Below are 115,343 nucleotides of genomic sequence, written 5' to 3'. Positions count from 1 at the left end.
TGGGCCACGTTCACCGAGAATCTGCACGCGTGCCTACGGTCCCTGCCCAGACGTGACTACGTCACGGTGACGGCCGCTCAGGCCAGCCCCGGCGAACGTGGGTTACGGCCGTATATCGATGTGGCGGCGACGGACACCGGCGTCCTGGTCACCGTTGCGGCGATTCCTTCGCTGCTCTACCCGGACGCCCCGGAGACGTCGGCCATGGACGTGCAGTTGGTCGAGTTCGGATGGCTGAACCGCGGCAAGCCGATCGCCGACGGATCGGTCATCGATCTCACGCGAACCGACTCACGAGCCGATGCCGCGCTCGTTGCCGAGATGATCACGCTTGCGTTCCGCGAGATCTGGAACGTTCCGCACCCCTCGTTTCTCAGTGTCTGGGGCGTCGCAGCCGATGGCGTGTCGTCTGGGCCGAGGGACCTGCAGCGGGGGCTCGTCGCCTCTGCGGCCGAGACCGCCACGTCGGCCGACTCTTCCGAGACGCCCTCCGAGGTTCCTGCCGAGCTGGGCTCGCTGCAGGCGCTGTGTCAGTTGACAGGTCGTCGAGTCGACCCACACGCCGTTCGATCCGTCTGCGTCAACAGTGACCTCGACGATCTCAAGGCTCGTGCCGTGGCCCTCCATCGCTCGGCTGCCACGCAGGCCCGGGGGTCGGCCGGCGCGGGTCGAGACGACTCGGTGGCTGTGTGGTCCAGCCTGGCTCGCACCTGGCTTTCGGTCGCACGAAGCATCGACGCCGCGATGAACGAGGCCCGGCACGCGTGCCGCTGACCGGAGTTACAGGATCGTTCGTCGCAGACCGCTCGCCCGTAACACCTGACGCTCGACGCCCGCGCGAATGGCATCCTCGGTGCCGATAACCCGCACGTGCGATCGCGCGCGAGTGATTGCGGTGTAGAGCAACTCTCGGGTCAGCAGTGTCGATGCCTCGGCGGGGAGAAGAACCGAGACGGTGTCGTACTGACTGCCCTGACTGCGGTGGATCGTCATCGCGTACACCGTGTGAACCGACGAGAGCACGTTCGGGTGGATCAGCACATGGCCGCGCCCGCGAGCGAACGCTGCCATCGGGGTTCCGTTGTCTCCCAACACCACAACGCCGGTGTCGCCGTTGTATATCCGCGCTTCGTGATCGTTTGCCGTCACCAACAGTGGCTGACCGGGGTACCACAGTGACGGATCGAGAAAAGTTCCGCTGTACTCCCCCACCCACTCCATCGCCTGCCGATCCCATCGCGCGACACCCCATCGGCCCTCGCGGTGCGCGCACAGCAGGCGATGCTTCTCCAGACCCAGAAGCGCCGCGGAGGCATCTCCGGCTGCTGCGGCGGCGGTGACCTCGGCTGCGGTCTCGATCACGTCGGAACGCAGCGCATCCACGTCGTCGGGGCCATGAAAGGAAATTTCTTCTGCGCCGGACTCGAGCAGCGCCATCACGTCGTCGCCCCGGCCGTCGCGCACGGCCACAGCCAACTGGGCGATTGCCCCGCCGAACCGTCTGCCTCGACTGAGCCGCACGACGCCGCCGCGCAATCGGTCCCGCTCGAACGGGCTCAGGGCTGCCTCGGCCGGATCCTCCGCTGCGGCGAAATCGTCGTCGACGAGCTGCGCCAGCACCGGGTTCTCGGTGCCGGTGACCGGCCGGGCCACGAGGTCCGCCAGCACCGCGCCTGCGTCGACGGACGTCAACTGGTCCGGGTCACCGACCAGGATCAAGCGTGATTCGGGGCGGACGGCTTCGAGCAGCCGGCACATCATCGTCAGTGACACCATCGATGTTTCGTCCACGACGATGACGTCGTAGGGCAGGCGGTTCTCCCCGTCGTGGCGAAACCTCGTCTTGCTGCCGGGCTTCCAGCCCAGAAGCCGGTGCAGTGTCATCGCCTTAAGGTCTACCGGCAGTCCGAGGAGCTCCGCTTGTTCGGACACCGACTCCTGCAATCGGGCTGCGGCCTTGCCTGTGGGTGCCGCCAACCCGATGCGCAGATCGCTTCCGTGTTCCCGGACGAGCAACGCCAGAATCCGAGCCACCGTGTGGGTCTTACCGGTTCCCGGCCCGCCTGCGATGACCGTGGTCCATTGGGTCGCTGCCAGGGCTGCCGCTATCCGCTGACGATCGGGAGCAACAGTGGGCGCACCCGATTCGTCGACGAACAACTCGGTGAGAGCACGGCTGATCTCGGCGGCATCGGACCGCGGGTGAGACTGCGATCGCTGCTCGAGAGCATCACGAACCGTGCTCTCCTGCAGGTGATACCGATCCAAATACAGGAGTTCACCCTCATCGGTGTGAACGAGTTTCAGCGGCGTCAACGGTCCGTTTGCACTGCCGACGACCAGGGGACTGGCCGACAGTGCGCCGAGGACCTCGACGAGATCGGGCCACGGAAGCGCGCCTGGATCGACGTCGGATTCCTCGTCGACCGTCACATCTCGCAGTCGGCGCAGATCGAGGCACACCGATCCCGATCGCACGGCACGCACCGTCAGTGCAGCGGCCAAGAGCACATGCTCCGACGACTCCCCGGCAAGCGCGCCCAGACGTAATGCCACGTGCACATCGGCGGCGGTGAGTACACCTGCATCGTTGAACGTACGCAGAAGGCCGCTGCCGCGCAGTGCGGTGGTCACGCTCGTCATCGATTCGCCTTTCCGGCAAGCAGATCCGAGAGCTCGACCACCAGCGCCGCGGACGGATTCCAGTCGAACACCCCACACCCGGCAGGAGTGTGCGGCCCCACCATGCCCCGCACGAACAGGTACCGAACTCCGCCGAGGTGTTCCTGGGGGTCGTAGCCCGGTTGACGCCACCGCAGATATCGATGCAGCGCAACGGCATACAGAATTGCCTGCAGCGGATAGTGCGAGCGCATCATCTCTTGAGCCATCTTCTCCCGGGTGAAGTTGCCTGTCGTCAGATCACCTCGGGCGAGCCGGTTGGTCTTGTAGTCCACCACCACGTAGCGCGGCCCGGGCACTCGTAGAACCGAGTCGATACTTCCGGTGAGAAAGCCGCGCAGGGGTGTTTCTTCGATACCGTCGAGCAGATCGGGGTAGGACGCGAGCGGGTCGGCAACATCGAGGTGCCGACGCATCAGCCGCGCAACGGATTTCAGGGTGACCGTCGCTGCCACCGGATCATCACCGCCGGCCAACGGCAGCTCGAAGTCCAGCTCTGCCAAGTGGTCGGAAGGCGCGATGTCGGCAAGCGTCCCGAAGCCCAACGGCGTGTGCATCACCGGCAGAAGGGCTGCGGCCAACGCCACTGGATCGACCTCGGCCATGCGCGACGCGACCGCTGCACTGCAGCGAAGTTCGAGCTCGGTAAGCAAGTCGGGAGCGGAGGTGTCCACGTGTTCGAGCGCCTCGTGCACGAGCGTTCCGAATGCGGCGCCGGCGGGCATGCCGTTCATCGGCGACTCGATTCCCTCCAACCTGGAATCTTCTGTGTAGTCACTGTTCGACTGAGGTTCGGCCGGCTCGTCGGTCTTCTCGGGATGCTCGGCCTCGCTTGTCACCCCCACCTCCGGCTGAACGTGCGCCGCGTCATGGGCATGAGCTGTCAACGCGGAGTATGACGTTCGACGCCACAACATGTCCAGAGTTCGGTCGAACCGCGCGGCGGCAATGTCGAGTAACGGTTCGCCGGGTCTGACCCAATGCCGCGTGGACGGTGCACCCGGCCCCACAGGTTCGATGGAGATGATGTCGGCAGCGGACCCGACCCAGGATTGAAGCCGGTTCGCGGTGGTTGCATCGTCGAGGACCTTGTACGACGGCTCCGGTTGGGGAATCCCAGGGATGCGGCCGAACAGCATGCGATGCAGCGACGACGTGGCGGTATTGCGGCCCGGTGCCCACCACAGCACTATCTGGCTCTCCGCCCGGGTCAGGCCGACGTAGAGCAACCGCAGTTCCTCGCCTGCTTCCTCCTGGTCGTTGATCATCTTTCTGGCCGCGTAGCCCACTCCCGACGGTCCACCGACGTCTCGAATCCGGTCGCCGTTCTCGTGCAGCAGCAGCGTCGACGGCTTGCTGAAGAACAACGTGTCCCAGGCATACGGCAAATAGACGACGGGGAATTCGAGCCCCTTACTGCCGTGTGTCGTCATGATTTGCACTGCGGCGGAATCGCTGTCGAGTCGTCGGCTGCGGTCGCTGGATCCACCGGCTGCCGGTTCCTTGATGCGGTCGGTCAGCCAGCGAGTGAGTGCGATGATGCCGAACGACTCGGATACTGCTGCGCGATTGAGCAGTTGGGCGATATGCCGCAGATCGGTCATGGTCCGTTCGCCCGCGTCGACTGCGAGCAAACGGGCGTCGAGTCCGGACTGGGCCGACACTCGCTCGAATACTGCAGCGAACCCCGCCTCGTCGAAGAGTATCGAATATTCACGCAGTCGGCTGCTGACCTGGGACAGAGCATCCTCGGCTCCGGAGTCGAGCTGAGCGGCAGTCCACCCGAGCAAAGGGGTAAGGGCGGCGAGACGAACGCGGTCGGTGCGATGCGGTTGCTCGATCGCCTGCAGCAGCCACAACCAGTGTCGAGCGCTCTCGGTGCCGAACACGCTGGTGCTGCTGGACACAACCGACGGGACGCCCACTGCGTCCAGCGCGTCTCGAATCAGCCCCACCTGCTTGGTAGTTCGGGTCAGCACGGCGACGTCGCGCGGTTCGATCGCCCGGGGTCCGTCCGGTCGGTCGATCGTGGCACGGCTGGACAGCAGCTCGACGATGTCCGCCGCGACGTCGGCCGCGACCTTGGAGCGGAGTCGATCGACTGCCGGAAACCCCTGTCGCAGGGGACCTGCACCGGTTCTCGGAAGATAGCGCAGCCGCAGCGGGGTGTGTCCGGCCATCCGCGACGGTGGGTTTCGCGCTTCGACACGGTGAACCACGATGTCGTCGTGTCCGAGGGCTGCGCCGCCGTACAGATGGTGCAGCGCATCGAGTAGCCCGGAATCACTGCGCCAGTTGGCCGTGAGCTCGTACAGGTAGTCTGCCGATCCGACCGCATCGAGGTAACTGAGCACCTCTGCCCCGCGGAATGCGTAGATCGCCTGCTTCGGATCGCCGACGAGAATCAGCGTCGTCGATCCGTGAAACGCCCGTCGCAGAATGTCCCACTGCATCGGGTCCGTGTCCTGGAACTCGTCGATCAGCACCACTCGAAACCGGTCTCGCACTCGCGCACAGGCGGCCTCACCGTGCACGGGATCGGACAACACCGAATGCAGGAGTCCGAGTAGATCGTTGTAGTCACGCACCCCGAGCAGCCGTTTGCGACGTTCCAGTTCCCGCCGCGCTTCTCGGGCGAACTGCACGCGGAGCGCCGGCTCGCGGTTACCGTCGTCCCCGTCGAGATTTTCTGTGTCGGGGTACAGAATCGACTGCTGGTCGCCCACGGCCGCCAAGGCCAACTGGTGCGCATCCCGCCTACTGAATGCCGGCGGTTCGTCGTCGCCACTGAACATCTGCAGGTACAGGTCGTCCACGACCTGCTCGAGTAGATCGGACACGGATTCGACGAATGTCGATTCCGGTTCGCGCTCCCCCGCGATTCCGAGCCCGTCGAGCATGCGCTGACAGAAGCTGTGGGTGGTGACGATGGTCCCGGCATCGAAGTCCGACAGTGCCTTTCGCAGTCTTCTGCGACGGCGTTCCACCTCGGCGTCCTCGGCCGATGCCAGGAACGACACCAATGGATCTCGTTCTGCACGAGCAGCTTCCGGGTCTGCAAGGTGCTGCGCGATCGAGGCGAATCTGCTGCGAGTGCGATCGCGGAGTTCCTGGGTTGCGGCCCGGCTGAACGTCACCAGAAGCAGGTCGGAAATTTCGGCGATGCCCTCGGCGACATAGCGCGCGGCCAGTCCGACGATCGCGTAGGTCTTGCCGGTACCGGCGCTGGCTTCGAGCACGGTGGTTCCGATAGGCATTGGACCGAGCAGATCGAATCCGTGCGGGGTGGTCATGCGTTCCCCATGTTCTCGGCCGTCAACAACGGGTCCCACAGTGTGCGGGCGAGGACGCCGAAGCGGCTCGTCTCGTTGGACGGGTCGGTTTCATCGGCGAGCGGGGTCGCGGCCAGCAGTGTCTGGAACGACAGGGTCGGACCGTGCACGTACCGCAAGGAGCGATCGTTTCCGTCGCCGAAATCTCCCCGCCATGCCCAGCTGGCCGAGTCGTAACCGTCCTCGATGGATCCGCCGCCGAACCGCTTCTCCGCGTACGCCGATGCAGTGCCGGTCGATATCGGCAGCGGCGACGCCAATCCGCGATCACGCAGATCCACCAGTTCGCGCAGGGTGGCAATGGGATCGCGCGGTGCCGTCAGTCGCGATCGACGAGGAGGCCTCATACCGCTCGCCCGTCCGATGGTGACGGCGCTCCACTCCCCCGGCTCGGATGCGGCCACCGCCAGCAACCGCACCCACGCGGCCAGTCGATGCTTCGCGGCGAGGCGAGAATAGGACGAACGCGCCAGAACACGGCCATGAATTCCGGTGACCGTTCCGGTCAGGCGTCGTCCATCTCCGAGATCGACCGAAACGTCTGTGGTGTCGGCCGGGCCTTCGTGGAACGGCGCGGCCGCGTCGGCGATGATTCCGACGATCTGTCGGATGTCGGACATCTCGCGTCGGCCCTGATGAAACGGCGGAAGGGTTCCTCGGCGCCATTCGGCGTCGGCGAATTCTCCGATGTCTCCGCCCGCGAGCACCGCGGCAAGCATCCGATCGCCGATGTTCCACCGGGACAACGGGTCCAACTCGATGTCGAGACTGTCTGCCAGGTCGTCCTCGAGCTCGGGAACACGAAAGCCGAGCCGCTGGCGGAGAAACGCCTGCACCGGGTTCTCGACGAAGGCGATCACATCGGCGAGTTCCACATCGCCTCGATCGGCAGGCGGGAGCGCTGCGGGCAGGAACGGAGGCACGGGCTGGGGCGCACGTTGCTGCGAGACCGCTCCGGCCAGCGCGACCGTGTCGAAACTGAACGGACGTTCGGCCTCGAAGTTGTGGGGATCGAACGGCTGCAGCGGATGCCGATGTTCGACGCTTCGACCCGCGGTCACCTCGAGCACGTCCATGAGCTCGCGCAGCGGAATCGCGGGCGGCTTGACCGACCCGTCGACCGGGTCTGCACCGGTGTAGAACAGCAGGAGCTTCTCCTCGGCCGACATCACCGCGTCGAGCAGCAGTTGCCGATCCTCACTTCGAATGTCTCGTTCGCCGAGTGCGGGGTCGCGGGCCAGGATGTCATCTCCGTCGATACTTCCCACTCGCGGGAACACCTCGTCGTCGAGCCCGAGGAGCACCACCACTCGGTGCGGTACCGATCGCATCGGAACCATGGTGCACACGGTCAGCTCGCCGGTGCGGAAGTTCGCTCTCGTGGGTCGTCCGGCCAGTCTCCTGGCCAGCATGGAGCGCACGTCCGCCAGTCGCAGCTCCACCGACCCGCCGTGTTCGGTGGCGTCGGAGATCTCGCGATGTGCTTGTGCCAGTTGCCATTCTTCGGCAGTAGGCACGTCGGCGAGCAGATCGAGTGCGCGGCCCAGTTGCCGCGTCCACTCGGTCACCGACGCCGGACCGGCAAGCGCTCGCAGTACCGAGGCGAGCCGATCGACCAGCTCGGCGAAACGGCCGGCGAGCGCGATGTCGTTGCTGTCGACGTCGTCGAGAGGCAGCGCAAGGTCGAGATACTCGTTGTGGGTCTCGTCGGCCGCCACGCCCAGGAGGATCCGGTCGAGGGCAGATTTGAACGTGTTCTGCCGAAAACCGCTCAGACCGAACGCTTCTCGTTGTCTCACGGTCAAACCCCAGCGCGCACCGGAGGTCGTCACCCATTCGCGGAGTCGCTCGAGATCGTCGTCGGTGAGCGAGAACTTCTCTCGGACCGGACCGCTGGCAGCGAAGTCGAGCAGCTCGCTCGCCGTCACCCGGCCTTCGGCGAAGTCCAGAACAGTCGCGATGACATCGAGCACGGGGTTGGTGCGGCGCAAGCCCCGGTCGGCGAGTCGCACACGCAGGCGGTGTCCCGGATGCACCAGCGCAGCCTGCCCGAAGTTGGCGCGAATCAACGGCGCGTAGGTCTCGACGTCCGGGCACATCACCAGCACGTCCCGCGGTTCGAGTGTGGGGTCGCCGGCGAAGAGATGCAGCAGCGACTCACGCAGAACTTCGACCTGCCGGGCGGGTCCGTGACATGCGTGAATCTGCACCGTGTCATCCGTCGTCGTCACGTGGTCGTCGGATTCCATTGCGGCAGTGGGTGAGACGTCGGCAGCGATGTCCGATTGGATCCGGCCAAGTAGGGTGTTCGCGATCTCGGGACCCTCGTGATGGACCGAGTGCGCCGCGACCGATCCGGTGGTGGCCTGCAGTTCCCGGACGTCTCGAGACAGACTGGCCAACAGCGGATGCTCGACGGCAAGGGCCGTCGCATCGTCTCGTCGCCGCGTCACCGCAGGAATGTTCTCCAGGGCGTTCCACATGGACGGGCTGGGATGCGGAACCCAGATGTGTACGTCGCGGTGCTCCGAGAGCGCGCCCAGTATGTCGAGCTGATCGGTCGTCAATCGGGTGGGCCCGAAGACCGACAACCGACTCGGTAGGTCCACCGAGTCCGGCTCATCACGTAGCCGAGCGCACGTCTCGGGCAGCCGCTCGGCGGGGCTGGGACTGCCGATCCGCTCCCGCACCAGTTTCCACACTCGCGGTTGCCACTGCAGGTCGTCGTCGAGATCGCCGCCGAGGCCGTCGGTGAATCGTCCGGTGAACCAATCACGAATCATCTGAGGTCGTTGAGAACCGTACGCACGGAACAGCTCTGCCACATGAGATGCCGTCGACCAGCGACGCCCGGCACGGTGGTCCTCGGACCCCGCCCCCAGATGCTCGAACAGCACCGCCGCCCACGGTTCGGTGCGGCACTCGTCGATGACGCTCAGAGCAGTCCAGAGCACTCGGCCCATTGCCCACGGATCGTCGTCCGGGTCGATGTCGTCGACCGCGCCGACCGCGCGTGAGACCAGCCTTGCCGGGCTCGGAAAATCGATGTTCGCGGCGATGCCGTCACCGTCCGGACTGCCCAAGGTGCTCGAGAGTCGTTGAGTGAGCCACCGCTCGACACCCTTGGCCGGAACCGACACGATCTCGGGGGTGAAGCAGTCGTCCAACGGCACGGACAGGACATCGGCGAGCGCGTCGGCAAGGGTTCTTGCGCGCTCGGCGCGGTGGAGCGTCAACACCGTTGCGATCCCCTGCCTGTCCGTAGCCGAGAGCCCGATTTCGGACTCGTGACGACCCTACTCGAGCCTGGCGACAGGTTCTGCGCGATGAGTCCGGCCGCCGAACCCGGTCAGTATCTGTGACCTCTTTGCCGACACGAAGGAGAACGACATGTTCGAACATGTCTTTGCAGTGATCGCGGTACGCGACATCGATTCGGCCGACGCCTGGTATCGCCGGCTGTTCGATCGGACCGCAGACAACAACCCGATGCCGAGTTTGGTGGAGTGGCAGGCCGCCCCCGCTGCATGGGTGCAGGTGACGGTCGATCCCGAGCGAGCAGGGTCGTCGCAGTTCAACGTCGCGGTCGACGATCTCGAATCGTTCGTCGCTTCGGCGCGCGCACGTGGGGTCGAGTTCGGCGACATAGTGGACGCGAACAAAGGCGTTCGACTGAGCACGGTTGTCGACCCCGACGGCAATTCCATCACCGCAATCGGTGGCTTCCGCGAACGCTATTGACGACGTGGTTGTCGTTACCTGGCCGGGTGTAACGACAACCACCGTGAATGCGACATGGTGAACGGAAATGCGACCGACCGGTTCGGACTGAATCGAGTGGTTGCTTCCGGTCTCGCGGCACATCGCTTCCGCGGTATCGACACCATTCGCGACCCGAGGACGAACCCCATGACCAGCGCCTACCCGCCACCCTTCCAGCGCCCCGCACCCGAGCCCGAGACTCCACGCCGCCCCCTCTACGGGAAGGTGTTCGCTTGGGTTGCAATCGTTTTCGGCGCTATCTTCTCGATCGGCGCACTCGTGTCGTTCGAGTTCGGCGCGCTGCTCGTGGGCGCACTGGTGGTCGGAGCAGGCGTCGCATATCTCTACTTGTCGCCCAGTCGCGGTCGTCGAGGGTGGGCCGTACCGGCCATCGCAGTGCTCCCCGCCCTGATCTTCATGGGACTGACCACCACCACAGAACCCGAGACCCCCGCCGTCGCCCCGGTCGCGGCCGTGCCCGCCCTGCCGACCGTCACGACGACATCCGCGCCGCCGTCGACGACCACCCCGACGCCGACCACGACGACCACCGTGGCCCCGACGACCGAAGCAGTAGCCGCCATCGTCGAGGTGCCGATGACATCGGAGTACATCCCACTGCCCGATCCTGAGCCCATGTACATCCCCGAGCCGGTCTACACACCGGAGCCCGTCTACACCGCTCCCGCGCCTTTGGTCGCGGTGCCACCCGTCGTCTCGTACGCCAATTGCGATGCGGTCCGTGCGGCGGGCGCAGCCCCGATCTACGCCGGTGAGCCGGGGTACAGCTCGAAACTCGACCGCGACAAGGATGGAATCGGCTGCGACACCTGATTGCTGTCAACCCACCAACCGCCGCGTCAACTCGGCGCTCGAGTGGGAATACGCGACCAGCATGACCAGTTCGACCGATGGCCTCGCAGCTTTCACGGCCACCACTTGCTGCGTCACCGCGTCGTGCATCGGCCATCCGAAGGCTCCGCCGGATATCAAGGGAAATGCGATGGACTTCAGATTCATCGATGCAGCGAGGGCAAGACTTCGGGCGTAGCACGAGCGCAGCAACTCCGATCGGTCCTCGTGCCGCGAGTACCGCGGACCGACGGTGTGGATGACACAGTCGGCTCGCAATCTGCCCGCAGTGGTCGCGACGGCCGCGCCGACGTCGAGGCCGTGCGGCAGGGTGGTGGCCCGCAGTGCCTTGCATTCCGCGAGGATCGTCGGCCCACCAGCGCGGTGGATGGCACCGTCGACTCCACCGCCGCCGAGCAGACGTGCGTTGGCGGCGTTGACGATCGCGCCGGCCGCCACGTCCGTGATGTCGCCCTGAACGACGTCGATGATGGTCATGAAAGTTCCTTCACTGCAGTGATGTTCGAGGTGATTCGGTCCAGATCGTCGGCGCGCAACCCGGGGTAGCCGTGGACGATGTCGCGCCAGCGACGCGGCACGGCCGAGGCTCCCCAGCGCGCTCCGAGGAGCCCTCCGGCAATGGCCGCCGTGGTGTCGGTGTCACCGCCTGCACGAACGCACAGTTCCAGAGCGGCCGCCAAGGGCCGTTCCTCGCCGGCGCTGCGATGGATTGCCCACCATGCAGTCTGCAGTGCGTGCACCACCCAACCGTTGTTCGAGAAGTCGGCAGGCTCCCCCACCTGTGCCTGATGAATCAGCGGCCGCCAATAGTCCCGCACCTCGCGCACAGCCTCGTCGAGAAACTCGACGATGCCGTCGTACGTACCGTGTAGAACTGCGTATCGAATTGCGTGACTCCACAATTGGCACGCCTCACCGGCCCGCGGGTCGGAATGCGTCAGGGCACTGATCCGCGCCGCGGCAGCTCGACAACCGGCCGCATCGTCGAGGTAGGCCAACGCAACCGGCGCGGTACGCATGAGCGATCCGTTCCCACCGGTTCTCCCCGACAACGATGCAGCCGCCGCCGTCATGCCTGCGCCGCTGTACGTGGCCTGCGAGAGGACGGCGCGGGTTTGATTTCCTACGTCGGGCGGGTTCTGCGCGAACCACGCGCGAAAATTCTCGGCGATGTCGTCGACGTCCCCGCCTGCGTCCAGTGCCCGCGCGACGCAGAGTGCCATCGAGGTGTCGTCGGTCCATTCTCCTGGAGCCCAGTCGAACGAACCGCCGCCGATCATGTCGATCTCGGTCTCCGGAGAGGGATATCCGAACTCGTAGCCCGCGCCCAGTGCGTCTCCTACTGCGGTTCCGAGCAGAACGCCTCTCGCTCGATCGTGCTGAATGTCGCTCAACTGCATGCCTACCCCTTAGCTCGATATTGATCTAAGCTTAGATCAGATTCACGCTAAGATGCAACACATGACCTGGCGAGACCGAGACGGCAAAGCTCTGACCGACTACCCCCGCCCCTCCGTGGCTGTCGATGTCGCAGTCCTGACCGTCCGCGAACGTCGATTGCACGTGGTCGTGGTGCCGACCGAACGGGGCCGCGCTCTACCGGGCACATTCCTGCGGCCCGAGGAGAATCTCGCCGGCGCTGCAGACCGAGCACTGCAGACCAAGGCCGGCATCGTCGATCTCACATTTCACCAACTGAGAATGTTCGACGCCCCGCATCGGGACGACCGTGGATGGGTTCTGTCGATGGCACACAGCGCTGCGGTCTCGACCCGATCGCTTTCTGTAACAAATGAATTCGTACTGATCGACAACGGAAGACCGGCGTCGCCGCTCGCCTTCGACCATGGCGAGATGGTGGCCGAAGCCGTTCTCGAACTGCGTGAACGCTACGCACGCGAGGTAGATCCCGCGCTGCTGATCGACGAGGAATTCACACTTCTCGAACTACGTGAGCTCTACGAGATCGTGTTCGATCGCCCGCTCCCGAAAGACACGTTTCGACGCCATGTCCTCGGCTCCCTCGAGGGGACGGGCTTGACGTCGGCCGCGGGCGGCGGGCGGCCGGCCGAGCTGTATCGCCGTCTTCCGAGACCTACTCTTCCGCCGTCGGCGGGCGCGTTCCTGCTCGACTGAGGCATGGACCGACGAAACCGGACATCCCAGCAGATAAGCTGCCACCCATGGGATCGAAGCGGCCTGCCAACCGCGGACAGAAACGTGCAGAAAAGACCAAGGCCCGGCAACGGCGTCATCAGCAGTCCCGACCGGCTCCGTCCGGTGTCGACAGCGAACGGATCGCCGATCTGATCGACGGGTTCGTGGAGTGGCTGGACGAGAGCGAGATGTCGGAACAGTCGGAGGCGATCTCACGGCTCGTCTCGTCGACGCTGACCCAGCTTTCCGGAGCCCGTCAGGGCTTCTCCCCCAGCGCCTGGATGCCGGCCGATGCGCACCTGCTGGTGGACGCAGCGGAACGCATCCTCCAGGAGGAGTCCGACACGGCCGAGGACACCGCGGTCAATCTTGTGCTCACGTCTCTGCAGTACCTGACCTTCCTCGACGAAACCGATCTCTGGGACGGCACGCCCGAGGACTACGCGCACTGCATGGAAGATCTCTCGGACTTCCTCGAAGGCGACGAGCCCGACATGCTCGACGCCGACGACATCGACCTTCCCGACGTGTCTCTCGCACAGGAACTGGCGGCCATCTCGGCGCTGCCACTGTTGCCGGCATTGGACGACATCGTCGCTCGGGTCGCCGATGGGCTGGCAGTGTCCGACGATGCTCATCTGCAGCGCGCAGTCGGTGCGGCTCCGTTCGATCCCACCGAAGTGGGCGCGGGCGTCGCCACGGTCGATTACTGGTCGACGGCCATCGCGACCGAATTGATTCGCATCGACGGTGACACTGCGAGGCCGGGCGACAATGCGCATTCACTGGCCGTCCGCGGCGCGGAGACTGTGCACGAACTGGTTGCCGAGCATGTGCGGGTGCAGCTGTCGGGAGATGCCGACGACCCCGACGTGTCGCGGTCACTGGCCAACACGTTTGCGGTGCAGACGTTGCTCGCCGCCATGACCGAAGAGCTACCCGTCAACAACGAGGGCGAGGACTACGCCGATCTGGAAGGCGAAGATCTGCGTACGGCCCAGTTGATCGATCACCGTGTTCGATCGCTGATCGAACAGGGCATTCTCGTCAGGATCGAGGAAGTACTGGCCGTTCCGCACGCTCTACGTCCGGCGGTGTTGGACGGCGTGGCCGAGGCACAGCCCTTCGGTGCGCTCGACGACGATTCTCTCGATGACCCGCTGACACGATCGCCCGAGGATTCGGCGTCGTCGTGATCGCCCCCGCGAGCGCCGAGATCGTGTCGGTGGTCGCCGCTAGCGTGATCGAGTCCGCGTTACGTCAGCGCGATCTGGGTAAGGAGCCGACATGAGCGATTCACTCGAGTTCGACTTCGACGTCGATGCCGCCTGGATGCAGTTCCAGCGCACGCTCGGCGACTACGTCAGCGCCATGCGCGACGGCGATGCGTTGGTGATCGAATCGCGATACGACACCACCGACGGCGTCCCCGACACCGCCGCCTGCGTGCAGTTCTATGCCTGGGATCTCGATATGGTCCGCTGCGAGATACCGGCGAACGAACACCTGCACAGCAGCCGAGCCATCACCAGTGACCAGCGAGATGCGTTGATTGCGTTGGGATTTCGCACTTCGCACGATGGCGAGCCGACGGCACCACACGTGGATCGCAATCGTTCGTGGTCCGATGATCTGGCGAAGAAGACCGTCGCGGTGTTCCGTGACATCTGGGGCCTGCCACACCCGTCGTTCCTGAGCGCACGCGCCACCGGGCGCTACGACGTACCGAGCTTCGACATCGCCATCACGGAGCCCGACACCTCCGTGGTTCCGCTGTGCGTTCAGCCCAAGGGGAAAGAGCATCTGCAGCAGCTCGTCGATCGCGCTCTCGAGCCGTGGTTCGGCTTCCCACCGGATCATGACCCCGACGGCGACATTCCGCTGCGGTTCGTAGGCGGCACCGCGTACGTATCGGTCAAACCCACCGAACCGGTGGTCGAGATCAATTCGACGCTCGTCCATGCCGTATCCGGCCGCACTCGCGCGGCGGAATTGTTGGTCGACCTGAACCTGCAACTGCCGGATGTGATGCTGCACCTGGTTCAGGACTGCATCGTCGCTCAGGTACGAGTCAGCGGGTCACCCTTCGTCGCGGATCACCTGTTGTGGGCGGTACGCATGCTCAGTCACGTGTGGGAGCAGGTCGACGACAAGTTCGCCGAGGATTTCGGAGGCGTGCTCGGGGAGCCGACGCCGCCCACGGTCGACGCGGACGACTTTCCCGACGGTTTGCTCGAATTGGTCGATCTGCTCGCCGCGTCCGAAGAGGAACCGCTCGACCCGCATGTGATTCTCGAGTGCTGCTCGTCCGATCGCGATGTCGTCGTCTCGTATCTGCGGATCAGCGCCGAACAAGAAGCGTCGTGGCGTGGGATGGCGGTTGCCGCGGATCTGGGCGACGAGCACTGCGACGTCGACGAGGCAGATCGGGAATCGGCCAACTGGGGCCGTGCCGTCTCTGCCCTCCGTGAGGTGCTGCGCAGCACTCCCGACCAGGTCACGCCCGTGGTCGATCCTTCCGCGATCCAGCTGCAACTATTCGAGACCGACGAAGTAGCCGAGGTGTCCGAAGAGCGTTCGGAGGACCAGTAGACGACCGCCGATCAGAGTCTCCCCAACACGCTTCCCTTTTGTGTTAACTCGGGTTACATTAACCCTATGTTCGCACTTCGTTTGGAGAAGCCATGACACTGACGACAAGCAATACGTCCGTTTCGGTCGACGCCGACACTGCGGACGAGCAGCAGTACATCGAGACGCTCACATTGCTGTCCGAGGGCTCGGTGCACAAGCACTTCGACCCCTACGTGGACATCGACTGGGAGTCCGAGAAGTTCGCAGTACCCGCGAACGATCCTCGATGGGTCCTGCCTGCCAAAACCGATCCGATCGGCGGCCACGCCTGGTATCAGGCGCTTCCACTCGACAGGCAGATCGAGATCGGCATGTGGCGTCAGGCCAATGTCGCAAAGGTCGGTCTGCAATTCGAGAACATCCTGATCCGCGGCATGATGCAGTACGTCTTTTCACTGCCCAACGGCTCCGCCGAGGCGCGCTACTGCACCCACGAATCGATCGAAGAGTGCAACCACACCCTGATGTTCCAGGAGATGGTCAACCGCGTCGGTTCCGATGCGCCCGGCATGAGCCGGCCCATGAAAATGCTGTCTCCGTTCGTTCCACTGTTCGCCACGCTGCTGCCAGAACTGTTCTTCGTCGGCGTTCTCGCAGGCGAAGAGCCCATCGACCACATTCAGAAATCGGTCCTGCGGTCCGGTGACGAGATTCACCCGATCATGCAGAGCGTCATGGCCATTCACGTTGCCGAGGAAGCGCGACACATCTCGTTCGCGCACCAACTGCTACGTCGCCGAGTCCCCAAGATGTCCAAGGTCGGACGGTTCTTGCTTTCACTGGCCTTCCCGATCACGATGCGCATCCTGTGCGACGTCATCGTTATTCCGCCGAAGAAGTTCTGGACGAAATTCGACATCCCGAAGCAGGTGAAGAAGGACCTGTTCTGGGGTACCCCGGAATCGCAGCACGCGCTGCAGGACTACTTCGGCGACGTCCGCATGCTGGCCACCGATACCGGCATGATGAATCGTGCGGCTCGCCTGATGTGGAAGATGTGCGGAATCGACGGCAAGGCCTCACGTTTCCGTAGCGAGCCCGATCGCAGCTCGAGCCAGTTCGCCGCATAGCCCTCTCGCCTCTTGCCACTGCCGTCAGGAACCCCTCATGCCCCACGTCGTCACCCAATCATGTTGTAGCGACGCGTCATGCGTCTACGCGTGCCCCGTCAACTGCATTCATCCCACCCCCGACGAGCCTGACTTCCTGACGGCAGAGATGCTGCACATCGATCCGCAATCATGTGTGGACTGCGGCGCATGTGTCTCGGCCTGCCCGGTCGATGCCATTGTGCCGCAAGCAAAACTGACCGAGGCTCAACTGCCGTTCCTGACGATCAACGCGGACTTCTACAAGCAGGAACGCCCGCCTCGGCCGATCTTGGCACCGGTCACGCCGGCGGCATCGGTCTCGCGTGATCGTCAACCCCTTCGAGTCGCGATCGTCGGATCCGGACCGTCGGCGATGTACGCGGCGGACGAGCTGCTCACGCAACCGGGTGTGAAAGTCGATGTCTACGACAGACTCCCGCAACCACACGGCCTCGCTCGCCTCGGCGTCGCGCCCGACCACCAGAAGACGCGTCAGGTGTCGCGCCTGTTCGAAACCATCTCTGCGCAGGAGGGATTCACCTTCCACCTCGGTGTCGAGGTCGGCAAGGACATCACCCACGACGAGTTGATGGACACCCACCACGCCGTGATCTATGCAGTCGGGGCGTCGTCGGACCGGGAACTCCGCATTCCCGGTGCAGAATTGCCGGGCCGCAGTTCGGCAACCGACTTCGTCGCCTGGTACAACGGCCACCCCGATCACGCACACCGCACGTTCGATCTCTCGCACGAGCGCGCCGTGATCATCGGAAACGGCAACGTGGCACTGGACGTCGCCCGCATCCTGACCATGGATCCGAACGCGCTCGCCCAGACCGACATCGCACCCCACGCCCTGGACGCCCTGCGCCACAGCTCTATTCGTGAGGTGGTTGTCGTCGGCCGCCGCGGCGTCGCCCAGTCTGCATTCACCGTTCCCGAGTTCGCCGGATTGCTCACCGTTCCCGATATCGATCTGGCCATCGACCGCAGCGAACTCGCGCTCGACCCGGTAACGGTCCGCCTCGCCGCTACCGATGACCTACCCCACGCTGTGGCGCAGAAGCTACAACTTCTTCGCCACGTCGACGAATCCCCCGAGCACAGCGACGGCCGTAAGCGCATCACACTGCGATACCTGCTCTCCCCCACCCGCATCCTGGGCACCGATCGAGTGACGGGCATCGAGTTCGAGCGGATGGATCTGACCGCCGACGGTGACGACGTGGTGCGCAGCACTCCTACCGGTGAAGTCGACACCCTCGATGCCGGACTCGTCCTCACATCCATCGGCTACCGCGGAGTTGCGCTGCCCGGGGTTCCCTTCGACGATCGCCGAGGCATCATTCCCAACACCGGCGGCCGTGTATTGCAGGAGTCCGGTGGGCAGACTTCGGTCGGCAGCTATGTCACCGGTTGGATCAAGCGCGGCCCCTCGGGATTCATCGGCACCAACAAATCCTGCGCCCAGGAAACCGTCGGACATCTGGTCGACGACTTCAATGCCGGTCGCCTGGCGGACCCGATCGAGTTGCCCAGCACCTGGCCCGCCGAGTCGAGTCGGGGGCCACTGCGACGCTCGAAAGAGATGCTGTCGACACTGCGCAGGTCCTGACTGCCCGCCCCACTTTTGTCCGGCGGTATCACGCCCGCTGACTGGATCAATGCGCCCGCCAGTCACTCCAACTGCAACAAAGCCGCATTCATCCAGGTGACGAAGGCCGCAGAACCAGGGAAAGCAGCGTGAGGTTGAACCGTCTACCATCGGGGTAGTTACAGCCATCGGTCACCGATTCACGGCGGGCCAACACCTCGAGGAGCACGAGATGCCGGCCCTGCGACGCATCTTCACCAGGACTGCTGTCCCAATTGTCGGCATCGCGTTTGCGCTGACCTGCGCAGCACCTGCGCAGGCTTTGCCGACACCCGCTGACCTCGCAGACGTGCCATCCCGCACCTCGATCTCGTACGAACACGTGCCGACGGGCACATACGTGGGCAGCGCGGAGGATAATTCCGCACGTCCCGGACTGTCGACGGTCAAGCTCTACATGGCCGACTACGTCGTTCGCTACGGAGACGGTTCTGCGCGTGATCGTGACCTGGCCGCTCGAATGGTCCAGGTCAGCGACGACGGTGCCGCGTCCGTCCTCGACAACAAATATCCCCAGGCCATCGATGCGACTGCGGCGGAGTTCGGGCTCACCTCGACCTCGCGTGGTGGTTTCTGGGGCAGTTCCTACACCAGCACAGCTGACACCGTGCGATTCCTGGCGGCGAAGAAGCGCACCGATCCGGCCAGCCCGGTACTGGCCTGGATGACCACGGCGGCACCTGTGGCACGCGACGGAATGGTTCAGGACTGGGGCACCGAGCAGTTGCCCGGCGTGATCGGCTCCAAATGGGGATGGGCCGACGACCGATCGAGTGTGGTCGCATCGGCGTCGATCGGCGATGATTTCGTGGTTGCATCCAATACATACGGATCGACCCGGTCCAATACCGACGACGTGTTGACAACGCTCGGCGGCGTCGAGTTGACGGCACCGCCCGCCCCCGCTCCTGTTCCGAACCTTCCCGCGATTCCCGGCCTGCCGTCGGTCGAAGAACTGCTGCAGATGCTCGCACCTCGCTGACATGTTCGAATAACTTGTCGGACCCCTCCCCTACTCTGCGATTCACCGAAAAGTTCGGGAACCACACCGGGGGACGTGGAGGGGACGACGATGAGTCGTATCGATCTGGACAGTTTTTTCAAGTATTCACGCGCAAACACTGCTCGGGACAGTGCTGATCCGAACGAATTGCTCGACAGCGGAATCGGTTTCGCTCAATTGGGGTCGTCAACGAAGGACATGACCCAGCTGATCGCGGAACGCCTGTCCGCTGCGGAAGACATCAGCCGAACGTATTCAGTGCACGACCGAGCGGCAGGAATACTGGACAAAGCTCTCGACACGGCTTTCGAGAACGGTTGGCAGCCTGCCGAACTGGTGCACGTCACCCGTCAGAGCGCCGGAGACGACGGTGCTGTGGTCATGATCGAGGCAATCGGCGCTCACGCGGCGCGAAGTTCCGCCGACAGCATTGCTCCGGAATCCTGGCGAGATCAGTTGTCCGAGCTGAACGTCGAATCTGCAGGCGGCACCTCTGCCGACCGTCTTCGGCGGTGGCGTTCGTACAACCGGCGATCGTCGGCGCAGTCGTGGTACACCCTTCTGCTCGTACTCGGGTGCGCAACATGGTTGTTGCCCCTCGAGACACTACTGCCCCCTCCTACTCGATGGACATCACGCACCACGCCTGCCGGTCCGCGGCAGGCGGCGGACTCGAAGATGCTCGGCAAGATACGGGGATTACTGGCCAAGGCCGAGTCGACGCAATTCCCCGCTGAAGCCGAGGCCTTATCGGCCAAGGCCCAGGACCTGATGACGCGCTATGCGATCGACAGCGCGCTTCTCGATGCGGAGAACCCCCGCAGCTTGATCGACGATGTCATCAGTCGTCGCATCATGGTGAGCAATCCGTACTCGAAGGCCAAGTTGCTTCTGCTGCACAGCGTGTGCACGGCCAACGGTGCCAGAACAGTGTGGAAAAAGAAGTACTTGTTGGCCACCATGATCGGTCTGCCCGTCGATCTCGACCTGTGCGAGCTGCTGTACACCTCGTTGCTGGTCCAATCGGCCCGCGCGCTCGACGAGGCCGGCGAATCGGCGACCTCGCGGACTCGCAGCTTCCGTCACGCATTCTTGATCGCCTACGCCCACCGAGTCGGCGAACGATTGCACGACGCGCGCACGCGAGCGACTGCAGCGGCGACCCACCAACACGGATCGGCTCTGGTGCCGATCATGGCGGAGCGATCCGATGCCGTCGACCGCGCGTACGCTGCCCGCTACCCGTCGACGAAAACGATCACGTTCGGCAGCGACAATGCACAGGGGTGGCTTGCTGGCCGGGCCGCCGCCGAACGCGCCGACCTTACCGGTGGGCGCGAACGTATCGACAAATCCGATCTGGCTTCGTAGTGCGCGCTACATTGGCTGACATGACCGGTCTAGATACTCCGCTGACGCCACTTCGCTTCCTCGAACGCGCTGCGGAGGTCCATCCCCACAAGACCGCCGTGGAGGATGGTCCGCGCACCTTCACCTACGAACAGTTCGCCGCCGCCGTCACCCGGCTCGCGCATGCACTGCGCGCGTCGGGGGTCGGCCACGGAGACCGGGTGGCCTACATTGCCTCGAACTCGGCGGAGCTGTTGTTCGCGCATTACGCGGTGCCACTGGCCGGTGCCGTTCTGGTCGCGATCAACACCAGGCTCTCACCGGACGAAGTTCGCTACATCTGCGATCACTCCGGTTCGGTTCTGTTGGTGGGTGATTCGGCACTGCTGGCCGGCCTCGGAACAGATCCCATCGCAGATTCGGTCACCGAGATCGTCGAGACTCCCTCGGTGGACGGCACGTACGAGAAGCTGCCGCACACCACTCGATACGACGCATTCCTCGAACGGGGCACGGACGAACCGATGGAGTGGGAGGTCGACGACGAGACGTCGACCATCACGATCAACTACACCTCGGGCACCACCGGTCGACCCAAGGGCGTGATGTACACCCACCGCGGTGCCTACCTCAATTCCCTGGGAGAACTGCACCATCAGGGATTCGGCGTCGACACCCGCTATCTGTGGACTCTTCCGATGTTCCACTGCAACGGATGGTGCACCACGTGGGCGGTCACGGCCGCGTCCGGCACACACGTATGCCTTCGCGGAGTGCGCGGCGACGCCATCTGGTCGGCCATCGACAACGGTGTCGATCACCTTGCCGGTGCGCCGACCGTGCTGACCACTCTCGCCACTGCCGCAGAGGCCCATTCACTCGATCGACCTCTGACCATCGTTACAGCTGGAGCTCCTCCGAGCCCCACGATCATCTCCAAGATTCGAGCATTGGGAGCAACGCTCGTACATGTCTACGGCCTCACCGAAACCTACGGTCCCTATTCGGTGTGCGAGGCAAAGCAGGAGTGGCTCGAACTGGACGCCGACGAACAGGCTCGTCGTTTGGCCAGACAGGGAGTCGGCATGCTCACTGCGGACCGTCTGCGCGTGGTACGCGACAAGCCCGGTCCCGGTGGAGTGTTGATCGACGTCGAACCCGACGGCGGCGAAATGGGCGAGATCGTCATGCGCGGCAACAACGTCATGAAGGGGTACTACAACGACACCGCCGGAACGACACAGGCTTTCGCGGGCGGCTGGTTCCATTCCGGCGACCTCGGGGTGATGCATCCCGACGGCTACGTTCAGCTACTCGATCGCGCCAAGGACGTCGTCATTTCCGGCGGCGAGAACATCTCGACCATCGAGGTGGAGCAGGCGTTGGCGAGCCATCCTGCCGTCGCCGATGTTGCGGTCATCGGGGTGCCCGACGACAAGTGGGGAGAGCGACCGAAGGCGTTCGTGGTGTTGGTGCCCGGCGCGGACGCCTCGGAAGCCGAGCTCGTGGCGCACGTGAAATCGGCCATCGCGTCGTACAAGGCCCCGCGCAACGTCGAATTCATCGTCGAGCTGCCGAAGACTTCGACCGGCAAGATCAGGAAGAAGGAGCTGCGCGACGCCGAGTGGGGCACGTCCGCGTCGAAGATCAACGGATAGCCAACAAGGTCACGCCATCTGCACACCGGCGATTTCGGTGACGCCGCCCTTGCCGTCGAACGACAACTGCCGAAATGCCACCTTCTCGACGAAGAACCTGTCGTGACTCACCAGGATCACCGCGCCGGGAAACGCCATCAGTGCGCGTTCGAGCACCTGGGTGCTCTGCAGGTCGAGGTGGTTGGTGGGCTCGTCGAGCACGATGACGCCTGCGCCGAACAACAGACACTGCGCCAATGCAACTCGTGCCTTCTGCCCTCCGGACAGCACGCCGATCTTCGACTTGAGATCCATCTCGGAGAACTGCAACAACGTGAGAAAGCGGTGCACTTCCTTCTTCGTCGCCGTCAGAGCGAGACTGCCCGGCATTGCGTTCACCGAATGCGACACCGTGTCGTCGAGATCGAGATCGGCCAGCACCTGGTTGTAGTAGATGAACGACGGCGCTTTGGTCTTCCATTTGATCTTGCCGCTGTCCGGCTGCTCGGCACCGACGAGAATGTCGACGAGAGTGGTCTTTCCACATCCATTGGGTCCGGTGATGGCGATGCGATCACCGCGGTGCACGGTGAAGGAGATGTTGTCGAAGAGTCGTTGCTCCCCATAGCTTTTGGCGATCCCGTGGATCTCCGCCAGGTTGTCGTGCACATGCAGACCGCCGTAGATAGCGGTGACCACCGTGTCGACCGGCCGTGGACTCTTGCTCTTCTTGATGTTCGCCAGTCGACGCTTGAGCACCCCGCTGGGGTTCTTCACTGCTTCCTTGCGATCAGTGATCGCTTCTTGCTCGTAGGCCAGCAACTGTTGTTCGTTGCTGAACTCACGTTCGAGGTTCTTGAGTCGAAACTGCTTCTGCTGAACGTATTCCGAGTAGCTGCCATCGTACGTCTGCAGGTGATGGTTCTCGATTTCGACGATGCTGGTGACGACCTGCTCGAGGAATGCTCGGTCGTGCGAGACAACGAGAAGCGCGCCGCGGAAATCTCGTAGCCAACGTTCGAGCCACGCGATTCCGGCAACATCGAGGAAGTTCGTCGGCTCGTCGAGAAGCAGGACGTCCGGGGCCTCGATGAGGATCTTGGCCAACGCTGCGCGGTTGCGCCACCCACCGGACAGTCGATCGACAGGAAGCTCACGTCGTTCGGCGTTGAATCCGAGCATCGACAGCACCGTGTCGATCTGCTGGTGGTAGGTCCAACCGCCGCTGTTCTCCATGGCGTCGAGCAGTTCGGCTTGGCGGTCGACGAGCTTGTACATCTGCTTCTCGTCCAGGTCACCGCCCAATGCGGCCTCGACCTCGGCCAATTCGGTCTCGATCGCGTGGACAGCGCCGAACAGCGATTCGAGCTCCGCTTGGATGCTGCGATCGCCGTCCAGTTCGGAGAACTGCGAGAAGTATCCGATTCGTGCGCCCTCGGTGACGTCGACGGTTCCGGAATCGGGTGTCTCACGCCCGAGAAGAAGCTGCAGCAGGGTGGTCTTGCCCGTTCCGTTGCGGCCGATCAGCCCGATGCGATCACCGTCGGCGAGGCGAAAGAACACCTCGCGCAGCATCACCTTCTGGTCGTATCCCTTGGCAACGTCGTTCAAGCGAATCCAGCTCAACCGTTCACTTCTCCTGAAACACGGGTCCGCTGAGTCGTCGAACCGGGCTCGCTCACTCTAGCCGCGCGCAGCACCGTCCGATTTGCTGCTCATGTGGACTCCCACAACCACAGGTAGTAGTCGAGTCGTTCACGGTCGAGTTCGATGCCGTACGCGTCCAAGAATGCCTTGCAGTAGCTCCGGCCGTAGTTGTACTCGGTGCTCCAGATTGCCGGTGCCAGGTCTGCCCAACGATCGGCGACACCCATGCTGCCCATGTCGACGTGTGCTGCCCAGGATCCGTCGTCGGCGATCAGGGTATTCGGCATGCAGGCGTCGCCGTGGCACACCACGAGCCGATCGACCGACGGCGATTCCACCGGCAACTCGCGGTCACCGATACGAGTGGCCACCGACCAATCGAACGGGCACTGCGCGACGGGGAGTGCATCGTGAAAGGCACGAAGGCCGGTTGCCGCCGCTCGGACCGCGGCGGCCGGGTCCCCCATCCAGCGATCGGCGACGGCGTTCTCCCACGGCAGAGCCTCCGTAACCATCCAAGAACCCGTCGCGTCCGAACCGGTGTCGATTACCTTCGGAACCGGGCTGTACCGGATCGCCCAGTCCAGACGACGCCGCTCGTCTTCCAGGTCGACCGAGCTCTCGACCGGTGTCCATTTGACGTAGCGCGCCTCGCCGATACGAAAAGTCAACCCGCCCAGTTCATTCGACCACACAGGTTCGATGTCGTCAGGTCCCGCCAACTCTCGCACCACGGCCGGGACGGCGATATCGCCATCGGGCACGCTCATTTACCGGTGATGGTCGCGAGCGAATCGACGGGCGGGGACACGACGACGGGATCACGTCCGGACCACAGATCGAGAACTGCTTTGGGGCGCGCCAACAACTCTCGCGCGTAGTTCCGCACCACAGCCAACGTGTTGCAGTCGATGCAGTCGGCAGTCACGCCGTCGACCTCCAGATCCATGTCCTCGCACAGCGCCACGGCGCGCGAGACGTGAAGGGGCTGACTGATGATGAGTCCACGTTCGACGCCGAACGTCTCTTTCGCTCGAGCGCACGTGTCGTAGGTGTCGATGCCGTGGTCGTCGCCGATGATCACGGCGGGGTCGATGCCGTGCTCGATCAGATAGTCGGTCATGGCCTGTATTTCGTTGCCCGAGTTGCCGTCTGCATCACCGGAGACCAGGATCGCTTTGATCTTTCCGGCTTGCATCAGCGCGATCGCGGCGTCGAGGCGGCCGGCGAGAAATCGCATCGGCTTACCGTCGCGCACCTGCGCGCCGAGAACGATGGCCACGGGCGCGTCCGGTGCATCGTCGACGTCGTAGACCTTGCCAGCCGTCGCATACGCAACCCAACCGGCCGATGCCAGAACAACTGCCACCAGTGCTGCAACGAGGGCAGACACCGCCTGCAGGAGTCGCCGAACCAGTCCTCGGGGTTTTGCTTTCGTACTCATGGTCTCGTTTCGTCGGCGGCAGAGAACCCAACGTAGCCGATGAAAACGGCGCATCATCGACACCGCGGCGCACCCACATCGATTCCACAGTGAACCCTCAGAAGAACCCTGCCCCGCTGCCCCGGATGTCCGACGAGTACCGTCTTACCAGTGAATCCGCTGCTGACCTCTCGACGCTACGTCGACTTGCGTCTGCAAGCCAGCGCTACCTGTTGACGGTCCTCTAAACCTCAACCTCTCCGTCGGGCACGTCGGCCCGATGAGCATTCTGTCGCACACCTCTGTCGACACTTCTTCGTTTTCGAAAGGCATAACCATGTCTGCGCCCAGCGCTACCCGTACGCGCCGTGTCCCCACCTGGGCCACCGCGTTCGGTCCACAAATCGTTGCCGGTCTCGTGCTCGGTGTCGTATTCGGGCTGATCGCCCGATCCATGCCCGACGCGGCCGACGGCAACGAGAACTGGTTGGTCGGCACCCTCTCGACCATCGGTTCGAGCTACGTCAAGCTACTCACCGTCGCGGTCATTCCGCTGGTCTTCACGGCAATCGTCAGCTCCATCGCCAACCTCCGTGAAGTCACGAATGCCGCCCGCCTAGCCATTCAGACGCTGTGGTGGTTCGCCATCACGGCCTTCATCGCCGTCATCATCGGCATCGTCATCGGACTGGTCGCGCAGCCGGGGTCCCGCACCAGCGCGGGAGCGGATGCGGCCGAGGCTCCGTCCAGCGTCGGGTCATGGTGGTCGTTCCTGACCGGATTGGTGCCGAACAACTTCTTCGCTCTCGGTGCCAAAACCACGGTCGCCGAGAGCGGTACCGCAACCACATCGTTGAGCTTCAACATCTTGCAGTTGCTGGTGATCGCCGCTGCTATCGGCATCGCGGCACTCAAGGTCGGCAAGAAGGCCGAGCCCTTCCTCGCGTTCAACGCCTCGTTGCTGGCGATCGTGCAGAAGGTGCTGTGGTGGATCATTCGCCTGGCACCGATCGGCACCGCCGCCCTCATCGGCAACGCAGTCGCAACTTATGGCTGGGACGCGATCGGTTCGCTGGGCGTGTTCACCGTGTCGATCTACATCGGCCTGGCTGTGGTGTTCTTCGTCGTGTACCCGTTGATCGTTCGCGCCCATGGACTTTCGGTGCGCAACTTCTACTCGGGAGTGTGGCCGGCAACCCAGCTGGGCTTCGTGTCGCGCTCGTCGATCGGAACTCTCCCGCTCACCGAGCGTGTGACCGAACGCAACCTCGGCGTGCCGCGTGAGTACGCGTCGTTCGCGGTGCCACTCGGGGCGACGACGAAGATGGATGGTTGCGCGGCAATCTATCCCGCAATCGCAGCCCTCTTCGTGGCTCAGTTCTACGGCATCGACCTCACCATCACCGACTACCTGCTGATCATCGTGGTATCCGTGATCGGTTCTGCTGCAACAGCAGGAACGACAGGCGCGACGGTGATGCTCACCCTGACGCTGTCGACACTCGGGTTGCCTCTCGCAGGTGTCGGCCTGCTGCTCGCGGTGGAGCCGATCGTCGACATGGGCCGCACCGCGGTCAACGTGACCGGTCAGGCGCTGGTGCCGACCATCGTGGCCAAGCGCGAAGGAATCCTCGACCTGGAGCGCTACAACGCTCCGCGAAACGGCGATCCCTTCGTCGACGAGGAAGCAGAAGTGGAACTGGCTCGCTAGCAGCACGTTTCGAACGATCGATCCCGACGACCGAGCAACTGGGTCGTCGGGATTCTTCGTCTATCGCGGTGGCGACAGCGCTTCGACTGTAGCCGCGGTATCGGCATCCGTAGCCTCGACACTCGCGAAGTACTGTTGAAAAAACTCGCGCATCGTCTTGATGATCTCGATCTGCTGCTTGATCGCGAAGCGAGCGGAGCCTTCGTCTCCAGTGGCCAGCCGCGTGAACTTCGCTTGAAGCTGTTTGGCCGAGTCCAGGTCTCCCCAGGACTCAGGCCATGCGAGAGAAGCTGTCATTTCCAGCATGCGATCGAGCTTCGTTAGGTACTCGGCGCACGCAGCGTCGCACCGTTCTGCAACTCCTGATTCGACCTCGAGTTCGCCCGCCGCTGCTTGGTCCCGAAGACTGCGCCAGTGGTCTAGATTTCGATTCAAACCGTATGGCTCCAACGCAATCAGCACCCCTTCTGGTTCATTTCGGCAAATACGGTTCGAAATCGACGGCGTGCCGGTTGACCTCGGTGCAGGGTTCACCTTCTAGATCTCGAGAACCCTTCTTCTGCAGGTCGAGCACGATTAGACCGTCGCCTGTTCCGAGTGCAACTGCGCAACCTAGGGATTCCAATTCGTCTGCGTGCCGCAGCTGGACTGCGGTGCGACCCATGAGGCTCACGTCTGCACCGCGCACGAACGAAGGACTGAGCAGTAACTCATCAATGGACTCCAGTGACGACAACACTGCGACGTAATACCAGCTGTTGAGCGCGGTGCCATCCCAAGTACAGCCCTTCCATCCGGGATACGTCGTAATGCCCGCGAAGTCCGGCCTCTCCGTGCTCACGTCCAGCCCACTTGCTGTCACCGCAGATTTGGGGATAGTGCACGGATCGAATGGCTCTCTAGGTCCCGACGCCACGGTCGTCGATTCCGTCGACCAGTTTCCACTCGCGACAGGGCTCCCCTGCGTCGAGGCGGCGCAGCCCGTCAGCAACAGCGCCGAAGCGCAGGCTGCCGCAAGCAGATGCCTACCCGTTGACCGCATACGTTCGCCCTCTCGACACCGACGTCACTCGATGGTTGGACGCGACGCCGGCCCGATCGGTTCCCTAGACGGGCTGCGAGGTCCTGAGCTCCTGTGACTCGGCAGAAGCAAGACTCCTACGTTCGGCTGCCCGCACCCACAAGGTGAGCGAGATCAACGCGATCACTTCGGCGACGACGAGCACTCGCTCCACATAACCGAGGGTGACCACGCGATACCAGGGTCGCGATCCGGTGGCACCGACCGCGAGTGCGTACGCGATGGGCAACAGCGTCACGACCGACAGCATGCTCAGGCCCAGAGTGATTCGCGCACGGGCTGCCCACACGCCATCGCGAATCCAGGGCCGAGAGAACGCGAAGACTGCGACCGGGATGCTGACGAATGCCACGGCGGCACCGAGCCGGTGGATCGACCCGCCGAGGCTCAGTGACGCGTTGTTAGACCAATCCTGTTTCGGCACAGCGACGACGGCCACGAGCCCTACTGTCCAGAGCGTCAAGCAGATCGACGCGGCCGATGCGGGCCGAGTGAGGCGATACCGAAGCGCGGACGCAAGAGTGAGTACCGAGCCGAACGCGAGCAGGACGACCCCGATCGAGAACACCCACTGCTGCGCGCCGAGTCCGTATTCACTGATCGTGCGACGCAGATGCGATGGCGTCTGCCACGCGGTGTGGAGATCGAGAACCAGCACCACCAGCGCCCCCAACACGATCAACAGCGCGCCGATCTTTGCCGGTCGAATCTGCACGTTGCCTCCACTGTCCGGGACGGTGCCGATCACCGTCCGTAGTCCATGTTGCCCGAAGAATCGATCTGCCCTCTTGACCGAGGCTGCAACCTCGAATAACGTACAACCACATGGTTGTAGATCAGTTGAGTGATGCGGAGGTCGATCGCCTCTTCCAGGCGTTCGCAGACACGACACGTCGTGACATCGTCGCCAAGGTCACCGTGGGCGAACAGTCGGTCTCGGACTTGGCATCTCACTACGCCATGAGTTTTGCCGCAGTACAAAAACACGTCGCGGTCCTCGAACGTGCTGCCGTGATCACGAAGCACAAGCGTGGCAGGGAGCAGATCGTGAGAGTTCGATTGGACACCATCGCGAAAGCTCGTGAATTACTCGATACCTACGAGGAGATCTGGCGACGCAGGGTCGACCGGATCGACGACCTTCTGTCCACGGACGAGAAAGGCTGAATCATGCCGTTCATCAGCTCACACAAGGATGCGGAGAACTTGACCATGACCGTGGTCGCCGAGTTCGACGCGAAAGTCGAACGGGTCTGGCAGATTTGGGCAGATCCACGCCAGCTCGAAAAATGGTGGGGACCACCGACGTGGCCCGCGACATTCGACAGCCACGACTTCGTTCCGGGTGGCAGGGCGTCGTACTACATGACTGGGCCGGACGGCGAGAAGGCCGCCGGCTGGTGGCTTTTCACCGATATCTCCGCGCCGACGACGCTCTCGTTCGACGACGGATTCGCCGACGACTCGGGCAATCCGTCGTCGACGATGCCCGTCACCCACGCCATCGCGACCCTCGAAGACGTTGACGGTCGGACACGAATGATTATTCGCTCCCGTTTCGACTCCCTCGAGCAACTCGAGCAACTCGTCGAGATGGGCATGGACGAAGGTATGGCCCTCGCACTGGGCCAGATCGACGCCATTGTCGCCAACTGATCGTGGTGCGCGGAAACTCGGCCTCTGCGACGAGTTTTCGTGCACATGCGGCGAAGCCGCTCAACTCACCCCGTCACCTCGACCGGAATCGCTCCGATTGTCTCGACGGAGGATCCGTTCCACTGGTAGCGCACCAAGGCTGGCCCACCACCCGGGGAGATGGCGTCGTCACCTGGGACTCGCCAGCGGTACGCGATGGTGACGAAGTCGTAGCCGGAGTCCGCGACACTCATGTTCGGATACGGAACGTCATTGGCCTTGCCCAAATACTGGCCGTCGTGAAAGAAGAGCAAATACGACGGGTCGTCATACATGTTGCGGCTTTCGGGTCGCGTCAGAAAGGTGACCAGAGGTAAGCACGGGTATGAGCTCGTGCTGTCGACCCAACCTCTGCCCTCAAAGGGTGGGAGCGATACAAGAGCCGCATCTCGCGCCGAGTTCTCCACGCACACCGACCCGGTCGCCGGATCCACGTTGCCAGCGGGTGCAGGAACGGGTGCAGGCCCGGGCGCTGGAACGGGTGCAGGCCCTGGCGCAGGACTGGGAGCCGGGTTCGCGCGGGGCGGGTTCAGCACTTCCGGCGGCAACTGGTCGAGCATGTCGACCGACGACCCGTTCCACCGGTATCGCACGAGCGCGGGTCCGCCCGTCGGATTCGCGTTCGCATCACCAGGGTTGGTCCACTTGTACGACACCGCGACGGTGTCGGAGAGCTGATCGACCACGGTCGTGAACGCGTACTGCTCGGCCGTTGCGGTTCCGAGATAGGTGTTGTCGTGGAAGAACAGCACGGTTTCCGGGCTGCTGCTGGTTGCATCCGCGATGCGCGCGGTGGCCCAGGCCAGCGTTGCGCAGGGGTCGCCTCGCTCGTCGAGTTGCCAAGCGCTGGCCATGAACGGGGTGAGACCACCGATCGCGTCCTGAACTACGGAGTCTTCGAGACAGGTGGACGACCCTCCTCCGACAGGCGCGCCCGGAGTTGTCGATGATCCCGGTGAGGTCGTCGGGGCGGCGGAGGAGGTGGGTGTCGCTGCTGTTCCGGACCCGGGAATGCCGGCCGCTGGGGTGCCCGAGTCAGGACTCGAACACCCACTCACGATCAATGCGACGACGGCCAGCCCCGCACACACTCGAAGTTTCATACCCGGGTGTCGAGCGTCACGAACCGACCGTTACTTCAGATCACGATCCTTCACCGAGTCGAGATCCAATCGAGTCGTATCCGCTACCGGTGAGTGCTGCCGACCAACGCTCGACTGCTCCCCCACAGGGCGAAGCCGAGCAACAGGAAGCCGGGCAAAATTGCACCGATCGCGTCGATAGAGCTGTCGGCGGCACCCGCAGCGGCGAGAATCAGGGCGAGTACGCCGAGCGCGGTCAACGCCACGCCGAGGCCGGTGAAGAAACGCAGCCTCCACACCAGCGCGAGGGCGACGAAATGCACGCCGACCACCGTCGAAATCCACGCAACCGCAGCCTGCGGTGCATCGAGTGGACCGTTGATGATCGCGAGACCGCCGAAGATTGCAACCACCTCGACGGCGACCACGACCCAGTACCCGCGGCCGAAGCCGCCGCGGGCACCGTCCTCCGGAGCGGGGGCCGGCTGGACTCGCCACACCGCGAGAAGCACGACGACCAACGCCGCCGCTGCGACGACACGCAGCCCGATGGTCAAGGTCGTCGGAAACGTATCCGAATTGACGAAGACGAAGACCAATCCGAAAACGGCTCCGATGATCGAGCCGATTTTTTCGGGAGCCATGCGTGCTCTGGGTTTCACGTGGCCCACCGTCGCACAGTTTCACCGCGTGTACAGCGAATCTGGCCGATCGATCGTCGTGCGCGGAACCTCGGTGTCTGTTACGACTTTCCGTGCACGTGCGGCGACGCCGCTCTACTCCGGAACAGAGCTGACAGTGAACGGCTCGACGGGTTCTCCCCCACGCTTGTCGAACTGGCTGTTCACCACCAGCAATCGATCATCCACTGCCGCAACGGTTGTGGGGTAGGCAAACGATGCGTCGGTGATTTCGCCGGTGACCGCGCCGGTTCTGCCGTCATCATCGAGGTCGACCTTCGCGATCAGACCGTCGCGATTTCGGACGACGTACAGCGTGTCGTCGTCCATCTCCATCCCGTCGCCGTTCACGAGCGTCGCTCCGCCGAGATCGACCTGGGTGACCTCCTTGGAGATCTTGTCGATGCGATACAGGTTGCCGGTGCTCGACTGCACGACGATCAACGCCGATTCGTCGTCGTTCTCGACGATGCCGTTCGCATTGAAGCCCTCTCCGTATGCAAACGGGGTGCCGTCGAAGCTCACGAATGTCTCCAGCGGACCGTCCTGCGTCCCAGCCACAATCTGATCGAAGGGAATGCGGTACAGCGCCGGGCTGCGTGAGTCCGTCACAAAGGCATCGCCGTTGTCGGCAATCGCAACGTCGTTGAGGAACGTCGCGTCGGTGCCGAGACCGTTGGTGAACGTGGCCACCAGATCACCGGAGTTGGCGTCGTACACCCACACCTTGCCTGTCGCTCCACCGGCGATCACCAAGTAGTCGGGCCGATCGTCGTCATCGGTGACATCAATGCCGGCAGCGCCGGTGCGTCCGTCGGCTCCGCCGGGCAAGAACACAGAAACATCCGGGGATCCGACGGTTCCGCGGAACACTGCGCCGTCGGAGGTGGACGTCACGTAGAACGTGTCGTCCGCTGCGGTGATGCCTTCGGGGAACACTCCGGTTCCGGGCAGGCTGTAGACCATTGCAGAGCTCGAACTCGGTGACGTCGACGCCGACTCCGATGCCGACGCGGCAGAATTGCTTGGGGTGCTCGGTGCCGGCTCCACCGAATCAGAGGACCCGCAGGCACTCAGCAGCAGTGTGGCGACGGCAACAGCAGGGACTACTCGAGAGACTCGGTTCACATCATCGAGTGTTCCATATGTCTCAATTTGCAGGCATTTCTCCTGGTGAGCAGATTTCTGGTCCGTCCGTTTCGTACAGTCGTTGTCATGAGTGACCTCTCACCCCTCGCCGCAGCCGACAGCGACCTCGGAGGGATCGCCGGATGGGCAGTGGGTCTGATGGAGGCCATCGGTGGCCCCGGCGCAGGAATCGCGGTGGCCGCCGAGAACTTCTTCCCGCCGCTACCCAGCGAGATCATCCTGCCGCTGGCGGGCTTCACCGCATCGCAGGGCGGCATGACTCTGTTCGGTGCATTGTTCTGGACCACGGCCGGCTCGGTCGTCGGTGCGTTGGTTCTGTACTGGCTCGGCATCAAGCTCGGACGTGACCGGATGTACGCCATCGTCGAGAAGATGCCGTTCGTCGGAACCGAGGATCTGACCAAAGCGGAGGACTGGTTCACCCGTCACGGTCGGTCGGCGGTGTTCTTCGGCCGCATGATCCCGGTAGTCCGCTCGGGCATTTCCATTCCGGCCGGAGTATCACGGATGCCGATCCTGCAGTTCACGCTGTATACGACTCTGGGCAGCCTGATCTGGAACTCGATCTTCGTTCTCGCCGGTTACTTCCTCGGCGAGAACTGGCACTACGTGGAGAACTACGCCTCGGTATTCCAGTACATCGTCATCGGCATCGTTGTGGCGTTGATCGCGTGGTTCGTGGTGAAGAAAATGAAGTCCAGGCGCGTCGAGGTTCGGTAGACCCTCACAGGTCTTCGATGTCGATGAAACCGTCCTGCAGAGCACGGGCAAGCAACGTCGCTTTGGTGGGTGCGCTGCGCCCCACCGCGGAATACTTGGCTCGGATCCGGGACAAGTGGGTGTTCACGGTCCCCATCGCCAAATAGAGCGAGCGCGATGCCTCCGCTTTCGAGTCCGAGATGAGCCATGCGGTGAGTACTTCGATTTCACGAGCGCTGAGCCGTGGATCGGGGGCATCGCCGATGCGGATGTCGAGAACTGTCATGGAGATCCTTGATTTCGGGCACCACCGCTGTCCCGGCGGTGCGATACGGCCAATGACACCGCACTCGCTCCGTGGCGTCACTCCGACGAATGACCGAGGTAGCTCTCAACCGAGAGTGAATACTGTCACCGGCACCGTCGCGGTCGGCCTCACCTCGGTAAAGTCCGTCCCCATGAACGAGCTCGACGCCACTGCCACCCATTTTGTCGAAGCAGCTGTCACATTGTTGGTCGCAGATCCGCGAAGGATTCTCGAACGCGGTGTGCGCGTCGAGGACGTCGTCCACGCATCCGACTCGTCGACAGCGACGTTCTTCCGGAAGTTCAGCACCAAGGCCGACTTTCTCGACAAGGTGGTCGAGCATCTGTCCCGCACGCCACTGCCCACCGACGTTCACGAGACTGTTCGCACGAAGGCGACCGACAGCGGTGCATCGATTCGCGCGACAGTGTCGGCGCTCGTTGCGCTTTACTTTCCGGCACTCGTCGACCGGAACAGAGTCACCGAGTCACTTCTCGACCACGTTTTCAGCGGGCCTTCTTCTCTGACACTCGCCAGCGCTTACCGCGTCCGAGACGAAGCCGTACTGGACGCATTCGAGGCACTGTTCGACCCCGACGGTGGGGCCTTTCGCCGTCCCTTCACGGCCCGATCGTTCGCAGTGACGGTCAACGCCATCATCGACGGCTTTCGCATCCGCAGTCAGGTGGGCGACAAATCCGTATCGGCCGATGTGCTGTCCGACGCGGTACTTGCCTTCCTCGGGGCCGTCGTCGACACGTCGGGACAGCATCAGCACCTCGATGACGTCGTGGGGGAAGTCGGTGTACCGGTCGAGGACCGCCCACTTCCTCGCGATCCGCGCGCCGCGATCGTCACCGCTGCGCGCGACGAGTTCGGAAAGCGCGGCTACTTCATGACGCGTATGGACGACGTCGCCGACATCGCAGGAGTGCCGAGGGCGGCCTGCAGGACTCTGTTTCCAACCAAGCCGTCCGTCATCGTGGCAGCACTGCAGAGTCGAGTCGATCGTCTTCGCGAGTCGGTAGCCGACGACCAGTTACTGGGCCTGGACGAGCTCACGATTCTGCGACATCACATGCTGCGGTGCGCGCAGCTCGCCGCCGACGAACTCGAATTCATGGACGCTCTTCTCGTCGCCGTCGCACACGACACGTACGGCGAGCCGGAGGGATTGATCTCGATCAAGGAGAAGCTCAACCTGCCGGCGATCATTGCACCGGTCATCGCTCGGGGTCAGGACAGCGGGATCTTCCGAAAGAGCTCGAGCCCAGTCGATCTCGCAGCAGGCATCACCAATACTCTGCTGATGCGGTGCTTCACACGACGACAGAACAGCCCTCAGGACAATGCGAACTTCGTCGCTGAACTTCTCCTCGACGGCCTCGGTGTGCACTGAGCATCGACCGACTGCGTGTCATCGGACCCGCCGGATTCCGTCGGCGAAGCGGTCCAGCGCAGCGAGAATCTCATCCGCCTGCCAGACCCTGTTTCGTCGCCCCTTCGATGTCTGGTGAAGTATGACTGCCTCGGCCAGCTTGTCGATCGCTCGCTGAGCCGCAATCTCACTGACTCCGAATGCGCTTCGCACATAGGCGTTGTCGACAACCGGCTGCGCCACCAGCGCGTCGACGAGCTTCCAGACGACCGAGTCGCTGCGAGCCACGATGCGCTCGATGTATTCGGCCCGAACGGCGGCCAGATCGTCGACCAACCGTCGCCCACCGGTGACGGCATGAAAGGTCGCCGCGGTGAGACTACGAACGATTGCCTCCACATCTCCCCTCCGATAGGCGTCGAAGCTCTCGAAATAGCTGGCGGTATCGGTCAGCAATCCGGCCGACAGCGGAACCGTCACTCGCTCGGTCACCTCGGCCCTCCGGAGCATTCCGTGGATGATCGCGCGGCCGGTGCGACCGTTTCCGTCCGTGAACGGGTGGAGCGTCTCGAATTGCGCGTGTGTGACTGCTACATGAGGGATGACCGGGAGGTCCGAGCGAGCCGCGAACTCGAAGAGATCGTCCAGCGCGTCCGGCAACCGATCGTGATGCGGCGGTACGAATGCCGCGCGCTGCGGGCCGATGTCCGATCCGCCGATCCACACCTGTTGTGTGCGCCATCGGTCGGGCTGAGGGTCGCCACTCGGCTCCATCAGCGCATGGTGCATGGCCAGAACACTCGATGCGTCGATGGACGTACCCACCTCGAGAGCAGCTTCCATCGCGCGGACGTTTCCCGACACGATCGATGCATTCCGTGTTGTGGGCGAACCCAATTCGGCGAGTGCGAGCGCCCTGGCTCCCACGGTCAGATTCTCGATCTGCGAGGACGCTGAGCTTTCCGTTCGCAGCAGAATCGAACTCATCGGTGCAAGCTCGACCGATGAACCGAGTTGCATCGAGGCGTACTGGTCGAAGCGGACGATTTCACGGAGAGCGTCCTCCGATTCCGCAAGCAGCTGCGCGGGCAACACCAAATCCGCATCCGCGATACGCGCCGGCACGCACGCGCGATAGTCACCCTGATGCAGCCCACGCTGGGCGCGCGAGGTGTAGGTATCGAACACCTGCCATGGTCGACGCTCGAATTCGACCGCAGGCCATCGGCTCGCGTCCTGATCATCCGTCATCGATGGACCATACCAAACCTTACTGATTTAAAGTTTGGTATGGTAGTTGATACCAACGTCAGCGCTGCCCGGAATCCCCGAGCTTTTCTGCCGCCTCGCGCAATTGCACTCCGATGCGATCGGTCGCCTCGTCGAACAGGTCACGCGCTGCACTGAGATTCAAGGACGCCAGCTCATCGCTCTCGCGCTCCTCGAGTTCGGCGAAGTCCGGAGAGCCGTGATGCTCTATCCACCGCATCTTCTCGAGTTCCTTCTCGATATCCATCAGTCCGTCCAGATACGAGCGCAGGGCAGTCAATCGCAGTATCAGGGTGCGCTGGCGATCGGCGAGTGCTTCGGTGCGTCGGGCGTACATCGCCTGTACCTCGGCATCTTTGGCGAGATGACCCGACGGTGGGCCACCGAGACGATCGAAGGCAGCCTGGAGCAGCCCTGCACTGCGCGCTACCGAGGCCACTTCCGCAGACAGGTCGATGCGCACTATCCGATGCGCTACGTCATCCGCCGTCCACGCCGCCAGGCCTTCGATAGCAGTGGCCAGAGCGGCGACGACGTAGACGACACTGCCGGTGACCGTCTTACGGAGGCTCTCGAGTTCGGCGATCTCGGCCTGGCCTCGACTTGCCGGCTCCCGATCTACGACCTTGCGCACTCTGTCGAGCCTGGTCGCAGTCGGGGGATCATGCAGAGTCGAGGTGGCAGCAAGACGCCAGGAGGTGAGTGCATCTCGGACGAAGTGGCCATGCGCACCGCGCCACGCGGGTTTGCCGAGATCGACCAATGCGCCGTCGATCGCGCGCTGATCCTTCGACCGCCGATCGAACGGATTCCATCCCATGTCCACTCCCCACGCAGTCAGTCCTTCGGAATACGGTAACGACTACCCATGAACGCGAAGGCCGCATATCCCAGAATCACCACCACATAAAGCACAGTCGGCACCACGAACACCCACGCGCTCACCGACGCACCTGTGGTCGTGCCCGCAACGACGCAGATCCAGGCGAACAGCAGTGCGGTGACGACTCCGATCCAGTCGAGGTCCTCGGACATCTTGCGGTTCAGTTCGGGTCGATTCTCGGGGGAAGTCCAGTACTCGTGCAGTCGTCGACTCGGCAGATTCACCATCTGAGCCGGAAGCTTGGGCAGCCACCAACCGACGCTGACGAACAACCCGATCATGACGAACCCGGTACCGCCCATCGTGAGGAGGAACGACAGCTTCGAGTCCATCCGATCCACCTGCCCGGAACCGTCGAAGTGTGCGGGTACCTCGTCGCCCGCGGTGACGGCGACCCACACGAGGCTACCGATGAAGACGAGACTGGACAGCAGTAAGGCAACGCGCGAAAGCTTCATCCCAGTTCACTTTAATGCCTCCGGCAGTGGTGTGATGCTGAGCCTCTGGGTCGCTCCGCAGGCTATGCTCCTGTGCCACAGAAAGCACCTATCAGCACCACTGCCGGAGGCACCGATGCCCAACAACGAGTTCGGGGACTTCCAGACCCCGATCGAGTTGGCGCGCGCGTTGGTCAACACTTTGCCTCGTCGCAAATGGACCCGTGTTCTCGAACCCACCTGTGGTGTCGGGAACTTCCTGTCGGTGATGGCCCGGAGTCACCCCGAAGCAGAGCGAGTCGGGATCGAGGTGCAGCCCGAGTATGCCTCGTATGCATCACAATTCGGCAGGGTTGTCACTGCGTCGATTTTCGACTTCGATCTGGCGTGTGATGTCGACTGGACATCGGGGCCAGGCCCGACTCTCGTCATCGGAAACCCACCGTGGGTGACCAACTCTCAACTATCGGTGCTCGATTCTGCCAATCGTCCTAACCGCGCGAACACCAAGAACGCCCGCGGAATCGACGCGATCACCGGCAGTTCGAATTTCGATATCGCAGAATACATCTGGATCAAACTCCTCACCGAGTTCAGCGATAGACCGGTGACCATCGCGATGATCTGCAAGACCCAGGTCGCGCGCAATGTTCTGCTGCACAGCGCACAGCAGCAGCTTCCGGTGACCGGAGCGAGTCTACGAATGATCGATGCGAAGAAGTGGTTCGACGCGGGGGTCGATGCCTGCTGGTTCACTGTGGAGCTCGGGCCGGGCAAGGCCGACTACACCGCGCAGACATATCCGAGCATCGATGCGTCACAACCCGACAACAGAATCGGGGTCGTCGACGGTCAACTCGTCGCGAACGTCGAAGCGTATGAGCGCAGCAAGCAATTCGACGGTGCCAGCCCTCTCACCTGGCGGCAGGGCATCAAGCACGACGCCGCCGCAGTGATGGAGCTGATCGAAAACAACGGTCCTCGAACCAAACTGGGAATCGGCGTCGACGTCGAACCCGACTACCTGTTCCCACTGTTCAAGTGCACCGATGTCTACCGCGACAAGCTGGACTCGGCGTCCAAGTGGATGATCGTGCCGCAGTCGCATACCGGTGACGACACCGAGCTACTTGCGTCGACTGCACCGAAGCTGTGGAAGTACTTGACCGACAACGCCGATGCGCTCGACGGAAGGAAGTCGTCGATCTACCGCAACAGGGCCCGCTTCTGCATCTTCGGTGTCGGCCCGTACACGTTCGCTCCCTACAAGATTGCGATTTCCGGGTTCCACAAGATTCCACAATTCAGGATGGTCGGCCCTTACGACGGCAAACCAGCGGTGTTCGATGACGCCACGTACCTACTCCCTTTCGAGGACCCTGCATCATGTGCAGTCGCCCACGCGCTGTTGACCGGACCGGAAGCGACTGATCTCATTGCGGCCCTGGCATTCTGGGACAGCAAACGGCCGGTGACGAAGAAGCTCCTTCAACGCATCGACCTCTCGGCCATCGCTCGCGAAACCGACAAGGACACAGTGCGATCTCGAGCCCTGACTGTGCACCCGAACGGCAGCGCGGTCGATCAGGCCATGGATGCCTTCACAGATCGGTCTTGATCGTCTCGGCCAGTCGGTCGAGGTATTCGGCGTTGCGTTTGTAGTGCACCCACGGCCCGATTTTGGTGCTCGTCACCAGGTGGGCGCGTTGCAGTACCGCCATGTATTGCGAGGCCGTCGATTGTGAGACACCCGCTCTGGATTGAATGTGCTTGAGGCACACCCCTACCTGTTCGGCCGGTTCGAGCTGCGGCGGAAAATCGCTCGGGTCCTTGAGCCATTGCATGATCGCCAGTCGCGCGGGATTACTGAGGGCACCGAACACTGCCGCAAGCTCCGCGGGGTCCAGTTCGTCAGCCACCCTCGAAGCGTACTCCAATATCGCAATATCCCGATCTGTGGTCTACTTGCACGGACATCGTAATATCGCGATATCCAGATAGGAGTAGCTCATGCAGCGAGCAGTAGTCGTGGGGGCCAACGGAGTGATCGGCGGAGATCTCGTCGCCCACCTGCAGCGAAGCGGAGATTGGGACATCATCGGCCTATCACGCCGCGGAGGTGTTGACAGCGAACACGTCCAGCACATTGCGGTGGATCTGCTCGATGGTGAGGAGACTCGACGCCAGCTCTCGGACCTGACGGACATCACGCACATCTTCTACGCCGCGTATCAGGAACGCCCCACGTGGGCCGAGCTCGTGCCTCCCAATCTGGAGATGCTCGTCAACGTGGTCACGACGATCGAGGACAGCTCTCCGAATCTGGAACACGTCAGCCTGATGCAGGGATACAAGGTGTACGGCGCGCATCTGGGCCCATTCAAAACGCCTGCCCGCGAATCCGATCCACCGCATATGCCGCCCGAGTTCAACGTCGACCAACAGCACTTCCTCGAGACCCGTCAGGTCGGCAAGAGGTGGACCTGGTCGGCTATCCGGCCATCCGTGGTGTGCGGGGTGGCGCTGGGGAATCCGATGAATCTGGCAACCGTCATCGCTGTGTACGCAACCATGTGCAAGAAGCTGGGTGTACCGATGCGATTCCCGGGCAAACCCGGTGCTTTCGGATCGTTGTTGGAAATGACCGATGCGTCGCTGCTCGCCGAAGCGACGGTCTGGGCCGCGACCACTCCCGACTGCGCGAACCAGGCGTTCAACATCACCAATGGAGACCTCTTCCGCTGGAACGACATGTGGCCTCGCATCGCAGGCCTGTTCGGTGTGGATACCGCCACCCCACTGCCGATGTCGTTGGCCGATGTGATGGCCGACAAAGAGTCGCTGTGGAATTCGATCGTTGCCGAGCACGATCTGAAGCCCACTCCCTACCGCGATGTATCTTCCTGGGCTTTCGGTGATTTCGTATTTTCCTGGGATTACGACGTCATCTCCGACGGTTCCAAGGCGCGCCGCATGGGCTTTCATCGTTTCGTCGACACCGAGGCGATGTTCGCCGGAATAGTCGCCGATCTGAGGAGACAACGCATCATCCCGTGACCACACGCGGGTCCAGATTCCGCACCCAGATGGCACCGGCCGCATAGGCTGCCAGTGTCGGTACGGGATGAGGAGATCGCCATGTCAGTGAAGTCCGAATCGACGTCCACTCGGCACGTGATGCCCAAGAAGCAATTGCTGGCAGTCAGTATCGGCAACGCGGTGGAGTGGTACGACTGGACTGTTTACGCGACGTTCTCGATCTACTTCGCCACTCAGATCTTCTCCGGCGACAACCCGGCTCTCGCGCTACTGAGCACCCTGGCCACGTACTCGGTGGCATTCTTTTTCCGGCCTCTCGGCGGATTGTTGATCGGACGCTTCTCCGATCTGAAGGGGCGACGCCAGGCGATGATCCTGACGATCGCGATGATGTCGGGTGGATCGTTCGCGATCGCCGTGCTTCCCACGTTCGCTGTCGCAGGCTGGCTTGCTCCGATTCTGCTGTTGCTGGCCCGGATCGTGCAGGGCATGTCGATGGGCGGTGAGGTCTCCAATGCGTCGGCCTACCTCGCCGAGATCGCCCCGAATGACAGACGGGGCCGCTACTCGTCCTTCTACTACATCTCCACCGGCACAGCCATTCTCCTCGCCTCGCTGCTCGGCGCGTACCTCACCTTCGCGCTCGACGACGCCCAGCTGAACTCGTGGGGCTGGCGCGTGCCGTTCCTCATCGGCGGACTGCTGGGAATGGTGGGGCTATGGATGCGCCGCGGTATGGCCGAAGCCGACAATCAGGAGCGCAACGCCGTGAAGGCGAAGGCTGTGCGAAACCCGTTGTGGATGACCATGAAGCACCATCCTCGTGCTGTTCTTCAGGTCGTGGGATTCGTTCTCCTCGCAACCCTCGCCTATTACACGTTCTTCTCCGCGATGACGCCGTACGCCGTCAAGCAACGCGGAGCGGACGCCAACGACGTGTTCGTGGCCTTGTCGATCGCGACAGCGATGTTCGTCGCGTTGCAGTACCCCATGGGCGCTCTGGCGGACCGTATCGGCCGCAAGCCGCAATTGCTCACCTACGCTGCACTGTTCGCGATTCTGATCATCCCGCTCTCCAAGCTGATCGGGCCGTCGTTCGTCAAGCTGCTGATCGTCTTCTGCGTCGGCCTGCTGCTGTTCGCGATGTGCTCGGCCATCATTCCTGCCGTTCTGGCCGAGGCCTTCCCGGCAGAGCTTCGAGGTGTCGGTATCGGAGCTTGGTACAACCTCACCGTTGCGCTGTTCGGCGGCACCGCTCCCCTACTGGTCAACGCATTGTCCGACGCAGGCCACGCCGACTGGTTCTTCTACTATCTCGCGGCAGCCGCTGTGATCTCGTTCCTGACGATGGTGTGGATGCCGGAAAAGCGCGGCCAGGACCTGGACTGAATGCCGGCGACACTACGATCGGATGGCACACACCGTCCGAGGCAGTAGGAGAACCATGCATCCGTTCGACGAGGCAGTCGCGCTCGACGTGGTCGGCGACGGCACCTACAACGGAAAGACGTCGCCGCCGTACAACAACATGGTCGGCCCGTTCGGTGGCGTCACCGCGGCGACGTTCATCCGGGCCATCGAACTGCACCCGGAACGCCTGGGAACGCCGGTCTCACTGACTGTGAATTTCGCCGGACCGGTTGCCGAGGGTGATTTCGAGATCTCCGCCCGCCCGGTGCGGACCAACCGAAGCAACCAGCACTGGTATCTCGAACTGACGCAGAACGGTGCGGTGGCCACGACCGCAACAGCGGTGTTCGGTGCGCGACGTGACACCTGGGACAACATCGAGGCAACGGCCCCGACCGTTCCCTCCCCCAACGACACGAAGCAGGGCGGGTTTCCCGATGCCATCGCGTGGGCTCGGAACTACGAGATGCGGTTCGTGGCAGGCGCACTGAGCGATCAGGAATCCGCAGACTCGACGGAAACCTTGTGGATCCGCGATACCCCGCCGCGGCCCCTGGACTTCGCAGCCCTGACCTCGCTCAGCGATGTGTTCTATCCGCGGATCTTCCAGCGGCTGGGCACGTACGTTCCGGCGGGCACCATTTCCCTGACGACCCACTACTTCGCGACGCCCGAGGATCTCGAGCAGCACGCCGACGGATACATCCTCGGCACCGCACGAGCGCGCCGCTTCCACCAGGGCTACTTCGACCAAACTGCGGAATTGTGGACCGAGGGCGGGAGTCTGTTGGCCACCAGCCACCAGGTGGTCTACTACAAGGTCTGACCAGCCGACGACTGCTCCAGCACCCGGCGCACAGCACCGCGCGCACCGCTGTCCTGCAGCGAACGCTTGGCTCGCTGGTATGCACCTCGTAGTCTCGGGCTGCCCGCAAGATCCCCGAACACTGCCCGGTTGGTCAGAAACGCTCCGGGGTTGTCGTGGTCTTCCCACGACAGTCGTTGCAGTCGTTCGGAATCGGCATCGACCATCGGAACGTCCCCGCGCTCGTGGACTCCGCACCACGCGGCGAGGACCAGGGCGGCATGATCGACGGATCGGTCCTCGGCAAGGCGGTCTCGGATCACCGGCAGAACGAATTTCGGGATTCGGACAGATGCGTCGACGATCTGACGTTCGAGGGTGTCACGAACCGCCAGACTCGAAAACCGTTGCAGCAGTTGCTCGATGTACTCACCCAGGTCGATTCCCGGTACCGGTGCCAGCGTCGGGGCAGCCTCGGCCCGCATGTACGACGCGACGAATTCGCGCAGGTCAGGACTGGCCATGACCTCGTGCACATGGGTGTAACCGGCGAGGATGCCGAGGTAGCTCATGGCCTGATGAGAACCGTTGAGCAGGCGCAGTTTCATGTGCTCGTAGGGGGCGACGTCGGTCACGAGTTGCACGCCGACGTCGGCGAAGGGCGGTCGCCCGAACGAGAATGAGTCTTCGAGTACCCACTGGGAGAACGATTCCGACTGGACCGGCCAGCGGTCGTCGATGCCGAAGTCACGTCGCAGGTCGTCGACGACAGTGGGCGTCGTGGCCGGGGTGATGCGGTCGACCATCGAATTGGGGAACGCGGCTGTGGCGTCGATCCAGTCGGCCAGATCGCTGTCGTGGTGGCGCGCGAAGGACGTCAGCGCGGTGCGAGTGACCGTTCCGTTGTGGACGATATTGTCGCAGGACATCACAGTGAACGGCGGGATTCCATGGAAGCGACGGGTGGCGAGAGCAACGGTGAGGAAACCGAAGACACTCGACGGCGTGGAGAGGTCCTCGAGATCGGCGAGCACCGCGGGATCGGTCGGCTCGAACACCCCGGTCACATCGTTCACGCCGTAGCCGGCCTCGGTGATGGTCAGCGACACGATCATCGTGGCGGGTGAGCTGAGCACGTCGAGCACCCCCTGCGGATCCTCGGGTGCGAAAACGAAATCCGCGACCGAACCGACAACCTGCGCATCGCGTCGGCCATCGGGGTCCACGGTCACGACCGTGTAGAGATGATCCTGAGCGTCGAGGACCTCCCCGATTCGCTTGTCTCCCGGCAGGACTCCCACTCCGCACAGCGCCCAGTCGAGATGACCGGCGGAGAGCAGGCGATCGAAATAGACGGCCTGGTGCGCGCGGTGAAACGCACCGACCCCGAAATGCAGCACACCGCAGTGCAGTTCGTCCGCGTCGTACTCGGGCTTCGCTACGCCCGCAGGCAGATCATTCGATGTGGTGCGACGAAGCTCGATCATGACAGGTCCTCGGGGTCGGATGAACGTGGTGAGCGGTGGCGCTCCCGGGCATGTTCTGCCACCAGGAGCACCACCGCAGTTCAAGGCGTCAAACGTCAGGGATCAGCAGGACGACTTGTAGACGTACTGCGCGCCCTCGCCGTCGATGTTGTCGGCGGTGATGACGTGGAAGCCGGTCGAGATCTCGGCGGTCACCGGCTGGTCGTTGATTGCGGCCATGGCCTGCGCGACGCCGTCCGTTCCGATGGTGTCGGGCTGCTGCGCGATCAGAGCCTGGACTGTTCCCTCACGAAGCTGCTTCACCTGTGCGGGGCCTGCGTCGAAGCCGATGATCTTGACCTGATCCTGCTTGCCCGCCTGCCGAACTCCGGTCGCGGTGCCCTCGGCTGCGAACGTGTTCGCGGCGAAGATACCGGTGATGTCGGGGTCCTTGGCCAGGGCGGCAGAGACGAGACGAGCAGCTTCGGCCGGGTCGTTGTGGCTGTACTGCACGCCGAGGTAGTCGAAGGCAGGGTTGGCACCGACGGCTTCCTCGAAGCCCTCCACACGGGCGTCGGCGGTGGATACACCGGGATCGGTGGAGATGACGAGCACCTTGCCGCCGGCCGGGCTGAGACGCTCGATCGCGTTGAACGCCTCTGCCCCACCGCCCTTGTTGTCGGACGAGATGGAGGAGACCGCGATGGACGGGTCTTCCAGGGTGGTGTCGACGAGGACGACCTTGATGCCCGCTTTGGAGGCTGCCGCGAGGGGCGCCTGCATGGCGGCGACGTCGGTGGGCGCGATGAGGATCGCCGACGGGCGTGATGCGACAACCGAATCCACGATCGGCTTCTGCAGGGTGGGATCGAACTTCACCGGGCCCTGGGTGTCGACGGTGACGCCTGCATCCTTCGCCGCAGCTTCGATTCCGCACTGCATGCTGATGTAGAACTCGTCGCCGCTGACGCCCTGGATGAAGGCGATGTTGCCGCTGCCGCCACCGCTTCCGGAGTCGGACGAACAACCCGCCAGGAACATGGCGGAAACCGAAGCGACACTCAATGCAACGACGGCGGTGCGTGATGTGATCATGGTCGACTTTCTTGTAAAGGGTTTGCGATATACGGAGTTTGGAAGCTGGCCGGAGCTAGGGACTTCGGGACCAGAGTTTCTTGAGGGAGCTGGGCGATTGACCTCGGCTCGCCGCGTCGCGTCGACGCTGATCGAAGTAGACCGCTGCGATGAGGACAGCACCGACGGCGACCTGCTGCCAGAACGGCTGGACTCCGACGATGACAAAACCGTTCTGCAGCACGGCTGGGATGAAGAGTCCGACGACGGTGCCGAACATGGTTCCGATGCCGCCGAAGAGGCTCGTTCCGCCGATGACCACTGCCGCAATGACATTGAGGTTGGTCTGCGACTGACCGGCGATGGCGGTGGTGCCGTACTGGGACAGAGACAGAATGCCCGCGAGCCCGGCGAGAGTACCGGAGAGTGCGTAGACCTTGACCAGGTGCATGTCCACCTTGATGCCGACGCGTCGCGCAGACTGCTCTTTGGAGCCGACGGCGAAGGTGTAGAGGCCGAACTTGGTGCGATGCAGCACGATTCCGAAGATGACGACCAACACCAGAGCGATGCTCGAGATCAACGGAATGGTGGTGGCCGGAAAATTTCCGTAGCCGATGGTATCGACCAGAACCGGTGGCACGTCGCGGATGTCGACACCTCCGGTGATGACCTGCGAGAGCCCGAGAGCGCCACCCAGGGTCCCGAGAGTCACGATCAGCGGAGGCACGTTGGCCTTACCGATCAGGAAACCGTTGAGCAATCCCCAGCAGAGGCCACACCCCAGTGCCACCACGATTCCGACAGCGGCAACTCCCCATCCGTCGCCCCCGATCGCGGCCATGGTCTTGGCCGAGACGACGCCGGAGAAGACGAGAACGGAGCCGACCGAGAGATCGATACCGCTGGTGACGATGACGAAGGTCATGCCGATGCCGAGAACGGCCAGGATGGATACGTTCTGGATGATCTGGCGGATGTTGCCCCACTCGGGGAAGCTGCCGGGAGCCATGATCGAGAACACGAGGCAGATCGCGGCCAAGACGAGCACGATCTGGAACACCTGAACCCGGGCCAACTTACCGAGCGCTTCGACGAGATCGAAGGAGTGGCGAGACGGCTTGTCGCCGGGCGGCATCGGCTCGAGCGAGGGGCTGATGGTCTGGTTGGTCATCGTGTGGCTCCGGTGGTTGCGCCGGTCATCGCGCCGACGAGTTCTTCCATGGTCGTGTTCTTGGCGTCGAGGGTGGCCACGCGCTTGCCCATTCGCAGCACCTGAACCCGGTCCGCAACTTCCATCACGTGCGGCATGGAGTGGCTGATGAACACCACGGCCACTCCCCTGTCCGCCACGCGGCGAATGGTGTCGAGCACGTTGCGGGTCTGGACGACTCCGAGCGCTGCTGTCGGCTCGTCGAGAAAGACGACGCCCTTGGCCCAGGCGACGGCTCGCGCGATGGCAATGGCTTGTTGCTGCCCACCCGACATCGCTCCGACCGGGACGGTCAGGCTACGCACGGTGGCACCGAGTTCGTTCAACGCGTCCTGCGACTGCTTGCGCATCGTGGAGACGTCGAGAAAACCGAGATGGCCGAGCAGCCCCTTTGCCGGCAGTTCGCGTCCGAGAAACATGTTCTGCTGCGCGTTGAGGTGCGGCGCGAGAGCAAGATCCTGGAACACCGTCTCGATGCCGAGTTCTGCTGCAACGGTTGGACTGTCGAGATCGACCGCGGTGCCGTCGAACAGGATCTCGCCGGTGTCGACGGCCAGGCTGCCCGAGAGCGCCTTGACCATCGTCGACTTGCCTGCGCCGTTGTCGCCGATGAGGGCGACGACCTCACCCGGGTAGATGTCGAAGTCGGCATCGTCGAGGGCGCGCACGTTTCCGAAACTCCTCGACAATCCCCTCGCTTCGAGGATCGGTGTCGCAACAGGTGCAACGCTGGCCATGGATACTCCTAGGTCGAATCGAGAAAGCTTCGAGTGCGGGATGGACACCCCCACCGGCGCTCGCAGTACGGTCCGAGGACGTGGTCTGCGAAGCAGGTCGAGCTCCCTTCGGGGCTCGCTGTGTTAACGAGTGTGACCCACACAACTCGCATTGTCACGCGTTTCGCAAAAATTCATGTCACCGGTGACATGGACACGGGCGACACCTCCCGAACAGCGCCTGCGAGAAGCCGATATCGGACCGGAAGGTACCGTCTCTGAACTGCGCCGATACGCAATCTTGCCGTTTTCGACGCTCACGCAAGCGGGCTGAGGTACCGTCCATGACACCGATGACATATACGAGCTTCACGGAGCCGATGACATCGATGACATGACCATTCGGAGACAGTGAAGGTAGACCCCATGGCGAAGTTCGACGGCCGGAAGATCTTGGTGACAGGTGCCAGCGGAGGCATCGGCTCGGCGACAGTGCGTCGGTTGGTGGCCGACGGTGCCGACGTCGTCGCGGCGGGCCAATCGGTGGATGCGCTGGACAAGCTGGCCGACGAGACCGGCGCAACCCCCCTGGCCTTCGATCTGACCTCCGAGGACAGCGTCCGCGAGGCTGTCGAAGGCCTCGAGCTGTACGGCGTGGTGAACTGCGCAGGATTCGGCGGCGAGATCGCCACACCTCAGGACACCGACATCTCGATCTTCGACAAGGTCATCGCCATCAATGCGCGCGGCGCACTGTTGGTCATCAAATACACCGTCCCGGCCATGATCGCCGCGGGTGCCGGTGCCATCGTCAACGTCTCGAGTCAAGCCAGCCTGGTCGCCCTCACCGGCCATATCTCGTACGGCTCCTCGAAAGCGGCCCTGGACAACATCACTCGCGTCTCCGCACTCGAGCTCGGCCGACACGGGATTCGAGTCAACGGCGTCAACCCGACGGTGGTGATGACCGAGATGTCTGCGTTCTACTGGGGTCGCCCCGAGATCGAGGAGCCGTTCCTGGCTCAGATGCCGCTGGGAAGGTGGGCCACCGAAGACGAGATTGCCGCGCCGATTGCCTTCCTGCTGAGCGATGATGCTTCCATGGTGACCGGAGTGTCGTTGCCAGTCGATGGCGGCTACACCAGTCGCTGACGAGACGATGACGAGCAGACGGGCGTAGATCATGACCACCATGCAAGACGTCGCCGCACTGGCCAAGGTCAGCGCCAAGACCGTCTCACGGGTGTACAACAACGACCCTCACGTCGACCCCGATACCCGTGCCCGCGTCACCGAGGCCTTGAATTCGCTGAACTACGTGCCCAATACGATGGCCACGTCGTTCCGCAACGGTCAGGCGGCAGCCATCGGAGTCGCCGTCCCTGATATCGACGATCCGTTCTTCTCTTCCATTGCACGCGCCGTGGAGGAACGAGCGCGACAGGACGACATGGCCGTTCTGGTCACCAGCCTCGGTCACGACGGCGATCAGGAGCAGGCTCTGGTGGAGTCGCTGCTGCGTAGACAGCTGAGCGGCTTGATCATCGCGCCGACCGGTGCACACCACTCCTACCTGGAGCGGTGGATCGACAAGACCCCCACGGTGTTCGTCGATCGGGCTCCCGACGGACTCAAAGCAGACAGCTTCGTCGACGACGACCACGGCGGGGCGGTGTTGGCCACCGACCACCTCCTCGATCTGGGACACACCCGCATCGCAGTCATCGGCGACAGTGCCGGCATCCCGACCAGCCGAAACCGGCTCGAGGGGTATCGGGAGTCGTTGCAGGCGCGCGGAATCGACTTCGACGACACTCTGGTCGCTCTGGGTGTGTTGGACCGCGAGGATGCCCGGGTGGCGCTGACCGACCTGACTGCACTCGAAAGTCCGCCTACCGCATTGTTTCTGTCCAACGCGCGAGTTGCGATGGCGTGCGTACCTGTTCTGCAGCAGATGAATCTGCTGCATCTGGCGTTCGTCGGATTCGGCGATTTTCCCCTTGCCGATGCAGTGATGCCACCGGTGACGGTGATCGATCAGAATCCCGCTCGCCTCGGCCGGTTGGCCATCGAGCGACTACTGGGACGGATCGAGAATCCGAGCAAGCGCTACAAGCGCCGCAACATCCTCGGCGTCGAGCTGATCGAGCGCCAATCCTGCACTCCTGGAACAGATCACCGCTGCGACTGATCCTCGAGCGCGTGCGCAACCAGATCGACCTGCAGTGGGGTCGACAGTTCGGCATCGACCCGCAGATGGGGAACCAGCGGCTTGGCCGCCGGGGCGTCCACCGGCCGATGGGCATCACGCTCCGCCCCACGCGCAGCGCGCCTGCGCGCCAACAGCTCCGGTGACCCGTCGACGTGCACGACCAACGATGCAGCGGGGGCTACGTGCGAGACCAGTCGTTCCCACTCCGCGCCGGCAGTCAATTCGCGGGTGAAGGGTGCGACCAGAACGGGGCGCTGACCGATCTCCACGAGGTCCCGCGCAGCAGCGAGCAGTACGGCGTATCGGCCGACTCGGATGCGTTCCGAGTACGGGCCCGCACTGTTCCAGTGAGGGCCGTCCAGCAACGAATCCAGTTCGTCGAGAAGCGGATTGGTGAGCGTGTCCAAGTCGAGCAGAGCAGTGCCGAAACGTCTCGCCAGCTCTCTACCGAGAGTCGTCTTGCCACTTCCCGCAGCACCGGCAACCACCAGAACCGGCAGCCGTTCGCGATCGATCACGGAGACGTCTTGACAGACATGAGTCATAGGGGGAATCATACAAGACAACGTTGTCTCGCACAGTTGATACCGCGAGCACACTCCTCCGATCGAGAGTTCACGTGACCGAGCGCGCAAGCATCAAAGACGTCGCCGCATTGGCAGGCGTCAGCTTCAAGACCGTCTCACGCGTCGTCAACGGCGTGGATACGGTCTTGCCGGAGCTGCGTGAGCGCGTCGAGGCCGCGGTCCAGACGCTCAACTACGTTCCCAATTCTGCTGCTCGATCGCTGAAATCGGGGTCCGGCAACACGATCGGCATCATCGTCGACTCCATCGACGACGTCTTCTTCGCATCCCTGGTCAGTGCCGTGGAGGATCGCGCGCTCGAGCACGGTCTCGCAGTGATCGTCGGCAGCACCGGGTTCGACGCCCAGCGCGAGCGGGATCAGCTGGCCCTGCTTGCCGGGCAACATGTGCGAGGGATCATCCTTGCGCCGGTAGGCGATCACAGCGATTTCCTCGTGCCGCGTCGTCGAACACTTCCCACGGTGTCCATCGACCGTTCGATCGCGGGATTCGATTCGGTCATCGTGGACGATTACGGTGCCGCCAAGCGCGCCGTCGAGAAGTTGGTGGCAAGCGGGCACACCCGAATTGCGTTGCTCGGCTTCGACGATCGACTGCAGACCGCCCAGCTGCGCCGGCAGGCGTACCTCGACGTGCTCGCGGACATCGGACAGAAGCCCGAGGCCGCTCTCGCTCCTCCGGTGTCGCATGCCGCGGATTCGGTGCGTCCCGTCGTCAAGAAGCTACTGGCACTGCGCAATCCGCCGACCGCCTTCTTCGTCGCCAATGCACGACATGCCACGGCCGTGGTGTCGGTGCTGCACGAAATCGACCGCACCGACGTGGCGATGGTCTCGTTCGGTAACTTCTCGCTCGCCGACGCCGTCAGCCCGTCGGTGACCTGCATAGACCAAGACCCGTATCGCATCGGCACACTCGCCTTCGATCGCCTGGTTCAGCGGTTCGACGATCCGTATCTCGAACCGGAGCAACAGGTCGCGCCCACCACGCTGGTGGAAAGACTCTCGCATGCCCTCCCCCTACCCGTACAGAAATGAGACCAACTCCGTGAACCCCAGACTTGTTGCGGGACTGGACCTCGGGAGCACCGGCGTCAAGGTGCTCGTCACCGACGATGCCGGCACCGAGCTGCTCATCGAGCAGAGTCCCACACCGTGGCGGCACGGCCCGGGCGGAACCACCGACCTTGCCGCCGAGGACTTGCTGACCACCATCGGGCAGTTGCTCGACGCCGTCGCGCGTCGGCTGCCCGACGTCACCGGCGATGCGGCCGCCCGCATCGACGCCATCGCAGTGTCCGGGATGGGCGAAACGGGCTTCCTTCTCGATAAAGACAACGTTGTCCGCGCGCCGGCCTTCGCCTGGTTCGATCCTCGCGGTCAGCAGCAGGTCGACAACCTGCCGGCCGAATTGCGCGATCAGTTCGCCGGCAAGACGGGCCTTCCCGTCGGCGTGCAGGTCTCCGTCGTCAAGATCGCACACCTTCGCGACAACGGACTGAGCTTGAACGGGCTTCGCTGGTTCAACCTGCCGGAGTTCGTCGTACTGTCCCTCGGCGGCCGCGCCGTGGCCGATTACTCGCTGAGTTCGCGCACCGGACTACTCGATCAGGATAGCGGCGAACCCTGGTCGGAGATGTTGGCGCACTTGGGCGTCGGAGCCGATTTCATTCCGCCCTTGGTCGACGCCGGAACAGATCTCGGAACTGCCGACGCACCAACACTTCCCGAGACGATCGCCGGCGCTCGGTTGACCGTGGCCGGTCACGACCATCTCGTCTCCGCAGTATCCGGCGGGGCCATCCCTCACGACCGGTACCACGTGTCGATGGGCACCGCCGAGGTTCTGCTGCGGGTACTCGACGCTCCGTTGACCACGGCCGCGCGGAGCAGACTCGCCGAGCATCTCATCAATTCGGTCCGCCACGTGGTGCCGGGCCAACACGTACTCGTTGCCGGAGTCAAGACCGGTTTGCTGATGCGACGGGCATTGCAGCTCTGCGACATCAACGATCGAGCCGGACGCGATCTGCTGGATCAGCGAGTGTGCGCTCTGCCTGCGGGTGGGCCGTTCACCGACGGCGGTCTCGACATCGCGGGTGCCCGCAACGACGACGGAGTTCTGTCCATCACGGTCCGCACCGACGGAATCGATGCGGCCGAGCTGTTCCGTTCGATTCTGTTGCACGGCAACGACGAAGTGGCTCGACTCATCGAGGCACTGGACGCCGAGGTGCCGCCCGCCAGCACGACGTTGCTCACCGGCGGCTGGGCCGGGATGGCCAGCGTGCGTGACGCACGAGCTCAGGTGTTGCCCGGCGTCTCGGTCTCGACCCGCTCGCAGGACACCGCCTACGGTGCAGCACTGTTCGCTGCCCGCCTACTGACGCTCATAGAAATCTGAGCCCACATTTCTGCAGTGAGACAACGTTGTCTCACTTGCGCTCGACCCCAACACCCACCAGGAGAAGAAGATGAACGAACTCACCACCCTCGAACGTCGCGGAATGGCTGCCATCTCCACCGCAGACGGCAACATGCTCATCGTCGCCGGAGATCAGCGCAACGGCATGAAGGCCGTCATGAAGGACGCCACCGACGGACCGGGCTCGATCACCGTCGATCAGCTCGCCGAGGCCAAGGCCGATCTGGTTCGCTACCTCGGCAATCACGCACCGGCGATCCTGCTGGACCCGGAGGTGGCACTGCCGAAGATCGTCGACGACGGTGTGCTCTCGCGCAACACCGCTTTGGTGGTCGGCATGGATGCGTCGGGCTTCGAGGAGACCGACGGTTTGCGGTACACCCGCTTCGTCGACGGTGTCACTCCGCGCGTCGTGCGTGACCTCGGCGGCGACGTCGCCAAGATGCTGTTCTACATGCGCCCTGAGCAGCAGGGCGTCGATTCCCGTGTTGCCGAGGAGATCCGGGATCTCGTCAAGGCATGTTCCGCCGAGGGTCTGCTGCTCATCGTCGAGATCCTGACCTACCAGCTCGAGGGCGAGTCGGACGAGGATTACAAGGCCGGCTTCGGCAAGATCATCGCCGACTCCACCCGCATCTCGGTCGAGTGCGGTGCCAAGGTACTCAAGCTCCCGTACCCCGGTTCGGCCGAGGCCTGCGCTGCGGTGACCGAAGCGGCACAGGGTGTTCCGTGGGCCGTGCTCTCGGCAGGTGTCGATCACGAGACGTTCATCGAGCAGGTCCGCATCGCCGTCGCCAACGGTGCCCGCGGAGCAATGGCAGGCCGCTCGCTGTGGAAGGACAGCATGGCTGTCTCCGCCGAGACCCGCGAGGACCTGCTCACCAACCGCGCACTGCCCCGTCTGCGTGAGCTGAACGAGGCCGTCGACGCCTGATTCGCGTCCTTCGACCGAGCCCGAACTCGCCGTTCGGGCTCGGTCGACGCCCGGTGGGTAGCGTGAAACCCATGAACGACGTCTCGAAACACATCGACATCATTGCCGCGCCCGGGGTGTTCGCCGATCTCGCCACCGCGCAAGAACTGGCGGCCAGGGCTCTCGACGCACGCGGGCTGTCCGGCGGAATCGTCGACGCCGCAACCGGATCCGATGAGGTGGTCGTCGTTCCCGGCGACAGAATTCCCGTCGACACGTCCTCGTACAGCAGTGTCGTTCGAGTCGATCTCGGGCAGTGCGCACCGGATCGATCCGATGGAATTCGCACTCACATTCGTGGCCGCGGACTCGACGGGCTGCGCTTCGCGATCGACAGCGTGTATTTCCACCGCTTCCACCCCGGCACGATCGTGTCGTACGGGGATCACCCGGAGCAACGCGGCGAACTGCGCGTGCCGGTCGGTGATGGCCCCTTTCCCGTTGCCGTGCTGATTCACGGTGGGTATTGGCGTTCGCGGTGGGAGTTCGATCTGATGGACGCGATGGCCGTCGATCTGACGGAGCGCGGCTTCGCGACCTGGAACGTCGAATACCGTCGCCCCGACGAGCATGAGTGGGATGCGATGACCGGCGATGTCGCATCAGCCGTTGCTGCCCTGGAGACGGCACCCGGTGATCTGGACTTGTCTCGAATTGTTCTGTTCGGCCATTCAGCAGGCGGTCAGCTCGCACTGCGAGTCGCGGCCGATTCCGTAAGAAAGCCCGTGACACCTGCTCTTGCGGTCAGCCTGGCCGGTGTGCTCGATCTGCGGGTCGGCGACGAGCGCTGGCTCGGCGAGGGCGCGGTGTCGAATGCGATCGGTGCGCGATTCGCCGGAGCGCAGGAGACGTACGAGGCGTCGTCTCCGATCTCGAGGCTCCCGCTCGGTGTCCCGCATCTGGTGGTGAGTGCGGTATCGGACGACCCCAACCTGCTCGAGATCAGTCGGGCGTACTACGCCGCCGCTTCAGCCGGCCCGGATTCCGTCGACTACGTCGAGGGACCGGGTGGCCATTTCGCCGTCATCGATCCCGCGTCGGAGATCTATCGGGACACCGTTCGCGAGGTCGACGCACGAATCCGAGGTACCCGCGACCACGCGTCCGAGTAAGTCCGTATCGTGCATGGTGTGACGCGCAGCACAACGACGTGTATGCCGAGACTTCAGGAGCGAGATCGATGAAGAGCACCATGCAGGACACCCCACTGTCCATCGGCCAGCTGGTTCGATTCGGGACGTCCATTCACTCCTCGGCCGAGATCACCACCTGGACCGACAGCGGCCCCACCACGGTCACCTTCGGGGAATTGGGCAGGCGGGCGGCGCAACTGGCGCACGGTCTACGGTCGATCGGCATCGACGACGATCAGCGCGTCGGCACGTTCATGTGGAACAACGCCCCGCACATGGAGGCCTACATGGCGATTCCTGCCATGGGCGCGGTGCTGCACACGCTGAACATTCGACTCTTCCCCGAGCAGCTCACCTACATCGTCAATCATGCCGAGGACCAGGTGATCATCGCCGACGCGAGCCTGCTCCCCCTGTTGACGCCCCTGCTGCCGACGTTCGAAACCGTTCGACATCTCATCGTGGTCGGCGTCGACCCGGCGCAGGTCACTGCACCCGACGGCATCGAAGTACTGGGCTACGAGGACCTGCTGGCAGGTCAGCCGGAGGAGTTCGACTGGCCCGAGCTCGACGAACGATCCGCTGCCGCAATGTGTTACACCTCGGGCACCACCGGCGACCCCAAGGGGGTCGTGTACTCGCATCGCTCGATCTACCTGCATTCGATGCAGGCCTGCATGACCGACGCGATGGCGATCGCGCAGTCCGACAAGGTCTTGGCCATCGTGCCGATGTTCCACGCGATGTCGTGGGGCTTGCCCTATGCAGCGCTGATGGTCGGTGCGTCGCTGATCATGCCCGACAGGTTTTTGCAGCCGGCGCCGTTGGCGGAGATGATGTCGACGTTGCGTCCGACGGCGGCGGCCGCGGTTCCGACGATCTGGCAGGCCCTGCTCGCTCACCTGGACGAGCACCCAGCCGATCTGTCGAGTCTGCGTGACGTGGTGGTCGGCGGTGCCGCGTGCCCGCCGAGTCTGATGAAGGCATTCCACGAGAAGTACGGCGTGCATATCTCGCAGGCATGGGGCATGACCGAGACCTCCCCACTGGGCACCTCCGGCAAGCCCGATGCCGGCCTGTCCCCGGAGGACGAGTTCGACTTGCGTTGCACACAAGGACGATTCGTCGCCGGAGTGCGAGCACGACTCGTCGGCGATGCCGGCGACGTGTTGCCGTGGGACGGCAAGACCGTCGGCGAACTCGAAGTGCGTGGCCCGTGGATCACCGGCAGCTACTACCGCGCCGATGCGGACGACAAGTTCGACGACGGCTGGCTGCGGACCGGTGACGTCGGCACTATCTCCGAAGGCGGCTACCTGCGGCTGACCGATCGCTCGAAGGACATCATCAAGTCCGGTGGCGAGTGGATCTCGTCGGTGGAACTCGAGAACCAGGTAATGGGACATCCGGCTGTTCGTGAGGCCGCGGTCATCGGTGTGCCGGACGCCAAGTGGGACGAACGGCCTCTGGTGGCTGTCGTTGTCCGCGAGGGTGCGTCGGTGACGGCCGAGGAACTGAAGGAGTTCCTCGACAGTCGCGTCGCGCATTGGCAGTTGCCTGAACGTTGGACCTTCATCGACGAGGTCCCGAAAACCAGCGTCGGCAAATACGACAAGAAGAGGCTGCGAAGCTCGCACGCCGACGGGGCGTTGGACGTCATCGAGCTGGTGTAGCGAAACACGACAAGCCCGGTCGCTGCGCATTGTCAGCAGTGACCGGGCTTGTACTGTGTCGAGAACTATCCGGTCACTCCGGTAAGCTCGTTGGGCGTGTGAGCGAGTTCGCCCGTGGCCGTGACGGTTCCGGTCGCCAGATCGACGGCGTGCACGGCGTTGTCGGCAGGCTCGGACACGTAGGCGGTGCCGTCCTGAACGAACAGAGCCGGACGTGGCTGCTGCCATTCGGTGGGCTCTTCCCACGCCTCGACCACCGGAATCGTACGTGTGACGGCCTTGGTGTTCACGTCGATGACCTGCAGCGCACCGTCGGTACCGAGGACGATGGCCTCACCGGCCGGACCACGCCCGAGGGAGCGGAACGTGTAGCTGGTGCCGAGGTCGACGAGCGACAATTCTCCGGTGACCGTGTTCGTCAGCGACACGCGGGTGGGTCGCTCGAGTTCCGCATCGGGATCGACCTTGTAGTCGCCGAGGAGGATGGGTGACTCCTCGTCGCCGGCCTGATTGCCGATGCGGCCGTACGCATCCGGGCTCTGCACCTTGGTGATGGCACCGTTGCGGTAGATCAGCAATCCGTCCTCGCAGCCGACGACGACGGTCTCGTCGGCGGCCACGGCTTCGCCGTGCACGCCGGGGCACTCTTCGTTGCGAGCGATCTCCTTGCGGTCGACGTCGAGAACGACGATGCCGGTGCGCTCGTCCTCGTTGCCCACTGTCGTCAACAGCGATCCGTCCGAAAGTTCCACGGCCACGCCGTGATGTGCCTCGGGCGTGGTGTAGGACTCGGTCTCGGGCTTGCTACCCGTGAGCAGTGCAGCGGAATCGAACACCTCGACCTTGCCGGTGCCGTCGTCGAACAGGACGGTCTTACCGTCGTGACGAACGACGTGACCCGGGGTCGTGGCATCGAACGCGATGTCGGTCATGGCGGGGGTCGAGGTGTAGTGCTCCGAGCCGTCGGTCCAGGTGCCGGCGTCGAGCGCCGTGAATGCGCCTGAGCCGCTGACGAACACATGACGACCGTCTCCGGCCGGGTTGAGACGAGTGAAGCCCTCGATGCCGCTGATGTCCTCGACAGTCTCCAGAGTCTGGGCGTCGAGAATCATTACGCCGCCGTCGTAGCTGGTGGCAATACGCGGCGTCGCGTCGGAGACGCTCTGCGCTGCTGCGGTTTCGGCGGTGGTGGTGGACTCCGCTTCGGGGGCCGAGTCCGACGAGCAGGCCGCAAGTAGGGCCACCGAGGTGCCCAACGCGATGACTGCGCCGACAGTTCGTTGAGTGCGATAGTTCTTCATGACCCAAAGAAGTACAGGTTTTTGCAAACGATTGTCAAAGAGCGTGATGCGTACAAGTGCATGTGTCACAACGCCTTTCGCCTCTAGGACAGACCGGAGGCGATTGCCGCAGTATTGAAGTCCATCATGTCGAGGTATGTCGGAGCCTCGGAATTCTCGTCTCCGAGCGATTCGGTGTACAGCGACACGACGTCGATCCGGACCCCCGCCTCCGACGCCATCACCTGCGCGAGTCGATCCGGTTGCGAGGTGTCGACGAAGATAGTCCGAACGCCTGCTTCCCGTACGGTGTCGGCGAGCTCCGAGAGGTCGGACGCACTGGGTGACGCAAGCGTGGTCCCGCTGGGTATCACCGCCCCCACCACCTCGAAGTCGTAGCGGTCAGCCAGGTAACCGAACACGTGATGATTGGTCACGAGCTTGCGTTTCTCGGGAGCGATCGCATCGAACTGCTCGGTCATTCGGGCATCGAGTTCGACCAGTCGCGAATCGTATTCGCTCGCAGCAGAATCGACGTCCACGCCCTCGATGTTGGTCGTGATCGCGTCTCGGATCAGGGCGACCACGTCGCGCATCCGCTGCGGGTCGGTCCAGATGTGCGGATCCTGCGCGCCCGACGATTGCCCGCTCACATACGGAATCGGGTCTGCGGCCGGGCCGGCCTCGACAATCGGGATTCCCTCCGCGCGGGCCGCATCGATCGTCGACACGATGCCTTCTTCCAACCCCAGCCCGTTGGCTATCAGAAGATCCGCTCGGGAGACACGGGCGGCGTCCGAGGCCGAGATCTCGAACGAATGCGGGTCGGAGTTCGCCGGCATGAGCACCATCACCTCGGCCTGATCCCCGACGATGTTCGAGGTGATGTCGCCCAGAATGTTGGTCGTCACCACGATCGTCGGCGGTCCCGTTGTGTCGGCATCGGCGCATGCACTCAGCAGAAAAAGCAGCGGCAACGCCAGCAGCAGAGCCCTTTTCATGATCCGACCACACCGATCGAGGCGGGCACGAAATCGAAGTCGAAGGTGCGCGCGACGCGGCCGCTGTCTCGATAGTCGATTTCGATCACGGCGCTCCCCGCCGGGTCTGCGACGTAGGCGCGAGTGCCCGCCACGTGCAGCGAAGGCTTGGGGTTCGCCTCGGCGTACGGTGCCGACAGCACCGGCGTCGAGGAAAGTTCGGCCCCGGTGGCAGCGTCGAACACTCGAAATGTGCCGTCGGCCTGCAGAGAGAGAATGGTCTTGCCGTCGCTCGACACCCCGGTCGAGAGTGACTCACCCGCGGTGCGCGCCTGGACCCACTCGCCGGTTCTGGTGTCGAGCACCAGCACACCGGTCTCGGTCGGGGCCGCGACCAACGAGCCGCGTGTTCCTTCGGCGAAAGTGAACGCGCGAGCGTCCGGGGTCGGATAAGGGAACTTCGTGGTGGAGAACTCGTCGTTCGTCGCGTCCACCTTGACCACTCCGTCGGCGCAGGCCACCACGAAATAGCTCGAGAACACCGCCTCGCCGTGCATCTCGGGGCACGAGGCATCCAGCGCACGAGCAGGATTGCCCGCGGAGTCGCGTAGCTCGAGTCCGGTGGGCACATCGTCCTGGGTGCCGCCGGTCGAGACGACGAGGTGATCGGACAACGGGACGGCGATGCCATGATGGGGATTGGTGTCGACGGTTGCTGCGACGGTCGTGTCACCGGCACCGAGGGAGTCGAAATCGACGACGTCCGCGGTACCGGCACCGTCGAAGAAGACTGCAACCTTACGATCTCCCGCGATGACATGGGCGGGGCTTTCTCCATCGAGTGCACCGAGATCGACGGGATCCTTGGTGTACGAGTGCGAGTGGTCGCCGTGCTCGATGGTCCACGATCCCGGGTCGAGAAAACGTGCTCGGTCGTCGTCGGTCGCGACGATGTAGCGGCCGTTGATCGTCGTCAGGCGCGATGCATTCGAGACATCGAACGAATGTACGGTCTCTTCGGAAGCGAGATCGAGAACGTCGATCTTTCCGGAATCGGCATCGGCCACAACGAGCCTCGGCTCGGGACCCTGCACTTCGACGGAGCCGGCCTCGGCCGCGACGTCGCTGCCCGGCTGAGCGGAACCGGTCGCCTCGACGGGCGCGTCCTCGGCGGTGTCGGCACTGCTGCATCCGGTGACGACCAGTGTGATCACTCCGAGGGTCAGAACACTTCTACGCACGCGCACGAACTCCCAACGGGTTATTGATAATGATTGTCGTTCACGTTAGACCATCATGGGGCAATTGACCGAATCGACTCCCGAGCCGATAGAGCCGCGGCCACGACGAAGAACTGCAGCACTGCAAGGCCGGCGATGGTCGCACCGGCCGCGGTGTCGACGTTCCAGGACACCAGCAGGCCTATCGCCGTGGCCGACCATCCGAAGAGCGTCGCGATAATCATCGACACGGCAATGGATCGACCGAACAGATACGCGGTGGCGGACGGGGCTACCAGTAGCCCGAACACCAGCAACGTCCCCACGATGCGGAAGGAGGCAACAACGGCCAACACCACCAGGGCCAGCAGCAGTACGTGCGCGAGGCGAGGCCGGAACCCGAACGTGTGAGCTTTGCGCTCGTCGAACACCAGAGCAACGAACGGGCGATACGCGAGCACCGAGATTACAAGCGCTACTGCCGTTGCCACGACCAGGAAGGCAAGGTCGACATAGGTCGCGGACAGCACATCGCCGAACAGGAAGGACGTGAGATCGGTGGCGAACGATCGCGCCCGCGAGACGATCACCACCCCAAGGGCCAACATTCCGACGAACAGCAACCCGATTCCGGTGTCCTCGGACAACCGCGAATTGCGGGTCACCCACGCCACTCCCCCGATCATCGCGACCGCACTGATGGCGGCTCCGACAAGGAGGTTGGCACTGAGAAGGTACGCGACGGCAACGCCGGGGAGCATGCCATGCGATACCGCCTCACTGAGAAACGCCATGCCGCGCAGAACAACCCAGGTACCGACGAGGGCGCACAGAATCGACACGAGCATGCCCGCGACCAGGGCGCGCTGCACGAACGAGACAGCGAAGGGGTCCAGTAGCCAATCCACAAGATCGGACCCTATGCGATAATGATTATCGTGAGCGAATCAGTGGCCGTGCAATCCCTCTCCGTTCGGTACCGAAACACGACCGCTCTGCACAACGTGAGCGCACACTTCGAACCCGGTTCTCTCACAACTCTTGTCGGACACAACGGCTCCGGAAAGTCGACGCTGCTGCAAGTTCTCGCCGGGATTGTCGTGCCATCGACCGGTTCAGTGCATACCGGTAGTCGACGCGTCACCTACGTACCGCAACGCAGCGAGGTCGACGACCGGATGGCTCTCAGCGTCGGCGAGGTCGTCGCCATGGGCACGTGGCCTCGGCGCGGACTGCTCGGGCGTGCGTCCGCTGATGATCGCCGAGCTGTAGAGCATGCGCTCGATCGGCTGGGACTGACCGCACTGCGTTCTCGGCGATTGTCGGCGCTCTCCGGCGGGCAACGTCAACGCGCGCTACTCGCTCAAGCGCTTGTCGAGAGCGGTGAACTCGTGCTGCTCGACGAGCCCACCACCGGCCTCGATGCCGAGGCGCGACAGATCATCGACGGTGTGATCGACGAGGAAGTCGGTCGGGGCGCAGTCGTCGTGGTCGCGACACACGACGCGGTCAGTGCGAGCCGCGCCGATGCGACCATCACCCTGGGACGCGGGGAGGTCTTGTCGGTTACGCGATGACGGCTTATCGGCCGAACCACCCTTGAGCCCTGGTCAGCTGTGCAATAGCGACTTCCACTCTCCACACCCACGCGGGGAGCCACCGGTGAGGACTCGCTGCCATGAACATGCGACCAGGGTTTCGGATCGCCGTCTCGGTTGTCGTTCTCGTGCTCGCGGTCGGCTGTGCGAGTACAGATTCGGAGCAGTCGCCTGCTCCCGATTCGGCATCGCCGACCGCTGCATCGGTGCCGAATCCGGGGGCAGCGTTCGAGGGAACGTACGAGCTCGAGCAAGTCCAAGAGGTTCGGGCAGACCTGACACCCATGGCACCCGAGTACCGAACGACGACCTTCGCGGTCAAGTCGTATTGCCCTCAGGCAACCGGCGCGTGTGTTGCGTCGGCATTGGTCACCTACCCCAAGATCGTTCCACTGCCTCCTCCTCAGCCCATCGCGCTGGACTACATCGACGGGAAGTGGGCTCTGAACGTCCCATCGTCGGGGCTCACCTGCGCCACCCAGGACGGCGCACCCCTGGCAGCACCGTCGTGGCAAGTGGCCGCATTCGAGCAATCGGAGGGAGTCGAAGACGGCTCGCTGATCGCAGGCACCGCGATAACACACGCCGGTCCTCCGTGCGCGAAGCAATTCACCACCACATACACGTTCACACGCACCGGGCCACTCGACCCGGCGCTGAACATCCCGCCGCCCGAAGCGGTGCCTGCACTTGTGAACTCGCCCGGCTCCGCGTTGTCGGGAACCTACAGTTTCGACCTGAGTCCCCTCTCGGCGACGAATGGGCTTTCCAACTCGCCCGTTCAGGCGACGGGCAACTACCAGAGCTTCTGCACACGCACCGGCGACCGCTGCGTATCCGTGATCGACTCGACCACCGACGTTCTGCCTATGTTGGAGTGGTCGAACGGAGTATGGACGTCCGAAGCGACCTACGCAACGGCCTCCTGTGACGACGGATCGGGTCAGCAACAGACAACGATCCGAGTGTCCCTGACCAACCCCGATCCAAATGCTGCTCCAGCGCAGAGACTTTCGGGTGAGATCAAAAAGATCTACGTCGGCGATTGCCCCGGCGAGGTGGCGTGGAGTATCGATGCAACTCGCACCGGTGGCTGATAGATTCATTTCGCGTCGGACATTGGCCGACAGTTCGTGCTACAGACATCTTCCTGGTCGATTATGGGTCGACGCACAGGGAACCAGCGGGGCGCGTTGGCCAGCTCGGTACCCGTCAGACCACAATGGTTCGCGGGATATCGGATCATCAAGATCGGTCAGCAGCAGGAAACCGGCTACCACCTCGCTGGCTGGTAGCCGGCACTTCCGAATGAACCCATCTCACTCAACCGGATTTTCAACCGACCCGGATAGTCTGCTGAAAGGTGGTGGGATAGATGCTCTGACTGATTGTTCGATAACCGGCCGCTACCCAGATCGGACCGCGCTTGACTTCGCACCGAACCTGCAGGCTCACGTTGTTTCGTACGTTCTTTCGCACCAGTGGATAGATGACGGAATCACCATTGTCCCAGGAGGTGGTCGTCCAACCTGTGGGCTGTACATTCCCGAGAATTCCACGCGGAGTTGCTGTTCCGCAAGCAGAGTTGCAAGCACAAGGAGCAAATGTGGCCAGCGCGCGACGACGAACCCGACTGCATTCGAGTGAGCTGGCTGAATCCTTCGTCGCTCGTCGGCATCAATTGCGCCTCACTCGAGCAGAACTGGCATTGCTTGCAGAAGTTGGTCGATCGACAGTCGAAGCTCTCGAAGGCGGTAAGGACTCGGTCCAACTCGATGGTGCTATCGCAATTGCGGATGCGCTGGGCTGGGCTGCAGGATCACTCTGAACAATCGATCTGGCATTCCTGTGCCGCCGCTCGATCCGCGTTGACCACAGGCTGCACGCCCCTTGGCAATCTGTTCGACTGACACGGATTGCATTCACAGTTTGCAGACTCCCAGGAGGAACCGTGACCGATCCCGCACGCACCGATGAGTACTTCCTCGGACTCGCAACAGAGCAAGCACAGATCGGCTGGGCTGAAGGCGGCGTTCCGATCGGCGCGGCACTTGTCCACGACGGCGAAGTTCTTGCTGTGGGGCGGAACCGCCGCGTGCAGATGGACAGCGCAATCCGTCATGGAGAAACCGACTGTATCGAGCGGGCGGGTCGACTGCCGGCTTCGGTGTACCGCAGCTCTGTCCTGTACACCACCTTGTCTCCGTGCTTCATGTGCGCGGGAACTGCTCTGCTGTACGAGATTCCTCGGATCGTCGTCGGCGAGAACCGCTCGTTCGAGGCATCGGAAAGCTTGCTACGCGAACATGGGGTTCAGGTCGACGTCCTCGACGACGCTGAATGTGTGCGGCTGATGGAACGCATGTTGGCAGAGCGACCGGGCCTGTGGCTCGAAGACATCGGCGAAGAGGCATGAGCAGCGCAGCCGAACACGAACCCACCGCTTAGGGTTGTGGACGCGACTGTTGACCCCGTGTGTCGCGAACACTCAGAAACCAGTGTCGATCGAAGGAGGTAGGCGAAGCCGATGATCATCACCGGGTTGTTCTTCGCCGAGTACGCGCGAGCCTCCAACGACATGCTCGACATTCTCGGCGGTGTCTGGGATTCCTGCACGGTCCCGCGCGACACCCGCATGCTCGAATGCCGACTGGTCGCGCTCCTACAGACCGGGCCCGACGACATCGGCAAGGACTTCCCCGCGACGCTCGAAGTGCTCGACTCGAAAGGCGAACACATCGTCAATCAACGCGGCCTCCAGATCCCCGGTGCCGGCTTCACCGGCGAGAATCGGTTCTGGTTCCTGCCGATGCAGATGGTGTTTCGCGACGAAGGACGGCACAACTTCATCCTCAGCGCCGGTGGGGCCACGGCGAGCGTCGGGCTTCGCATCGCCTTCGGCTGATGGCGGGCCGCGATGCTCGTGCCCGCGCCGTCATCCGATTCCGACGGCGTTCTCGATGCCCGTCGCTATCGGACTTTCTGTGCCAGACGCCGTCCAGCAGCGATCAACCATCGTCGCGGATCCGCCATGGCCGCCTCGCTACTGCCGGCAAGGTCCGTCAGCGACACGGTCCGCACTTCGACGTCCGAATCCACTGCCCCGGCGACCACCGACACCGGAACTGAAGCGTCCGAACATATCTGGACCACATGTCCGACGAGTTTGCCCGTCAGCGACGTGCGGTCGAACTTGCCCTCACCCGTCACCACGAGGTCCGCTGCAGGAACAGCAGCCGACAGTCCTGTCAGCTCCGACACCCGTTCCGCCCCGCCGGATACACGAGCCCCCAGCGCGCACAGCCCAAATCCGACTCCGCCGGCAGAGCCGGTCCCCGGCATGAACGGGTCGGCCGGCAAGCCGGCGTCGGCGAGCAACTCGGCCCAGCGCTGCAATGCCCCGTCCAGCATCTCGATATCCGCGGCCGACGCACCCTTCTGCGGCCCGAATACCTGCGCGGCACCGTCGGGTCCGAACAACCCCGCGCGCGTATCGGTCAGCAATTCGATGTCGGACGGCACTCCCGCGAGGCCCGACGCGTCCACCGATCGGGCGACCAGCAGACCGGCACCGCCCTCCGGAACGTCCTGACCCGATTCGTCCAGCACCCGAACACCCAGTGCCCGGAGCACTCCCAACCCACCGTCGGTGGAGGCCGAGCCCCCGAGTGCCACCGAGATTCGATCCGAACCGCACTCCCGGATCACGTCTCCGAGCCCGCGCGTCGTCGCGGTCAGTGCATTCAGCGACTCCATCATCGCGATGCCCGAGGACTCCGCCAGCTCGATCACCGCCCGGCCGCTCTCGAGCGTCAACCATCGCGCGTCGACGGGCCGACCGTCCGGGCCGCAGACACCGGACACCGACGACCACGTCGGGTCAGCCGAGCACGCTGCAAGCACATCGAGTGTCCCTTCACCCCCGTCGGCCTGCGGCATCGACACCAGGTCGTCACCGGCCCGGACGGCAGCCCACCCCTCGATCAGCGCCGCGGCGGCGTCGACAGCGTCGATGGTGCCTTTGAAGGAATCGGGGGCGAAGAGAATTCTCATGCGATCAGACTGGGCAGAACCAGATCGCGGTAGCGCTGCTTCATCGTCTCGATCACCTGGTCCCCGTCGGTCGCCCACACAGCAGCGTTGAAGATCTCCACTTCCACATCACCCCGGTATCCAGCGCCTCGAACCCATCGGCCGATGGACTCGAAGTCGATCACACCGTCGCCCATCATTCCGCGAGAGAGGAGGGGGTCGGCTTCCATCGGCACCAGCCAGTCGCACACCTGGTACGAGCTGATGCGGCCACGCTCACCAGCAATTCGGATCAGCGACTCCAGCTCCGGATCCCACCACACGTGGAAGGTGTCGACGACGACGCCCACGGCCTCCACCGGGTGCGGCTCGGCCATCGACAATGCTTGTCTCAGTGTGGAGATGACCGCGCGGTCGGCCACGAACATCGGATGCAAGGGTTCGAGCGCGATGCGCACACCCCGCTCGAGTGCGTACGGAACGAGCAGGGCCAGCCTCTCCTCCACCCGAGCCCGAGCTCCGACGAGGTCGCGATCGGGGATGCCACCCATGACCATCACGAGCTCGGGCGCTCCGAGTTCGGCGGCTTCGTCGAGAGCGCGACGGTTGTCGTCGAGACCGTCGTCGTCGAGCGCCGTGAGGAAACCCCCGCGGCAAAGGCTCGACACCCGCAGACCGGCGTCCGAGATCAGCTTGGCCGACTCGCTCACACCGGCTTCCTGAATTCGATCCCGCCACGGACCTATTGCACCCAGCCCGGCTCGCGCGGCACCGTCGACGGCTTGCTTCAGCGTCCAGGCGTTCGTCGTCTTGGTGTTGAGAGACAGTGCTGCGTAGGGGTTGTCGAGGTCGAACGGTGCGATACTCACGACGCTGCCCCGTTCAGTTCGAGGTAGAGCCCCATGCGGTGCGCGGCCAGCGATGGATCCGCCAGCAACCCTGCGCGATCGGCCAGGACGAACAGCGTCGTCAGATGCTGCACGCTGCGTCCGGATGCCAAGCCGCCCACCATCGAGAACCCAGGTTGCTTGCGGTTGAGCCACGACAGGAACGCAATTCCGGTCTTGTAGTAATACGTGGGAGCGCCGAAGATGTGCCGGCCGAGTTCCTGCGTCGAGCGCAGAATATCCTCGGCGCGAGCGGTGTTGCCGAGGTCGAGTTCCTGCAATGCCGTCGACGCCGCGGGGTATATACCGGCGAAGATGCCGAGCAGCGCATCCGAATGATGCTGTCCGTCACCGATGATCAGCTCGGGGTAGTTGAAGTCGTCGCCGGTGTAGAGGCGGACGCCGTCGGGTAGCCCGGCTCGCAGGGCGATCTCGTGCTGGGCGTCGAGCAACGACACCTTCACGCCGTCGACCTTGGCTGCATACGAATCGATCAGCGAGCGGAACCTGTCCGTTGCGGTCGAAATGTCTGCGCTTCCCCAGTACCCGGCGAGCGCCGGATCGAACATCGTTCCGAGCCAATGCAATACGACTGGCTCATCGACCTCGTCGAGCAGGGTCGAGTAGACCGACAGATAGTCGTCGGGTGACGTCGCCACCCGAGCCAGGGCGCGTGAGGCCATGATAATCACCTTCGCACCCGACTCGGTGACCACCGCGATCTGCTCACGGTAGGCGTCGAGTACAGCAGCGAGACCGTCCTTGCCCGACGGCAGCGCATCCAGGTCGAGTTGGTCCGTGCCCGCACCGCAGGCGAGTGACCCGCCGACGCGAGCGGCTTCGGCTCCGGAGCGGCGGATCAGCTCGGACGTCGCGGCCCAGTCCAGGCCCATGCCGCGCTGGGCGGTATCCATCGCGTCGGCGACGCCCAGTCCGTAGGACCAGAGTTCGTGACGGTACGCCAGGGTGGAGTCCCAGTCGATGTCGGCGGGAGACCCCGGAGTGTTGTCCCCCGCGGCCTTTGGGATGACGTGCGCGGCGGCATATGCGACGCGTGAGGTGATGGGTGCAGTGGGCTTGGTCCACTCGCCCGGCTCACCGAGCGCGTGGACCCCGTAGCCGGGGAGGGTGATCGACACCCGGGAGTCGACGGCGGTCACAGCGCGATCTCCGGGACGTCGAGGCGACGGCCCTCGGCCGAGGATCGCAGACCGAGCTCGGCCAGTTGAACACCGCGGGCGGCGGAGAGCAGACCGTAGCGGTGCGGCCGTTCGGCGACGACGTCGCGGAGAAACTCTTCCCATTGCAACTTGAAGCCGTTGTCCAGGTCGGCGTTGGCGGGAACCTCGAGCCACTGGTCGCGGAACGGTTCGGTGACGGGCAGATCTGGGTTCCACACAGGCTTGGGGGTGTGCGAACGATGCTGGGCGACGCAGTTGCGCAACCCCGCGACCGCCGATCCGTGCGTGCCGTCGATCTGGAATTCGACCAGTTCGTCTCGAAACACTCGCACCGCCCATGACGAGTTGATCTGGGCGACAACGCCGTTCTCCATCTCGAAGATGCCGTATGCGGCGTCGTCGGCGGTGGCGGCGTACTCGTGGCCCTGTTCGTCCCAGCGCGTCGGGATATGGGTGGCGGTCTTCGCGGTGACGGTCTGGACCTTGCCGAGGATGCCTTCGAGAACGTAGTTCCAGTGGCAGAACATGTCGACGACGATGCCGCCGCCGTCCTCGGCCCTGTAGTTCCAGCTGGGACGCTGGGCGGGCTGACCGTCGCCCTCGAAGACCCAGTAGCCGAATTCGCCTCGCAGGGAGAGGATGCGACCGAAGAAGCCTTCGTCGACGAGCCGCTTGAGCTTGACCAGTCCTGGGAGGTAGAGCTTGTCGTGCACAACACCGGCCGTGATGCCCGCGTTCTGCCCGATGCGGGCCAATTCGATTGCTTGCGTCAGCGTTTCGGCGGTCGGCTTCTCGGTGAAGATGTGCTTGCCGGCCTTCATCGCCGACGAGAGCGCCTCGGCGCGCCGCGAGGTGACCTGGGCGTCGAAGTAAATGTCGATGGACGCGTCGTCGATGACGGATGAGCTGTCGGTGGTGTACTCGGCGATACCGTGCCGGCTGCAGAGCTCTTGGAGCTTGGCCTCGTTGCGGCCGACCAGGATCGGCTCGACCTGGATGCGCGTGCCGTCGTCGAGAAGGAGTCCGCCGGCGTCGCGGATGGGCAGAATGGACCGAAGGAGATGCTGACGGTAGCCCATGCGGCCGGTGACGCCGTTCATGGCGATGCGCAAGGTACGGGTGGGTGTGGGCATGAGAGATTGCCCTTTCTGTGCACTGATGACGAAGGACGTGGGACGACGGCGAGCCATGACGGATGGGGCCGCGGCGACGGTGTGGCGGAAAGTCCACTACGCGTCGTGAGGGAAAGTCAGCTTCGGAATGCGCTTTCCAAGCTATGCTGTCGAAGTCGATCGGTCAAGAGTCGTTCGTCGATCGCAGCAATTTCGCAGGGGGTGAGGGGTGTATGGCCGCAGTACGACTGAGCGATGTGGCCGCGGCTGCGGGCGTCTCGCAGGCCACAGCGTCGCGGGTACTCAACGGCTCGTCACGAGTGCCCGGCGAGGGTGTGGCCGATCGCGTACGCGCAGCAGCGGCCGATCTCGGCTACATCGCCAACGCTCAGGCCCAGGCGCTGGCCCGGTCGTCGACGGGCTTGATCGGGCTCGTGGTGCACGATGTGGCCGACCCCTACTTCTCGTCCATCGTTCGCGGCGTGCAGAACGAGGCTCGCGCGGCCGACAAGCTGGTACTGCTGGCCAGTACCGAGCGCGATTTCGCTCTCGAACGGCAGTCGGTCGCCACCTTCATCTCGCACCGCGCCGACGCCATCATCCTGGCCGGCTCGAGGCAGAGCGGCGACCTGGACCGAGCGTTGGAACAGGAGTTCGCGGCATACCGCGACAACGGCGGCAGGGTGGTCGTGATCGGGCAACCGGTACCGTTCGCCTCTGCCGTCGAACCCGAGAATTTCGCCGCATCGGCGGCTTTGGCGCAGGCCCTGCACGAGCACGGCCATCGCCGCTTCGCGATCATCGGCGGCCCGGGAAACATCCGGACCTCGACCGATCGTCGCAACGGCTTCGTCGAGACACTGTGCACACACGGCGTCACACCGGAAATCGAAGTGGCCGGGGACTTCTCACGAGACGGTGGCTACAGCGCCGCGCGGCGCCTGGCGGCTGCGCTCGAGCTCTCCCCCGGTCACGGCGTTCCACCCTGCGTGTTCGCGGTCACCGACGTCATGGCCATCGGGGCAATCGCAGCGTGGCGTGAGCTGGGCCTGAGCGTGCCGGAGGACGTCTGCGTCGCCGGATTCGACGACATCCCCACGCTGCGCGATCACTCTCCGAGCCTGACCACCGTCGCACTCTCTTTGGTGGATATCGGCGAGCGAGCCGTGCAGCTCGCCCTCGATCCGGATAGTCGCCCTGGAAGCCGGGAGTGGGCCCCGGGAACCGTCGTCCTGCGGCGCAGCACTGCTCTGAACAGCTGATTGTCCGAATTGCTTGACACTGTGGGCGCGATCACACTACGTTGGGCGACAGCTTCGGAAAGCGCATTCCAGCGGGAGTAGACGGACCCGCCTCCTACTAGATCGAGGACTCCTTATGACGACAACATCGTCGGTCGAAGTCCGTTCTGCCACTGCGTCGGTTCCTCAACCCGCACCGACCCGTCGTCGACGGTTCCCTTCGCTCCGCAACACCTGGTCCGGCCTCTGGCGACCCTTGGCCCTCGTGGCTGTGCTCGTCGCGGCATGGTGGGCCGTCACGGCCTCCGAACTCGTTGCGCCCTATATTCTTCCGTCACCCGGTGACACGTGGTCGACGATGGTGGACAACGCGTCCTACCTCGCCGGCCACACCTGGGTTACGACGTACGAAACCGTCGCCGGCTTCATCATCGCCAGCGGCGTCGGTATCGCCGTCGCAGTGGTGATGATCTACTCGTCCTCGATCGAGAAGACGATGTACCCGCTCATCCTGTTCGCCCAGGTGATTCCGAAGATCGCCATTGCGCCGCTGTTCGTCGTGTGGCTCGGATTCGGTCCCAGCCCCAAGATCCTCGTGGCCGTCCTCATGGCCTTCTTCCCCATCGTCATCGCCGGAATGGCGGGATTGCGTTCGGTCGATCCCGAGATCCTCGAACTCACCTCGACAATGGGTGCGAGCAAGTGGAAGACGTTCTGCAAGGTGCGTTTTCCCGCGTCGTTGCCGCAGCTCATGTCCGGTCTCAAGATCGCCGCAACACTCGCGGTGACCGGAGCTGTGGTCGGTGAGTTCGTCGGTGCCAACGAAGGTCTGGGGTACGTGATCCTCCAGGCGAACGGAAACATCGACACAGCAATGCTTTTCGCCGCGCTCATCATCATGTCACTCCTGGGAATTCTCCTCTTCCTGATCATCGAGATTGCCGAGAAGTTCCTCATCCCCTGGCACGCATCGCGTCGCTCCACCGCGTCCGTCGGCGCTGTGTGATCCGCATGCTCTCCCTCCATCGAAGGACACATTTCATGAAGCTCAAGAACGTTCTGGTGGCGACCGTCGCGTCGTCCGCTCTCGTACTCGCCGGATGCAGCGGAGGAGGTGGAGGCGAGGAGAAGGCCCCGGGTGCCGACGGTGAAACCACCGCGACCTCGCTGATGCTCAATTGGTATCCCTACGGCGAGCACGCCCCGTTCTACTACGGAGTGCAAGAAGGCATCTTCGCCGAGCACGGTATCGACCTCACCATCACTGCGGGCCAGGGATCGACCAAGACCGCACAGGCCGCGGGCTCCAACCAGACCGATTTCGGCTGGGCCGACACAGCGGCCGTGATGTCCAACATCGACAAGGGGGTCAAGATCAAGAGCCTCGGCGTATTCCTGCAGACGACGCCGTCGGCTGTGCAGGTCTACGCAGACGGACCGATCCAAACCACCGCCGACCTCGCCGGAAAGACCATCGCCGTCTCCGCCGGGGATGCGCCCACTACTACATTCCCCATCTTCCTCGACCGCGTCGGCGTTCCCGAGGACCAAGTTCAGCAGCAGAGTCTGGACTCCGCGGGCAAGATCGCCGCGATGCTCTCGGGTCAGGTCGACGGTCTCATCGGCTTCGCACACGACCAGGGGCCCAACATCGCGAACAAGTCCGGGCGCGAGATGCGCTACCTCCGTTACTCCGACGAGGGCTTGAACTTCTACAGCAACGGCCTCATCGCCAACACGTCGACCATCGAGCGCTCCCCCGAACTCGTTCAGGCCATGGTCGACGCCACCCGCGAATCGTTCGAGGCAGCCATCGCCAATCCTGAAGCGGCCGTAGCATCGATGGTCGGTAAGGACCCGCAGACTCCGCCGGAGTCGGTGCTTCTGCAGCAGTGGCAGGAAACCATTCCGCTGCTCACCACAGACAACACCGAAGGAATGGCTCCGGGTGTCAACAGCGACGAGGACTGGGCCAACACCATCAGCATCCTCAGCGATGCCGGACTCACCGAGGCTGGAGCCGAGTCCTCGACCTACTGGGACTCGACCTTCACCTCCAACGAGGAATGAGACGTGACCATGAATGCGATCACCAGCGAACGGCCTCCCACCGTGACGGAGACCGCGGTCTCCGTCGACAACCTCAGCGTCCAGTTCTCGTCCAAACGAGGTGACGTCACCGCTCTCTCCGACGTCGACCTCCGAGTCGGGAAAGGTGAGTTCGTCTCCATTGCAGGGCCTTCCGGTTGCGGCAAATCCACCCTCCTCAAAGTGGTCGCCGGCCTCACCGGTGCCTCGCGTGGGTCGGTCCAGCTGGTCGGCAAGGAGGTCAAGGGCCCGCAACGCAACATCGGCTACGTCTTCCAACGTGCTGCATTGCTCGAATGGCGGACCGTGCGCAAGAACATTCTGCTTCAGGGTGAGATGCGCGGGATGAACAAGAAGGCAGCGGCCGCGAAGGCCGATCAGCTCATCGAGATGACCGGGTTGACGGGTTTCGAGGGAGCACTCCCCCACGAGCTGTCCGGCGGTATGCAGCAGCGCGTATCCCTCTGCCGCGCATTGCTTCACGAACCCGAAGTGTTGCTCATGGACGAGCCTTTCGGAGCTCTGGACGCTCTCACCCGCGAGAAGATGAACGTCGAGCTGCACCGCATCTGGCGGGAAACGGGTACCACGGTAATGCTCGTCACCCACTCCGTCGCCGAAGCGGTGTACCTCGCCAACCGGGTGGTCGTCATGAGCCCGCGGCCGGGTCGGATAGTGGACATCCTCGACGTCGACCTTCCTGTGCATCGGGACTACAGCGCAACGATGGAGAAGCCTGAATTCATCAGTGTTGCAAACACTGTCCGCGATCTCCTGGGAGCGACAACGAGCGCGGACTGATCACCACCGCAAAAGGCCCTGCAGACCTCGATGGTCTGCAGGGCCACTTGCCGTCGTCACAGCCGTGTTTCACGTGTGACTTGTTCTCGACGTCGAGCTGGTCAGCTCCGAGCCATCGTCTCCCGCGCGGCTCCTCGCTCCACCACTCGACGAGCGGTTCGGGCAACGGCCTCGTCGATCAGGAATCCCTTGCTGTCGACGGCCACACCTGAGGTGGCACGTTCCAAGTCGGCCAACAATTCCTCTGCCTCACGCACCTCGTCCTCCGATGGCACGAACACCGTTCGTACAGGAGCGAGTTGAGCCGGATGAATACACGCGCGACCGACAAACCCGAGACCGGCCAGCGTGCGTGTATCAGCCTCGAACGCATCGGCATCGCGGAAGTTGCGCGACACCGCTGCCGGCGGCGGATCGATTCCGGCCGCGACGCTGGCCGCCACCACCTGAGCGCGCACGAACGACAGTGACTCCGCGGAGCCGTCGACACCCAGATCGGCGGCGAGGTCCACTTCCCCGATCTGAAGGAACCGCACCCGAGGTGCACGGGCAATCTCGAGAGCGGCGAACACTCCGGCGGCCGTCTCGATGAGGGGCGAGACCACCGCGCTACTGCCACTCAACAGAGCATCGGCTTGTTCGATCTCACCAGCAGACGACACCTTGGGCAGCCAGACACCCGTCAAGTTCGGGTGCAGCACCGCACGAATGTCGTCTTCCTGCAACACCCCTGGATTGACGCGTACCCAGATCTGCACGTCACCCGGTTCGCAGGCTGCAACCCACGCAGCCACCGTCGCACGGGCATGGTCCTTGTTCTCCGCGGTGACGGCGTCTTCGAGATCCAACACCACCGCGTCAGTGCCCGATGCCAGTGCTTTGTCGAAGCGCTCCGGCACGTCCCCGGGAACGTAGAGGTACGTCAGAGCCGACCTCATCCGATGACTCCCGTACCCGCGACGAGGGACTTCGCGATGACGGTGCGCATGATGTCGTTGGTGCCCTCACCGATAGCCATCAGCGGGGCGTCACGGTAGAGGCGCTCGACCACGAACTCGGTGGAGTAGCCGTAGCCACCGTGAATACGCATGGCCTCGAGGCTGGCAGTGATGGCGGCCTCGGAGGCGAAGTACTTCGCCATGCCGGCTTCCATATCCACTCGCTTACCCGAATCCGCTTGTGATGCAGCCCAGTAAGTCATCAGACGTGCAGCCTGGAGCTGGGTCGCGATGTCGGCGATCTTGAGCTGGATGGCCTGGAACTCGGCTATGGGCTGACCGAATGCGGTGCGCTGCTTCGCGTATTCGAGCGCGGCGTCGTAGGCAGCCTGCGCGATGCCGACACTGCGTCCGGCGATGTTGAGACGGCCGATCTCGAGACCCGACAGTGCTTGTTGCAGACCACGACCCTCCACACCACCGAGAAGCGCATCGACGGGGACGCGCACATCGGTGAAGGTGATCTCACACGATTCGGTGCCCTTGTAGCCGAGCTTGCCCATGTCGCGCTGCACCTCGAACCCGTCGGTCGTGGTGTCGATCAGCAGCAGCGACATACCCTTGTGCGCCGGCGTGGTCGAGGTGTCGGTCTTGACCAGTACCGGAAGCACATTCGCGTGCCGTGCGTTGGTGATCCACGTCTTGGCACCATTGACGACGTAGTGGTCGCCGTCGCGCTTGGCGGTGGTCTTGATGCCCTGCAGGTCGGTACCGGCACCGGGCTCGGTGAGACCGACACCGGTTCGCCATTCACCGGACGCAAGCTTGGGCAGCAGTGTCTTCTTCTGCTCCTCGGTGCCGTGCTTGCCGATCATCCAACACGAGAGGTTGTGGCTGCCGAGAATGCCGGCGACGCCCATCCATCCTCGGGCCAGCTCCTCGTAGACCAGGGTGAACGAGACCTTGTCGAGGTCCAGGCCGCCGTACTCCTCGGGCGTCGTGATCCCGAACAGGCCCATGGCCTTCATGTGCTCGACGATCTCGGTGGGGTACCGACCCGTCTTCTCCCACTCGTTGGCTACCGGGACGATTTCCTTGTCGACGAAGGTGCGCAACGCTTTACGGAATGCCGACTGCTGTTCGTCGTATGTGAAGTCCATGATGAAGTCCTGTCGGTTGGGGTGTCGTCGATCAAAGTGTCACGGTGCCGGCGCGATGGCTGCGGCGAGATCGAGAATGGCGGTCAGGTCGGTTTCGTCGACCAGTCCGAGGATGCGGTCGGCGAGCTCGGCGGCACGAGAGTCGTTGCCGCAGTTGCCGAGAAACTTCTCCAGCAGACGGTCGTCGCTCAGCGGGAATCCAGCGGATCCCTGACTGCCGCCGACGGAGGCGTCCAACACTCGTCCGTCGGTGAGGGTGAGAACCGCCCTGCCCGACGCGGCGGCCGCGGGAACCTCGGACGGGAGGTTCGTCACCCGCACCTTCCGGGCGGTGGCGAGGACGTCTTCGCGTGCGATGGACTCGCCGGTGTACGTAGAGACGGTGATCGCGCCGTCGTGCAGTAATGCCGCCACACTCCACGGCAGGTCGAACTTGCCGTCGTAGGTACTACGCGGTGAGGCGACCCCGGTGTTGGGTCCGCAGACAAACGGACTCGAATCGGGGTGAACGAACACCTCGATGTCGGCGACATCGCTGGCCTGAACTGCGTTGTCGCCGAGCGCCTTCGTCACTGCATCGAGCGTGACGTGCATCAGCTGGCAACTGGGGTACGGCTTGATGCCGATCCGGGTGGCTTCCCACCGGGTGCCAAGTCCCTCCGTCAGTGCCGCAAAATTCGTCGGCCGGTCGGTCAGCGCAGCGTAAATTCCGCGTCGACCTTCGAGAACCGACGATGGTCCAGTGGCACCGGCGGCGGCGAGGCGGGCAGCCAGCACACCGTTCATGCTGGCTGATCCAGGATGCAGCGCTTTGGTGTCGGCATCGGTATCGAGAAACTCGAGCAGTCCCGAGCTCGACGACCCGGCGATACCTAGAGCGTTGACCAACGTCTCGGTGTCGAACTTCGAGAGATGGCCGGCAACAAGTGCGGCAGTCAACGGACCCACCGCTGCAGTGGCATGCACGCCCCGAGCGTGGAATCCATGCGGGCTGACTTCACCGAGGCGACAGGCAGTTTCGAGACCTAGGGCGGCGGCGGTCAATACATCTGAGCCCGAGGCCGACACCTGCTGCCCGACGGCAAATGCCGCAGGAAGGGATACGGCCGTCGCGTGGACCAGAGCGCCCGCGTGCGTGTCGTCGAAGTCCAGCGAGTGCAGCATCACCCCGGTCGCGAAAGCGGCTGCCGGCGCGGACAGTCCGCGTGTACCTGTGAGAGGCCGCGCCTCCGGTGGGCCGCCGAGAGCGTCGGCCACAGTCCAGCCCGGTCGGCCGTAGCCGAGGCGTTGGGCCGCAACGGTATTGCCCACGCCGTCGAGTAGGTGACGCGCGGCCGCGTGCCGGACGTTCTCCGGCAGGTCGGCAACGGTGACACCCGATGCCCACTCCGCCAGGATCGCCGAGGTCACGCCCGAACCTCGTCCTTCGCCGTTCCGAAGGCACCCTCCGCCTTCAGTTTTGCGACGCGTTCGTCGTCGTAGCCCAGTTGGTCGCGCACGATGTCGTCGAAGTGCTCGTTGCGCTGCGGCGCTCGGCGGTACTGCTTGGCCTCGGAACCGAAGTTCACCGGTGAGGCGACCTGGCGAACCGTGTTGTACACCGGGTGCTCGGTCTCGACCACAAGATTGCGTGCGAGCGTGTGAGGTTCGGTCAGCGCATGCTCGACGTCGTTGATCGGACCGGTCGGCACCCCGGCCGGGCCGAGCTTCGATAGCCAGTGCTCGACGGTATTCGTAGCGAACACCGCTTCCAGGATCGGCAAGAGCACGTCCTGATGCTTGCCACGCAGCGAGAAGTTGCTGAACCGCGGATCGGCACCGAGATCCGGGCGATCGATGGCGACGACGAGCCGGTCCCAGAACTTCTCCTTCGCGCAGCCGACGATGAGCCAGCCGTCCGTCGCCTCGAAGGCCTGGAACGGCACCAGGGACGGGTGCGCCGAGTTCTTCGTACGGATCGGCTCGAAGCCGGCGTTGAGATGCCACGTCGCGGGATACGTGAGCAGAGACATCGCTGTGTCGTACAGCGAGACGTCGCAGTCCCCGCCGATGCCGTCGCGTCGGGCAGCGTGCAATCCCGACAGCAGCGAAATGGCAGCGACGAATCCACCGGAGTAATCGACCAGCGACAGACCGGATTTGGTGGGCGGGCCGTCGGGGTCGCCGGTGACGCTCATCCAGCCGGCGAGACCCTGCAGAATGTAGTCGTAGCCAGGCTCTTTCGCGCGAGGGCCGGTCATACCGAAGCCGGTGAGACTGCAGCACACGATCGCGGGATTGAGGTGCTTGAGCTGGTCGTAGGTGATGCCGATCTTCTCGGGCACGTCACCGCGGAGGTTGGAATAGACGGCGTCGCTGGTACGGACGAGGTCCTCGAACACCGCTCGCCCGCTCGGTGTCGAAAGATCCAGTGACAGAGACCGTTTGTTGCGGTTGAAGCTCTCGAAGAAGAGCGAGTCCTCACCCTCGTTGTAGGGCGGGACGTAGCGTCCGACGTCGCCGCCGACACTGGGGTCCTCGATCTTGATGACATCCGCGCCCAGATCGGCCAGATGCAGGCTGCCGAACGGGCCCGCGCCGTACTGCTCGAGGGAGATGATGCGGACGTCTTCGAGTGGCCTCATGCGTCGGAATCTTTCGTCTGTAGTTCAGGGTCTGCGGGGAGTTCGAGCGGGCCGTTCTTCGCTTCGGGGAAGTAGTTCTGCCCGATGCCACTGTCGCGGGTGGCGACCATGACCGAGCGCTTCCATGAAATGACTTCGACGCCATCCTGATTGAGGCCGCGGGTGATCATCGAGACGATGCCGGCATAGGGGCGTGATTCGGACTTGCGCAGTCCGGTGCAGATGCTTTCGGCGTAGAGCGTGTCGCCTGCGTACACCGGGTGCGACATCTTGATGTCGGTGAAGGCGAGGTTCGAGATCGCGTTCTGACTCATGTCGATCACCGAAAGTCCCAGCACCACAGAGACTGTGAAGCCGGAGTTGACGATGACCTTCCCATCGGTGATGGGGTTCTGCGATGCCAGGTGCGCGTTGAAATGGTTCTGGTTGGTGTTGAGCGACAGCAGCGTGATCCACGTGTTGTCGGTCTCCGAGATCGTCCGCCCGAAGGGATGTTGGTAGACGTCCCCCACGGCGTAGTCGTCGAAGAAGCGCCCCAGAACGGCCGGATGGATTGCCACCGTGTCTCCTCGTGTCAGTTTGGCGAGTGCCTTACCTAGACCATAAACATCAGATGTTTACGGCGTCAAGGGTTCGAGGAAACCGACAATCCAACGAAGTTCAGGTGAATCGACCCGATAAAGAGCAGATGTTTATGGGTTGCGGAGTCGATCCATCTGTCGGTACGAGTCGCCGAGGTGGTCGAGATGCTTGCGCATCAAGTCCATTGCGGCCATCGAATCACCCGCTTGCACCACGTCCAGCAGTCCTCGGTGGTCGCTGTCGACGCACTGCCAGAAGCCCTCGGGCGCGTGGTCGCGACCGAATCGACCGGACAGGACGCGAAAGACAGGAGCGGTGATGAGCTCGAGCAGGGGGTTGTGGGCCGCGCGAAGCAAGACGAGGTGGAATTCCTGGTTCTTGGCGAAGGTCTCGGGCCCCTGCACTTGATTGGGGTCGAAGATCGTCGCGTTGAGCTGCTCTAGATGCTCGTCGGTGCGGCGGAACGCAGCAATGCCTGCGGCCGGTACCTCCATCAGGTTGCGCACTTCCATCAGCTGGTCGACGGTGACGGTTTCGGCTGCGGCCATCAGGGCCACACCGGTCTCCAGATGCTCACTGATGTGTCCGACGCTGGGGACGGCAACGAAGCTTCCTCCGGTCACTCCCCTGGTCGTCTCGATCAGGTTCTGACTGGCCAGGGACCGGAGAGCTTCGCGAATGGTGCTACGGCCGACGCCGAACTCGGCGGTGAGCTCGGACTCGCCTGGTAGCCGCTCCCCCGGTTGCAGCTCACCGGACAGAATGCGGCTCCGAAGATGGCCGGCGAGAACCGCATACGCGGGGACACTCTTGGCGGTGGCCTTGAGCGAAGCCGATTGAGCCACTTCTGCCCCCTGGTTGTCGACGACGGGTACTGGTCGGCTCGAGCTTAGCCTGGCCGATGCTCGGAGATGCAGGGATCGCAACCCTCGATACATCCGCTCTTTCGTAGGAAAAATCCGACACCGTCGCGGACGAGACTGGAAATTTAGACAAAGTAGACGCAATACATCAGAGGTATTGCTTTTCCGGTTGATCATCAGCACTATGACTCATGTCACCTCAGCGGTGACCCAACGACTTCGTAAACAGGCGGAGCACGCCTTCCCGCTCCACTCGGGCACCGACAGAACGGACGCAGCATGAAACGCATTGGAGTCGACGTCGGCGGCACGTTCACCGACCTCGTCCTGTGGGACGACGACGGCACGGTCGTCGTGCACAAGACCCCGTCCACTAACCACGATCCCTCGATCGGCACGATGGACGGAATCAAGGTCCTCGCCGAACGCGCAGGGATCGACCCGTCCGAAATCGACATGTTCTTCCACGGCACCACCGTGGCCACCAACATCGTGCTCGAGCACAACGGCTGCGACGTCGGCATGATCACCACCGAGGGTTTCCGCGACCTGCTGCACATCGCACGCAAGAAGCGTCCTCTCAATTACTCGAATTACCAGGATCTTCCGTGGCAGAAGTGGCAGCTCGTGCCGCGACGCAACCGTCGGGTAGTCCCCGAACGCATCGATGCAGCAGGAAATATTCTGACTCCGCTCGATGAAGATGCTGTGCGAGAACAGGTTCGACTGCTACGTGAGCGAGGCGTGCAGGCCATCGCCGTCGCATTCCTTCACGCGTACCGCAATCCGACTCACGAGCAACGCGTCAGAGCCATCATCGAGGAGGAGTTCCCCGGCGTCTTCATCTCCCTCTCCAGCGAGGTGGCCCCGCAATACCGGGAGTACGAACGCTTTTCGACCGCCGCGCTCAACGCCTTCATCGGACCGAAGACCTCGAAGTACATCGAGAACCTCGCCGGTAAGGCCAAGGCGGCGCAGGTCGGCGAAGACGTACACCTCATGACCTCGGCCGGCGGGCTAGTCACCTCGCGCAGCGCCAGCGAAATCCCGGTCTCACTCCTGACCAGCGGTGTGGTCGCCGGCCTGCTCGGCGGCTGCGCCATCGGCAAGGCGTCCGGCTACCCCAGTGTCATCACCCTCGATGTCGGTGGCACCTCCGCGGACGTCGGGGTGGCACCGGACGGCGTCCTGCGGATGAAGCATCTGCTCGACACCCGAATCGGTGACTACCACGCGATGGTGCCGATGGCCGAGGTCGACACCATCGGTGCCGGCGGCGGTTCCATCGCCGTGGTCGACGACGGCGGCATGTTCCGCGTCGGACCACGCAGTGCTGGTGCCGTTCCCGGACCGGCGTGCTACGGACACGGCGGCACCGAACCGACCTCCACCGACGCCATGGTGATGATGGGATGGCTGCGCGAGAAGAGCTTCCTGTCCGGAACCATGGAGGTCAAGCCCGAGCTGGCACGCGAGGCGATTCAGACGCATATCGCCGACAAGCTCGACACCCCGCTCGACGACGCCGCGATGGGCATCTTCAAGATCCTCGCCCATTCAATGACCGAGGCGATCAGCCTGCACTCGGTGCGCAAAGGCTATGACCCACGCGACTTCTCACTGATCGCCGAGGGTGGCGCGGGGCCACTGTTCGCGTGGCAGATCGCCGACCAGCTCGGCATTCCGCGAGTCATCGTGCCCGGTCACCCCGGCATCACCTCCGCCGTGGGCCTGCTCACCACCGACATCCGCTACGAGGAGCCGACGACGGTGTGGACATCCTCGGCAGACCCGAACATCGAACTTCTGCAGGAGCAGATCGAGCGTCTGTCGGCCCTCGCCGTCGCGCAGCTCGAGAAGGACGGTGTTGCAGCCGAGAACATTTCGCTCGAACGCAGTGTCGACTGCCGCTACGTGGGCCAAGGCTACGAATTGCGCGTCGCCGCACCGGACGGCGACATCGACGACGTGTGGGTCAAGACCGTCGCCGAGGCATTCCACGAAGTGCACGGACGCACCTACTCACAGCGGTTCGACGACAAGCCCGTACAGCTGATCAACGTCCGTGTCACCGGCGTGGGTGCGGTTCCGCACGTGCAGATCGCCGACATCGCCGTGGGCACCGCCGACTCCTCGGCCGCGATCAAGACGACCACGCAGGCGCTGTTCTGGCAGGACGAGACGTCCGCGCCGCAATGGGTGGACACCCCGGTCTACGAGCGGTCGTTGTTGTTGGCGGACAACAAGATCGACGGTCCTGCGATCGTCGAGCAGTTCGATTCCACCACGATCATCGGCATGAACCAGCACGCCACCGTCGACGCCGTCGGCCACATCATCATCGAGAGGAACCCCGCATGAGCAAGGCGCTGATGCCCACCACCGGAGTGTCACTTGCGGGCGAATCCACTCGAACCTGGAACGACGTCGAGGTCGATCCCATCACCCTGCGCGTCATCGGCGGAGCACTGCAGTCGATGGCCAAGGAGATGGCCCAGGTCCTCTACCGCATGGCGTACTCATCGCTCATCCGAGAGTCCGAGGACCTCGGCGCGGGCATCTTCGACATCAACGGACGCGAACTGTGTGAGTCGGATTCGACTCCGATGCACTGCGGTTCGATTCCCGCCTACATCAAGGGCGTCAACCGTCGCCTCGCCGGAACGTACAAGCCCGGAGATGTGGTGCTGCACAACCATCCGTACCACGGAGCGGCGCATTCACCCGATTACGGCGTGATCATTCCGATCTTCTGGCAGGGCGAGCACATCGGCTTCGCCGGGTGTACCGGTCACGTGTCCGATGTCGGCGGCAACTTCCCAGGCCTGTGCATGGACGTCGTCGATGTGTGGGCCGAGGGCAAGCTGACGGACTCGATGAAGATCTACGAGGCCGGGGTCCGCAACGACTACCTGATTCAGCACATCCTCGATAACGTCCGCACGCCCGAGCAGAACCGCGGCGACCTCGAAGCATTGATCGCCTGCTCGCGGATCGGCGAAAAACGATTCACCGAGCTGCTCGAGAAGTACGGCCTCGATACCGTGATGAGTGCGGGTGAACGCTGGATGGACTACTCCGAGTCCATGCTGCGCAAAAAGATTCGAGAGATTCCGGACGGCAGCTACACCGCGCCCATCGGATACCTCGACGACGACGGTAAGAACCGCAACGAACCGCTCAAGGTGGCCGTGCGGGTGCAGGTCGAGGGCGAGGACATTCTCATCGACCTCACCGGCTCGAACAGCCAGGTGCCCACCGCGTTCAACGTCCCGTTCGAGGGTTCGGTTCTACCGGTGGCTGTCTCGGCCATTCGCACGATTCTGCTCGACGAGGATCTGACGGAGGAATTCGTTCCTCAGAACGACGGGTGCTTCCGACCCGTCAAGGCCTATGCCCCCGAGGGGACGATCTTCAACCCTGACTTCCCCGCATCGTGCTTCGCGCGGTTCTCGCAGGTGAACCGCGTATTCGACTCGATCAATCTTGCACTGGCCCCGGTGCTTCCGGATCATGCGATCGCGGGATCGTCCGCCGCTCTGTGCGCCATCGCCTATTCGGGCATCGCGCCGGACGGCGAGTCGTATTGGGTCTACATCGAAATCAACGAGGGCTCGTACGGCGGCCGCAACGGCAAGGACGGTATGGACGCCGTCGACGCCCTGATGGCGAACACCCGCAACAACCCCATCGAGGAGCTCGAGCTCAACCACGCCATGCGCGCGTTGCGGTACGAGCTGCGTGACGAGGCTCCCGCACCAGGGAAGTGGCGCGGCGGTATCGGCAGTGTGCGCAAGTGGTTGATGGAGACCGATACGTTCCTCGGGTCCGAGGCCGACAACCGGTCGGATCCGCCGGCTGGAGCCCTCGGTGGCCACAACGGTGTGTCCGGCTCGTTCACCAGGAACGCCGGGACCGACCGCGAGGAAGTGTTGTACTCCAAGGTCACTCAGGAGACGATTCGTTCCGGTGAGACGCTGGAGATCAAACTGCCCTCGGGCGGTGGATTCGGAAACCCGTTCGAGCGTGATCCGTTCCAGGTGCTCAGCGACGTCTGGGACGAGTACCTCACCGAGGACGATGCTCGCCGCGACTACGGTGTGGTCGTGAACACCGATTCGTGGACGGTAGACGAGGACGCGACGGCCGAGCTGCGCGCCCGGAGCGCAGCCTGATCGAGGACGGGACCTTCGGCGGTGTCGTCCGGTGGATCGACGACCGGAACGACACCCCGGGGCCCCTGTCCGGCCTGCGCATCGGCGTCAAGGACAACATCGACGTGGCCGGCGTCGAGACCACCTGCGCGTCGGAGTTCTTCGAGGACAACGTCGCCGCGTCGGACGCCGAAGTCGTCTCCCGCCTGCGACGCGCAGGCGGGTCGGTGGTCGCGAAACTGAACATGGCCGAGTTCGCCGTCGGCGTCACCTCGCAGAATTCGGCCGCCGGCCCGTCGTACAACCCGTGGAATCGCACCCGGGTGCCCGGCGGATCGAGTGGCGGATCGGGGATTGCCGTCGCCGCTGGATTGGTCGACGCATCCCTGGGCACCGACACCGGCGGGTCGGTGCGCCTACCCGCCGCGGCATGCGGACTCACCGGTCTCCGCCCGAGCTGGGGATCGATCAGCAACGACGGTGTGTTCCCGGTGAGCGAGCAGTTCGACACCGTAGGCCCGATGGCGAGGGCGATTACCGAAGTGAAAGCCCTGTTCGACGTCCTGTCCCCCAGCCCATCCGAGCCCTCGGAGGTCACACGCATCGGCGTGCCCACTGTGTTCCTCACCGCGGACGTGGACTTTGGCGTTGCGCAGACCGTCGCGGCCGCGGTGCGCACGTTTGCCGAACTGGGGTACGAGATCGTCCCCATCCAACTCGAGCACGCCGCCGACGCCCAGGACATCGTCTACACGATCGTGTACAGCGACCTAGCTCGGCGCCATCGGCACCGGCTCGACACCGAGCCTTCACGCTTCCAACCCGCTACCCATGAGCGAATAGCGTTGGGCCTGAGTATCTCCGAGTCCGACCGTGCCCGTGCACTCGCTGGCCGTGATCTGTTCCGCGAGGCCATGACCACCACGTTCGAGATGGTCGACGTGGTGCTGACCCCGGCCATGCCCGTCGATGTCCCCCCGAGGGACGGGGGTGACGACGTGGTCGCGCTCTCGCGCCGGATGGGACAATTCACGTATCCATGGTCGTTGCACGCCGGCCCGACGCTGGCTCTGCCGGTCGGGTTCCACCCGTCCTCGGGTATGCCGGTGGGAGCGCAACTCACCGCTGCGGCGCACCGTGAGGGTGCGTTGTTCGGCTTGGGCGAGCGATACCAAGCGGCGACCGAATGGCATCGAGCCAGACCACCGCATACATCAGATCTTTAACGGCGATAATCCCGCCTTTACGGTGATTTTGTCCCAGTTGACCTCACCTTGACGCCCTAAACATCTTATGTTTAAGTAGATAGCAGCTGTTACGTACGTCTCACTACAGGTGGGCATGCGACAGCCGACACTCCCACTTCGGCACCGTCACGCCGATCAGCAAGCGAGGACGCAGATGCATTTACGCCGAATCACCTCGATCATGACAGCTGTGGCGCTGTCCGGCGCGCTGGTGGCGTGCGGATCAGATCCCGGTCCCGACGCGGACCCGGCCAACCCGGTCACGATCGACGTCACCGTCTCGGCAGCGGCCGAAATCTACAGCATCCCTTGGCTTGTCGCGCAAAAGCAGGGACTGTTCGAGAAGCACGGCGTGATCGTGGAGAACATCGTGCCGGGCAAGGGCGGCAGCGCGACCATGCGCACGCTGCTCGACGGCAACATCCCCATCGGTGAAGTCAGCTACCCGTCGATCGTGCAAGCAGACGCGGCCGGCTCCGAACTGCGCATCGTCGGCGGCGGCACGCAGGGGCCGTACCCGATGAATTTCTACGCGCTCGCTTCCAACACCGACATCAACTCCATCGAGGACGTCCGCCGGTGGGCCTACACCCGTCCCAACTCGGCCTCCGACGCCCTCACACGCCTCATTCCCTCTCTCGCGGGCGTAGACGCCGGCCAGATCGAGCGGGTCGCCTCCGGCGGAATCGGCGAGGGGTTTGCACTTCTCGAAGCCGGCAACGTCGATATCGCCCTCGTCCCCTCCATCGTCGCCGAACAGCGGCCCGAGGACTTCAAGCTGATCGTCAGTAGCCCCGACTACATGTCGCGGTTCCTGCAGTCGACGATCACCACGACCAAGGACTACGCCGCGAGCAACCCGGGCGTCGTGCGTGCGATCAACGCCGGTTATACCGAGGCGGTCGCATCCATCAATGCCGATCCTGTTGCCGCCGCGGAGATCTACGCGGCGTACACGGGATTCGACGTCGAGTCGGCCACCGCAGTGGTCGAACGCGCGTCCTCGGTCGGCACGTGGGGCGGCGGCTTCGACACAGCGTCCGTCGAATCCGCCCAGGACGGCGTGGAAGCGTCGGGGAGCGATCGCGTACCCAATTTCTGCACTCTGTTCGACCCGGAGTTCCTCGCCGAAGGAGTCGAGAACGATGTCCCCGGCGACTGCGACTCCTGACCGAAATTTCCCACCACCAGAAGGTATCGACGTGACTCACGCAGCGACTCGACCCCGCCCCGACACCACCTCCGCCATCGCCGTCGCATCGTCGGTGTCGCGGCGCTTCGGTGATGTGACCGCCCTCCACGAGATCGACTTGTCCATCGGCCGAGGCGAATTCGTCTCCGTCGTCGGGCCCAGTGGCTGCGGCAAGTCCACTCTGCTCGAGGTGTTCGCCGGACTACAGGATCACGACGGCGGCACCGTGCACGTCGACGGCCAACCGCTCACCGGCCCTCGGTCCAAGACTGCAGTCATCTTCCAGGAATCGGCGACGCTGCCCTGGCGGACCGTCCGCGACAACGTGGCGTTCGCCCTCGAAGTGCGGGGCGTCGGCAAGCGGGACAGACGCGCCCGCGCCGACGAGCTGCTGAACACTGTGGGGCTGAGCAAGTTCGGCGACCACTACCCCACCCAGCTGTCGGGCGGTATGCGCCAGCGTGTGGCCATCGCGCGGTGCCTGTCCATGGAACCCGACCTCATTCTCGCGGACGAGCCGTTCGGAGCACTCGACGAGCAGACGCGACTGGTCATGTCGTACGAGCTACTCAAGATCGTCGAAAAGCTCACGTGCGGAGTCCTGTTCATCACTCACAGCATCCAGGAAGCGGTACTGCTGTCCGATCGCGTGCTGGTGATGAGCGCGCGGCCCGGCCGATTCATCGACGAGGTGGACATCGACCTCCCGCGACCGCGATCCGAGGACGTACTGGCGAGTCCCGAGGCTGTCGCTCTGCACGAACGTATCTGGTCACGGCTGCGGGACGAGGCCAAGAAGACGATGAGCATCGAACCATGAGTACGCCCACGCGCGAGAGCACGCGCGCCTCCGTGGTCCCCGGATACATCCGGCCTGCCCCCTCCAAACAACTCGGTCTCCCAGCATGGGGATGGACGGTACTCATCCTCGTCGCGGCACTGGTGGCCATCGACATCTCGGCACGGTTCTTCGCCTCACCCCTGGACATCGTTCCGGTGACCGACATGATCTCGACGTCGCTGAGCTTGCTGACCGACCCTGACTTCCTGATCGACGAGTTGGGTCGAACGCTGGGCATCATCGTCCTTGCCTTCGTGCTCAGTTCCGTACTCGGTGTCGCCGCCGCCTACGTGCTGTGGCGGTACGAGTTGTGGGACAGAGCATTTCAGCCGTACCTCAACGTCTACTATGCCGTCCCGACGTTCGCGCTGTACCCGATCATGGTGGTGCTGTTCGGTGCCGGTGTGGCTCCGATCGCCATTCTGTCCACGATCTTCGCGTTCGGTGTGGTGGCGTTGAACGCCCGCACCGGTTTCAACTCGGTATCGCCGATCGTCACCAAGCTCGGCACCACACTGATGCTCACGCGGTGGCAGTACTTCCGATCGGTTCTACTTCCGTATGCGTTGCCGAGCATCGTGACCGGACTGAAGCTGGGGCTCTCGTACGCCGTCATCTCGGTGTTGGCCAGTGAGTTCATCCTGTCGACTCAAGGCCTGGGCCACTTCATCTCCATCGCCTACGACGGGTTCGACATCGCCGACATGTACGCCGGGATCCTCATCGTGGCGCTGATCGCTCTGCTCTCGACCTCGCTGATCTCTCTCGCGCTCAACCGATTCGATTGGAGGCGCCGCTGATGAGCAGCACCTTGGACAGAGTAGCCACCACACCCACCGCTCCCCCGAAGGTCACCTCGTCCGCAGGCCGCACCAACGCCCGACGCTTCCTCCCACCACTGGTCGTAGCCGTCGTTGCGGTCCTGATCTGGTGGGTCGCGGCGGTTCTCGTCGACAGTCTCATCTTCCCGACGCCGGCCGAGGCCATGGCCTCGCTCGTCGAAGACCTGGGCAAGGCGGACTTCCGCGCCAATGTCGGGGATTCGCTGCGCATTCTCGTGCTTGCGTTTCTGGCGAGCACGGTCGTGGGTTCGCTGCTCGGGCTGACGCTGGGACTGAGTCCGTTCTGGACTCGAACCATCGCCCCGATCGTCTACTCGATCAACAGCATCCCGAAGATCGTGCTGTACCCGATCTTCCTGTCGTTCCTCGGAATCGGCGCACTGAGCCGATTCGGCTTCTCCTTCTACGCCGCCTTCATCCCGATGTTCCTCGTCGCGGTCGAGGCGACGGCATCTGTCCAGAGAATCCACCTGAAGATGGCGGCGTCACTGCAGGTGAGCTGGCCCAGATTGATCCGTCAGATCGTCATTCCCGCGGTGCTCCCGGCATTGGCGACGGGTATGCGGATGACCTTCGGCCTGGCGTTCCTGGGACTGCTTCTCGCCGAGATGTTCTCGTCGTCCAGCGGCATCGGATACGAACTGCTGCGCAACGTCAGCCTGGTGCGCATGGAGAACATCATGGGCACGGTTGTGCTGATCCTGGTGATGGCACTGCCGCCCACGATTGCGTTGCAGTGGTTGGAGAGTCGCATCACCTCGAAGTACGGTGGACGGTGACGAGGTCCGTTCAGCGAGGTCCGAACTGACGGTCACCCGCGTCACCGAGACCGGGCACGACGATGCCCCGATCGTCGAGCTCATCGTCGATGGCAGCGGTGACGACTCTGACGGGATGGCCTGACTTCTCCAGAGCAGCAATGCCTTCGGGGGTCACGACCACGCACACGACGACCACATCGGTTGCTCCGCGCGCAACCAGCAGATCGATCGTCCGGGTCATCGAACCACCGGTTGCCACCATCGGATCGAGAACGAAGACCGGGGTACCGGACAGGTCGGCGGGCAGCGACTCCAGATACGGCACGGGTTCGAGCGTCTCCTCGTCGCGCGCCATACCGATGAACCCGACGCCCGACTGCGGAATCAGCGAGCTCGCCTGCTCGACCATGCCGAGTCCCGCGCGCAACACCGGTACGAGCAGAGGAGGGTGTGCGAGCCGAACCCCAGTGGTGTGGGCAACCGGAGTCTCGACATCGAACTCCACCACTCGCGCATCACGCAACGCTTCGTAGACCAACGTGTGAGTCAGCTGGCGCAGCGCAGATCTGAAGGTGGCGTTGTCGCTGTGCACATCGCGCATGGTCGTCAAAAGTGCTGCGGTCAAAGGATGGTCGACTACCTGTGTGTCCATGATCGGTGATTATGGGCTGTCGATCGACCGTTCGTCCACCTGCTGCGTCATCGATCGACACGCGCTCACCGAGGTCCGAAACCGACCTGTCAGCGTCGGCAACATTTGCCAACGACTCGGTAGCGACGGGCACGTTGACTCGGACGCATGACCCCTCGCTGCATTTCCTTCGGGCTCCCCGCCGACCCATATCTCATCGACACGGGCAGGGCAGTCCGATGACCGTCGGCCCCCTCTCCGACTGCCTCGTCGTCGATCTTTCACGCGCGCTCGCCGGACCCCAAGCGGCAATGATGCTCGGTGACCTCGGTGCGCGGGTGATCAAGGTCGAGTCACCGACCGGCGGAGACGACACCAGGAGTTGGGGTCCGCCGTTCGTCGCCGACGAAGACGGAGACCGACACTCGACGTACTTCCTCTCCTGCAATCGCAACAAGGAGTCCATCGCTCTCGATCTCAAGGCAGTCGATGGGCGCGCCACGCTCACTGCACTGATCGAGCGGGCAGACGTGCTCGTCGAGAATTTTCGGCCGGGTGTTCTCGACCGCCTCGGATACAGCATGGACGCCCTGCATCGCCTGAATCCTCGTTTGGTCATTCTGTCGATCACCGGGTTCGGACACGACGGCCCCGAAGGCACTCGACCCGGTTACGACCAAATCGCCCAGGGCGAGGCGGGATTGATGTCGTTGACCGGTCCTTCCCGTGACGAACCCACTCGGGTCGGCGTCCCCATCGGCGATCTGCTTGCTGGCATGAACGGTGCTTACGGCGTCGTCGCCGCACTGCACGAGCGCCACAGCACGGGGCGTGGCCGCGTGGTGCGAACCAGCCTGTTGGCGTCCATCGTCGGGGTGCATGCGTTCCAAGGAACTCGTTACACGGTGGCCGGCGAGGTGCCGCGTCCCACCGGCGGGCATCACCCGTCGATCTGTCCGTACGGACTGTTCCACTCGGCCGAGGGACTCGTACAAATCGCCGTCGGCAGTGAGGGATTGTGGCAACGCTTCGCACCCCATTTCGGATTGGACCGCACGGAGTGGGCGACCAATCCGCAACGCGTCGCCGATCGGGACGCGGTGATCGCTGCTGTCGAAGCCGCCTTCGCGGATTGGCCCACCGACAAATTGCTCGGGCTGCTGAGCGAACTGGGCATTCCCGCCGGTCGCGTCCGTGATCTCGCCGAGGTGTACACATGGGAACAAACACGCTCGCAAGGACTCATGATCGACGTCGACCATTCCGCGTTGGGCCCGATCACCCTGCCGGGACCGGCGCTACGCATGGACGAGGATTGCGAGGGGCCCGGTATGCGCACAACCCATGCGGCGCCGCCGACGCTCGATCAACACGGTGACTCGATCCGTGCGTGGTTGGAGACAGCGCGATGACCCGCACCGGCGCGCCTTCCCGGCTCGGCGCGCTCGAACTCGTCGACATGGTCGTCGACGACGGCAGTTTCGTTCGCTGGGACGGCGAACCGTTACCCCCGATCGGAGTCCACGGGCCTCCACAACAGAGCTACCTCGACGAACTCGCAGCGGCGCGGGAAACGACCGGCTGCGACGAGGCGGTCCTGACGGGTGAAGCGACACTGGCCGGCCGGCGCGTGGCACTTGTCATGTGCGAGTTCGGTTTTCTCGCCGGGTCCATCGGAACTGCGGCAGCGGAACGACTGGTGCAGGCCGTCGAGAAGGCCACTGCGCAGAAGCTCCCGCTGCTGGCTGTGCCCACCTCGGGTGGAACACGCATGCAGGAGGGCACCGTCGCGTTTCTGCAGATGGTGAAGATCTCGGCGGCAATTGCGGCGCACAAGTCGGCGGGCCTCGCCTACGCCGTCTATCTCCGTCATCCCACCACCGGTGGCGCGCTGGCCTCGTGGGGCTCCCTCGGACACGTGACCGCGGCCGAACCGGGCGCACTGCTCGGGTTTCTCGGACCGCGCGTGTACGAGGCTCTCTACGGAGCGAAATTCCCCTCGGGCGTGCAAACCGCCGAAAACCTGGCGGCCAGAGGCCTTGTCGATGCTGTGGTGCCGCCCGAGAAATTGCGTGAGGTGGCGATCGCGGCCCTGGCCGTGCTGTGCGCACCGCACGAGCCACCTCCGCCAGTTCCGAACATTCCGTTGGAACACCTCGACGACGGCTCGGCCTGGGAATCCATCCAACGATCGCGACGGCCGGAACGGCCAGGGGTACGCCGACTCGTGCGATCGGCAGCGAACACAGTCACGCCACTGCAAGGCACCGGAGCCGGTGAAATCGAGCCGGGACTGTTTCTCGCGTTGGCCAAATTCGGCGCGTCGGCGTGCGTCGTGCTCGGTCAGGATCGCACCTTCGCCGATCAACCGTTGGGTCCGGCAGGGTTGCGCGAAGCCCGCCGCGGTATGCGACTGGCCGAGGAACTGCAACTGCCCCTCGTCACCGTCATCGACACCGCTGGTGCCGCATTGAGCAAAGAGGCCGAGGAGGGCGGCCTGGCGGGTGAAATAGCCAGGTGCCTGGTCGAACTCACGACGCTGAAGGCACCCACGATCTGCCTGCTGCTGGGCCAAGGCGCGGGCGGCGGTGCCCTCGCATTGCTCCCGGCCGACCGCGTGCTGTGCGCGCAGCACGGCTGGCTCTCGCCGCTGCCACCGGAAGGTGCATCGGCGATCAAGTTCCACACCACCGACCGCGCTGCGGAGATGGCCGAGGAGCAGGGCGTGCGCAGTGTCGACCTGCTGCGCAATGGAGTCATCGATCGGATCGTCGCCGAACGCCCGGATGCATCCGATGAACCTGCGGAGTTCCTCTCCCGCCTCGGCACCGTGCTCGAACACGAATTGGCAAAGCTGCTCGCCGCCGATCCAACCGATTTGGTGGCTCGACGCCTGCAGCGTTACCGCTACCTGGGGATGTCCGATCACCAAAAAGAAGCACTGATTGGGCAAAGCTTGCCAGTGCTTCCCACCTCGACCGGTCGATAACGTTCGAGGGGCAAGAGCACCGCCGCGCCCACGCCGGCCGACTCTGCCGTACTCACAGTCCGCGATGAAGGAGATTTCAGTGCCCGATGCAATCGAGGTCCGCAAGGTCCCACTCCACAACGTGTCCGATGCCAGCGAGCTGGCGAAGCTCATCGACGACGGGGTGCTCGACGCCGACCGTGTCATCGCGGTCATCGGCAAGACCGAGGGCAACGGTGGCGTCAACGACTACACCCGCATCATCGCCGACCGCGCCTTCCGTGAGGTGTTGTCCGCAAAGGGAACCCGAAGCGCCCACGACGTCGGCGAGGTACCGATCGTGTGGTCCGGCGGAACCGACGGAGTCATCAGCCCGCACGCGACGATCTTCGCCACCGTGCCGGCCGACAAGGCGGTGCAGTCCGACGAGCCTCGTCTGACGGTCGGCGTCGCGATGAGCGAGCAGCTCATGCCCGAGGACATCGGTCGCACCGCCATGATCACCAAGGTTGCTGCGGCAGTGAAAGATGCCATGGCCAACGCAGGTATCACCGATCCGGCCGACGTGCACTACGTGCAGACCAAGACACCGCTGCTGACGATTCACACCATTCGCGATGCCAAGAGCCGTGGCAAGACGGTCTGGACCGAGCAGACGCACGAGTCGATGGACCTCTCGAACGGCGGAACCGCTCTCGGTATCGCTGTTGCCCTCGGCGAGATCGACATGCCGACGGACGAGGATGTCATGCACAGTCGCGAGCTGTATTCGTCTGTTGCATCGTGCTCCTCGGGCGTGGAGCTGGACCGTGCGCAGATCGTCGTCGTCGGAAACACCCGCGGAATCGGCGGTCGGTACCGCATCGGCCACAGCGTCATGAAGGACGCGCTCGATCAGGACGGCATCTGGGATGCCATCAAGGACGCCGGCCTCGAACTCCCCGAGCGACCGCGCACCGCAGACCTCGACGGCAAGCTGGTCAACGTATTCCTCAAATGTGAAGCGAGCCAGGACGGTACGGTTCGTGGCCGCCGTAACGCGATGCTGGACGACTCCGACGTGCACTGGCACCGCCAGATCAAGGCGTGCGTCGGCGGAGTCACGGCCGCGGTGACCGGCGACCCGGCAGTGTTCGTGTCGGTCTCGGCCGCACACCAGGGACCCGAGGGCGGCGGACCCGTCGCTGCGATCGTCGACCTCGGATAGCGCAGGGCTCGACTATCGAACGAAGGCCGCGCGGAACCGATTCCTTTCGGAGCCGCGCGGCATTCGGTCCCTCATTACTGCATCTCTCGGATCGAAGGAACTCCCATGGCAACCTCCGCCGGACCCGCTACCGAACTGCTGATGTTCGACGCACTCGAACTCAGCGGAAAGATCAAGCGTCGGGAGGTGTCCTGTGTCGAGACCATGACGGCGTATCTGGACCACATCGAGATCCATAATCCCACCGTCAACGCCATCGTGGCCCTGCGTGACCGTGAGGAGTTGATCGCCGAGGCGCGGGAGCGTGACGACCAGCTGGCGCAGGGGCAGTACCTCGGGTGGATGCACGGGTTTCCCCATGCGGTGAAGGACCTTTCGGCGGTGAAGGGCCTGCCGTTCACGTCGGGATCGGCCATTTTCGCGGATCGGATCGCCGAGGCGGACGACCTCTTCGTCGCTCGAATCCGAGCCGCCGGAGCCATCATCATCGGCAAGACGAACACACCGGAATTCGGCTACGGATCCCAGACCTACAACCCGGTGTACGGCACCACCGTCTCCCCCTACGACACCTCGCGCACCGCAGGCGGCAGCAGCGGAGGTGCGGCGGCGGCCCTCGCGCTGCGCATGCTGCCCGTGGCCGACGGCACCGACTACATGGGTTCGCTGCGCAACCCGGCGGCCTTCAACAACGTCGTCGGTTTCAGGCCGTCCTGGGGACGGATCCCCGAGCCTGGTTTCATCGCCCAAGGCGCAGTGGCCGGCCCGATGGGACGATCGGTCACCGACGTCGCTCACCTGCTCTCCACGATGGCCGGACCGGATGCCAACGCTCCACTCGCTATCGACGAAGACCCGGAAATTTTCACGCGCACTCTCGAACGCAGCTTTCGGGGGGCCCGGATCGCCTGGGTGGGTGACTGGAACGGTTATCTGGCAACCGAACCCGGCGTACTCGACCTGTGCGAATCCGCGTTCCCCATCTTCGCCGATCTCGGTTGTGAGGTCGATGCAGCTCTGCCCGACTACGACCCGGCCCACATCTGGGATTCGTTCCTGACGTGGCGTTGGTGGGCTCAGCTGGGGATGGCCGACCTCTATGCCGATCCTCGAACGCGAGCACTGATGAAGCCCGAAATGGTGTGGGAGATGGAGCATGCCGTCGCACTCAGCGCCCTCGACATCACCGCGGCAGCGCAGAAGCGCAACGACTGGAACGCTGCCTTGAACACACTGTTCGAGACCTACGACTTCGTTCTCGCACCCAGCGCCCAGGTGTTCCCGTTCGACAAGGAACAGCACTGGCCGCAGTCCATCGCGGGGCGTTCGATGGACACCTACCACCGGTGGATGGAGACGGTGGTGCCGTGGACGATGGCCGGTGTTCCGATCGCGGCCGTACCGGTCGGTGTCGACGATCGCGGTCTGCCGATGGGGGTACAGATCATCGGCAGGCACGGCGCCGATCGTTCGGTCCTGCAGCTCGCGTACGCGTACGAGCAGGCCACCCGCTGGGTCGAGCGCATCGTCCCACCTGCTCTGCAGGTCCGCTGATCCCCCACCACAGGCGAACGGACGGCAACGTACGGTTGAACAATGGATGACATGGTCGGTGAACTTCGTCCACGAACACGAGACTTCCCCTCGTCGGCGAGCTATGCCCTCACTGTCGCTGAACTGCTCGCGCTACCCAGTCTCGCGGAGTCCACCCTCGTCGCCGGCGAGCGCGGTCTGGCGAATGTCGTACGACGCGTCAACGTCATCGAAGTTCCCGACATCTTGCCCTGGGTCAAGCAGAACGAGCTGCTGCTGACAACGGGTTTCCCTCTGCGACATGCTGATTCGGGTCGACCGTTCGGTGCCGGTGCCCTGGTGGAGCTCGTCGAAGGTTTGGCCGAGCGCGGCGCGGCAGCGCTGGGAGTCAAGGAGGGCCGGTACTTCGGGGACGTACCGGCCGCAATGATCGAGGCGGCCGACCGACTCGGCCTGCCGCTGTTCCTCATTCGCCGCGACGTGGGATTCGACGAGGTCATCTCCGAGGTCTTCACCCACCTCGTCGATCGGCAGGCGTGGGCACTGGACATCGCCGACCGAATGCATCGAGCACTCACCTCGATCGTGCTCGAGGGCGGAGACCTACCTCAGATCGCCGACGAGGTGGCCACACTCTTCGAGGCGTCGGTACTCATCTGTACTCCCGATGGCAGGGTGCAGGCCACGGCCGGCGCCGATGCCGATCTTGCTGCGCTCGAGGAGATGCCGCTGTTCGATCCTTCCGGCAGATTGCTCACCGAGCGCCTGCACGAAGGCCTGCAGCCGGTACCGGGCGACGACACGCACCGCATCGCGGTGGCACCGATCATCGCCGGCGGCACCGACCACGGCCTCATCGTTGCCGTGGCCGAGGCGCAACGCCTCGGACCGGTCACCATGCAGTCGCTCGAGCGTGCGGCCACAGTGGTCGCGTTGGCGGTCATCAAAAAGCTCGCAGTCTCTGCCGTGGAATCGAAGTTCCGCGGCGATTTTCTGCGTGACGTTCTCAACGGCGCTACCGAGTCTCCCGAACAGATCATCGAGTACTGCGCGCAACTCGACTGGGACGTGAACCGACGAATGGTCGTCATCGTCGCTCAATTGGACGAGATTGCCGAAGCGGCCGTGAGTAATTCGGTGAAGCCCGCGGTATCCGGACGACTACCCCAGGAACGGCTCACCGCAGCCTGGCAACAAGTGGTGCGCCGCCGCGATCGACGGGCACCCGTCGTCGGATTCAGCAACGAGGTCGTCACCCTCATGCCGGCCGAACCGGGCACCGAGCACGAGGTGGTCGACGATCTGATCGCGTCCGTGGCCGGCGACAAGGGCGGTGGCCGTAACTCGTTCGGCGCAGGGGTCAGCCGAGTCATCGACTCCGTCGCCGATATTCCACGCGCCTACGATCAAGCGCGCAAGGCCGTCATGGTCGGGCGACGCATGAGCGGTAACGGGTCGGTGGCACATTTCGACAGCCTGGGTGTGCACCGCCTGCTGTCCCTGGTGACCGATGCCGCGGAGTTGCAGGCGTTCGCCAGCGAAGTGTTGGGCTCACTCGCAGGTGACGATGCCGATGCTCTCGATCTGCGCCAGACGCTGCAAGCACTGTTGGATACCAACTGCAATGTCGCCGAAACAGCACGCGTGCTGCACTTTCACTACAACACCCTCCGCTACCGAATCGGCAAGCTGGAGTCCATCGTCGGCCCCTTCACCACCGATCCCATTCTGCGCCTGGATGTGGCGCTCGCACTGCGCGTTGCGGAGATGAAGGGCCTGTGACGTACAACAAGGAGATATCAAGTGCTCGAGGGACATTCGATCGGTTCCGATGCTCGCACGCTCGCCGCATCGGTGAGATCCGGTAGCCTCTCGGCTCGCGAGGTGATCGAGCAACACCTCGACCACATCGCCCGCACCAACGCCGATCTGAACGCGATCGTCACGCTGGCAGCAGACTCGGCCAGACGCGAAGCCGACGAGATCGACGCGCGCGTGGCCCGCGGCGAACCGGTCGGAGCGCTTGCCGGAGTGCCGTTCACGGTCAAGGATCTGATCGCTACCGCTGGTGTTCGTACCACGGCGGGCTCGTTCGCTCTGGCGAACAATGTCCCTCGCATCGATGCACCGGCCGTCGCTCGGATGCGCGCCGAAGGTGCAGTGCTGATGGGGAAAACCAATACCCCCGAGTTCGGTGCCAGCGGTCTCACGCACAACGACATCTTCGGTTACACCGTCAACCCGCTTTCTCCTGCGGGAACAACACTTTCGCCGGGAGGCAGCAGCGGCGGCGAGGCAGCGGCGATAGCGTCGGGCATGAGTGTGGTGGGACTGGGTACCGACTTCGGCGGCTCGGTTCGCTGGCCCGCGCACTGCACGGGCCTGTTCTCGATCAGGCCTACGCCGGGGCGAATCAACCCCGACGGGCAGTACCCCGGTGTCGTGAGCGATCACCGGGTGTTGACCAACCCGGCCACCATGCACGGCGCGGTTCAGACCGTCGGACCGATGGCACGCACCCTCGATGACGTGAGCGTGGTGCTGAAGGTGCTCTCGTCGCCGCAGTACCGGTGGATCGACCCGGCAGGGGTGAACACCAGCGATCTCGATATCCGTTGGGCGGCAGGAGAAGGAACTGTTCCGGTCGATGCGGAGATTCGCGCCGCCACCGAAGCGGCCGCCCTGCGCACCGCCTCGTCCGTCAGGTCGGTGACGCCCTACCAGGGCACTGCGCTGCGCGAGGCCGACGACCTGTTCACGCGAATGCGCGCCTGCGAAACGCAAACCGACATCGAGCAATACAGGCCCGCCGAATTCAGCGACAACATCACAGCGATCCTCGCCGCGGTCCGACCGACGTCGGCGACGGACGTCGAGGCACTGTGGGCTCACCGCGCCGAGCTGCAGCATCGGTTGCTGTCCGAGATGGGCGATGTGCTGATACTCCCGGTCGCGTCGATCCTCGCCCCACCGCTCGGGCAGACGAGCTTCGATGTCGACGGCACCGCATTGTCGTGGTCGCAGGCGTTGGCCAGCAGTCGAGCGATCAGCATCCTCGGTCTGCCGTCGGTGGTGGTTCCCGTTGCCACCTCGGAGAGCAGCCTGCCGATCGGTATCCAGATCATTGCTCGGCCGTGGCACGAACACCATGCGCTCGCCATCGCCAACGCTCTGGGCTAGTCCACGCGGACCGCGACGGCGACTTCTTACAACGACCGGCGTCGGATTTGGTCGAGTTCTGTTTCATGTCGAAGCAGCGCCGGCAACTAACGTGATGGGCATCACTCATCCAGTAGGAAGGCGGCGGCATGCGCGACATCCTCGACGATCTCGCCCCATGGCTGCTCGAGCGTGAGCCGTTCGCCCTCGCCACCGTTGTGCGAACCTGGCAGTCCTCACCCCGTCCGGCCGGGGCAGCGATGGCAGTATCGGCATCCGGACAGGTGATCGGCAGTGTCTCCGGCGGTTGTATCGAAGGTGCCCTGTACGAACTTGCCAACGAGGTTCTCACCGACGGCTACGCCCGGAGTGAGACCTACCGTGTGGCGGACGACGACGCTATCGGCGTAGGCCTCACCTGCGGCGGCACCATCGAAGTGTTCGTTCGTCTCGTCGACGGCGACGCCTGCGATTCTCTTCGGGAAGTGGCCGGCCGCATCGCCGCGGGCGAGCCGGTGGCCGTCCTCACCGAGCTGAGCGCCGGGGCACCGACGCGGTACGCAGTTCTCGGATCGGACCTCACCGTGGATGCGGGCTCACTCGCCGACACGCAGTCCGATGGATCGCCGCTGGGGCCGTTCGTTCGCGATCAACTGCACCGCGGCGAATCGGGTCTGGACATTCACCTGTCCGATGACAGCGAGCTCTCGATCATGGCGGAGGTCTTCGGCCCGCCGCCGAGGATGTATGTCTTCGGTGCCATCGACTTCGCGGCCGCTCTATGCCACCTCGGCTCGTTCGCCGGTTACGCCGTCACCGTCGTCGACGCCCGCGCCGTATTCGCTACCCCGGCCCGCTTTCCGGAGGCAGTCGACGTCGTCGTCGCATGGCCGCACACGTTTCTCGAATCTGCGCCGGTCGACGAGCGAACAGTCATCGCAGTGCTCACGCACGACGAGAAGTTCGACATTCCCCTCCTCGAGCGAGCGCTACGCAGCCGTGCTGCGTACGTAGGCGCGTTGGGAAGCAGGTCCACTCACCGCCGCCGCATCGAACTCCTCGGCGAGCGTGGGGTGAGCGAGACCGAGCTGGAACGATTGCACTCCCCTATCGGACTCGATGTCGGCGCGAGCACTCCCGCGGAAACCGCGGTGTCCATCGTCGCCGAAATCTTGAAGGTCTCACGCCGGGCCACCGGGCTCGAGTTGCGTGACCTCACCGGACCGATTCACCGAGAGATGCTGTCCGAAAACGAGAATCGGCCAAGCACACGGTCGGCCGTCCGGTGCTGACCTTGTGCGAGGATCAGCCGACGGCCACCACCGAAGCACTGCAGACCGTCGCCGACCTTCTCGGCTCGGATCTGCTGGCACACGCGAGGATTGCCGGAGGCCGTACCGGTCTCACTCGATCGGTAATCCGGGTGAACCACATCGAGGATCCCGGAGGCATGGCGTTCTGGCTACGATCGGGTGACCTCGTGTCCACGACGAGCGACACACTCGAGCACATGTCCGAGCCGACGGTGGCGTTCGTGTCCCGATTGCAGTCGATCGGCTGCGCCGGACTTCTCGTGCGTGTCGACGACGAGAGGGCCCTGTCGCCTGCCCTGTGCCACAGCTCGCACGAACTGGGGCTGCCGCTGCTCGAGGTGACCGAGGAACTCGACCCCGATCATCGACTCACCCGAGGCATACGTGAGCGCGCGAAGATGCACGCGCGCGCCATGTTTCGATCGGACCGATTGCGTCGGACCCTGACCGACGTGGCTCTGGCCGGCGGCGGGATGGAGGATCTGGCAACCGCGACTTCACGCGAATGCGATGTGGCCGTGTCGATCACCACGGTGGATGGACGAGAAATCACCACCGCCGGCAGAGACGAAGAATTGCAGGCCCTTCGCGGCAGCATCGCCCTCGATTCCACCGGGCGGCTCCGGACGGATTCCATCGACGGCGGCCTGGGCCTGCACTCGCACCAGAACAATTCCATTGCGGTGTGTGCAATTTCGGCGAACGGAACAGATCACGGGCGCGTGGTCCTGTTCTCCTCTCGACGGCCGCTGACGGAACCGGATCTGTATGCAGCCGATACCGCCGCCGGAGTGTTCGCAGTGGCAGTGGCCCGTGATCTCGCTCTGTCGGCGGTCGAGGAGAAACACCGTTCCAATTTCCTCCGCGATCTCCTCCTGGGCCGAGGCGGTGAACATGCCCACGCGGTCGCTCATGCCCGCCGGTTCGGTTGGGACATCGGCAGGCCCGTCGTCGTTGTCGCGATCGAACCGATACCTCGTCACGACGACCCGTCGCCCACCCGCAGGCCGCTGGTCGATCGGCAGATGGCGGCGTTTTCGAGCGCACTGGCGCAACGTGATTCGTCTGCTGCGATTGCTGCACTCGGCACCGAAACCGTCATCATCATGGGCAGTGGCCCCACTACGGTGTCGGACGTACACGAGATCGTCGAGCGAGTTCACGGCGACGGCGGTGGCGGTCGACAGCCCTTCACCGTCGGCATCTCACGGCCATGCACTGCAGTGGAAGACATTCCGGCAACGTACGGCCAGGCCCGCACAGCAGTGAAAGTCGGCCGGCGGATCGGCGGCGACTGGACCGTCACTGCCTTCGACGAGCTCGGCGTCTTTCGATTGTTGAGCCTGGTGGACAACGAGGACGAGCTCGAATCGTTCGCGCGGGAAACCTTGCACGATCTCGCGGGTCACAGCGCCGAAGCGCAGGACATGCGCAAGACCCTGGAGATTTTGCTGGCCACGAACATCAATATCGCGGAAACTGCTCGCGCACTGCATTTCCACTACAACACTCTCCGATACCGCATCACGAAGCTCGAAAAGATTCTGGGCCCGTTCACCGATCACGCCGATCTACGGCTCGATCTTTCCCTCGCACTCAAGATCATGGCGATGCGCGCCGCCGACCACCAGATGTGACGGCTGGGCCATCGAGCGCTTGGCAGATTGCGCCCATATCGACCGCACCATACAGCAGTAGCGTTGCACCACAACACTTTACACGCCCCACGAACCCCCTCGGTTCGGTACGTTGGAGGAAGGCTCGAAATGCCGATCTGGAAGATTCACGGAGACGGAAAGAACGTATTACCAGGTGACGTGGTCGCCCCGAACGAGCGATTGAACTGGGGCCGCACCATCAGCCTCGGCGGTCAACACGTCGTCTCGATGTTCGGGGCCACGTTCGTCTTCCCCATCATCATGGGCCTCAATCCCCAACTGGCCATTCTCATGTCGGGGTTCTGCACCATCCTGTTCCTGCTCATGGTCAAGGGCCGAATTCCCAGCTACCTCGGCACGTCCGCGGTGTTCGTCGGTGGCGTCGCCGCGATCCGGGCGCAGGGTGGCACCTCGGCCGAGGTCACCGGAGCCATCCTGGTGTCCGGTGTGGTGCTCGCACTCGCCGGCCTCGCCATTCACTTCATGGGCGGCGGCGTGGTGGTCAAAGTGCTGCCTCCGGTCGTCACCGGTGCGGTGGTCATGTTGATCGGCTTCAACTTGGCCCCCGTTGTCGCCAGCACGTATTGGCCCCAGGATCAATGGGTCGCTCTCGCAGTGATGTTCGTCCTGATCGTCATGAGTGTTGCGCTACGCGGATTCCTGGGACGCATCGCAATTCTGTTGTCTCTTGTCTTCGGATACCTGCTGTCGTGGATTCTCGATCTCGTATCCGGCCCCATCACGTCCTACGACGCCACGGCCGGCGAAGTGACCGAGCACTTCCGAGTCAATTGGTCGGGAGTCGAATCGTCGCAGTGGTTCGGCTTGCCCCCGTTCACCGACGAAGCAAACGGCATCGTGGGTATCCATGCACCGTCGTTCAGCCTGGCCTTCATCATTCTCGTGCTTCCCGGTGTCATTGCACTGATCGCCGAGAACGCCGGGCACGTCAAGGCCGTGGCCGAGATGACCGGTGACGATCTGGACCCGATGATGGGACGCGCACTGGCTGCCGACGGCATCGCGACTGCCCTGTCCAGCGGGGTCGGTGGCTCGCCGACGACGACCTACGCCGAGAACATCGGTGTCATGGCCGCCACCAAGGTCTACTCGACGGCCGCCTACACCGCCGCCGGAATCATCGCAGTGGTCCTGGGCTTCTCACCCAAGTTCGGTGCCTTGATCTCGGCCACACCGGGCGGCGTACTCGGCGGCATCACGGTCGTGCTGTACGGAATGATCGGCCTTCTCGGCGCGAAGATCTGGCGCGAGAACGGCGTCGACTTCGGTAACCCGCTCAACATGATGCCCGTCGCGGCGGGCCTCATCATTGCCATCGGAGACACCTCCCTCGTCTTCAGCGATTCGTTCTCGCTGAGCGGTATCTCGTTGGGCACCATCATCGTCATCGGGCTCTACCACCTGTGTGCACGCATCGCTCCCGCGCACATGAAGACACCGATCGACCACTCACCCACCCGTCGATCGGCCACCCGTGGAGGCACGACCGAGGTGGGGCCCCTAGAACCATTGCGGTAACGAGCGATTGCCACACTGAGGCGTGACGTTTGTCACCTCTTGACGAAACACTTATCGGCACAGGCAGGCAGGATCGGGATATGAAACCTTCGCCACTGAAATACCATCGACCTCGGTCGATCGAGGAGGCGTGCCAGATCCTCGCGGGCGTCGACGGCAAGGTCCTGGCAGGCGGACAGTCACTGATCCCGATGCTCTCGATGCGGCTGGCGGCCCCCGGCAACCTGATCGACATCACCGGCATCGCCGGGCTCGACGAGATCACCGCCTCGGCGCAGTCGGGTGTCACCTTCGCAGCGCTCGCCACGCACGCCTCCGTGGCCTCGAACCGCGCTGCTGCTCGGACACAGCCGCTGCTCGGACGGGCACTGCAGTTGGTGGCGCACCCGACCATCAGGAACCGTGGAACCACCGTCGGATCCATCGTCCACGCCGACCCGTCGGCCGAGATGCCTGCCGTCATCCGTCTGCTCGACGGTTCTGTGACGGTCCAGTCCGTGCGGGGACGCCGCGAAATCTCGGCGCAGGATCTGTTTCTCGGGCCCTTGGAGTCCTCACTCGAGACCGACGAGATCGCCATCGCGGCGACTGTTCCCGCGGCCCGGCCCGGAGTGGGCACGGCCATCGACGAAATCGCCCGTAGGCAAGGCGATTACGCACTCGTCGGGGTTGTCGCCCGCGCCGAGGTGAGCGAGGGCGGCGAAGTACGCAGCGCCCAGGTCACCTATGTTTCTGCCGGTGAGTTCGGTGAAGTCACCGATTTCACCGACGTCATCGCTGGGGCGTGCATATCCGACGCGCGTGATCCGAAGTGGAACGCACTGTCCGAAGCTGCTCGGCATCGCATCGAGACCGAGCCCGATATTCACGCCACAGCCGCCTACAGATCTCAACTCGTCGCAGCACTGACAGCACGGGTGGTGATGGCCGCCGCAGTCGACGGCGCATCCTCGATGACCACGCACCAGGCAGCGCTGCACATCGATTCCGGAGTGAACCAGTAATGACGACGACAGATATCGAACAACAGCTCGACGATCTGATGACCGAGACCGGCGAACAACACGTACAGGTGACGTTCACGCTCAACTCGACCAAACAAACGATCGTCGTTCCCGCCCGAACGATCGCATCCGATGCCATCCGCCACAATCTTCGCCAGACCGGCACCCACGTAGGGTGCGAGCACGGCGTGTGTGGTGCCTGCACCGTTCTGCTCGACGGTAAGCCCGTCCGGGCCTGCCTGATGTTGGCCGCCAGCCTCGAGGGCCAGAGTGTCACCACGGTGGAAGGTTTGGTGGAGCCGGACGGAACGCTGCACCCCGTGCAGCAGGCGTTCAAGGACTGCCACGGTCTGCAATGCGGCTTCTGCACACCAGGATTCGTCACCACCATCGCGGCGTTCCTCGAGGAGAACGACTCTCCGACGCAGGAAGAAGCCACCGAGGCCATTGCCGGCAACATCTGCCGGTGTACCGGGTATCAGAACATCAAGGCCTCGGTGCTGCGGGCCGCCGAGATCAAGCGCGAGAGAGCGGGCGAGTTCCCCCTCGGGCCGGACGACGAATCGAGCCGAGCGGCACTGGACCGGAAAGTACGGGGAACCACCAATCCCGTCGGCGGACGGATGGGCCGAGCATGAGCACCACCCGCACGGCCCCACCGCACACTCCGACCAACACTGCCCCGCTCTTCGGCCAACCGCTCTCGCGGTCCGAGGACACTCGGCTGCTGAGCGGCAAGGGCAAGTATCTCGACGACCTCGGACACGGCGCGCTGATTGCCGCCTTCGTTCGCTCACCGCACGCACACGCGCGGATCACCGGGATCGACATCGACGCCGCGCTCGCCATGCAGGGAGTGCACGCGGTCTACACGTACGACGATCTCGAAGCGGACTCACCCGAGATGGCCGAGGGCCTACCACTGCTGATTCCGCACCCGGCAATCATCGCCCCGCGCAACGGATTTCCACTGGCCAAGGACAAGGTCAACCACGTCGGCGAGGCCATCGTCATGGTCATCGCGCAGAGTCGCTACGTGGCCGAAGATGCTTGCGCCGCCATCGAGGTCACGTACGATATTCTCGATCCGGTCGTAGGAATCGAGACCGCTCGCACCGCGACTCGGCAAGTACACGACGATGTACCCGACAACGTTGCTGCGCATCTGCAGCACAGCTTCGGCGACATCGACCGCGAATTGGCGACGGCACCGCACCGAATCACTCTCAATCTCGACGTGGAGCGTTCGGCGGCAATGCCGTTGGAGGGCAAGGGTGTCTATGCGCGGTGGGACAGCGACGAGGAAACGCTGACCTTCTGGTCGTCGACGCAGACCTCCACCTCGGTGCGCGCGGCCGTAGCAGCGCGGCTCGGCATGGCAATGAACAAGATTCACTGCATCGCACCGGACGTCGGCGGCGGTTTCGGCGTCAAGATCATGCACCCGTGGCCCGAGGAGGTCATGGTGACGTGGGCCGCGCGTCAGTTGGGCCGAGCCGGCATCTCCAACGAGGTCAAATGGGTCGAAGACCGTCGTGAGCACTTCATCTCGAGCGCCCACGAACGCGCGCAGGTCCAAGAGGTCACGCTGGGGTTCGACGACGAAGGCCGGCTGCTGGCGTTCGACTTCACCGTCTGGCACGACAACGGTGCCTATCTGCCGTACGGCATCATCGTCCTGATCAATACCGCTACGCAGGTGCTCGGGCCCTACAAGCCGGTCTCGTTCCGCTGCAACGGATACTCGCTGTACACCAACACCGTGATCGTCATTCCGTATCGCGGGGCCGGACGTCCGCAAGGCGTCTTCGCCATGGAACGATCGATGGACGCCATCGCCCAGTATCTCGGCAAGGACCGGTTACAGGTACGGGAGAAGAATCTCATCAGGCCCGAGGAGATGCCGTACGACTTCGGTCTCATGTTCCAGGACGGTCGGCCGTTGATCTACGACACCGGCGACTACCAGGCCGGTATCGACAAGCTCAAGGCGCTCATCGACTGGGACGGCTTCCCGGCGTACAAGAAGCAGGCTGCCGCCGAGGGGCGGACCGTCGGCATCGGCGTCGGCGCGTATGTGGAAGGCACCGGCCCCGGACCTTACGAGGGCGCGCACGTTCTCATCGAGAACTCCGGAAAGATCAAGGGCGCAACGGGCCTGACCACGCAGGGTCAGGGTCATCAGACGACGTTCGCTCAGATCGTCGCTGATGATCTGGGCGTGTCGATCGCCGACATCGAGATCACCACCGGTGATACACGTCGATTCGGTTATGCCGTCGGCACATTCGCCTCCCGCGGTGCGGTCATGTCCGGTTCCGCATTTCACGTCGCGGCGCAGATGGTGGCCGAGAAGGCGAAGATCATCGCCGGTCGCGCTCTGGACCTGGACGTCGCCGAGCTGGAATTGCGCGGTGGCTACGTGAGCAAGATCGGCACCGAACCGGGAGCCGAGGGCACCTCGATCTCCCTCGGAGTGGTTGCAGTGCTGTCCAATCCGCTGCGGTACGCGTTCGACAAGGAGTCCCGGCAGGCGACCGGATTCGCGAAGATGGGCACCGACATGTCCATCCCACCGGTGCCGGAGGGCGAGCAGCCCGGACTCGAGGCGACGGGGTACTACTCTCCCCCGCGGTCGACGTTCGCGTCGGGCATTCATGCCGCGATCGTCGAGACCGACCCGGTAACTGCGGAAATCCACGTCGAGCGCTACGCCGTCGTCCACGACTGCGGCAACGTCATCAATCCTCGAATCGTCGAGGGGCAAATCCACGGTGGTGTCGCGCAGGGAATCGGCGGCGCACTCTACGAGAAGATCGTGTACGACGAGCACGGGCAGCTGCTCAACGCCTCGTTCATGGACTTCCTGATGCCCTTCGTGACCGAGGTTCCCGACACCATCGAGATGGACCACACCGTCACCCCGTCCGGACTCAACCCACTGGGAATGAAAGGTGCCGGTGAAGCCGGCGTCATTCCCACCACTGCCGTCATCGCGGCAGCGGTCGAGGACGCCGAAGGCTTCCCGATCACCTCGATGCCCATATCCCCGTCCGACCTCTACGAGCTGCGGCTGATCCACGCGGGCGCCCAGACATCCCAGGAGACTTCATGAGAATCGCAGGCACCGCAACGCTGACCGCACCTCCCGCCGAGGTGTACGACAGCATGCAGGACGGCCGAGTACTCGCCGCAACCATTCCCGGTGTGCAATCGCTCGAGCAGTTGAGCGATGACCACTACAAGCTCTCCATCACGGCCGGGGTCGCAGCGATCAAGGGCACGTACGACGGTGAAGTGCTGCTCTCGCAACAGAATCGGCCCGAGTCGTTCGTCATGACCGCCTCCGGTGCCGGCGCGCCGGGCACAGTGCGCGCCGATGTCACCATCAAGCTCGAGCAGACCGAGAGCGGCGGCACCCTGCTCAGCTACGACGCCGATGCTGTGGTCGGCGGAATGGTCGGCGGTGTCGGGCAGCGCATGATCACCGGTGTCGCCAAGAAGATGGCCGGGGTGTTCTTCAACGGACTCGACGGCGTCATCGCCAACGGGGTGCCCGATCCGGCCGCACCGGCCGAAACCTCACCCGCAGGCGCAGCGGGTGGCTCCATCGCACTTCCGGTCGCTGCGGCAGGCGGTTCCTCCGCCGTTGCGGGCGGTCCCGCTGCGGCGGCGTCGGTCAAGGGTGCGCTGATTGCCGCCGCGGCGGGCGCGGGTATTGCCTTAGCCGGAGTTGTCCTGGGCAGCGTGCTCACTCGCTCGTCGTGTAACCGGTAGCTGCAGCGTCGTAGACAGAAGGCCGCTCACCCCCAGCGCGGGGTGAGCGGCCTTTGTCGTTGCAAGTACTGCCAATTCGACGGTCCTTCAGGGCGCGCGGAGCTCAAATGTGCGGCCGGAGTTTGGCACCTTGTGCCAAAGATTGTGACGCGCATAACGGGTCGAATATGAGTACACGTCAGGCACCCGCCGATCCGAGCTTCGGACGCGTGGCCTACGAACCATACTGAGGAGGAAGCGTGGAACCACGAAAGATTCGGGTCGGCATCGACACCGGTGGCACATTCACCGACGTCGTCGCAGTGGACGAGGAGTCCGGTGCCATGGTGACCACCAAGACACCGTCGACTCCCAGTGATCCGGCCGAGGGATTTCTGACGGGCATCGACAAAGTGCTCCGGCAGCTGGGCGTCTCGGGTGATTCACTCAGCGCCGTCAGCCACGGCACCACCGTCGCCACCAACAAGCTGCTCGAGGGCAAGGTCGAGAACCTGGGCTTCATCACCACCGAGGGCTACGAGCACGTACTCGAGATCGCGCGCCAGTCGGTACCCGACGGCTACGGCAACTCGTACTTCTGGGTCAAGCCCGATCGCATCGTGCCCGCGCACCGCGTCCGCACCATTCGCGGCCGACTATCGTTCGACGGCAACGAGATCCGCCCACTCAACGATGACGACGTCCGCGCAGCAGCCGCGTTCTTCAAGGCCGAGGGTGTCAAGACGCTGGGCGTCTGCCTGGTGCACTCCTACGCCAACCCCGACCACGAGCAGCGTGTCCGCGACATCCTGCTCGAGGAGTACCCCGAGGCGACGGTCTCCATTTCCACCGAGGTTCTGCGCGAGTACCGCGAATTCGAGCGCGCCATCACCACCTTGGTCGACGCGGCCGTCAAGCCGAACATCCGCTCCTACGTCAACAACATCGCGAACCGGTTGCGCGAGTTCGCCACCGAATCCGGTGACGCCCGCGAAGTGCCGTTCTACGTGATGAAGTCCAATGGCGGCGTCCTGTCCGCCAAAGAGGTTGTGCACCAGCCCATCACCACCGTGCTGTCCGGTCCTGCGGCCGGCGCTCTCGGTGCGGCCCTGGTAGCCAGCGCCGCCGGTGTCGAGCAGGTCCTCACCTGCGACGGCGGAGGCACCTCCACCGACGTCACCGTCGTGGTCCGCGGCGAGCCCGCCTTGACCACCGAGGGACGCGTCGGAAACTACCCGTCGAAGATTCCGATGATCGACGTCGTCACCGTCGGCGCAGGCGGTGGATCGATCGCCTGGATGACTCCCGAGGGCACGCTGCGTGTCGGGCCGCATTCGGCCGGAGCCGATCCCGGACCCATGTGTTACGGCAACGGCGGTTCCGCTCCGACCATCACCGACGCCCACGTTCTCCTCGGACGGATACCTCCCCACCTGCTCGGCGGCGAGATTCCGCTCGATACCGATCTGGCGCGCAAGGGCATCGAAGACCTGGCGCACCAGCTCTCCCTCGAGGTCGAGGCCTGTGGCACCGGCATTCTCGAAGTGTCCGCCTGGAACCAGGCCAATGCGTTGCGTCAGATCTCGGTCAAGCGCGGACTCGACGTCCGTGACTTCACGCTCGTCACTTTCGGTGGTTCCGGTTCGCTGCTCGCCTGCCGCCTCGTGGACATCTTGGGTCTGAAAGACGTTCTGGTGCCGCTCAACCCGGGCAACGTATCCGCCTTCGGCCTGCTCACCGTCGACGTGCGCAACGACTACGTGCAGACGCATGTCAGCCGCCACGACCGTCTGCGCGCCGAGGACTTGGAGTCGGAACTGGCCGTACTCGCTGCGCGCGCCGACGAGGCACTCGCCGGTGAAGGCTTCGCTGCCGAGGATCGTCGCTACGCACGCTCTGCCGACCTGCGCTACTTCGGGCAGGCCTTCGAGGTACGCGTCCCGATAGCCGACGGTGAGATCACCCAGGCGAGTATCGATCAGGCCGCCGAGGCCTTCCACGAAGCACACCGCGAGCTGTACGGCTACGACTTCCGCGGCGATCACAGCCAGTTCGTCGAGTGGGTCAACCTGCGGGTCAGCGGAATCGGCCCCATCAAGCGTCCTATGCTGTCGGAGATCGCCGCCGGCACCGGAGCCGAAAGTGCCCGCACCGGAACGCGTCAGGCGTACTTCGACGGTTGGCACGAGACCGCCATCTACAGCCGTGCGGATCTCGGTGCCGGTGACACGATCACCGGCCCGGCCGTCATCGAAGAATTCAGCTCCACCGTGCCGATCGATCCGGGCTTCTCGGCCCGCATCGACACGTTCGGCAACGTCCGCATCACCCGCACTCTCGACTCGAACGGAGCGAACTGATGAATGTCATCGACAAGGTGAACAACAAGCCCTACCGACTGTCTCCGGTCGACGCACCTGCGCCCGATCCCGTTCTCGTCGAGATCGTGGCCGGTTACCTCGCGAGTGTGGAAATGGAAGTCGAGACGGCCATCTCGCGGACGTCGCGATCACCGATGATCCGCGACGCCCACGATTTCCGCGCCGGCATCCACGACCGCAATCTGCGCAAGCTCACCGGCCGTTCCTACTCCGCACTGGTGCATCCGGTTGCCCGCGACTTCCCGCTCGAGACCATGAAGCCGGGTGACGTCTACTTCCACAACGACGTCTATCTCTCCGAAGGCGGCATCGGCCACCTGCCCGACCTCTGCGTCACGGTACCGGTGTTCGCGACCAAGCCCGGCGACACCGAGCCGTCGGTCGTTTCGTTTGTCCAGGCCTTCGGCCATCACGACGATATCGGCGGCTGCTGCCCCGGCTCGATGCCGTCCGGCGCGACCACCGTGTACGAAGAGGGCCTGATGGTTCCGCCCATCAAGCTGTGGGATCAGGGCGTACCCAACCAGGCTGCGTTGACGATCATGACGCGCAATTCCCGGATGCCCGACGCGTTGGCCGCCGATCTCGACGCCGAATGCTCTGCATGCCTCATGGGTGCTCGGCGGATGACGGAGCTGTACGAGCGGTACGGCGTCGACACCGTCGAGGCGTGCTTCGACTCGATGATGGATGCGACCACCGAGATCTACCGTCGCGAGATCCTGAGCAAGATCCCCAAGGGTGAATACACCTGGGAGGACTACGCCGAGCACGATGGCGTCGACGAGCCCATGTTGCACGTTCAGCGGATCACGCTGACCAAGACCGGTCCCGAGGACGAGGGCGGCGAGCGCCTCATCCTGGACTTCACCGGAACCGGACCGCAGGCCAAGGGCCCGATCAACCACTGTGGTGATTACGCCGACGGAAACTTCCTCGCGAAATGGCTTGCGCCGGTGCTGCGCAACCTCGCGGACTCCCCCGAGCGGATGGCCGAGCTCGACGTCAACGAGGGCGTCATCCCGCTGATCGAGATGAAGTTCCCGGAGAAGGGCACGCTCATCACCCCGATCTTCCCGGCCCCGACCAACGCTCGGACGTTCGTCATCCTGCGCCTACTCGGTGTGCTCGCCGGCGTTGTCGCAAAAGCGGTGGACGGCAACATGCCTGCCGATCAGGAGACCATCCGCTACACCGGTGTGTACGGCGATGACTTCGACGGTAACTCGTACCTCATGCGTGAGGTACTCGGCGGCGGCTCGGGTGGACGGCACTACGCGGACGGTGAGGACACCATTCACGTCGTGCCCGATTCCCGGAACCTGCCCACCGAGTTCACCGAGAGTCGCTTCCCGTTCATCGTCGAAAAGCTCGGCCTGGCCAAGGATTCCGGTGGTGCCGGACGCTACCGCGGCGGCCTGGGCTACGAGAAGCACATCCGGATGCTCAAGGACGCGCATTTCATGTCCATCGCCGATCGCTCGATTCTCGCGTGCTGGGGAGTCAAGGGCGGCAAGGCCGGCGGATCGTTCTCGGTGACGCTCAATCCGGGGCAGCCGAACGAGCGTGAGTTCGACGCGCTGATCGATGCCGAGCCGATCTTGGCGGGTGACACCATCCGCATCCGTACCACCGGTGGCGGCGGCTGGGGTGATCCCCTGGAACGGCCCATCGAGTCGGTGGAGCAGGACGTGCTGTGGGGCAAAGTGTCTCGCGAGTTCGCGGCCAAGGACTACGGCGTCGTCATCGAGGACGGAACGCCGACCGCTGATGTCGAGGCATCGGAGAAGCTGCGCGCCGAGATGCACAATGCTCGCGGCCTCGATGAGCCGTTCTTCGACCGTGGGCCCGGCTACGAACGCCTGTCCGGTGGCGCGAAGTTCGCCGAGTACGACTTCATCGATCGCTGAGATTCACTGATGGAGCTTGATGCTTCCCGTGGCACCGACATCGCGATCGTCGGTGCCACGGGCAAGACCGGACGAGCCGTCGCCGCCGCACTCGACGGTGTGGCGGTGGTACGGCGGCTGAGCCGTTCAGCACCGGACTATGCAGTGGACCTGGAGACCGGTGAAGGACTTGTCGAGGCCCTCACCGGGTGCCGCGGAGTGTATTTCATTGCCCCCAACGTGCATCCGGATGAGCCTGCTCTACTGTTGCGGGCGCTCGAAGCGGCGGCGGCGGCAGGCGTCGACCACGTCGTTTACCATTCCGTGGCCTGGCCGTACAGCCCGCGGATGCCGCACCACATGGACAAGGCTCGCTGCGAGGAGGAGCTGCGTGCCTTCGGTTCGGAGCGGGGCCTGCACTGGACCATCCTGCAGCCCTGCGCTTATGCGCAGAACTTCGAGGCAGTTCTGACCGGCTCGTCGAGTCTCGTTGTGCCCTACAGCCTGGACACGAAGTTCTCGTTCGTCAGCCTCGAGGACGTGGCCGAGGTCGCTACCCGGATTCTGGTCGAGGGCGGGGACATCCACCATGGGGCGACATACGAACTCGGTGGACCGGAGATATTGAGCGTTCGAGATGTGGTGCGTCTGGTCGAGACGATGACGGGCAGGGCGGTGTCGATAAATTCCGTTGGTGTTGACGAGTGGATGAGCGTTCACGAACCCGAATTGAGTCCCGATGCACAACAGCGTCTCTCGGCCATGTTCGAGTACTACAACGACCGGGACTTCCTGGCCAGTTGCACTGTCACGGCCACCTTGTTGGGGAGGTCCCCGACGCCGATTCGCGCTCTGGTCTTATAGCCTTCGCGCGCAACCGACTCCTCGGGAATGCGAACGGCACGTCCGGCTCGACGGGACGATCGGTCTCCCGGCCAGGCCTCGGCTCTTCATCGAATCTATGCCGCGGCTTCGTTGGTGTGCACACGAAAGCTATGCGTCTCCTCAGCTCTGATGCGAGCCATCTCGGATACCGTCCGCGACGCCCGATGCTCGCTGACCAGGAATGCAAGGAGAACGAACGGCGACAGAAAGCACAGCGCAACTGCGGGCCAGACGGCGTTCGGAACGCCGACGAGCGCGAGACCCGAAGCCACGACAACGGCTGCCAGCGTGATCGCGTAGAGAATCTCGATGTAAATTACCCGCCGATTGCTTCGATAAAATGAGAACCGAGCGAAGACACGTGCTACCGCATGATGCCCGTCCATTTCGCGCTCCTGTGCCTCCATGACGTACCCGTCCTCCCGCAACCTCTTCGCTTGCGCGAGGGCCAGGTCCCTCTTGCAAAACGCTTCGTCGATCAGCGTCGACTTCGTATCCCTCAGGAGGTACTTCCACACGCCGAACATCGCCGCAGGCGTCAACGCGGAACCCAACATCAACCAAATTCTCTCGACCACAGCTGCCCCGTCCATGCGTTTCCCCGATCGTTGACGATTTGCTTGACTCGTCCGAAACCGTATCTGCAGGGTCTGACAAGGGTGCGTGTCCCGGACGTCAGCTGCTGATCGTCTCCCACGATGCTCACTACCTCGTCCTTCGGCGCACGAAAAGCATTCGCGCAGTCGTGAGTTGAGTGCGGTCGGATCCATGATCCGCATCGAATCGGAATTTCCGGAGGACCCGGGTTTCTGCCACATCTCGCCCTTTCCATTCCTTACGGGGAACGTGCCCACCCAGAAAGAACATGCGGAGGCGGTCCCAAGCGTCGGTTGGGCCAGAATCGGCACGCCAGGGGCGGCAGTCCGTCACTCGAACGCAGCACCGCCGGCCGACCGGACCAATGCCGATACCGCTGGCGATCGGACTCCGGCCGGCCATGCGATAACCGTCGTGATCATCGGCGCATCAACGACAGGTACGGCCACATGCTCGGGCCACTGCCACGCGCGACTCGACGCTGGAATCACCAGCAGCGCCTGACCGAGCGCGACCAGTTGGGCGATCTGTGATTGAGCACGCACCTCAGGCCCGGGCCCTTCCGGATAGGTCCCGTCGAGCTGCGGCCATCGGGCCATCGGCAGATCCGGAACGTCACGGATATCGTCCATGCTCAGTTCGTCTTTCGAGGCCAAGGGGTGATCAAGCGGAACGATCGCGACCTGCCCCTCGGTGAGGAGGTCCTCGGAGTCGAACCCGACGAGGTCATCGACGGGGCGATGCATCAACGCCACGTCGGCGTCACCTCTGCGAAGATATTCGGCCTGTTCACCGACCTCGCACAACACGACATCGACCTTCGCGGGGTGCGCTTCGAGAACGCGGCTTAGGAGCTCGTGGGACGCACCGGCTTTGGTCACCAGCTTTACGACGTTGCCGGCGCTTCGAGCTCGTTGCGCTGCCGCTGCGACGGCGTCGAGTGCCGTCACAGCGTCCCTCAGGAGCACGGCACCGGCAGCAGTGAGTGCGACTCCGCGACGATTCCGATCCAGGAGGGCGACGCCGAGTCGGCGCTCCATCCTGCTGATCGCTCGTGAGAGCGGTGGCTGGGCGATCCCCAGGCGTTGCGCTGCGCGTCCGAAGTGCAGCTCCTCGGCAACGGCGATGAAGTACCGGAGTTCGCGTGTTTCGAGATCGTCCACTCCGACAGCGTAGTTGTGATACCCGTTGAGTATCACTGGTTGGTGGATCGGTATTGGACGCTCCTGCGTTCGACGCCGACCATGGACTGCATGACCACGAAGACCGCGCTGATAACCGGCGCCAACAAAGGGATCGGCTTTGCTATCGCATACGGACTCGGACTGCAGGGAATCAGAGTAGGAGTCGGGGCACGCAATGATGCACGACGACAGGATGCGGTCGACAAGCTTCGTGCTGCGGGCATCGATGCCTTCGGAGTCCCCCTCGATGTCACGTCGGACGAGAGCGTTGCCGCCGCAGCGGACACGATCCACGACCTGGACATACTGGTGAACAACGCAGGCATTTCCGGCGGCGACCAACAAAATCCGACGACGCTCGATATCGACGTGCTGCGGACTACGCTGGATACCAACGTTTTCGGGGTAATCAGAGTGACGAACGCACTACTTCCGACGCTCCTTCGGTCTGCCTCACCACGCATCGTCAATGTCTCGAGCAATATGGGCTCGCTCGCGTTACAGACCGGCCCGATAATGGCGGCATATGCTCCATCCAAGACCATGGTGAACGCGATGACCGTGCAGTACGCACGGCAGCTCGTAGACACTGCGGTGATCGTGAATGCATGCTGCCCGGGCTATGTGGCAACGGATTTCACCGGATTTGCATCCGCTCGCACGCCGGAGGAGGGTGCGCGCATCGCACTTGAGCTCGCCACCCTGCCCGACGACGGCCCGCGGGGCGGATTCTTCGACGACGCCGGATCGGTGGCCTGGTGAGGCTTTTGGTGCCGACCTGATGACCGCCGACGGTGTCGAGGGGGAACGTAGGAGACCGCCCCCTCCTGCTTCCCTCGCGCCCGTCTGCGGTCCTCCAGGGTGAAGGCCGAAACCGAACACGCATCGACACCGGCCGATCGCTTCCGATGCTGGTAGTCAGCCAATGAATCGAAGGCCGCCGTCATCGCGGCGCTGATCGCTCTGCTCTCGACCTCGCTGATCTCTCTCGCGCTCAACCGATTCGACCCGAGACGCCGCTGATGAGCAGCACTCATTGGCACGGTTGTGTTGATCCTGGTGATGCCATTGCCGCGCACCATCGCCCTGCAGTGGTTGGAAACCCGTATCACCTCGAAATATGGCAGTCGGTGATCTAGTCAGGCCCAGGCAGGTTCGTCAGCCGATTGGCAGACCGGCTCTGTCTTCGAGACCATCTTCGCCGGTCCGGCTCCCTTCACTCCCAGACTGTGAGCCCGCCGCCGGCCACACTGACCGCCTTGAAGCCTTGGGGTGCCGCCACGGTCCAGGCTTCGAAATCGGGGTCGAAAGGAACTACAAGGCTTGCCCGGTCGGCAAACTCGATTCGAAGGTCGCCGTCGTCGGAAGCGTGCGCACACACGACCTGTCTGCCCTCGAGACGCCTGACAGCGGCGTTTTCGGACAGCTTTTCGTCGGGCGCACCTTGGAACCCCTCGGACTCGGGTTCATCGAGCCGAAAACTGGATTCGATGCGCAACTCGTAGTCACGATTTGTACGCAGCGCTAGGGAGAACCCGAACTCGAGAGACACGATCACTTGACCTACCAGAGGAATGTCCACGTGCTACCACCCTCTCGGGACTGAAAATGAGCCGTCCGGCTCGATGGGAAAGTGAGTCTCCGGGTTGGGCCCCGGTTTGCCGTCCAGGTTGA

The 115,343-nt window shown here is 63.8% G+C and carries 102 protein-coding genes (2 of these 102 cut by a window edge); 59 read left to right on the top strand and 43 right to left on the bottom strand.

The features are described from left to right. A protein-coding gene (locus tag CH286_RS18035; RefSeq protein WP_094610002.1) for a TY-Chap domain-containing protein crosses the window boundary here: on the top strand, positions 1-774 show its 3' portion. The gene continues 48 nt to the left of window position 1, outside the view; only the last 774 of its 822 coding nucleotides appear in the window; its start codon lies beyond the left edge, outside the window; its stop codon occupies positions 772-774. 6 nt (positions 775-780) lie between these two features. On the opposite strand, the gene recD is transcribed toward CH286_RS18035, so the two are convergent. The 3 genes from recD to recC are packed head-to-tail and all read right to left on the bottom strand — an operon-like array spanning position 781 to position 9,253. Then, positions 781-2,643 carry an exodeoxyribonuclease V subunit alpha gene (recD, locus tag CH286_RS18030; RefSeq protein WP_094610001.1) on the bottom strand — a complete coding sequence of 621 codons (1,863 nt, stop codon included), beginning with the start codon at positions 2,641-2,643 and terminating at the stop codon, positions 781-783. Then, positions 2,640-5,975 carry a UvrD-helicase domain-containing protein gene (locus CH286_RS18025; protein ID WP_094610000.1) on the bottom strand — a complete coding sequence of 1,112 codons (3,336 nt, stop codon included), beginning with the start codon at positions 5,973-5,975 and terminating at the stop codon, positions 2,640-2,642. Before CH286_RS18025 ends, recD begins: the two co-directional genes overlap by 4 nt. Further along, on the bottom strand, positions 5,972-9,253 hold the full coding sequence (recC, locus tag CH286_RS18020) for an exodeoxyribonuclease V subunit gamma (protein WP_094609999.1): 3,282 nt from the start codon (positions 9,251-9,253) through the stop codon (positions 5,972-5,974). The genes CH286_RS18025 and recC overlap by 4 nt, the downstream gene beginning before the upstream one ends. 151 nt (positions 9,254-9,404) lie before the next feature. On the opposite strand from recC, the gene CH286_RS18015 reads away from it, so the two are divergent. Together CH286_RS18015 and CH286_RS28025 are read left to right on the top strand one after the other, a co-directional pair. After that, positions 9,405-9,755: a VOC family protein gene (locus CH286_RS18015; RefSeq protein WP_094609998.1), complete on the top strand. Its 351-nt coding sequence runs from the start codon at positions 9,405-9,407 to the stop codon at positions 9,753-9,755. Positions 9,756-9,923: 168 nt separating this feature from the next. Continuing rightward, entirely contained in the window at positions 9,924-10,610 is a 687-nt protein-coding gene (locus CH286_RS28025) for an excalibur calcium-binding domain-containing protein (protein ID WP_217902938.1), read from the top strand. A gap of 6 nt (positions 10,611-10,616) precedes the next feature. Here CH286_RS28025 and CH286_RS18005 read toward each other — a convergent pair whose 3' ends face one another. Both CH286_RS18005 and CH286_RS18000 read right to left on the bottom strand, forming a co-directional pair. Then, positions 10,617-11,126 carry an O-acetyl-ADP-ribose deacetylase gene (locus CH286_RS18005; protein WP_094609997.1) on the bottom strand — a complete coding sequence of 170 codons (510 nt, stop codon included), beginning with the start codon at positions 11,124-11,126 and terminating at the stop codon, positions 10,617-10,619. Then, positions 11,123-12,049, bottom strand: a complete 927-nt coding sequence (locus CH286_RS18000) for an ADP-ribosylglycohydrolase family protein (protein WP_094609996.1) — start codon at positions 12,047-12,049, stop codon at positions 11,123-11,125. Before CH286_RS18000 ends, CH286_RS18005 begins: the two co-directional genes overlap by 4 nt. Positions 12,050-12,110: 61 nt before the next feature. Here CH286_RS18000 and CH286_RS17995 point away from each other — a divergent pair, with 61 nt between their 5' ends. The 8 genes from CH286_RS17995 to CH286_RS17960 all read left to right on the top strand — a co-directional run bounded on the left by CH286_RS17995 (position 12,111) and on the right by CH286_RS17960 (position 22,196). Further along, positions 12,111-12,785, top strand: a complete 675-nt coding sequence (locus CH286_RS17995) for an NUDIX hydrolase (RefSeq protein WP_094610024.1) — start codon at positions 12,111-12,113, stop codon at positions 12,783-12,785. A 47-nt stretch (positions 12,786-12,832) separates the two neighbouring features. After that, positions 12,833-14,002 (top strand): hypothetical protein, encoded by a 1,170-nt coding sequence (locus tag CH286_RS17990; protein ID WP_094609995.1) that lies wholly within the window; start codon positions 12,833-12,835, stop codon positions 14,000-14,002. Between the two features lie 91 nt (positions 14,003-14,093). Continuing rightward, a complete protein-coding gene (locus CH286_RS17985; protein WP_094609994.1) occupies positions 14,094-15,398 on the top strand; it encodes a T3SS (YopN, CesT) and YbjN peptide-binding chaperone 1 in 1,305 nt (434 codons plus the stop codon). A gap of 92 nt (positions 15,399-15,490) precedes the next feature. Then, the gene (locus tag CH286_RS17980; RefSeq protein ID WP_094609993.1) at positions 15,491-16,510 is read left to right on the top strand and encodes an AurF N-oxygenase family protein; all 1,020 of its coding nucleotides are present in this window, start codon (positions 15,491-15,493) and stop codon (positions 16,508-16,510) included. A gap of 37 nt (positions 16,511-16,547) precedes the next feature. Continuing rightward, entirely contained in the window at positions 16,548-18,146 is a 1,599-nt protein-coding gene (locus CH286_RS17975) for an FAD-dependent oxidoreductase (protein ID WP_141215872.1), read from the top strand. Between the two features lie 211 nt (positions 18,147-18,357). Continuing rightward, complete coding sequence (locus tag CH286_RS17970) at positions 18,358-19,167, top strand: hypothetical protein (protein WP_094609991.1); 810 nt, start codon at positions 18,358-18,360, stop codon at positions 19,165-19,167. A gap of 219 nt (positions 19,168-19,386) precedes the next feature. Beyond that, positions 19,387-20,559, top strand: a complete 1,173-nt coding sequence (locus CH286_RS17965) for a DUF2786 domain-containing protein (RefSeq protein ID WP_176458283.1) — start codon at positions 19,387-19,389, stop codon at positions 20,557-20,559. 20 nt (positions 20,560-20,579) lie between these two features. Further along, positions 20,580-22,196 (top strand): AMP-binding protein, encoded by a 1,617-nt coding sequence (locus CH286_RS17960; protein ID WP_094609989.1) that lies wholly within the window; start codon positions 20,580-20,582, stop codon positions 22,194-22,196. Positions 22,197-22,205: 9 nt separating this feature from the next. Here the strand turns inward: CH286_RS17960 and CH286_RS17955 are convergent, their stop codons facing one another. From CH286_RS17955 to CH286_RS17945, 3 genes are all read right to left on the bottom strand, one after another. Continuing rightward, a complete protein-coding gene (locus tag CH286_RS17955; RefSeq protein ID WP_037148339.1) occupies positions 22,206-23,801 on the bottom strand; it encodes an ABC-F family ATP-binding cassette domain-containing protein in 1,596 nt (531 codons plus the stop codon). Positions 23,802-23,890: 89 nt separating this feature from the next. Beyond that, positions 23,891-24,592: an aminoglycoside 3'-phosphotransferase gene (locus tag CH286_RS17950; RefSeq protein WP_094609988.1), complete on the bottom strand. Its 702-nt coding sequence runs from the start codon at positions 24,590-24,592 to the stop codon at positions 23,891-23,893. Continuing rightward, positions 24,589-25,266, bottom strand: coding sequence for a SanA/YdcF family protein (locus CH286_RS17945; protein ID WP_052077566.1), 678 nt, complete (start codon positions 25,264-25,266; stop codon positions 24,589-24,591). Before CH286_RS17945 ends, CH286_RS17950 begins: the two co-directional genes overlap by 4 nt. Before the next feature lie 316 nt (positions 25,267-25,582). On the opposite strand from CH286_RS17945, the gene CH286_RS17940 reads away from it, so the two are divergent. Beyond that, positions 25,583-26,956 (top strand): dicarboxylate/amino acid:cation symporter, encoded by a 1,374-nt coding sequence (locus CH286_RS17940; RefSeq protein ID WP_032402673.1) that lies wholly within the window; start codon positions 25,583-25,585, stop codon positions 26,954-26,956. Between the two features lie 60 nt (positions 26,957-27,016). Here CH286_RS17940 and CH286_RS17935 read toward each other — a convergent pair whose 3' ends face one another. The 3 genes from CH286_RS17935 to CH286_RS17925 all read right to left on the bottom strand — a co-directional run bounded on the left by CH286_RS17935 (position 27,017) and on the right by CH286_RS17925 (position 28,785). After that, entirely contained in the window at positions 27,017-27,490 is a 474-nt protein-coding gene (locus tag CH286_RS17935; protein ID WP_176458274.1) for a hypothetical protein, read from the bottom strand. After that, positions 27,429-27,998, bottom strand: a complete 570-nt coding sequence (locus CH286_RS28440; protein ID WP_094609986.1) for a DUF3558 family protein — start codon at positions 27,996-27,998, stop codon at positions 27,429-27,431. The genes CH286_RS17935 and CH286_RS28440 overlap by 62 nt, the downstream gene beginning before the upstream one ends. A gap of 64 nt (positions 27,999-28,062) precedes the next feature. Then, a complete protein-coding gene (locus CH286_RS17925; protein ID WP_255182702.1) occupies positions 28,063-28,785 on the bottom strand; it encodes a DUF998 domain-containing protein in 723 nt (240 codons plus the stop codon). Between the two features lie 77 nt (positions 28,786-28,862). On the opposite strand from CH286_RS17925, the gene CH286_RS17920 reads away from it, so the two are divergent. Together CH286_RS17920 and CH286_RS17915 are read left to right on the top strand one after the other, a co-directional pair. After that, the gene (locus CH286_RS17920; RefSeq protein WP_032402670.1) at positions 28,863-29,204 is read left to right on the top strand and encodes an ArsR/SmtB family transcription factor; all 342 of its coding nucleotides are present in this window, start codon (positions 28,863-28,865) and stop codon (positions 29,202-29,204) included. A 3-nt stretch (positions 29,205-29,207) separates the two neighbouring features. Next, on the top strand, positions 29,208-29,693 hold the full coding sequence (locus CH286_RS17915; protein ID WP_094609985.1) for an SRPBCC family protein: 486 nt from the start codon (positions 29,208-29,210) through the stop codon (positions 29,691-29,693). A 65-nt stretch (positions 29,694-29,758) separates the two neighbouring features. On the opposite strand, the gene CH286_RS17910 is transcribed toward CH286_RS17915, so the two are convergent. The 3 genes from CH286_RS17910 to CH286_RS17900 all read right to left on the bottom strand — a co-directional run bounded on the left by CH286_RS17910 (position 29,759) and on the right by CH286_RS17900 (position 32,622). Next, complete coding sequence (locus tag CH286_RS17910; protein WP_094609984.1) at positions 29,759-30,835, bottom strand: LppP/LprE family lipoprotein; 1,077 nt, start codon at positions 30,833-30,835, stop codon at positions 29,759-29,761. 83 nt (positions 30,836-30,918) lie between these two features. Then, positions 30,919-31,476 (bottom strand): hypothetical protein, encoded by a 558-nt coding sequence (locus CH286_RS17905; protein ID WP_141215870.1) that lies wholly within the window; start codon positions 31,474-31,476, stop codon positions 30,919-30,921. Positions 31,477-31,590: 114 nt separating this feature from the next. Beyond that, positions 31,591-32,622 carry an SMP-30/gluconolactonase/LRE family protein gene (locus tag CH286_RS17900; RefSeq protein WP_094609982.1) on the bottom strand — a complete coding sequence of 344 codons (1,032 nt, stop codon included), beginning with the start codon at positions 32,620-32,622 and terminating at the stop codon, positions 31,591-31,593. An 87-nt stretch (positions 32,623-32,709) separates the two neighbouring features. Here CH286_RS17900 and CH286_RS17895 point away from each other — a divergent pair, with 87 nt between their 5' ends. Next, positions 32,710-33,363 carry a DedA family protein gene (locus CH286_RS17895; RefSeq protein WP_037148568.1) on the top strand — a complete coding sequence of 218 codons (654 nt, stop codon included), beginning with the start codon at positions 32,710-32,712 and terminating at the stop codon, positions 33,361-33,363. Positions 33,364-33,367: 4 nt separating this feature from the next. Here the strand turns inward: CH286_RS17895 and CH286_RS17890 are convergent, their stop codons facing one another. After that, positions 33,368-33,628 carry a LuxR C-terminal-related transcriptional regulator gene (locus CH286_RS17890; RefSeq protein WP_037148351.1) on the bottom strand — a complete coding sequence of 87 codons (261 nt, stop codon included), beginning with the start codon at positions 33,626-33,628 and terminating at the stop codon, positions 33,368-33,370. A 172-nt stretch (positions 33,629-33,800) separates the two neighbouring features. Here CH286_RS17890 and CH286_RS17885 point away from each other — a divergent pair, with 172 nt between their 5' ends. After that, positions 33,801-35,048 (top strand): TetR/AcrR family transcriptional regulator, encoded by a 1,248-nt coding sequence (locus CH286_RS17885; RefSeq protein ID WP_094610022.1) that lies wholly within the window; start codon positions 33,801-33,803, stop codon positions 35,046-35,048. An 18-nt stretch (positions 35,049-35,066) separates the two neighbouring features. Here the strand turns inward: CH286_RS17885 and CH286_RS17880 are convergent, their stop codons facing one another. Genes CH286_RS17880 through CH286_RS17870 form a run of 3 tightly spaced genes read right to left on the bottom strand, consistent with a single transcriptional unit; the run spans position 35,067 to position 37,637 of the window. Next, a complete protein-coding gene (locus CH286_RS17880; RefSeq protein ID WP_094609981.1) occupies positions 35,067-36,278 on the bottom strand; it encodes a Fic family protein in 1,212 nt (403 codons plus the stop codon). A 58-nt stretch (positions 36,279-36,336) separates the two neighbouring features. After that, positions 36,337-37,116: a hypothetical protein gene (locus CH286_RS17875; protein ID WP_037148572.1), complete on the bottom strand. Its 780-nt coding sequence runs from the start codon at positions 37,114-37,116 to the stop codon at positions 36,337-36,339. A 17-nt stretch (positions 37,117-37,133) separates the two neighbouring features. Next, on the bottom strand, positions 37,134-37,637 hold the full coding sequence (locus CH286_RS17870; RefSeq protein ID WP_094609980.1) for a DUF1648 domain-containing protein: 504 nt from the start codon (positions 37,635-37,637) through the stop codon (positions 37,134-37,136). A 115-nt stretch (positions 37,638-37,752) separates the two neighbouring features. On the opposite strand from CH286_RS17870, the gene CH286_RS17865 reads away from it, so the two are divergent. Then, a complete protein-coding gene (locus CH286_RS17865; RefSeq protein WP_176458281.1) occupies positions 37,753-39,234 on the top strand; it encodes an SAM-dependent methyltransferase in 1,482 nt (493 codons plus the stop codon). Here the strand turns inward: CH286_RS17865 and CH286_RS17860 are convergent. Further along, positions 39,218-39,460, bottom strand: a complete 243-nt coding sequence (locus CH286_RS17860) for an ArsR/SmtB family transcription factor (protein ID WP_371128986.1) — start codon at positions 39,458-39,460, stop codon at positions 39,218-39,220. The two genes, CH286_RS17865 and CH286_RS17860, sit on opposite strands and share 17 nt — an antisense overlap. A 166-nt stretch (positions 39,461-39,626) precedes the next feature. Between CH286_RS17860 and CH286_RS17855 the strand changes: the two genes are divergently transcribed. From CH286_RS17855 to CH286_RS17845, 3 genes are all read left to right on the top strand, one after another. Then, complete coding sequence (locus CH286_RS17855) at positions 39,627-40,673, top strand: SDR family oxidoreductase (protein ID WP_094609979.1); 1,047 nt, start codon at positions 39,627-39,629, stop codon at positions 40,671-40,673. 81 nt (positions 40,674-40,754) lie between these two features. Continuing rightward, positions 40,755-42,044 carry an MFS transporter gene (locus tag CH286_RS17850; protein WP_094610021.1) on the top strand — a complete coding sequence of 430 codons (1,290 nt, stop codon included), beginning with the start codon at positions 40,755-40,757 and terminating at the stop codon, positions 42,042-42,044. A 55-nt stretch (positions 42,045-42,099) separates the two neighbouring features. Further along, positions 42,100-42,891 carry an acyl-CoA thioesterase gene (locus tag CH286_RS17845; RefSeq protein WP_094609978.1) on the top strand — a complete coding sequence of 264 codons (792 nt, stop codon included), beginning with the start codon at positions 42,100-42,102 and terminating at the stop codon, positions 42,889-42,891. Here CH286_RS17845 and CH286_RS17840 read toward each other — a convergent pair. The 4 genes from CH286_RS17840 to CH286_RS17825 all read right to left on the bottom strand — a co-directional run bounded on the left by CH286_RS17840 (position 42,879) and on the right by CH286_RS17825 (position 47,360). Continuing rightward, complete coding sequence (locus CH286_RS17840) at positions 42,879-44,357, bottom strand: mannitol dehydrogenase family protein (protein WP_094609977.1); 1,479 nt, start codon at positions 44,355-44,357, stop codon at positions 42,879-42,881. The two genes, CH286_RS17845 and CH286_RS17840, sit on opposite strands and share 13 nt — an antisense overlap. 102 nt (positions 44,358-44,459) lie before the next feature. Next, the gene (locus tag CH286_RS17835) at positions 44,460-45,431 is read right to left on the bottom strand and encodes an ABC transporter substrate-binding protein (RefSeq protein WP_032402657.1); all 972 of its coding nucleotides are present in this window, start codon (positions 45,429-45,431) and stop codon (positions 44,460-44,462) included. Positions 45,432-45,486: 55 nt separating this feature from the next. After that, a complete protein-coding gene (locus CH286_RS17830; protein WP_080730678.1) occupies positions 45,487-46,584 on the bottom strand; it encodes an ABC transporter permease in 1,098 nt (365 codons plus the stop codon). Then, a complete protein-coding gene (locus CH286_RS17825) occupies positions 46,581-47,360 on the bottom strand; it encodes an ATP-binding cassette domain-containing protein (protein ID WP_037148364.1) in 780 nt (259 codons plus the stop codon). Before CH286_RS17825 ends, CH286_RS17830 begins: the two co-directional genes overlap by 4 nt. Positions 47,361-47,765: 405 nt before the next feature. Here CH286_RS17825 and CH286_RS17820 point away from each other — a divergent pair, with 405 nt between their 5' ends. Both CH286_RS17820 and CH286_RS17815 read left to right on the top strand, forming a co-directional pair. Beyond that, on the top strand, positions 47,766-48,491 hold the full coding sequence (locus tag CH286_RS17820; protein WP_032402720.1) for an SDR family oxidoreductase: 726 nt from the start codon (positions 47,766-47,768) through the stop codon (positions 48,489-48,491). 31 nt (positions 48,492-48,522) lie between these two features. Then, positions 48,523-49,530 (top strand): LacI family DNA-binding transcriptional regulator, encoded by a 1,008-nt coding sequence (locus CH286_RS17815; RefSeq protein WP_037148367.1) that lies wholly within the window; start codon positions 48,523-48,525, stop codon positions 49,528-49,530. Here CH286_RS17815 and CH286_RS17810 read toward each other — a convergent pair. After that, positions 49,515-50,096 (bottom strand): AAA family ATPase, encoded by a 582-nt coding sequence (locus CH286_RS17810; RefSeq protein WP_176458280.1) that lies wholly within the window; start codon positions 50,094-50,096, stop codon positions 49,515-49,517. The genes CH286_RS17815 and CH286_RS17810 overlap by 16 nt on opposite strands. 74 nt (positions 50,097-50,170) lie before the next feature. Between CH286_RS17810 and CH286_RS17805 the strand changes: the two genes are divergently transcribed. From CH286_RS17805 to CH286_RS17785, 5 genes are all read left to right on the top strand, one after another. Then, complete coding sequence (locus CH286_RS17805) at positions 50,171-51,175, top strand: LacI family DNA-binding transcriptional regulator (protein ID WP_176458279.1); 1,005 nt, start codon at positions 50,171-50,173, stop codon at positions 51,173-51,175. 10 nt (positions 51,176-51,185) lie between these two features. After that, a complete protein-coding gene (locus CH286_RS17800; RefSeq protein WP_217902937.1) occupies positions 51,186-52,541 on the top strand; it encodes an FGGY-family carbohydrate kinase in 1,356 nt (451 codons plus the stop codon). Between the two features lie 70 nt (positions 52,542-52,611). Beyond that, a complete protein-coding gene (locus CH286_RS17795; RefSeq protein WP_032402652.1) occupies positions 52,612-53,496 on the top strand; it encodes a tagatose-bisphosphate aldolase in 885 nt (294 codons plus the stop codon). A gap of 71 nt (positions 53,497-53,567) precedes the next feature. After that, the gene (locus CH286_RS17790) at positions 53,568-54,647 is read left to right on the top strand and encodes an alpha/beta hydrolase (protein ID WP_094609973.1); all 1,080 of its coding nucleotides are present in this window, start codon (positions 53,568-53,570) and stop codon (positions 54,645-54,647) included. A 68-nt stretch (positions 54,648-54,715) separates the two neighbouring features. Further along, positions 54,716-56,341, top strand: coding sequence for a long-chain fatty acid--CoA ligase (locus CH286_RS17785; RefSeq protein ID WP_094609972.1), 1,626 nt, complete (start codon positions 54,716-54,718; stop codon positions 56,339-56,341). Between the two features lie 65 nt (positions 56,342-56,406). Here CH286_RS17785 and aztD read toward each other — a convergent pair whose 3' ends face one another. From aztD to aztB, 4 genes are all read right to left on the bottom strand, one after another. Continuing rightward, the gene (aztD, locus tag CH286_RS17780; protein WP_094609971.1) at positions 56,407-57,642 is read right to left on the bottom strand and encodes a zinc metallochaperone AztD; all 1,236 of its coding nucleotides are present in this window, start codon (positions 57,640-57,642) and stop codon (positions 56,407-56,409) included. Positions 57,643-57,725: 83 nt separating this feature from the next. Next, positions 57,726-58,622 (bottom strand): zinc ABC transporter substrate-binding protein AztC, encoded by an 897-nt coding sequence (gene aztC / locus CH286_RS17775; RefSeq protein ID WP_094609970.1) that lies wholly within the window; start codon positions 58,620-58,622, stop codon positions 57,726-57,728. Continuing rightward, positions 58,619-59,842 carry a PQQ-binding-like beta-propeller repeat protein gene (locus CH286_RS17770; RefSeq protein WP_255182701.1) on the bottom strand — a complete coding sequence of 408 codons (1,224 nt, stop codon included), beginning with the start codon at positions 59,840-59,842 and terminating at the stop codon, positions 58,619-58,621. The genes aztC and CH286_RS17770 overlap by 4 nt, the downstream gene beginning before the upstream one ends. 53 nt (positions 59,843-59,895) lie before the next feature. Beyond that, positions 59,896-60,729, bottom strand: coding sequence for a zinc ABC transporter permease AztB (aztB, locus tag CH286_RS17765; protein ID WP_094609969.1), 834 nt, complete (start codon positions 60,727-60,729; stop codon positions 59,896-59,898). A gap of 21 nt (positions 60,730-60,750) precedes the next feature. Here aztB and aztA point away from each other — a divergent pair, with 21 nt between their 5' ends. The 4 genes from aztA (at position 60,751) to CH286_RS17740 (ending at position 64,324) form a co-directional block, all read left to right on the top strand. Beyond that, complete coding sequence (aztA, locus tag CH286_RS17760; protein WP_094609968.1) at positions 60,751-61,398, top strand: zinc ABC transporter ATP-binding protein AztA; 648 nt, start codon at positions 60,751-60,753, stop codon at positions 61,396-61,398. A 101-nt stretch (positions 61,399-61,499) separates the two neighbouring features. After that, positions 61,500-62,516, top strand: coding sequence for a hypothetical protein (locus CH286_RS17755; RefSeq protein WP_094609967.1), 1,017 nt, complete (start codon positions 61,500-61,502; stop codon positions 62,514-62,516). Positions 62,517-63,370: 854 nt separating this feature from the next. After that, positions 63,371-63,835 carry a nucleoside deaminase gene (locus CH286_RS17745; RefSeq protein ID WP_032402643.1) on the top strand — a complete coding sequence of 155 codons (465 nt, stop codon included), beginning with the start codon at positions 63,371-63,373 and terminating at the stop codon, positions 63,833-63,835. A 111-nt stretch (positions 63,836-63,946) separates the two neighbouring features. After that, positions 63,947-64,324, top strand: coding sequence for a DUF6941 family protein (locus tag CH286_RS17740; protein ID WP_094609966.1), 378 nt, complete (start codon positions 63,947-63,949; stop codon positions 64,322-64,324). 65 nt (positions 64,325-64,389) lie between these two features. Here CH286_RS17740 and CH286_RS17735 read toward each other — a convergent pair whose 3' ends face one another. From CH286_RS17735 to CH286_RS17720, 4 genes are read right to left on the bottom strand one after another with little or no spacing between them, the layout of a single operon-like run. After that, positions 64,390-65,472 (bottom strand): glycerate kinase, encoded by a 1,083-nt coding sequence (locus CH286_RS17735; protein ID WP_094609965.1) that lies wholly within the window; start codon positions 65,470-65,472, stop codon positions 64,390-64,392. Beyond that, positions 65,469-66,320 (bottom strand): sugar phosphate isomerase/epimerase family protein, encoded by an 852-nt coding sequence (locus tag CH286_RS17730; RefSeq protein WP_094609964.1) that lies wholly within the window; start codon positions 66,318-66,320, stop codon positions 65,469-65,471. Before CH286_RS17730 ends, CH286_RS17735 begins: the two co-directional genes overlap by 4 nt. Continuing rightward, the gene (locus tag CH286_RS17725; RefSeq protein ID WP_094609963.1) at positions 66,317-67,498 is read right to left on the bottom strand and encodes a dihydrodipicolinate synthase family protein; all 1,182 of its coding nucleotides are present in this window, start codon (positions 67,496-67,498) and stop codon (positions 66,317-66,319) included. The genes CH286_RS17730 and CH286_RS17725 overlap by 4 nt, the downstream gene beginning before the upstream one ends. Then, the gene (locus CH286_RS17720) at positions 67,495-68,652 is read right to left on the bottom strand and encodes a Gfo/Idh/MocA family protein (protein WP_094609962.1); all 1,158 of its coding nucleotides are present in this window, start codon (positions 68,650-68,652) and stop codon (positions 67,495-67,497) included. Before CH286_RS17720 ends, CH286_RS17725 begins: the two co-directional genes overlap by 4 nt. A 212-nt stretch (positions 68,653-68,864) precedes the next feature. Between CH286_RS17720 and CH286_RS17715 the strand changes: the two genes are divergently transcribed. The 4 genes from CH286_RS17715 (at position 68,865) to CH286_RS17700 (ending at position 72,761) form a co-directional block, all read left to right on the top strand. Further along, positions 68,865-69,893: a LacI family DNA-binding transcriptional regulator gene (locus CH286_RS17715; RefSeq protein ID WP_094610019.1), complete on the top strand. Its 1,029-nt coding sequence runs from the start codon at positions 68,865-68,867 to the stop codon at positions 69,891-69,893. 115 nt (positions 69,894-70,008) lie between these two features. Next, positions 70,009-70,878, top strand: coding sequence for an ABC transporter permease (locus CH286_RS17710; RefSeq protein WP_045840810.1), 870 nt, complete (start codon positions 70,009-70,011; stop codon positions 70,876-70,878). Positions 70,879-70,913: 35 nt separating this feature from the next. Next, the gene (locus tag CH286_RS17705; RefSeq protein WP_094609961.1) at positions 70,914-71,942 is read left to right on the top strand and encodes an ABC transporter substrate-binding protein; all 1,029 of its coding nucleotides are present in this window, start codon (positions 70,914-70,916) and stop codon (positions 71,940-71,942) included. A 9-nt stretch (positions 71,943-71,951) separates the two neighbouring features. Further along, complete coding sequence (locus tag CH286_RS17700; protein ID WP_094609960.1) at positions 71,952-72,761, top strand: ABC transporter ATP-binding protein; 810 nt, start codon at positions 71,952-71,954, stop codon at positions 72,759-72,761. A 101-nt stretch (positions 72,762-72,862) separates the two neighbouring features. On the opposite strand, the gene CH286_RS17695 is transcribed toward CH286_RS17700, so the two are convergent. From CH286_RS17695 to CH286_RS17670, 6 genes are all read right to left on the bottom strand, one after another. Then, entirely contained in the window at positions 72,863-73,699 is an 837-nt protein-coding gene (locus tag CH286_RS17695; protein WP_094609959.1) for an HpcH/HpaI aldolase/citrate lyase family protein, read from the bottom strand. Beyond that, positions 73,696-74,859 carry an acyl-CoA dehydrogenase family protein gene (locus CH286_RS17690; protein ID WP_094609958.1) on the bottom strand — a complete coding sequence of 388 codons (1,164 nt, stop codon included), beginning with the start codon at positions 74,857-74,859 and terminating at the stop codon, positions 73,696-73,698. Before CH286_RS17690 ends, CH286_RS17695 begins: the two co-directional genes overlap by 4 nt. Positions 74,860-74,898: 39 nt before the next feature. Then, positions 74,899-76,269, bottom strand: coding sequence for an MmgE/PrpD family protein (locus CH286_RS17685; protein WP_094609957.1), 1,371 nt, complete (start codon positions 76,267-76,269; stop codon positions 74,899-74,901). Next, entirely contained in the window at positions 76,266-77,483 is a 1,218-nt protein-coding gene (locus CH286_RS17680; RefSeq protein ID WP_094609956.1) for a CaiB/BaiF CoA transferase family protein, read from the bottom strand. The genes CH286_RS17685 and CH286_RS17680 overlap by 4 nt, the downstream gene beginning before the upstream one ends. Further along, positions 77,480-78,043, bottom strand: coding sequence for a MaoC family dehydratase (locus CH286_RS17675; RefSeq protein WP_094609955.1), 564 nt, complete (start codon positions 78,041-78,043; stop codon positions 77,480-77,482). The genes CH286_RS17680 and CH286_RS17675 overlap by 4 nt, the downstream gene beginning before the upstream one ends. A 132-nt stretch (positions 78,044-78,175) precedes the next feature. After that, positions 78,176-78,910: a FadR/GntR family transcriptional regulator gene (locus CH286_RS17670; RefSeq protein ID WP_249305372.1), complete on the bottom strand. Its 735-nt coding sequence runs from the start codon at positions 78,908-78,910 to the stop codon at positions 78,176-78,178. A gap of 297 nt (positions 78,911-79,207) precedes the next feature. Between CH286_RS17670 and CH286_RS17665 the strand changes: the two genes are divergently transcribed. From CH286_RS17665 to CH286_RS17635, 7 genes are all read left to right on the top strand, one after another. Beyond that, positions 79,208-81,289: a hydantoinase/oxoprolinase family protein gene (locus CH286_RS17665; RefSeq protein ID WP_094609953.1), complete on the top strand. Its 2,082-nt coding sequence runs from the start codon at positions 79,208-79,210 to the stop codon at positions 81,287-81,289. After that, a complete protein-coding gene (locus tag CH286_RS17660; RefSeq protein WP_094609952.1) occupies positions 81,286-83,103 on the top strand; it encodes a hydantoinase B/oxoprolinase family protein in 1,818 nt (605 codons plus the stop codon). The genes CH286_RS17665 and CH286_RS17660 overlap by 4 nt, the downstream gene beginning before the upstream one ends. Further along, a complete protein-coding gene (locus CH286_RS17655; protein ID WP_255182700.1) occupies positions 83,049-84,308 on the top strand; it encodes an amidase in 1,260 nt (419 codons plus the stop codon). Before CH286_RS17660 ends, CH286_RS17655 begins: the two co-directional genes overlap by 55 nt. 175 nt (positions 84,309-84,483) lie before the next feature. Further along, the gene (locus CH286_RS17650; RefSeq protein ID WP_094609951.1) at positions 84,484-85,500 is read left to right on the top strand and encodes an ABC transporter substrate-binding protein; all 1,017 of its coding nucleotides are present in this window, start codon (positions 84,484-84,486) and stop codon (positions 85,498-85,500) included. Between the two features lie 76 nt (positions 85,501-85,576). Next, on the top strand, positions 85,577-86,341 hold the full coding sequence (locus CH286_RS17645; RefSeq protein WP_176458284.1) for an ABC transporter ATP-binding protein: 765 nt from the start codon (positions 85,577-85,579) through the stop codon (positions 86,339-86,341). Then, positions 86,338-87,162, top strand: coding sequence for an ABC transporter permease (locus CH286_RS17640; protein ID WP_094609949.1), 825 nt, complete (start codon positions 86,338-86,340; stop codon positions 87,160-87,162). The genes CH286_RS17645 and CH286_RS17640 overlap by 4 nt, the downstream gene beginning before the upstream one ends. Beyond that, positions 87,162-87,983, top strand: coding sequence for an ABC transporter permease (locus CH286_RS17635; RefSeq protein WP_094609948.1), 822 nt, complete (start codon positions 87,162-87,164; stop codon positions 87,981-87,983). Before CH286_RS17640 ends, CH286_RS17635 begins: the two co-directional genes overlap by 1 nt. Positions 87,984-87,993: 10 nt before the next feature. Here the strand turns inward: CH286_RS17635 and upp are convergent, their stop codons facing one another. Next, entirely contained in the window at positions 87,994-88,617 is a 624-nt protein-coding gene (gene upp, locus CH286_RS17630; protein WP_094609947.1) for a uracil phosphoribosyltransferase, read from the bottom strand. A gap of 218 nt (positions 88,618-88,835) precedes the next feature. Between upp and CH286_RS17625 the strand changes: the two genes are divergently transcribed. From CH286_RS17625 to CH286_RS17550, 16 genes are all read left to right on the top strand, one after another. Further along, positions 88,836-90,008, top strand: a complete 1,173-nt coding sequence (locus CH286_RS17625) for a CaiB/BaiF CoA transferase family protein (RefSeq protein WP_094609946.1) — start codon at positions 88,836-88,838, stop codon at positions 90,006-90,008. Next, positions 90,005-91,585 (top strand): carboxyl transferase domain-containing protein, encoded by a 1,581-nt coding sequence (locus CH286_RS17620; protein WP_094609945.1) that lies wholly within the window; start codon positions 90,005-90,007, stop codon positions 91,583-91,585. The genes CH286_RS17625 and CH286_RS17620 overlap by 4 nt, the downstream gene beginning before the upstream one ends. Before the next feature lie 79 nt (positions 91,586-91,664). Next, complete coding sequence (locus CH286_RS17615) at positions 91,665-92,771, top strand: ring-opening amidohydrolase (protein WP_094610017.1); 1,107 nt, start codon at positions 91,665-91,667, stop codon at positions 92,769-92,771. Between the two features lie 105 nt (positions 92,772-92,876). Next, positions 92,877-94,325 carry an amidase gene (locus CH286_RS17610; protein WP_094609944.1) on the top strand — a complete coding sequence of 483 codons (1,449 nt, stop codon included), beginning with the start codon at positions 92,877-92,879 and terminating at the stop codon, positions 94,323-94,325. Positions 94,326-94,367: 42 nt separating this feature from the next. Continuing rightward, positions 94,368-96,086 (top strand): PucR family transcriptional regulator, encoded by a 1,719-nt coding sequence (locus CH286_RS17605; protein ID WP_094609943.1) that lies wholly within the window; start codon positions 94,368-94,370, stop codon positions 96,084-96,086. 21 nt (positions 96,087-96,107) lie between these two features. Beyond that, a complete protein-coding gene (locus CH286_RS17600) occupies positions 96,108-97,484 on the top strand; it encodes an amidase (RefSeq protein ID WP_094609942.1) in 1,377 nt (458 codons plus the stop codon). 128 nt (positions 97,485-97,612) lie between these two features. Next, entirely contained in the window at positions 97,613-98,755 is a 1,143-nt protein-coding gene (locus CH286_RS17595) for an XdhC family protein (RefSeq protein ID WP_094609941.1), read from the top strand. Beyond that, positions 98,749-100,413, top strand: a complete 1,665-nt coding sequence (locus CH286_RS17590) for a helix-turn-helix domain-containing protein (RefSeq protein WP_094609940.1) — start codon at positions 98,749-98,751, stop codon at positions 100,411-100,413. The genes CH286_RS17595 and CH286_RS17590 overlap by 7 nt, the downstream gene beginning before the upstream one ends. Before the next feature lie 129 nt (positions 100,414-100,542). Then, positions 100,543-101,973, top strand: a complete 1,431-nt coding sequence (locus CH286_RS17585) for a uracil-xanthine permease family protein (RefSeq protein ID WP_094609939.1) — start codon at positions 100,543-100,545, stop codon at positions 101,971-101,973. Positions 101,974-102,053: 80 nt separating this feature from the next. Continuing rightward, positions 102,054-102,977: an FAD binding domain-containing protein gene (locus CH286_RS17580; protein ID WP_094609938.1), complete on the top strand. Its 924-nt coding sequence runs from the start codon at positions 102,054-102,056 to the stop codon at positions 102,975-102,977. Beyond that, entirely contained in the window at positions 102,977-103,615 is a 639-nt protein-coding gene (locus CH286_RS17575) for a (2Fe-2S)-binding protein (protein WP_094609937.1), read from the top strand. Before CH286_RS17580 ends, CH286_RS17575 begins: the two co-directional genes overlap by 1 nt. After that, the gene (gene cutA / locus CH286_RS17570; RefSeq protein ID WP_094609936.1) at positions 103,612-106,092 is read left to right on the top strand and encodes an aerobic carbon-monoxide dehydrogenase large subunit; all 2,481 of its coding nucleotides are present in this window, start codon (positions 103,612-103,614) and stop codon (positions 106,090-106,092) included. The genes CH286_RS17575 and cutA overlap by 4 nt, the downstream gene beginning before the upstream one ends. Continuing rightward, on the top strand, positions 106,089-106,754 hold the full coding sequence (locus CH286_RS17565) for an SRPBCC family protein (protein ID WP_094609935.1): 666 nt from the start codon (positions 106,089-106,091) through the stop codon (positions 106,752-106,754). The genes cutA and CH286_RS17565 overlap by 4 nt, the downstream gene beginning before the upstream one ends. A 239-nt stretch (positions 106,755-106,993) precedes the next feature. Beyond that, the gene (locus CH286_RS17560) at positions 106,994-109,093 is read left to right on the top strand and encodes a hydantoinase/oxoprolinase family protein (protein ID WP_094609934.1); all 2,100 of its coding nucleotides are present in this window, start codon (positions 106,994-106,996) and stop codon (positions 109,091-109,093) included. After that, a complete protein-coding gene (locus tag CH286_RS17555; protein ID WP_094609933.1) occupies positions 109,093-111,024 on the top strand; it encodes a hydantoinase B/oxoprolinase family protein in 1,932 nt (643 codons plus the stop codon). Before CH286_RS17560 ends, CH286_RS17555 begins: the two co-directional genes overlap by 1 nt. A gap of 9 nt (positions 111,025-111,033) precedes the next feature. Then, positions 111,034-111,867, top strand: coding sequence for an SDR family oxidoreductase (locus tag CH286_RS17550; RefSeq protein WP_094609932.1), 834 nt, complete (start codon positions 111,034-111,036; stop codon positions 111,865-111,867). A 95-nt stretch (positions 111,868-111,962) separates the two neighbouring features. On the opposite strand, the gene CH286_RS17545 is transcribed toward CH286_RS17550, so the two are convergent. Together CH286_RS17545 and CH286_RS17540 are read right to left on the bottom strand one after the other, a co-directional pair. Further along, positions 111,963-112,481, bottom strand: a complete 519-nt coding sequence (locus CH286_RS17545; RefSeq protein ID WP_094609931.1) for a hypothetical protein — start codon at positions 112,479-112,481, stop codon at positions 111,963-111,965. Between the two features lie 333 nt (positions 112,482-112,814). After that, complete coding sequence (locus CH286_RS17540; RefSeq protein WP_094610016.1) at positions 112,815-113,648, bottom strand: LysR family transcriptional regulator; 834 nt, start codon at positions 113,646-113,648, stop codon at positions 112,815-112,817. Between the two features lie 90 nt (positions 113,649-113,738). On the opposite strand from CH286_RS17540, the gene CH286_RS17535 reads away from it, so the two are divergent. Beyond that, a complete protein-coding gene (locus CH286_RS17535; protein ID WP_255182699.1) occupies positions 113,739-114,431 on the top strand; it encodes an SDR family oxidoreductase in 693 nt (230 codons plus the stop codon). A 454-nt stretch (positions 114,432-114,885) separates the two neighbouring features. Here CH286_RS17535 and CH286_RS17530 read toward each other — a convergent pair whose 3' ends face one another. Both CH286_RS17530 and CH286_RS17525 read right to left on the bottom strand, forming a co-directional pair. After that, positions 114,886-115,251 carry a DUF6188 family protein gene (locus CH286_RS17530; RefSeq protein WP_094609929.1) on the bottom strand — a complete coding sequence of 122 codons (366 nt, stop codon included), beginning with the start codon at positions 115,249-115,251 and terminating at the stop codon, positions 114,886-114,888. A gap of 3 nt (positions 115,252-115,254) precedes the next feature. Then, positions 115,255-115,343: the final stretch of a hypothetical protein gene (locus tag CH286_RS17525; protein ID WP_141215869.1), read on the bottom strand. It continues 1,027 nt past the right edge of the window; only the last 89 of its 1,116 coding nucleotides appear in the window; the start codon falls outside the window, past its right edge; its stop codon occupies positions 115,255-115,257.

The organism is Rhodococcus sp. WWJCD1, from assembly GCF_002258735.1.
Classification (GTDB): Bacteria; Actinomycetota; Actinomycetes; order Mycobacteriales; family Mycobacteriaceae; genus Rhodococcoides.
Note: the sequence above shows the minus strand (reverse complement) of the source record. Positions and strands in the feature narration are given on the sequence as shown.

Bases quoted from the DNA above. Each gene is read 5' to 3' on its own strand.
- CH286_RS17545 (WP_094609931.1), bottom strand. From the start codon at position 112,481: ATGGACGGGGCAGCTGTGGTCGAGAGAATTTGGTTGATGTTGGGTTCC.
- CH286_RS17855 (WP_094609979.1), top strand. From the start codon at position 39,627: ATGCAGCGAGCAGTAGTCGTGGGGGCCAACGGAGTGATCGGCGGAGAT.
- CH286_RS17950 (WP_094609988.1), bottom strand. From the start codon at position 24,592: ATGAGCGTGCCCGATGGCGATATCGCCGTCCCGGCCGTGGTGCGAGAG.
- CH286_RS17735 (WP_094609965.1), bottom strand. From the start codon at position 65,472: ATGAGAATTCTCTTCGCCCCCGATTCCTTCAAAGGCACCATCGACGCT.
- CH286_RS17835 (WP_032402657.1), bottom strand. From the start codon at position 45,431: ATGATCACATCACGCACCGCCGTCGTTGCATTGAGTGTCGCTTCGGTT.
- CH286_RS17915 (WP_094609985.1), top strand. From the start codon at position 29,208: ATGCCGTTCATCAGCTCACACAAGGATGCGGAGAACTTGACCATGACC.
- aztC (WP_094609970.1), bottom strand. From the start codon at position 58,622: ATGAAAAGGGCTCTGCTGCTGGCGTTGCCGCTGCTTTTTCTGCTGAGT.
- CH286_RS17990 (WP_094609995.1), top strand. From the start codon at position 12,833: ATGGGATCGAAGCGGCCTGCCAACCGCGGACAGAAACGTGCAGAAAAG.
- cutA (WP_094609936.1), top strand. From the start codon at position 103,612: ATGAGCACCACCCGCACGGCCCCACCGCACACTCCGACCAACACTGCC.
- CH286_RS17920 (WP_032402670.1), top strand. From the start codon at position 28,863: ATGGTTGTAGATCAGTTGAGTGATGCGGAGGTCGATCGCCTCTTCCAG.
- CH286_RS17865 (WP_176458281.1), top strand. From the start codon at position 37,753: ATGCCCAACAACGAGTTCGGGGACTTCCAGACCCCGATCGAGTTGGCG.
- CH286_RS17860 (WP_371128986.1), bottom strand. From the start codon at position 39,460: ATGCAATGGCTCAAGGACCCGAGCGATTTTCCGCCGCAGCTCGAACCG.
- CH286_RS17940 (WP_032402673.1), top strand. From the start codon at position 25,583: ATGTCTGCGCCCAGCGCTACCCGTACGCGCCGTGTCCCCACCTGGGCC.
- CH286_RS17705 (WP_094609961.1), top strand. From the start codon at position 70,914: ATGAAGCTCAAGAACGTTCTGGTGGCGACCGTCGCGTCGTCCGCTCTC.
- recD (WP_094610001.1), bottom strand. From the start codon at position 2,643: ATGACGAGCGTGACCACCGCACTGCGCGGCAGCGGCCTTCTGCGTACG.
- CH286_RS17680 (WP_094609956.1), bottom strand. From the start codon at position 77,483: ATGAGGCCACTCGAAGACGTCCGCATCATCTCCCTCGAGCAGTACGGC.
- CH286_RS18025 (WP_094610000.1), bottom strand. From the start codon at position 5,975: ATGACCACCCCGCACGGATTCGATCTGCTCGGTCCAATGCCTATCGGA.
- CH286_RS17910 (WP_094609984.1), bottom strand. From the start codon at position 30,835: ATGAAACTTCGAGTGTGTGCGGGGCTGGCCGTCGTCGCATTGATCGTG.
- CH286_RS17650 (WP_094609951.1), top strand. From the start codon at position 84,484: ATGCATTTACGCCGAATCACCTCGATCATGACAGCTGTGGCGCTGTCC.
- CH286_RS17820 (WP_032402720.1), top strand. From the start codon at position 47,766: ATGGCGAAGTTCGACGGCCGGAAGATCTTGGTGACAGGTGCCAGCGGA.
- CH286_RS17620 (WP_094609945.1), top strand. From the start codon at position 90,005: ATGACCCGCACCGGCGCGCCTTCCCGGCTCGGCGCGCTCGAACTCGTC.
- CH286_RS17880 (WP_094609981.1), bottom strand. From the start codon at position 36,278: ATGACGGATGATCAGGACGCGAGCCGATGGCCTGCGGTCGAATTCGAG.
- CH286_RS17635 (WP_094609948.1), top strand. From the start codon at position 87,162: ATGAGCAGCACCTTGGACAGAGTAGCCACCACACCCACCGCTCCCCCG.
- CH286_RS17535 (WP_255182699.1), top strand. From the start codon at position 113,739: ATGACCACGAAGACCGCGCTGATAACCGGCGCCAACAAAGGGATCGGC.
- CH286_RS17815 (WP_037148367.1), top strand. From the start codon at position 48,523: ATGACCACCATGCAAGACGTCGCCGCACTGGCCAAGGTCAGCGCCAAG.
- CH286_RS17575 (WP_094609937.1), top strand. From the start codon at position 102,977: ATGACGACGACAGATATCGAACAACAGCTCGACGATCTGATGACCGAG.
- CH286_RS17975 (WP_141215872.1), top strand. From the start codon at position 16,548: ATGCCCCACGTCGTCACCCAATCATGTTGTAGCGACGCGTCATGCGTC.
- CH286_RS17895 (WP_037148568.1), top strand. From the start codon at position 32,710: ATGAGTGACCTCTCACCCCTCGCCGCAGCCGACAGCGACCTCGGAGGG.
- upp (WP_094609947.1), bottom strand. From the start codon at position 88,617: ATGGACACACAGGTAGTCGACCATCCTTTGACCGCAGCACTTTTGACG.
- CH286_RS17625 (WP_094609946.1), top strand. From the start codon at position 88,836: ATGACCGTCGGCCCCCTCTCCGACTGCCTCGTCGTCGATCTTTCACGC.
- CH286_RS17795 (WP_032402652.1), top strand. From the start codon at position 52,612: ATGAACGAACTCACCACCCTCGAACGTCGCGGAATGGCTGCCATCTCC.
- CH286_RS17850 (WP_094610021.1), top strand. From the start codon at position 40,755: ATGTCAGTGAAGTCCGAATCGACGTCCACTCGGCACGTGATGCCCAAG.
- CH286_RS17610 (WP_094609944.1), top strand. From the start codon at position 92,877: ATGGCAACCTCCGCCGGACCCGCTACCGAACTGCTGATGTTCGACGCA.
- CH286_RS17885 (WP_094610022.1), top strand. From the start codon at position 33,801: ATGAACGAGCTCGACGCCACTGCCACCCATTTTGTCGAAGCAGCTGTC.
- CH286_RS17720 (WP_094609962.1), bottom strand. From the start codon at position 68,652: ATGCCCACACCCACCCGTACCTTGCGCATCGCCATGAACGGCGTCACC.
- CH286_RS17690 (WP_094609958.1), bottom strand. From the start codon at position 74,859: ATGGACTTCACATACGACGAACAGCAGTCGGCATTCCGTAAAGCGTTG.
- CH286_RS17790 (WP_094609973.1), top strand. From the start codon at position 53,568: ATGAACGACGTCTCGAAACACATCGACATCATTGCCGCGCCCGGGGTG.
- CH286_RS17695 (WP_094609959.1), bottom strand. From the start codon at position 73,699: ATGAGGTCGGCTCTGACGTACCTCTACGTTCCCGGGGACGTGCCGGAG.
- CH286_RS17565 (WP_094609935.1), top strand. From the start codon at position 106,089: ATGAGAATCGCAGGCACCGCAACGCTGACCGCACCTCCCGCCGAGGTG.
- CH286_RS17830 (WP_080730678.1), bottom strand. From the start codon at position 46,584: ATGACCAACCAGACCATCAGCCCCTCGCTCGAGCCGATGCCGCCCGGC.
- CH286_RS17985 (WP_094609994.1), top strand. From the start codon at position 14,094: ATGAGCGATTCACTCGAGTTCGACTTCGACGTCGATGCCGCCTGGATG.
- CH286_RS17555 (WP_094609933.1), top strand. From the start codon at position 109,093: ATGAATGTCATCGACAAGGTGAACAACAAGCCCTACCGACTGTCTCCG.
- CH286_RS17715 (WP_094610019.1), top strand. From the start codon at position 68,865: ATGGCCGCAGTACGACTGAGCGATGTGGCCGCGGCTGCGGGCGTCTCG.
- CH286_RS17605 (WP_094609943.1), top strand. From the start codon at position 94,368: ATGGATGACATGGTCGGTGAACTTCGTCCACGAACACGAGACTTCCCC.
- CH286_RS17980 (WP_094609993.1), top strand. From the start codon at position 15,491: ATGACACTGACGACAAGCAATACGTCCGTTTCGGTCGACGCCGACACT.
- CH286_RS17660 (WP_094609952.1), top strand. From the start codon at position 81,286: ATGAGCAAGGCGCTGATGCCCACCACCGGAGTGTCACTTGCGGGCGAA.
- CH286_RS17700 (WP_094609960.1), top strand. From the start codon at position 71,952: ATGAATGCGATCACCAGCGAACGGCCTCCCACCGTGACGGAGACCGCG.
- CH286_RS17785 (WP_094609972.1), top strand. From the start codon at position 54,716: ATGAAGAGCACCATGCAGGACACCCCACTGTCCATCGGCCAGCTGGTT.
- CH286_RS18000 (WP_094609996.1), bottom strand. From the start codon at position 12,049: ATGCAGTTGAGCGACATTCAGCACGATCGAGCGAGAGGCGTTCTGCTC.
- CH286_RS28025 (WP_217902938.1), top strand. From the start codon at position 9,924: ATGACCAGCGCCTACCCGCCACCCTTCCAGCGCCCCGCACCCGAGCCC.
- CH286_RS17585 (WP_094609939.1), top strand. From the start codon at position 100,543: ATGCCGATCTGGAAGATTCACGGAGACGGAAAGAACGTATTACCAGGT.
- CH286_RS17945 (WP_052077566.1), bottom strand. From the start codon at position 25,266: ATGAGTACGAAAGCAAAACCCCGAGGACTGGTTCGGCGACTCCTGCAG.
- CH286_RS18015 (WP_094609998.1), top strand. From the start codon at position 9,405: ATGTTCGAACATGTCTTTGCAGTGATCGCGGTACGCGACATCGATTCG.
- CH286_RS17825 (WP_037148364.1), bottom strand. From the start codon at position 47,360: ATGGCCAGCGTTGCACCTGTTGCGACACCGATCCTCGAAGCGAGGGGA.
- CH286_RS17740 (WP_094609966.1), top strand. From the start codon at position 63,947: ATGATCATCACCGGGTTGTTCTTCGCCGAGTACGCGCGAGCCTCCAAC.
- CH286_RS17550 (WP_094609932.1), top strand. From the start codon at position 111,034: ATGGAGCTTGATGCTTCCCGTGGCACCGACATCGCGATCGTCGGTGCC.
- aztD (WP_094609971.1), bottom strand. From the start codon at position 57,642: ATGAAGAACTATCGCACTCAACGAACTGTCGGCGCAGTCATCGCGTTG.
- CH286_RS17890 (WP_037148351.1), bottom strand. From the start codon at position 33,628: ATGACAGTTCTCGACATCCGCATCGGCGATGCCCCCGATCCACGGCTC.
- CH286_RS17595 (WP_094609941.1), top strand. From the start codon at position 97,613: ATGCGCGACATCCTCGACGATCTCGCCCCATGGCTGCTCGAGCGTGAG.
- CH286_RS17960 (WP_094609989.1), top strand. From the start codon at position 20,580: ATGACCGGTCTAGATACTCCGCTGACGCCACTTCGCTTCCTCGAACGC.
- CH286_RS17710 (WP_045840810.1), top strand. From the start codon at position 70,009: ATGACGACAACATCGTCGGTCGAAGTCCGTTCTGCCACTGCGTCGGTT.
- CH286_RS17870 (WP_094609980.1), bottom strand. From the start codon at position 37,637: ATGAAGCTTTCGCGCGTTGCCTTACTGCTGTCCAGTCTCGTCTTCATC.
- CH286_RS17875 (WP_037148572.1), bottom strand. From the start codon at position 37,116: ATGGGATGGAATCCGTTCGATCGGCGGTCGAAGGATCAGCGCGCGATC.
- CH286_RS28440 (WP_094609986.1), bottom strand. From the start codon at position 27,998: ATGCGGTCAACGGGTAGGCATCTGCTTGCGGCAGCCTGCGCTTCGGCG.
- CH286_RS17965 (WP_176458283.1), top strand. From the start codon at position 19,387: ATGACCCAGCTGATCGCGGAACGCCTGTCCGCTGCGGAAGACATCAGC.
- CH286_RS17810 (WP_176458280.1), bottom strand. From the start codon at position 50,096: ATGACTCATGTCTGTCAAGACGTCTCCGTGATCGATCGCGAACGGCTG.
- CH286_RS17640 (WP_094609949.1), top strand. From the start codon at position 86,338: ATGAGTACGCCCACGCGCGAGAGCACGCGCGCCTCCGTGGTCCCCGGA.
- CH286_RS17970 (WP_094609991.1), top strand. From the start codon at position 18,358: ATGCCGGCCCTGCGACGCATCTTCACCAGGACTGCTGTCCCAATTGTC.
- CH286_RS17755 (WP_094609967.1), top strand. From the start codon at position 61,500: ATGAACATGCGACCAGGGTTTCGGATCGCCGTCTCGGTTGTCGTTCTC.
- CH286_RS17840 (WP_094609977.1), bottom strand. From the start codon at position 44,357: ATGATCGAGCTTCGTCGCACCACATCGAATGATCTGCCTGCGGGCGTA.
- CH286_RS17845 (WP_094609978.1), top strand. From the start codon at position 42,100: ATGCATCCGTTCGACGAGGCAGTCGCGCTCGACGTGGTCGGCGACGGC.
- aztA (WP_094609968.1), top strand. From the start codon at position 60,751: ATGATTATCGTGAGCGAATCAGTGGCCGTGCAATCCCTCTCCGTTCGG.
- CH286_RS18005 (WP_094609997.1), bottom strand. From the start codon at position 11,126: ATGACCATCATCGACGTCGTTCAGGGCGACATCACGGACGTGGCGGCC.
- CH286_RS17995 (WP_094610024.1), top strand. From the start codon at position 12,111: ATGACCTGGCGAGACCGAGACGGCAAAGCTCTGACCGACTACCCCCGC.
- CH286_RS17665 (WP_094609953.1), top strand. From the start codon at position 79,208: ATGAAACGCATTGGAGTCGACGTCGGCGGCACGTTCACCGACCTCGTC.
- CH286_RS17580 (WP_094609938.1), top strand. From the start codon at position 102,054: ATGAAACCTTCGCCACTGAAATACCATCGACCTCGGTCGATCGAGGAG.